At 67.8% G+C, this 114,212-nt stretch carries 110 protein-coding genes, 4 tRNA genes and 3 pseudogenes (2 of these 117 only partly in view); 60 read left to right on the top strand and 57 right to left on the bottom strand.

Annotated elements, in window-relative coordinates; translation table 11 throughout:
* The 3 genes and pseudogenes from BJ970_RS37025 to BJ970_RS37020 all read left to right on the top strand — a co-directional run.
* On the top strand, positions 1-215 hold the final stretch of the coding sequence (locus BJ970_RS37025) for a GAD domain-containing protein (protein ID WP_312864452.1). Its footprint begins 406 nt before the window's first position; the window shows 215 of its 621 coding nt (coding positions 407-621); its start codon lies off the left edge, out of view; its stop codon occupies positions 213-215.
* Positions 167-274: pseudogene (locus BJ970_RS39995) on the top strand (hypothetical protein); the annotation flags it as partial. The gene BJ970_RS37025 and the pseudogene BJ970_RS39995, both read left to right, overlap by 49 nt.
* A 6-nt stretch (positions 275-280) precedes the next feature.
* Positions 281-442, top strand: coding sequence for a hypothetical protein (locus BJ970_RS37020; RefSeq protein ID WP_221468272.1), 162 nt, complete (start codon positions 281-283; stop codon positions 440-442).
* Between the two features lie 134 nt (positions 443-576).
* Here BJ970_RS37020 and BJ970_RS17160 read toward each other — a convergent pair whose 3' ends face one another.
* The 6 genes from BJ970_RS17160 to BJ970_RS17135 all read right to left on the bottom strand — a co-directional run bounded on the left by BJ970_RS17160 (position 577) and on the right by BJ970_RS17135 (position 3,265).
* Entirely contained in the window at positions 577-792 is a 216-nt protein-coding gene (locus BJ970_RS17160) for a hypothetical protein (RefSeq protein WP_184727186.1), read from the bottom strand.
* Between the two features lie 250 nt (positions 793-1,042).
* A complete protein-coding gene (locus BJ970_RS17155) occupies positions 1,043-1,354 on the bottom strand; it encodes a hypothetical protein (protein WP_184727185.1) in 312 nt (103 codons plus the stop codon).
* The gene (locus BJ970_RS17150) at positions 1,354-1,812 is read right to left on the bottom strand and encodes a hypothetical protein (RefSeq protein WP_312864289.1); all 459 of its coding nucleotides are present in this window, start codon (positions 1,810-1,812) and stop codon (positions 1,354-1,356) included. The genes BJ970_RS17155 and BJ970_RS17150 overlap by 1 nt, the downstream gene beginning before the upstream one ends.
* Positions 1,813-1,853: 41 nt before the next feature.
* Complete coding sequence (locus tag BJ970_RS17145) at positions 1,854-2,189, bottom strand: hypothetical protein (protein WP_184727184.1); 336 nt, start codon at positions 2,187-2,189, stop codon at positions 1,854-1,856.
* 148 nt (positions 2,190-2,337) lie between these two features.
* Positions 2,338-2,841, bottom strand: coding sequence for a hypothetical protein (locus BJ970_RS17140; RefSeq protein WP_184727183.1), 504 nt, complete (start codon positions 2,839-2,841; stop codon positions 2,338-2,340).
* Positions 2,786-3,265, bottom strand: coding sequence for a hypothetical protein (locus tag BJ970_RS17135; protein ID WP_184727182.1), 480 nt, complete (start codon positions 3,263-3,265; stop codon positions 2,786-2,788). Before BJ970_RS17135 ends, BJ970_RS17140 begins: the two co-directional genes overlap by 56 nt.
* Before the next feature lie 602 nt (positions 3,266-3,867).
* Here BJ970_RS17135 and BJ970_RS17130 point away from each other — a divergent pair.
* Together BJ970_RS17130 and BJ970_RS17125 are read left to right on the top strand one after the other, a co-directional pair.
* Positions 3,868-4,740, top strand: a complete 873-nt coding sequence (locus BJ970_RS17130; RefSeq protein WP_184727181.1) for a helix-turn-helix domain-containing protein — start codon at positions 3,868-3,870, stop codon at positions 4,738-4,740.
* Complete coding sequence (locus BJ970_RS17125; protein WP_184727180.1) at positions 4,740-5,153, top strand: DUF397 domain-containing protein; 414 nt, start codon at positions 4,740-4,742, stop codon at positions 5,151-5,153. Before BJ970_RS17130 ends, BJ970_RS17125 begins: the two co-directional genes overlap by 1 nt.
* 121 nt (positions 5,154-5,274) lie before the next feature.
* Here BJ970_RS17125 and BJ970_RS17120 read toward each other — a convergent pair whose 3' ends face one another.
* From BJ970_RS17120 to BJ970_RS17105, 4 genes are all read right to left on the bottom strand, one after another.
* Entirely contained in the window at positions 5,275-6,390 is a 1,116-nt protein-coding gene (locus BJ970_RS17120) for an MAB_1171c family putative transporter (protein ID WP_184729168.1), read from the bottom strand.
* Entirely contained in the window at positions 6,390-6,932 is a 543-nt protein-coding gene (locus BJ970_RS17115) for a hypothetical protein (protein WP_184727179.1), read from the bottom strand. The genes BJ970_RS17120 and BJ970_RS17115 overlap by 1 nt, the downstream gene beginning before the upstream one ends.
* A complete protein-coding gene (locus BJ970_RS17110; RefSeq protein WP_312864288.1) occupies positions 6,922-7,743 on the bottom strand; it encodes an alpha/beta fold hydrolase in 822 nt (273 codons plus the stop codon). The genes BJ970_RS17115 and BJ970_RS17110 overlap by 11 nt, the downstream gene beginning before the upstream one ends.
* 137 nt (positions 7,744-7,880) lie before the next feature.
* Positions 7,881-8,288 (bottom strand): helix-turn-helix domain-containing protein, encoded by a 408-nt coding sequence (locus BJ970_RS17105; RefSeq protein ID WP_184727177.1) that lies wholly within the window; start codon positions 8,286-8,288, stop codon positions 7,881-7,883.
* 594 nt (positions 8,289-8,882) lie between these two features.
* On the opposite strand from BJ970_RS17105, the gene BJ970_RS17100 reads away from it, so the two are divergent.
* Both BJ970_RS17100 and BJ970_RS17095 read left to right on the top strand, forming a co-directional pair.
* Positions 8,883-9,692 (top strand): CpaE/TadZ family protein, encoded by an 810-nt coding sequence (locus BJ970_RS17100; RefSeq protein WP_184727176.1) that lies wholly within the window; start codon positions 8,883-8,885, stop codon positions 9,690-9,692.
* The gene (locus tag BJ970_RS17095; RefSeq protein WP_184727175.1) at positions 9,692-10,720 is read left to right on the top strand and encodes a diguanylate cyclase; all 1,029 of its coding nucleotides are present in this window, start codon (positions 9,692-9,694) and stop codon (positions 10,718-10,720) included. Before BJ970_RS17100 ends, BJ970_RS17095 begins: the two co-directional genes overlap by 1 nt.
* A 613-nt stretch (positions 10,721-11,333) precedes the next feature.
* On the opposite strand, the gene BJ970_RS37900 is transcribed toward BJ970_RS17095, so the two are convergent.
* A complete protein-coding gene (locus BJ970_RS37900; protein ID WP_184727174.1) occupies positions 11,334-11,963 on the bottom strand; it encodes a prepilin peptidase in 630 nt (209 codons plus the stop codon).
* Positions 11,964-12,264: 301 nt separating this feature from the next.
* Here BJ970_RS37900 and BJ970_RS17085 point away from each other — a divergent pair, with 301 nt between their 5' ends.
* The 11 genes from BJ970_RS17085 (at position 12,265) to BJ970_RS17030 (ending at position 23,792) form a co-directional block, all read left to right on the top strand.
* Positions 12,265-12,858 (top strand): hypothetical protein, encoded by a 594-nt coding sequence (locus tag BJ970_RS17085; protein ID WP_312864287.1) that lies wholly within the window; start codon positions 12,265-12,267, stop codon positions 12,856-12,858.
* A gap of 83 nt (positions 12,859-12,941) precedes the next feature.
* Positions 12,942-13,868, top strand: a complete 927-nt coding sequence (locus tag BJ970_RS17080) for a hypothetical protein (RefSeq protein WP_312864286.1) — start codon at positions 12,942-12,944, stop codon at positions 13,866-13,868.
* A gap of 186 nt (positions 13,869-14,054) precedes the next feature.
* Complete coding sequence (locus BJ970_RS17075) at positions 14,055-14,714, top strand: SAF domain-containing protein (protein ID WP_312864285.1); 660 nt, start codon at positions 14,055-14,057, stop codon at positions 14,712-14,714.
* A gap of 38 nt (positions 14,715-14,752) precedes the next feature.
* Complete coding sequence (locus BJ970_RS17070) at positions 14,753-15,610, top strand: CpaE/TadZ family protein (protein ID WP_184727171.1); 858 nt, start codon at positions 14,753-14,755, stop codon at positions 15,608-15,610.
* A 118-nt stretch (positions 15,611-15,728) separates the two neighbouring features.
* Complete coding sequence (locus BJ970_RS17065) at positions 15,729-17,093, top strand: TadA family conjugal transfer-associated ATPase (protein ID WP_376775123.1); 1,365 nt, start codon at positions 15,729-15,731, stop codon at positions 17,091-17,093.
* A complete protein-coding gene (locus BJ970_RS17060; RefSeq protein WP_312864284.1) occupies positions 17,081-18,007 on the top strand; it encodes a type II secretion system F family protein in 927 nt (308 codons plus the stop codon). Before BJ970_RS17065 ends, BJ970_RS17060 begins: the two co-directional genes overlap by 13 nt.
* Positions 18,004-18,897 carry a type II secretion system F family protein gene (locus tag BJ970_RS17055; RefSeq protein ID WP_312864283.1) on the top strand — a complete coding sequence of 298 codons (894 nt, stop codon included), beginning with the start codon at positions 18,004-18,006 and terminating at the stop codon, positions 18,895-18,897. Before BJ970_RS17060 ends, BJ970_RS17055 begins: the two co-directional genes overlap by 4 nt.
* 29 nt (positions 18,898-18,926) lie before the next feature.
* Positions 18,927-19,124: a hypothetical protein gene (locus BJ970_RS17050; RefSeq protein ID WP_246470877.1), complete on the top strand. Its 198-nt coding sequence runs from the start codon at positions 18,927-18,929 to the stop codon at positions 19,122-19,124.
* Between the two features lies 1 nt (position 19,125).
* Positions 19,126-19,596, top strand: coding sequence for a TadE family protein (locus tag BJ970_RS17045; protein ID WP_184727168.1), 471 nt, complete (start codon positions 19,126-19,128; stop codon positions 19,594-19,596).
* 9 nt (positions 19,597-19,605) lie between these two features.
* Positions 19,606-20,622 carry a TadE/TadG family type IV pilus assembly protein gene (locus BJ970_RS39490; RefSeq protein WP_312864282.1) on the top strand — a complete coding sequence of 339 codons (1,017 nt, stop codon included), beginning with the start codon at positions 19,606-19,608 and terminating at the stop codon, positions 20,620-20,622.
* Between the two features lie 20 nt (positions 20,623-20,642).
* Complete coding sequence (locus BJ970_RS17030; protein WP_184727167.1) at positions 20,643-23,792, top strand: LysM peptidoglycan-binding domain-containing protein; 3,150 nt, start codon at positions 20,643-20,645, stop codon at positions 23,790-23,792.
* Positions 23,793-23,829: 37 nt separating this feature from the next.
* Here BJ970_RS17030 and BJ970_RS17025 read toward each other — a convergent pair whose 3' ends face one another.
* Entirely contained in the window at positions 23,830-24,333 is a 504-nt protein-coding gene (locus tag BJ970_RS17025) for a winged helix-turn-helix transcriptional regulator (RefSeq protein WP_184727166.1), read from the bottom strand.
* An 814-nt stretch (positions 24,334-25,147) separates the two neighbouring features.
* Between BJ970_RS17025 and BJ970_RS17020 the strand changes: the two genes are divergently transcribed.
* The 4 genes from BJ970_RS17020 (at position 25,148) to BJ970_RS17005 (ending at position 27,850) form a co-directional block, all read left to right on the top strand.
* On the top strand, positions 25,148-25,480 hold the full coding sequence (locus BJ970_RS17020) for a hypothetical protein (RefSeq protein ID WP_184727165.1): 333 nt from the start codon (positions 25,148-25,150) through the stop codon (positions 25,478-25,480).
* 43 nt (positions 25,481-25,523) lie between these two features.
* A complete protein-coding gene (locus BJ970_RS17015) occupies positions 25,524-25,772 on the top strand; it encodes a hypothetical protein (RefSeq protein WP_184727164.1) in 249 nt (82 codons plus the stop codon).
* On the top strand, positions 25,769-26,956 hold the full coding sequence (locus tag BJ970_RS17010; protein WP_184727163.1) for a hypothetical protein: 1,188 nt from the start codon (positions 25,769-25,771) through the stop codon (positions 26,954-26,956). The genes BJ970_RS17015 and BJ970_RS17010 overlap by 4 nt, the downstream gene beginning before the upstream one ends.
* A 534-nt stretch (positions 26,957-27,490) precedes the next feature.
* Positions 27,491-27,850 carry a hypothetical protein gene (locus BJ970_RS17005; RefSeq protein WP_184727162.1) on the top strand — a complete coding sequence of 120 codons (360 nt, stop codon included), beginning with the start codon at positions 27,491-27,493 and terminating at the stop codon, positions 27,848-27,850.
* A 638-nt stretch (positions 27,851-28,488) separates the two neighbouring features.
* Here BJ970_RS17005 and BJ970_RS17000 read toward each other — a convergent pair.
* Positions 28,489-28,722, bottom strand: a complete 234-nt coding sequence (locus BJ970_RS17000; protein ID WP_184727161.1) for a hypothetical protein — start codon at positions 28,720-28,722, stop codon at positions 28,489-28,491.
* 341 nt (positions 28,723-29,063) lie between these two features.
* Positions 29,064-29,378: a hypothetical protein gene (locus BJ970_RS16995; RefSeq protein ID WP_184727160.1), complete on the bottom strand. Its 315-nt coding sequence runs from the start codon at positions 29,376-29,378 to the stop codon at positions 29,064-29,066.
* A gap of 200 nt (positions 29,379-29,578) precedes the next feature.
* Between BJ970_RS16995 and BJ970_RS16990 the strand changes: the two genes are divergently transcribed.
* The 5 genes from BJ970_RS16990 (at position 29,579) to BJ970_RS16970 (ending at position 34,138) form a co-directional block, all read left to right on the top strand.
* A complete protein-coding gene (locus tag BJ970_RS16990; protein ID WP_184727159.1) occupies positions 29,579-29,869 on the top strand; it encodes a hypothetical protein in 291 nt (96 codons plus the stop codon).
* Positions 29,870-30,347: 478 nt separating this feature from the next.
* Positions 30,348-31,382, top strand: a complete 1,035-nt coding sequence (locus BJ970_RS16985) for a hypothetical protein (protein ID WP_184727158.1) — start codon at positions 30,348-30,350, stop codon at positions 31,380-31,382.
* Positions 31,383-31,806: 424 nt separating this feature from the next.
* The gene (locus tag BJ970_RS16980) at positions 31,807-32,118 is read left to right on the top strand and encodes a hypothetical protein (RefSeq protein WP_184727157.1); all 312 of its coding nucleotides are present in this window, start codon (positions 31,807-31,809) and stop codon (positions 32,116-32,118) included.
* A gap of 251 nt (positions 32,119-32,369) precedes the next feature.
* A complete protein-coding gene (locus tag BJ970_RS16975; protein WP_184727156.1) occupies positions 32,370-33,344 on the top strand; it encodes a hypothetical protein in 975 nt (324 codons plus the stop codon).
* A gap of 323 nt (positions 33,345-33,667) precedes the next feature.
* Positions 33,668-34,138: a hypothetical protein gene (locus BJ970_RS16970; RefSeq protein WP_184727155.1), complete on the top strand. Its 471-nt coding sequence runs from the start codon at positions 33,668-33,670 to the stop codon at positions 34,136-34,138.
* 72 nt (positions 34,139-34,210) lie between these two features.
* Here the strand turns inward: BJ970_RS16970 and BJ970_RS16965 are convergent, their stop codons facing one another.
* From BJ970_RS16965 to BJ970_RS16940, 6 genes and pseudogenes are all read right to left on the bottom strand, one after another.
* Entirely contained in the window at positions 34,211-35,206 is a 996-nt protein-coding gene (locus BJ970_RS16965) for a C40 family peptidase (RefSeq protein WP_184727154.1), read from the bottom strand.
* Between the two features lie 7 nt (positions 35,207-35,213).
* Positions 35,214-36,269: a replication-relaxation family protein gene (locus BJ970_RS16960; protein ID WP_184727153.1), complete on the bottom strand. Its 1,056-nt coding sequence runs from the start codon at positions 36,267-36,269 to the stop codon at positions 35,214-35,216.
* Positions 36,270-36,377: 108 nt separating this feature from the next.
* Complete coding sequence (locus tag BJ970_RS16955; RefSeq protein ID WP_184727152.1) at positions 36,378-39,029, bottom strand: DUF8128 domain-containing protein; 2,652 nt, start codon at positions 39,027-39,029, stop codon at positions 36,378-36,380.
* 80 nt (positions 39,030-39,109) lie between these two features.
* A complete protein-coding gene (locus BJ970_RS16950; protein ID WP_184727151.1) occupies positions 39,110-41,035 on the bottom strand; it encodes a VirB4 family type IV secretion system protein in 1,926 nt (641 codons plus the stop codon).
* Positions 41,032-42,249 (bottom strand): annotated as a pseudogene (locus BJ970_RS16945) (PrgI family protein). Before BJ970_RS16945 ends, BJ970_RS16950 begins: the two are co-directional and overlap by 4 nt.
* Positions 42,246-42,869 (bottom strand): hypothetical protein, encoded by a 624-nt coding sequence (locus BJ970_RS16940; RefSeq protein WP_184727150.1) that lies wholly within the window; start codon positions 42,867-42,869, stop codon positions 42,246-42,248. The pseudogene BJ970_RS16945 and the gene BJ970_RS16940 overlap by 4 nt, the downstream one beginning before the upstream one ends.
* A gap of 278 nt (positions 42,870-43,147) precedes the next feature.
* Between BJ970_RS16940 and BJ970_RS16935 the strand changes: the two genes are divergently transcribed.
* Complete coding sequence (locus BJ970_RS16935) at positions 43,148-44,758, top strand: IS1182 family transposase (protein WP_446689091.1); 1,611 nt, start codon at positions 43,148-43,150, stop codon at positions 44,756-44,758.
* Between the two features lie 474 nt (positions 44,759-45,232).
* Here BJ970_RS16935 and BJ970_RS16930 read toward each other — a convergent pair whose 3' ends face one another.
* The 4 genes from BJ970_RS16930 to BJ970_RS37890 form a co-directional block, all read right to left on the bottom strand.
* Positions 45,233-46,003: a TrbL/VirB6 family protein gene (locus BJ970_RS16930; protein ID WP_312864281.1), complete on the bottom strand. Its 771-nt coding sequence runs from the start codon at positions 46,001-46,003 to the stop codon at positions 45,233-45,235.
* Between the two features lie 295 nt (positions 46,004-46,298).
* Positions 46,299-46,595, bottom strand: coding sequence for a pilin (locus BJ970_RS16925; protein WP_312864280.1), 297 nt, complete (start codon positions 46,593-46,595; stop codon positions 46,299-46,301).
* A 230-nt stretch (positions 46,596-46,825) separates the two neighbouring features.
* Positions 46,826-47,170 carry a hypothetical protein gene (locus BJ970_RS37895; RefSeq protein ID WP_246470875.1) on the bottom strand — a complete coding sequence of 115 codons (345 nt, stop codon included), beginning with the start codon at positions 47,168-47,170 and terminating at the stop codon, positions 46,826-46,828.
* Entirely contained in the window at positions 47,167-47,853 is a 687-nt protein-coding gene (locus BJ970_RS37890; protein WP_246470873.1) for a hypothetical protein, read from the bottom strand. The genes BJ970_RS37895 and BJ970_RS37890 overlap by 4 nt, the downstream gene beginning before the upstream one ends.
* Positions 47,854-48,656: 803 nt before the next feature.
* Between BJ970_RS37890 and BJ970_RS16915 the strand changes: the two genes are divergently transcribed.
* Together BJ970_RS16915 and BJ970_RS16910 are read left to right on the top strand one after the other, a co-directional pair.
* Entirely contained in the window at positions 48,657-49,319 is a 663-nt protein-coding gene (locus BJ970_RS16915; protein ID WP_246470872.1) for a hypothetical protein, read from the top strand.
* Positions 49,320-49,442: 123 nt separating this feature from the next.
* Positions 49,443-50,570, top strand: coding sequence for a TRM11 family SAM-dependent methyltransferase (locus tag BJ970_RS16910; protein WP_184727148.1), 1,128 nt, complete (start codon positions 49,443-49,445; stop codon positions 50,568-50,570).
* A 193-nt stretch (positions 50,571-50,763) separates the two neighbouring features.
* Here BJ970_RS16910 and BJ970_RS39990 read toward each other — a convergent pair.
* Positions 50,764-51,120 (bottom strand): annotated as a pseudogene (locus tag BJ970_RS39990) (GNAT family N-acetyltransferase); the annotation flags it as partial.
* A gap of 372 nt (positions 51,121-51,492) precedes the next feature.
* Here BJ970_RS39990 and BJ970_RS16905 point away from each other — a divergent pair.
* The 3 genes from BJ970_RS16905 to BJ970_RS16895 all read left to right on the top strand — a co-directional run bounded on the left by BJ970_RS16905 (position 51,493) and on the right by BJ970_RS16895 (position 54,094).
* The gene (locus BJ970_RS16905) at positions 51,493-52,128 is read left to right on the top strand and encodes a recombinase family protein (protein WP_312864279.1); all 636 of its coding nucleotides are present in this window, start codon (positions 51,493-51,495) and stop codon (positions 52,126-52,128) included.
* 367 nt (positions 52,129-52,495) lie between these two features.
* A complete protein-coding gene (locus BJ970_RS16900; protein ID WP_184727146.1) occupies positions 52,496-52,774 on the top strand; it encodes a helix-turn-helix domain-containing protein in 279 nt (92 codons plus the stop codon).
* Between the two features lie 189 nt (positions 52,775-52,963).
* The gene (locus BJ970_RS16895) at positions 52,964-54,094 is read left to right on the top strand and encodes a tyrosine-type recombinase/integrase (protein ID WP_184727145.1); all 1,131 of its coding nucleotides are present in this window, start codon (positions 52,964-52,966) and stop codon (positions 54,092-54,094) included.
* 116 nt (positions 54,095-54,210) lie between these two features.
* On the opposite strand, the gene BJ970_RS16890 is transcribed toward BJ970_RS16895, so the two are convergent.
* The 4 genes from BJ970_RS16890 to BJ970_RS16875 form a co-directional block, all read right to left on the bottom strand.
* Positions 54,211-54,285 (bottom strand) — tRNA-Val (locus tag BJ970_RS16890).
* Between the two features lies 1 nt (position 54,286).
* Positions 54,287-54,358 (bottom strand) — tRNA-Cys (locus BJ970_RS16885).
* A gap of 47 nt (positions 54,359-54,405) precedes the next feature.
* Positions 54,406-54,478, bottom strand: a tRNA-Gly gene (locus BJ970_RS16880).
* A gap of 140 nt (positions 54,479-54,618) precedes the next feature.
* On the bottom strand, positions 54,619-55,044 hold the full coding sequence (locus BJ970_RS16875; protein ID WP_150068543.1) for an SsgA family sporulation/cell division regulator: 426 nt from the start codon (positions 55,042-55,044) through the stop codon (positions 54,619-54,621).
* A 911-nt stretch (positions 55,045-55,955) separates the two neighbouring features.
* Here BJ970_RS16875 and BJ970_RS16870 point away from each other — a divergent pair.
* Entirely contained in the window at positions 55,956-56,366 is a 411-nt protein-coding gene (locus BJ970_RS16870) for a TIGR02611 family protein (protein ID WP_184729161.1), read from the top strand.
* Positions 56,367-56,423: 57 nt separating this feature from the next.
* Positions 56,424-56,495 (top strand) — tRNA-Val (locus BJ970_RS16865).
* 97 nt (positions 56,496-56,592) lie between these two features.
* Here BJ970_RS16865 and BJ970_RS16860 read toward each other — a convergent pair.
* From BJ970_RS16860 to BJ970_RS16820, 9 genes are all read right to left on the bottom strand, one after another.
* Positions 56,593-56,904, bottom strand: coding sequence for a tyrosine-type recombinase/integrase (locus BJ970_RS16860; RefSeq protein WP_221467194.1), 312 nt, complete (start codon positions 56,902-56,904; stop codon positions 56,593-56,595).
* 27 nt (positions 56,905-56,931) lie between these two features.
* Positions 56,932-57,918: a PLL family lectin gene (locus BJ970_RS16855; protein WP_184727144.1), complete on the bottom strand. Its 987-nt coding sequence runs from the start codon at positions 57,916-57,918 to the stop codon at positions 56,932-56,934.
* A gap of 588 nt (positions 57,919-58,506) precedes the next feature.
* Positions 58,507-58,881, bottom strand: a complete 375-nt coding sequence (locus BJ970_RS16850; RefSeq protein WP_184727143.1) for a DUF742 domain-containing protein — start codon at positions 58,879-58,881, stop codon at positions 58,507-58,509.
* Entirely contained in the window at positions 58,878-59,300 is a 423-nt protein-coding gene (locus tag BJ970_RS16845; protein ID WP_184727142.1) for a roadblock/LC7 domain-containing protein, read from the bottom strand. The genes BJ970_RS16850 and BJ970_RS16845 overlap by 4 nt, the downstream gene beginning before the upstream one ends.
* Before the next feature lie 30 nt (positions 59,301-59,330).
* Positions 59,331-61,454 (bottom strand): sensor histidine kinase, encoded by a 2,124-nt coding sequence (locus tag BJ970_RS16840; RefSeq protein ID WP_246470870.1) that lies wholly within the window; start codon positions 61,452-61,454, stop codon positions 59,331-59,333.
* Positions 61,455-61,638: 184 nt separating this feature from the next.
* The gene (gene pepE, locus BJ970_RS16835; RefSeq protein ID WP_184727141.1) at positions 61,639-62,358 is read right to left on the bottom strand and encodes a dipeptidase PepE; all 720 of its coding nucleotides are present in this window, start codon (positions 62,356-62,358) and stop codon (positions 61,639-61,641) included.
* Positions 62,359-62,381: 23 nt separating this feature from the next.
* Positions 62,382-63,125: an ESX secretion-associated protein EspG gene (locus tag BJ970_RS16830; protein ID WP_184727140.1), complete on the bottom strand. Its 744-nt coding sequence runs from the start codon at positions 63,123-63,125 to the stop codon at positions 62,382-62,384.
* Positions 63,126-63,230: 105 nt separating this feature from the next.
* The gene (locus BJ970_RS16825) at positions 63,231-63,620 is read right to left on the bottom strand and encodes a phage holin family protein (RefSeq protein WP_184727139.1); all 390 of its coding nucleotides are present in this window, start codon (positions 63,618-63,620) and stop codon (positions 63,231-63,233) included.
* 91 nt (positions 63,621-63,711) lie between these two features.
* On the bottom strand, positions 63,712-64,677 hold the full coding sequence (locus BJ970_RS16820) for a Ppx/GppA phosphatase family protein (protein WP_184727138.1): 966 nt from the start codon (positions 64,675-64,677) through the stop codon (positions 63,712-63,714).
* 247 nt (positions 64,678-64,924) lie between these two features.
* Here BJ970_RS16820 and BJ970_RS16815 point away from each other — a divergent pair, with 247 nt between their 5' ends.
* The 5 genes from BJ970_RS16815 to BJ970_RS16795 all read left to right on the top strand — a co-directional run bounded on the left by BJ970_RS16815 (position 64,925) and on the right by BJ970_RS16795 (position 70,202).
* Positions 64,925-65,971, top strand: coding sequence for an LLM class F420-dependent oxidoreductase (locus BJ970_RS16815; protein WP_184727137.1), 1,047 nt, complete (start codon positions 64,925-64,927; stop codon positions 65,969-65,971).
* A 42-nt stretch (positions 65,972-66,013) separates the two neighbouring features.
* Entirely contained in the window at positions 66,014-66,574 is a 561-nt protein-coding gene (locus BJ970_RS16810; protein WP_184727136.1) for a TetR/AcrR family transcriptional regulator, read from the top strand.
* A gap of 70 nt (positions 66,575-66,644) precedes the next feature.
* Positions 66,645-67,424 (top strand): cupin domain-containing protein, encoded by a 780-nt coding sequence (locus BJ970_RS16805; RefSeq protein WP_184727135.1) that lies wholly within the window; start codon positions 66,645-66,647, stop codon positions 67,422-67,424.
* Between the two features lie 696 nt (positions 67,425-68,120).
* A complete protein-coding gene (locus tag BJ970_RS16800; RefSeq protein WP_184727134.1) occupies positions 68,121-68,576 on the top strand; it encodes a hypothetical protein in 456 nt (151 codons plus the stop codon).
* Between the two features lie 132 nt (positions 68,577-68,708).
* On the top strand, positions 68,709-70,202 hold the full coding sequence (locus tag BJ970_RS16795; RefSeq protein WP_184727133.1) for an amino acid permease: 1,494 nt from the start codon (positions 68,709-68,711) through the stop codon (positions 70,200-70,202).
* A 15-nt stretch (positions 70,203-70,217) separates the two neighbouring features.
* Here BJ970_RS16795 and BJ970_RS16790 read toward each other — a convergent pair whose 3' ends face one another.
* Positions 70,218-70,487 (bottom strand): UBP-type zinc finger domain-containing protein, encoded by a 270-nt coding sequence (locus tag BJ970_RS16790; protein ID WP_184727132.1) that lies wholly within the window; start codon positions 70,485-70,487, stop codon positions 70,218-70,220.
* A 109-nt stretch (positions 70,488-70,596) separates the two neighbouring features.
* On the opposite strand from BJ970_RS16790, the gene BJ970_RS16785 reads away from it, so the two are divergent.
* Positions 70,597-72,198, top strand: a complete 1,602-nt coding sequence (locus BJ970_RS16785) for a Na+/H+ antiporter (RefSeq protein ID WP_184727131.1) — start codon at positions 70,597-70,599, stop codon at positions 72,196-72,198.
* A 20-nt stretch (positions 72,199-72,218) separates the two neighbouring features.
* Here the strand turns inward: BJ970_RS16785 and BJ970_RS16780 are convergent, their stop codons facing one another.
* On the bottom strand, positions 72,219-72,962 hold the full coding sequence (locus BJ970_RS16780; RefSeq protein ID WP_184729158.1) for an IclR family transcriptional regulator: 744 nt from the start codon (positions 72,960-72,962) through the stop codon (positions 72,219-72,221).
* A 222-nt stretch (positions 72,963-73,184) separates the two neighbouring features.
* Between BJ970_RS16780 and BJ970_RS16775 the strand changes: the two genes are divergently transcribed.
* Complete coding sequence (locus tag BJ970_RS16775; protein WP_184727130.1) at positions 73,185-74,381, top strand: NAD(P)/FAD-dependent oxidoreductase; 1,197 nt, start codon at positions 73,185-73,187, stop codon at positions 74,379-74,381.
* Between the two features lie 26 nt (positions 74,382-74,407).
* Here BJ970_RS16775 and BJ970_RS16770 read toward each other — a convergent pair whose 3' ends face one another.
* From BJ970_RS16770 to BJ970_RS16755, 4 genes are read right to left on the bottom strand one after another with little or no spacing between them, the layout of a single operon-like run.
* The gene (locus BJ970_RS16770) at positions 74,408-75,037 is read right to left on the bottom strand and encodes a sarcosine oxidase subunit gamma (RefSeq protein ID WP_184727129.1); all 630 of its coding nucleotides are present in this window, start codon (positions 75,035-75,037) and stop codon (positions 74,408-74,410) included.
* Positions 75,024-77,858, bottom strand: coding sequence for a 2Fe-2S iron-sulfur cluster-binding protein (locus BJ970_RS16765; protein ID WP_184727128.1), 2,835 nt, complete (start codon positions 77,856-77,858; stop codon positions 75,024-75,026). The genes BJ970_RS16770 and BJ970_RS16765 overlap by 14 nt, the downstream gene beginning before the upstream one ends.
* The gene (locus BJ970_RS16760) at positions 77,855-78,121 is read right to left on the bottom strand and encodes a sarcosine oxidase subunit delta (protein ID WP_184727127.1); all 267 of its coding nucleotides are present in this window, start codon (positions 78,119-78,121) and stop codon (positions 77,855-77,857) included. The genes BJ970_RS16765 and BJ970_RS16760 overlap by 4 nt, the downstream gene beginning before the upstream one ends.
* A gap of 9 nt (positions 78,122-78,130) precedes the next feature.
* Positions 78,131-79,357 carry a sarcosine oxidase subunit beta family protein gene (locus BJ970_RS16755; protein ID WP_184727126.1) on the bottom strand — a complete coding sequence of 409 codons (1,227 nt, stop codon included), beginning with the start codon at positions 79,355-79,357 and terminating at the stop codon, positions 78,131-78,133.
* 85 nt (positions 79,358-79,442) lie between these two features.
* Here BJ970_RS16755 and BJ970_RS16750 point away from each other — a divergent pair, with 85 nt between their 5' ends.
* The 5 genes from BJ970_RS16750 to BJ970_RS16730 all read left to right on the top strand — a co-directional run bounded on the left by BJ970_RS16750 (position 79,443) and on the right by BJ970_RS16730 (position 86,598).
* Entirely contained in the window at positions 79,443-80,111 is a 669-nt protein-coding gene (locus BJ970_RS16750) for a GntR family transcriptional regulator (RefSeq protein WP_184727125.1), read from the top strand.
* Between the two features lie 147 nt (positions 80,112-80,258).
* A complete protein-coding gene (locus BJ970_RS16745; protein WP_184727124.1) occupies positions 80,259-82,739 on the top strand; it encodes a GcvT family protein in 2,481 nt (826 codons plus the stop codon).
* A 111-nt stretch (positions 82,740-82,850) separates the two neighbouring features.
* Positions 82,851-84,047 carry a glycine cleavage T C-terminal barrel domain-containing protein gene (locus BJ970_RS16740; protein WP_184727123.1) on the top strand — a complete coding sequence of 399 codons (1,197 nt, stop codon included), beginning with the start codon at positions 82,851-82,853 and terminating at the stop codon, positions 84,045-84,047.
* Positions 84,048-84,061: 14 nt separating this feature from the next.
* Positions 84,062-84,904 (top strand): methylenetetrahydrofolate reductase, encoded by an 843-nt coding sequence (locus BJ970_RS16735; RefSeq protein ID WP_184727122.1) that lies wholly within the window; start codon positions 84,062-84,064, stop codon positions 84,902-84,904.
* Complete coding sequence (locus BJ970_RS16730) at positions 84,901-86,598, top strand: formate--tetrahydrofolate ligase (RefSeq protein ID WP_184727121.1); 1,698 nt, start codon at positions 84,901-84,903, stop codon at positions 86,596-86,598. Before BJ970_RS16735 ends, BJ970_RS16730 begins: the two co-directional genes overlap by 4 nt.
* 14 nt (positions 86,599-86,612) lie before the next feature.
* On the opposite strand, the gene BJ970_RS16725 is transcribed toward BJ970_RS16730, so the two are convergent.
* Both BJ970_RS16725 and BJ970_RS16720 read right to left on the bottom strand, forming a co-directional pair.
* The gene (locus BJ970_RS16725) at positions 86,613-86,795 is read right to left on the bottom strand and encodes a DUF397 domain-containing protein (protein WP_184729157.1); all 183 of its coding nucleotides are present in this window, start codon (positions 86,793-86,795) and stop codon (positions 86,613-86,615) included.
* Positions 86,796-86,814: 19 nt separating this feature from the next.
* Positions 86,815-87,231 (bottom strand): DUF5753 domain-containing protein, encoded by a 417-nt coding sequence (locus tag BJ970_RS16720; protein WP_184727120.1) that lies wholly within the window; start codon positions 87,229-87,231, stop codon positions 86,815-86,817.
* A gap of 144 nt (positions 87,232-87,375) precedes the next feature.
* On the opposite strand from BJ970_RS16720, the gene BJ970_RS16715 reads away from it, so the two are divergent.
* From BJ970_RS16715 to BJ970_RS16700, 4 genes are all read left to right on the top strand, one after another.
* On the top strand, positions 87,376-87,729 hold the full coding sequence (locus tag BJ970_RS16715) for a helix-turn-helix domain-containing protein (protein ID WP_184727119.1): 354 nt from the start codon (positions 87,376-87,378) through the stop codon (positions 87,727-87,729).
* 281 nt (positions 87,730-88,010) lie between these two features.
* A complete protein-coding gene (locus BJ970_RS16710) occupies positions 88,011-88,283 on the top strand; it encodes a hypothetical protein (RefSeq protein ID WP_184727118.1) in 273 nt (90 codons plus the stop codon).
* Positions 88,284-88,412: 129 nt separating this feature from the next.
* Entirely contained in the window at positions 88,413-90,083 is a 1,671-nt protein-coding gene (locus tag BJ970_RS37885; protein ID WP_246470866.1) for an alpha/beta hydrolase, read from the top strand.
* 3 nt (positions 90,084-90,086) lie between these two features.
* Complete coding sequence (locus tag BJ970_RS16700) at positions 90,087-90,422, top strand: hypothetical protein (RefSeq protein ID WP_184727117.1); 336 nt, start codon at positions 90,087-90,089, stop codon at positions 90,420-90,422.
* 22 nt (positions 90,423-90,444) lie between these two features.
* On the opposite strand, the gene BJ970_RS16695 is transcribed toward BJ970_RS16700, so the two are convergent.
* On the bottom strand, positions 90,445-91,707 hold the full coding sequence (locus tag BJ970_RS16695; protein WP_184727116.1) for a helix-turn-helix domain-containing protein: 1,263 nt from the start codon (positions 91,705-91,707) through the stop codon (positions 90,445-90,447).
* A gap of 325 nt (positions 91,708-92,032) precedes the next feature.
* Positions 92,033-92,314 (bottom strand): hypothetical protein, encoded by a 282-nt coding sequence (locus BJ970_RS37880; RefSeq protein WP_246471618.1) that lies wholly within the window; start codon positions 92,312-92,314, stop codon positions 92,033-92,035.
* A 650-nt stretch (positions 92,315-92,964) separates the two neighbouring features.
* On the opposite strand from BJ970_RS37880, the gene BJ970_RS16685 reads away from it, so the two are divergent.
* Positions 92,965-93,300 carry a YnfA family protein gene (locus tag BJ970_RS16685; protein ID WP_184727115.1) on the top strand — a complete coding sequence of 112 codons (336 nt, stop codon included), beginning with the start codon at positions 92,965-92,967 and terminating at the stop codon, positions 93,298-93,300.
* Positions 93,301-93,304: 4 nt separating this feature from the next.
* Here BJ970_RS16685 and BJ970_RS16680 read toward each other — a convergent pair whose 3' ends face one another.
* Complete coding sequence (locus BJ970_RS16680; protein ID WP_184727114.1) at positions 93,305-93,649, bottom strand: ArsR/SmtB family transcription factor; 345 nt, start codon at positions 93,647-93,649, stop codon at positions 93,305-93,307.
* Between the two features lie 99 nt (positions 93,650-93,748).
* Here BJ970_RS16680 and BJ970_RS16675 point away from each other — a divergent pair, with 99 nt between their 5' ends.
* Both BJ970_RS16675 and BJ970_RS16670 read left to right on the top strand, forming a co-directional pair.
* Entirely contained in the window at positions 93,749-95,653 is a 1,905-nt protein-coding gene (locus BJ970_RS16675) for a heavy metal translocating P-type ATPase (RefSeq protein WP_184727113.1), read from the top strand.
* 24 nt (positions 95,654-95,677) lie between these two features.
* Positions 95,678-97,333 (top strand): hypothetical protein, encoded by a 1,656-nt coding sequence (locus tag BJ970_RS16670; RefSeq protein WP_184727112.1) that lies wholly within the window; start codon positions 95,678-95,680, stop codon positions 97,331-97,333.
* Here the strand turns inward: BJ970_RS16670 and BJ970_RS16665 are convergent.
* Both BJ970_RS16665 and BJ970_RS16660 read right to left on the bottom strand, forming a co-directional pair.
* Positions 97,328-99,451: a tetratricopeptide repeat protein gene (locus tag BJ970_RS16665; RefSeq protein WP_184727111.1), complete on the bottom strand. Its 2,124-nt coding sequence runs from the start codon at positions 99,449-99,451 to the stop codon at positions 97,328-97,330. The two genes, BJ970_RS16670 and BJ970_RS16665, sit on opposite strands and share 6 nt — an antisense overlap.
* A 106-nt stretch (positions 99,452-99,557) precedes the next feature.
* Positions 99,558-102,071, bottom strand: coding sequence for a DEAD/DEAH box helicase (locus BJ970_RS16660; RefSeq protein WP_184729155.1), 2,514 nt, complete (start codon positions 102,069-102,071; stop codon positions 99,558-99,560).
* 133 nt (positions 102,072-102,204) lie between these two features.
* Between BJ970_RS16660 and BJ970_RS16655 the strand changes: the two genes are divergently transcribed.
* From BJ970_RS16655 to BJ970_RS16630, 6 genes are all read left to right on the top strand, one after another.
* Positions 102,205-102,408 (top strand): DUF8847 domain-containing protein, encoded by a 204-nt coding sequence (locus BJ970_RS16655; protein ID WP_184727110.1) that lies wholly within the window; start codon positions 102,205-102,207, stop codon positions 102,406-102,408.
* A 156-nt stretch (positions 102,409-102,564) separates the two neighbouring features.
* On the top strand, positions 102,565-104,439 hold the full coding sequence (locus BJ970_RS16650) for a methylmalonyl-CoA mutase family protein (protein WP_184727109.1): 1,875 nt from the start codon (positions 102,565-102,567) through the stop codon (positions 104,437-104,439).
* Positions 104,436-106,643: a methylmalonyl-CoA mutase gene (gene scpA / locus BJ970_RS16645; protein ID WP_184727108.1), complete on the top strand. Its 2,208-nt coding sequence runs from the start codon at positions 104,436-104,438 to the stop codon at positions 106,641-106,643. Before BJ970_RS16650 ends, scpA begins: the two co-directional genes overlap by 4 nt.
* Before the next feature lie 2 nt (positions 106,644-106,645).
* On the top strand, positions 106,646-107,656 hold the full coding sequence (gene meaB / locus BJ970_RS16640; protein ID WP_184727107.1) for a methylmalonyl Co-A mutase-associated GTPase MeaB: 1,011 nt from the start codon (positions 106,646-106,648) through the stop codon (positions 107,654-107,656).
* The gene (locus tag BJ970_RS16635; RefSeq protein ID WP_184727106.1) at positions 107,640-107,996 is read left to right on the top strand and encodes a GntR family transcriptional regulator; all 357 of its coding nucleotides are present in this window, start codon (positions 107,640-107,642) and stop codon (positions 107,994-107,996) included. The genes meaB and BJ970_RS16635 overlap by 17 nt, the downstream gene beginning before the upstream one ends.
* A 184-nt stretch (positions 107,997-108,180) precedes the next feature.
* Complete coding sequence (locus tag BJ970_RS16630; protein WP_184727105.1) at positions 108,181-109,377, top strand: cytochrome P450; 1,197 nt, start codon at positions 108,181-108,183, stop codon at positions 109,375-109,377.
* 18 nt (positions 109,378-109,395) lie between these two features.
* On the opposite strand, the gene BJ970_RS16625 is transcribed toward BJ970_RS16630, so the two are convergent.
* From BJ970_RS16625 to BJ970_RS16600, 6 genes are all read right to left on the bottom strand, one after another.
* Positions 109,396-110,205 (bottom strand): SAM-dependent methyltransferase, encoded by an 810-nt coding sequence (locus BJ970_RS16625; RefSeq protein WP_184727104.1) that lies wholly within the window; start codon positions 110,203-110,205, stop codon positions 109,396-109,398.
* A gap of 72 nt (positions 110,206-110,277) precedes the next feature.
* A complete protein-coding gene (locus BJ970_RS16620) occupies positions 110,278-111,195 on the bottom strand; it encodes an oxidoreductase (RefSeq protein ID WP_184727103.1) in 918 nt (305 codons plus the stop codon).
* Positions 111,196-111,255: 60 nt separating this feature from the next.
* Complete coding sequence (locus BJ970_RS16615; protein ID WP_221467192.1) at positions 111,256-111,972, bottom strand: M50 family metallopeptidase; 717 nt, start codon at positions 111,970-111,972, stop codon at positions 111,256-111,258.
* Positions 111,973-112,029: 57 nt separating this feature from the next.
* Positions 112,030-113,343, bottom strand: coding sequence for a M20 family metallopeptidase (locus BJ970_RS16610; RefSeq protein ID WP_184727102.1), 1,314 nt, complete (start codon positions 113,341-113,343; stop codon positions 112,030-112,032).
* Between the two features lie 10 nt (positions 113,344-113,353).
* Positions 113,354-114,106, bottom strand: coding sequence for an EI24 domain-containing protein (locus tag BJ970_RS16605; protein ID WP_184727101.1), 753 nt, complete (start codon positions 114,104-114,106; stop codon positions 113,354-113,356).
* A gap of 80 nt (positions 114,107-114,186) precedes the next feature.
* Positions 114,187-114,212, bottom strand: partial view of a hypothetical protein gene (locus BJ970_RS16600; protein ID WP_184729414.1) — the final stretch only. The gene runs 202 nt beyond the window's last position; the window shows 26 of its 228 coding nt (coding positions 203-228); its start codon lies off the right edge, out of view; its stop codon occupies positions 114,187-114,189.

The raw sequence follows: 114,212 nt of genomic DNA, 5'->3' as shown, positions 1-114,212 counted from the left end.
CTTCAGCCACAGCTCCTTCTCGATGCCGCAGGGTGGTCTGGAGGCACAGACCCAAGACCCACTCGACATCCTCGGTGGCAATACAACATCGTCTACAACGGCGTCGGGCTGTCGTCCGGCGCGATCAGAAATCACAGCCCCGACGTCATGTACGAAAGCGTTCCGGATTGCCGGCTATCCCAAGGAGGGGGCTGACCGGCAGTTCGGCGGCATAATGCGGGCCTTCCACTACGGTGCGCCGCCCCACCCTGGTATCGCCCCTGGCGTAGGCCGAATCGTCATGATGCTGGCAGACGAGCCCAACATCCGCAAAACCACCGCATTCCCGCTCAACCAAAACGCACAGGACCTGCTCATGGGTGCGCCGAGCGAGGTGACCGAGGACCGGCTCAAAGAACTCCACCTCAGTAACCGCAAGCCGCCGCGTACCAAGGAACACTAGGAGCAGCGCTCGCTCACCGAACTCGAGCACGCCATTCCGCGTTCAGACGCCACGACCCGCGCTGACCGGCAGCGGCAGCAGGACCTTTGCACAGCTCGGTTACCTGACCGTCACACACCTCGCCCAGCGCGTGGTCAGCTCGGTGCAACCAGCCACGTCGAGCCGACCAGACACTGCGGGCAGTACGGGTAGTCGGGCAGTGGGCCACTCCACGGCAGCGTGGGCACACCACAGGAAGACCAGGGCAAGACGAGGTGGCGGAAGCGCAGCACGTTGGCCTCGTCCGGGACGCAGTGCAGCAGCTTGCGGAACTGCCCAGGCAGCCATATGGCCTGTGGTTTGCGGGTCATGGCGAGGGCCGGTCGTAGATCAGCCAGTAGGCACACCGCAGCGCGGCGACGCCGAGCAAGACGATCAAGAGGATCGTTGCCATCACAGCCTCCGTTCGGGGAAGCCCGGCCGACGGCGCATCGTTCGGGGATTCCCGCCACTGGTCGGGGCGATGACGGGAACGGTGCGCCGTCGGACCGGGCGGCTCGGCTCCCACGCTGGTCGGGGAGCCAGCGGAAGGAACGGGAAGCCGAGCCAGCTTGGGGCACGTCACCCGGCGGCTCGACGGGCCGCGGACGGGCTTTCGTTGAACAGCGCCCACCGCGCGGCGAGGTAGACCCGGCACGGGGACTTCGGGCGTCGCAGCGGGCGTCGCCAGCGCTGCAGAAGGCGCGAGCAGGCAGGGCACTCGCCACGCTCGTTGGGCTCGTGCTCGGCCATCAACCGGCGCACGGCCTCCACTAGGTGCGGCATCTCCGAACGGGCGACCTCGGTCACGGCGTGGTCGTCGCCGTTGGCCGCGATATTGGCTAGATCATCGAGTCGCCGACGCACGGACTTGTTTAGCTCAGTCAAGAACATCAGCCACCCCGCTCGCGTCGCGCGCGGTTGAGGCTTCGGATGTTGTGCGATCGACGCAGAAACTCAGCGTCGTTGGCTGGAGTCGCGGCGCCCGGATTGACCCAGACCAGGCGAGCAGTGATGTGGCTACCCCAGGTGAAGCCACGGAGCGCATTCTCCGGCGTTTGCAAGCTCATCCGCAGTCCGCCGTCCACTCCCACGACTTCGGCGTGGTCGTCGAAGGCAATCCCCCACGCGGCGATCCGGGCGTCCACGCGGTCGCCGTACTCCTGCACCACGGCGAACACGCGAGGCGCGAAGTCGGCCACCATGCCGTCCACAATCGCGGCGAACATGTCCGCACCGCACAGCGGCGTCATGCCCGAGGGGTCCTGTACGTGCGCGTCCAGCGGGTGACGGTCCTCATCCTGGTCACCGGTGGTCTCCGCTCCCGGCGATCGTGGCATAGCCGTAGTCATGTCTGCCTCCATCCCCGAGCGTGGGGCTGACCAGCGATGGGCTACCGTCTTGTGGATCTTGCGTGCTCGCTGTAGCCGGTCACGCCCGTGCTTGGTGAGTCGAATTTTTGGCTTACCAAGTGATACAAAGAGAATCCTTTGTGGATTGTCTGATATGGACACTTCTTCCTCTCGATCACGCCAGCAGCGCGGCCGGCGGGGTGTTGGGACTGGGAACGGCGGACGTATTCGTGGCCGATAGCGATCAGCTCGGTACCGAGTTCGTTGCTAGCGATGGCGTCCAGTTCTCCGTTGACCAGAGCCAGTGCGCTGGCAGCGAGCGCGCGGTTGATGCGTGCCACGCGTGCCAAGAACTCGCAATCCTCGCGCGCCACCATGGGCTACCACCCGCTGCGAAGAACACCGCGTCGAGCTACTGGAATCCGCGGTTGGCGCGATCGCCTGCGCGATGATGACCGTGGTGTCATTCATGGCTGGCTCCCTACTTGCACAACGCCGCCTTCCCTGGGGTGGCGACAAGCACTGCTACGGGTTGGTGCCGGAATCCAGGTGAGAGAGGGCGCGTCGTGTCGCACCAATGACGGCGTGCCACGGTGGAAGTGCGGTGTGGGAACGCGGCGATCCGATCCACTGTGGAGTCTTGTCCTCTGTGGTGGCCAGCGCCGGGAGGATCACGTGAGCGCCGCGGGGCGTGGGGCGGAGCTTCCAGCGGTGCAATTCGGCGGGCACCTCGGGCCGTGAGGCGTCGGTGGGTTCGGTGAGGAAGGTCCACCAATCGTGGCCTGGACCGGCGATGACCGGCCCGGCCAGCATCATGAGCCGCAATTCGGACTGCACGGCGTGTCCGAGCGGCGCGGGCATGGTGAGGGCGTCCAGCACCTCGCCCACCGGCACGGTCAGCCGACGCGGCTGGACTTCGACTGTGACTGGCCAGCCGACGAGTTCTTCGTAGCGGGTTCGCGCTGCGGCGAGGTCACGCAGCCACTGCGGTGCCGTTGACGTGGCGGGCGGGGTTGTCGTGGTGGTCATCGTTGGCCTCCAAGGTGTGTGTCGCCGGGGAAGCGAGACGGGAAGCGATCTCGCTCACGGTGGGGCGAGCGGGCGGATCGAGTCGGACTTTGTCGCGGACACGGGGCGCGTTTGTCGGCGTTGTGGAATTCGCGGACTGCGTGCGGGCCATGACGTGCTCGTGTTCGCCGCCGGAGAGCCGATCGAGGCTGAGCAGCACGTCGCGCACCGCTGCGCGGAGACGTCCGGCGTCCAGGGGCGTCAGAGTCCACGGGCCCGGCGCGGACGGTGTGATGGTGAGTCCTGCCGTGGTCAGGTGAAGGTGTAAACGTGCGCGTCGTCCGCGACTATCGCGGCAGCGCACCGTCCACAGGTTGGGTTCACGTTGCCACTTCAGCCGGGCCATCAGGCGCAGTAGCGGCGTGGTCCGTCGGTGCTTGGTCATGACAGATCACCACCTCTCAGTTGAGATGAGGCCGACCCGTACGACGCCGCGCTGGGGTCGCGGCGCCCGGCTAGCCGGAGGGGGAGCTGGCCGGTCCTGGTCGTACGGGTCGGCGGGAAAGTGCGCTCGACGTGGCCACCCCTGCGCTGGCGCCGCGCACGGTTGCAGTGAGCGCAGCGTGGCCGTGGGAGCGCACCGGGCTGGTGTCCGCGGGGCTGGCCAGCGGCACGATCGCCGGTCGCGCGGTGATCGCATTCGGAAACGAGCCGGGCGCGGTGACCACGGCGATGTTCGGACCACCCGCTCCTGGTCGGAGTGACCCGTGGCGCCAGGCTGGCCGCCGTGAGGCTGGTTCCGTTCACTGCGATTCACCTCCCGGCTCAGGAACGGTCCCGTACCTGAGTGAAAAGCTGCCACTGCGGCAGATACGCTCACGAACAAACCTGGTCTGATCGTCATTCGATCGCGATAATCAACAGATTACGTTGATAGTTATCATGACGGCATACGCCAACTGGGTGTACTTATCCTGCTGATCGCGTATCCTGAGCCTGTAGTCGACTGGGATCGCGCGACACGGATCGCGAAGGAGTGCAGGGCAGATGGTTCAGAGCTCGACGTCCAGCACCGTGCAGGCTTGGGAACTGGGCGTTCGCCTGCGGGAACATCGAGAGCAACTCGGGCTCACAGCCAGCTCTGTCGGTAAGACCACCGGTATCGGCGGCTCCAACCTGTCGGCGATCGAAGCCGGCAAACGCCGACTCACCGCGGCAAAGCTCTCGGAGCTGGCCAAGGTCTACGAACTCCCGGACGACGACCTCGCTGACCTCGACGCGCTCCGCGACCAGACCGACCAACGGGGCTGGTGGCACGACTACAACCACCTGTACTCCGACGAGTTCCTGCGCCTGCTGGGCCTGGAAGCTGGCGCCGATCACATCCGGGAATACGCCCCCGACATCATCCCGGGCCTGCTGCAGACCGCGGACTACGCGCGAGCGATGATCCGGGCGGGCACGCCCTACATCAAGCCCGTGGACGTCGGACCGCGTCTGGAGACACGACTCGCCCGGCAAGCTTGTCTCGATGAGCCGTCACCGGTTCAGCTCACAGTTGTCCTCGGCGAGGCCGCTCTTCGGCAAGAAGTTGGCGGTGCCGCGGTCATGCGCCGGCAATTGGAGCATCTGATCGAGACAAGCGAGACCAAGAGCAACCACGTCCGCATCCGCGTCATGCCCTTTGGCATAGGTGCGCATCCTCTCATCGGCGCAGCGCTGACGATCCTGTCTTTCCCATCGCCACATCTGGGCGATCTGGTCTGGCAAGAAACCGCAGTCAGCGGCGGCATCGTCGACAAACGCCAGGTCATACTCGAGTCCACCGCCAGCTTCGCGGAAGCCTTCGAACGGGCGCTCGACGAAGCAGCCTCGCGTGAGATCATCGAGCGGATCTACAAGCAGATGGAGCAAATCTGATGAGTGACACGACCTCGACCCCACTCCACGCGCGAACCGGCTGGTTCAAGAGCAGCTTCAGTAGCCCCTCACAGTCGTGCGTCGAGGTCAGATTCGATGGCGATCTCGTCTCGGTGCGAGACAGCAAGTACCGACGCGACCCAGCTAACGACCTCGCCCAGGAACCGATCATCACTGTCACTGCAGACCAGTGGGGCGCGCTGCTCGACGAAATCACCGGACGCGCCACCCCAGGCACGAACGGCGTGTTGAGCATCGAACACTCCCCTGACGGGACCGTGGTTCTGCGGGCGATCGAGGACAGGACAGCTCTGATCTACACCGAGGTCGAGTGGCAGAAGTACCTCGCCGGGGTCCGAGCTGGCGAGTTCGACCACCCCGGCCGCGACAGCATGATGGTCTGCTCGCGATAACGAGAGCTGCTCGCCGCTCTTCCAAGAGGTTCGGCCTCGTCGAAGGTATCGGCCGGGCGTGGCATCTTGTTCGCTTCTGACCGTCGACGAGGTTCTGCGTCCATGGGGCTCGCCTCCCAGTTCAGGTGAGGCGATCGAGTGTTTGGGACAGCACGAGTAGTTCGTTTGTATCTGCGTCCATCCCTGGGACTGCCGGGGCGGCAATCACGGATGCGGCTGACACCGGTTCCCTTCCCTGCGAACTACGCGCGAGCGCGTCGCGCACCAGCTCGGCTTGTTGTGCAGGGGATGTGGCGGAGTCGACGGGCTCGGCGATGTAGGGGCTGAGACACACCAGACCATCGCGGCACTCGATGACTCGCCGGTAGTAGCGGAGTCGCATATGACGGACCTGGAACGCCTCGCGGATCGGCGAGGTCGGCGGGAACAGCGCGATGTTGGGGAACTGGCCACAGACGGCTATCCACAATGGACGTAGCTGCCTGTAATGACGGCGCATTTCGAACCAGAGGCGAGCTTTCACTATGCCGGTCCGGGCCCCGGGGTAGCCAATTCCGAGGAAGAAAGCGACAATGCCGATTGCCAGGAATGGCGTCGTCCATGTTTCCGTACCCGGAAGCGGATCTCTGTCAATGGCGAGCCGTCCAGAGGTGGACACCACGCGCGGCATGTGCGTTCCGAGGCAGTTCACCACGAGCCCTGCGGCGGCTACCCGCAGGCTGAGGCGAGCGCGTGATTGGGTTTGTCCGGCTGTGGTCCATGCGAGATAGGCACCGCGAGCGGTTGCATAGCTCATGTAGAGGTTTCCGAGCAGGTAGAACGCCAGCACACCGGCATGTCCGTTTGCGTCTTCGTAGCTGGCGCCGCGAACGGCGGGGCTGGTTGCGACGAACGTGGCGACCAGGGCTCCACTGGTCAGCAGGGCCAGCGCGACTTCGATACGGCCGCGGGAGCCTACCGTTTCCGGAGACGCGGCGGATTGGAGCAGAACGATCAGCAACGCGAAGAAAAACGTCAGAATCACGTTCTGAATGAGCTTCGGAGACTGCTCCGGAAATAGTCCGCTCATGACGGGAACACTGATGGCGAGTTGCGCGGATAGCGCTATAAAAACCAGGACTGTGCAGACCGCCACAACACGGAGTCCCTTGTCCTGTGGGGCCCGTACAAGCTGCGCTATTTTCCACACCGCCGCGATGGCGGACGCTGCCCACATGAGGACGTTTGGCACCATCATCAGAGCCACCCCTGATGATCATCGAATGCGCCTCGCAGCCGCTGAGCGGCATCCGTTTTGCGATCGGGAGTGAGCTTCAACCTGTCGAGCAGGGTGGCCCATTCCTTGATGACCGTTGCTACCATCTCGGCCTCGCGTTCGAAGGCAGGACCGTAACCGTCCCGGCGGAGCGCCCGGCGCACCATATCAGGAGGAATATCAGGAAAAAGCTGACTCCATATGTCCGAATCATGTTCATTGCCGCCGTGGCCACTGATAATGTGTCCCACTTCATGCAAAATGATGTGTTCTTGATGAGCGGTCGTCGTATCCCTCTGGTACAGGATGTAATCGACGTCCACCGTGCCGATCCAGAGGCCGAAGACTCCGGGAACCGGGAGTGGGTACGGAACGAGCCTGATGGGGCGCCCCCGCTGCTGCCCCAGACGTTCGCAGAGCACGCGCACATCGAGTGGTGAATCGATGTTCAGCTCGCGGAGGATTTGTTTCACTCCACGTCGCAGTTGCAGATCATTACGCCATCCTCCGGCCTTACGTTTCATGCTCTGCCTCCGTGAACAGCCACCTCAGCTCGGTAGCGGTAGCCCACGGGTGACTGATCAATCCGTTGTGCCCCCCGGGCATCTCGATGAGCTTGCGATCTAGCTGGTGCGCAAGCTGCTCGGCGCAGCGGTATTCCCACCGTCCGCGGGACTCTGCGCCACCTGTGGGAATGATCGTCGGCGAGGCGGCTGCGATCTGACCGACATCCAGTGTGCTGTCGCGGACTGCGGGGAAGTCGTAGGCGAAGAAGTGCCGCAGGTTCGCGTCGATGTCCCCGACTGGCGGCGTCGGGCGAGCCCCCTCCTCACGTGAGCCGTCTCCGTTGCCGCCCAATGACACGAAATGCCGGATCGCCTCCTGGACGTCCGCCCGTGCGAGCGCGGCAACTTCGTCCAGCCCCGCCTCCTGCTGCGGGTCGCGGACCAGGGAGGACATCGGTGGTTCGTGGGCCACCAGCGTCGCCACCCGCTCGGGGTGCCGTACGGCCAGATGCAACCCGATCAGCGCGCCAATACTCGGCCCGATCACGCGGGCCGGCTGCGCAGACACGGTGGACAGCAGGGTGGCCGCGTCGTCGGCGTGCGTAGCCAGCGTGGCCGGCGGGGTGGACGCCGTGCTGCGGGAAAGGCCGCGGCGGTCGTAGGAGATCACTTGATAGTGCTGGGCCAACGCCTCGGCGAGCTGCTCGGTAGCACCGGCCTCGCTCAGGCCACCCTGGATGATCAGAACTGGTGGGCCCTCACCACGCATCTCGCAGTAAAGCTCGGCTCCCTGGACCCTGACAGCCTGCTGATGTATCTGCACCGTCACCCCGCTTCGTTGATGGACCTCGGTAACGGCTCGCCGTTGCTCATCCTTGCTTCTGGCGATCTTTACCGGGCGGTCCCCGTTCATGAACAGAAAACGTCCACCAGTGTGACCCGCGACCGACGCGGGTATCGATGCCCTCACCCGGACGAGGGACCGTTGTTGTCTTGGCTGGCTTGAAAATCGATGTACTCCATCACGCTGCGCAGCCTCTCCGGCGAAAGCTGACTCGCGCGGGCGGCGAGCTGTCGCACGTTGTGTTCGCCAAGGCGAGCCAAGATCTCGTGTTGGCGGTTGAGTTCCCGGCCTCGGTCCGAGTTGGTGAAGTACTCCATATCCACGCCGAAAAACTCGGCGATCTTCACTACCACTGCGTGGCTTGGTTCCGACTTGCCGTTGAGTAGATCGTAGAGGTAACCGCGCGATACCCCGACTGCTGCAGCGACATCCGGTTTGCTGTATTCCGACCCGTCCTCGCGTTTCACGCTGCTGAAGAGACGACGGAGCTTGGCGGCGAATGTGTCGCCAGCCGCACTCTGCTCAGCCACGGTCCCCACCTTCTCTCACACGGCTGTGTCATGCATCCCTGACCAGCAATATCAACAGTCCGGTAGAGTTGACAGCTTGCTCGGTGCGCCTTACGTTCGTACTACGTTGTCGACTATATCGGACAACAGGCGTCAGGCATACCGACAGCTTTGGGAGTCGGCCGACTCCCTGGCGAAAAGATCAGAAACTTGCGGGCCCCGGTACCTGCCTGTCACAAGAGCCGAGTGATCTTTTCGTGGGACCACCGATGCCCCCAATTTGTTCGGCAGTCACCAGCGGAGGAGGAGTGGCTATGAAGGCGAATTCCGTGGAAGAAGATCGACCTTGTGCGGCTTGCGTCTTGAGGGCAGTGGACCCGCTTGCTGGGTTGGCCGATCGCTGGGCATGGGAGGAGCGGGCTCCCAGACTCCTCCATGATGTCCAGCGAGCCCGACAGCAGGTTGCCCGGTTGCTGGTCGACGTGGTTGCGCCGCAGGGGGCCTGGCGGAACCAAGCCGGATGGGACCACTGTGGACTTTCCTCACGCGAAGGTTCAAGCGGACGGCTATGTCCCGGCCACCGGTCGCACACCAACAGAACACAGGGAGGCAGACGTGGCTGTGATCACGATGCTGTCAGCGAAGGGATCCCCGGGAGTCACGACCGCGGTCGCGGCGTTGGCAACGATGTGGCCAGGCCCAGTGCTGGTGGCCGATGCCGATCCCAGCGGTGGAGACATGGTGCCAGGTTGGCTGGGGTCTTGGTGGGCGGACGGGTGGATTCGCGCCGACAAAGGTGTGGTGAGTTTCGCCCGCAGCACTCGCCAGTTGACGTCCGTTCCAGCAGAGGGGTTCGCCGGACACGTCCAAGTCGTTCCTGGCGCTCGGCACGTTCGAGTACTCGGCGGTGTGGCGCATCGGGCGCGGGGTGCCGCGATCGGCGAGACCGAATGGCGCCGGATTGCCTCTGCTGCGCGGGATCTCACCCGTGACGGTGGGCCGGATGTGCTGGTGGACGCGGGCCGGTGGGTTCCCGAGACACCGTGGCCGCTGATCACGGCGGCAGATCTGGTGCTCCTGGCGGTGCGTCCCAGCCTCCGCCACGTCCATGCAGCAATACCAGTGGTATGTGCCCTGCGGGAGATGGTTCGGACGGATCGCCTGGCGCTGGCGGTCTTCGCGACCACGCCCCGGCAAGCCCGCGCAGTGAGCCACACCATGGGGCTGCCGATCGCAGTGGAATTCCCGGACGAGCCGACCGAGGCGCGAGTGTTCAGCGACGGAACTCCGCATCATCACGATCCGCGGCACTGCCCGCTGCAGTGCTCCGCATACGAGGCCGCCCACGGACTTCATACCCGGCTCAGGCTCCACGCCTCGCGCACACAGCCGTCCGTGTTCCCGAACAGAAAAGGTGCTGCGTGATGACCCGACCAGGAAATCCACCATGCCAACACGAGGCGGTCGACAAACTCACCGGTCTGCCCGATCGGTGGTCCTGGGACGCCCACGCCTCCCGACTCCTGAGCGAATCCCGAGAATCCGGCAACCACATGGCCTTGCTACTGGTCGACCTCGATCGGTTCAAGAACATCAACGACACCTGGGGCCACCTCGCCGGCGACGCGGTCCTGGTCGGCGTGGCCCACGCCCTACGCAATGTTGTCGGCGCTGACGGGCTCGTGGGGCGCTATGGCGGTCATGGAGGCGACGAGTTCCTCGTGCTGCTCAAGCACGCCGACGCCCAGCGCCCTGTGCGGGTGGCCGAACAAATCCGGCACGACGTTCGCAACCTCGCGGTGACGGTGACAGCCACCTCGGGCGATCGGGTCCTGCTGACCGGGATCTCCGCGTCTGTCGGGGTGACCACCCATCCGCCCGACAACCTCGGTTCGCTCCGGCAGCTTGTGCTGGCCGCCGACTCCGCCCTGCAGCAAGCCAAACAACACGGTCGTGATCAAGTACGAACGGTTGCAGGCCCGTCTGATACCGACGAGCAGGCAGTCGTCGAGGCACACCTGATCCAGCATCACTCGCCGGCCGAGCCCCTCTCCGTGCTGGACCACAACACCTGCTTGCAGCACCTGCTGAACTTCTCCCACATGATGAGCGGACAGTGGAACCCCGACGTGCTGCTGGCACTCTCGACCGGACCACGGCGCTACACCGATCTACTGGCCACCATTCGCACCTCGACAGCAGTGGACGGCTGGTCAGGGCGAACTCGGCACATCCAGGACAGCATTCTCAACCGCACCCTGCGGCGCCTCGAACGAGACGGGCTGATCTTCCGCACGGAAGAACCGGGCGTCTGGCCTCGATCCGTGCACTATGAACTCAGCCCGGCCGCCCATGAACTACTCAAGGCGGTCATTCCCGGCGTGCTGTGGAGCCACCGGCACCAGGATCTGATTGTCCAGGCTCAGCAACGCACGCTGGCCCGCGCCGGGTAACACGCACTGAATCCCAGCACGGAATTTCCTTGTGCACTCCAAGATCCTCGGTCTTCATCATGACTTCGAAAGGAACTTGGGGTGCGCGCCTGAAACATCCTGTGCCGCGGTATCGGCTACCAGAGACCACGTCCCCGCAGTCGACTCGTCACCCCCCGAACGGGTCGGCTGCCCACCGGCTGCGGGGAGGTCGAGTCCCCACCTCCCCTCGACCTCCCCGCAGCCACGCCTCCACTGGTGACTAGCAGTGGTGGCTATTTCCGGGTGCGCCAGGGACGGTCGCGATGTTGCATGCGCTCGAGGAGCCCCTCGTAGTGGTTACCCTCGCGGGTAGTCCCGTAGCCGTGCTGGGAAACGATGCGATTGGACAACAACGCCCACCCTGCGCTTGCTGCCTGACGGACCCCTCATCATCCCCGTGGCCTTGGGCGACATCGGAGAGCAGGGCGAGGAGTGCCTCCGTCTCGTCACCGCTGAGAAGCACATCCGAGTCCAACGGTCTCTTGCGTGCCATGTCCTCTCCGTTCCCGCCGTATTCGCCACGACAGCCTCATCGTGACCGCTGATCGGGTGGGCTCGCTCGCCGGTGAGCTGATGCAGGCTTGACAGGCGATCAGTCGAATGGGATCAGCAGCGCAGTGAAGGCGCCCGCGATCAGCGCTGGGCCGAATGGGATCGGGGTGTGTCGAGACGCTCGCCGCAGCGCGATCAGGACTGCACCGGCGAGGGCGCCATAAAGCAGGCCGAGGATGGCTCCTGCGGCCAAGGTGGTCCATCCCTGCCAGGCCAGCGCCAGACCCAGCAGTCCTGCCAGCCGCACGTCGGCCGCGCCCATCGAACCAGTGGCAACCAGCGCAATGGCCAGGTAGAAGACGAAAAGACTGGTCATTCCCAGCAGCGAGCGCACCATCGCCGCTGCGTCGTGGTCGACCACCGTCGCAAGCCCGAACAGCAACACCAACGCGGGGTAAGCGGGCAACAGCAGCTTGGTCGGCATGCGCTGTTCCACAAGATCAATGACGGCCAGCGGCACGCACACGATGGCCAGCACGCTGTAGGCGAGCAGTGCGACGTGAAGACCCGTACGCCAGGCGAATAGTCCAAAAAGGACTCCCATTGCGGGTATGAAGGCCGTGGCCGCAACCAGCGAATGCCCCTCTGCTCGGACAGCGAGCAGTCGACGGGTTGGCCCGCTCATGACGGCACCCACGGCACCGCCGAGCAGACTCCACGCGGCGATCACCCACCACTCATTCACGGTTGCGGCCCCGTTGCGCGTCGTACGGGAAAACTACAGTGGGTATCGATCATGACACCTCCGGCGGTGATGATGCGGCCGTTGGAGTGTCCTCCAGTCTTACCTGCCAGTGCCTTTTGCCCCAGGACATCTAGTCCATTCGGGTGATCTTTGGGCAAATAGTCCATACGCACCTCAAGAGGCGTTCATGCGCACCTTGAAGTCGGCAATGGGGGGCGGTGTAGACCTGAAGTCCAGATCGCGTACCAGCGAAAATGATCTCCTCTCCTGATCTGGGGGTGAAGTCGTGATCAAGGGCAAAGCCTTAGTTCCCGTCGGCGTCCAAGCAGTTGGGGCAGCGACAGCGGCGTTCTTCGTTCTGGCTCTGGCAGGCTGCAGTTCGGGTGGTTCTTTGGGCCCGGATTCGCCAGCGCTCGATTCGCCGGCGCCCACCTCCGAAGTGCCGCCACCGTCGATCTCATCGGCCGATGCAGCACGAGAACAAGCAGTCGCTGCTTATCTGGGCATGTGGCGAAACTTTTCCGATGCCGCTACCACGTCGGATTGGCAGTCTCCGCAGCTGGCGCAGAACGCGACCGGAAATGCACTCTCCACGCTCTCTCGCGGGCTGTACGCCGACCATTACAACGGGCTTGTTTCTCGGGGACAGCCTGTTCTCAATCCTCGAGTGTCCTCAACGGACCCTGCGAGCGCTCCGACCAAGGTCGTGATCTCGGACTGCGGCGACTCCACGAACTGGAGGAGAGTCCGCGCCGACAATGGGCAACCGGCCAATGACGGGCCCAGCGGCAGGCGACAGATCAACGCGATCGTGAAGAAGGCCGTGGACGGCTCGTGGAAGGTGACGGAATTCGGCGTTTTGGCGGTCGGGACATGTTAAGGCGATTGATCACCACTGCCGGAGGCGTTGTCCTTCTCGCGTTCGCGAGCACGGTGCCGGCCGTCGCAGATCCTTGGGGAAGCGTGGATTGCAGCCAGAACCCCAACCCCACATGCGATCTGGGCGCGGGTCAAGGCGAGCCCGACCCTGGCGGCGGCAACCCGGGCCGCCCACCGGCTGGTGGCCAGCAAGGCGACGGTGATGGCACGGCCGAGGGCGGCGAGGACGACGGCGGCGATGGCATCGTCGGCGGCGATAACCCTGGGGCCCATTGCTCGTACGTTCGTAGTGATTACCGGCCTCCGGTCGACGGGGTGGCCACGGTCGCCTACCGGCCGCCGCAGGAGTCGGGCGCGATCACGGTGCAGCCTGCGGTGTTCCAGCGCAAGCCTGCTCGACCGGCGGTGTTGACGCAGGCCCCTGGACCGTCGGGTGCGTGGTACGTCTATCGATGCGATCGGCCGGGTTTCGCGGATGCTTTGTACCGGCCGCCGGTGTGGATCCCCGATGGGCAACCCGGCGCGCCCGTGCCCTCGCCGGCGGAGTTGGCCGAGCAGGCTCGCAATCAGCTCCGGCTGCCGTCGCCGCGGATCCAGGCCAACCCCGCGGGTGATCAGCTCGTGCAGCTGCCGACCTGGTTGTGGCTGAATCAGGCCAGTTGGGGGCAGCGGTCAGCGACCGCGTCGGTTCCCGGGGTCTCGGTGACAGCGGTCGCGACACCGACGTCGGTGTCGTGGTCGATGGGCGACGGCCGGACAGTGACCTGCACAGGCCCAGGAACCCCGTTCTCCGCGGGCAACGACCCGAAAGCAGCCTCACCGGATTGCGGCCATATCTACCGCGCCTCGTCAGCAGGCCAGCCGAATCAGGCGTATCCGGTGATCTCCACGGTGCACTGGAGGATCACCTGGTCCGGCGCTGGTCAGTCCGGGGTTTTTCCGGACATGACGACCAGCTCGACAGCGGCGTTCCGGGTCGCTGAATCCCAGGCACTGGGCACCGGCGGCTGACCCACACCTCGGGCTCGTCTCCGAGGTCGACCACACAACACACACGCAGTCCTTTTTGTCCGCTCGCTGATCAACTCCAGTGACGCGGCCTTGGACCCCTATGTCTGGAGGCACCCGGTGAACCCATCCAGCACTACTTCACCTGACACCGAGCGCCCCGCGACGCCACCGGCGAGCGGATCGTGGGTGAACAACCGGAAGACCTCGGGTACCGGTTCGCGGCTGCGGGGCAGTGGACGGCGACGCAGCATTCCGCACCTGCTGCTCGGGGCTCTGTTGGTGCTGGCCTGCGCGGCGGGGGTGGTCATGTGGTCGCTGAACGTCGGTGACCGCCGCTCCGTGCTGGCGCTGGCCCGCCCCGTGGCGGTCGGTCATGTCCTGTCGCCCCAGGATGTGCGTGAGGTGAACATCTCAACCGATGCCGGTGTGACCACGATGCCTGCTACACAGGCGTCCACTGTGGTCGGTCAAACGTTGGCGACCAGCTTGCCCGCCGGGTCGTTGCTGACCCCCGACGTTCTCGGGGCAGGGCGGGTTCCCGGCCCGGGGCAGGCCGTCGCCGCGCTGGCGTTGAAGGCCGGCCAGTTCCCACCCGAGCTGGCACCCGGGGCGCGGGTGGCGGTGGTGTTCGTGCCCGGCTCGACCACGGGCTCGGCCAGCACGCCCCCGTCGGTGCAGGACGCTTCCTCGGGGTGGCCGGCCACCGTCACCAGTGTGACCGCGCGGGCCAATGAGCAGACCACGGTCGTGTCGGTGCAACTTGGTGAGGCCGCCGCCCGCCAGGTCGCCGCGGTGCCGGCGGGGCAGCTGTCGGTCGTGATGCTCTCCGGGGGAGGTGGACGGTGATGTTGGTGGCCGTCTGCAGTCTCAAGGGATCCCCTGGGGTGACGACCTTCTCGGTCGCGATGGCGGCGCGCTGGCCCGGCGAAGCGCGGTGTGTGCTCATCGAGTGCGACCCCTCCGGCGGGGACATCGCGACCCGGTTCTCGTTGCCCTCCTCGCCCGGGTTGGTAAGCCTGGCCGCGGCGGCACGCCGCACCATCGAGGCGGGATTGCTGTGGCAGCACACGCAGCCGCTGCCGGGCGGCTTGCCGGTGGTAGCCGCACCACCGGGCGCGGACCACGCGCGAGCCGCATTAGCGGCACTGGCCCCTGGACGCGCAGACGAGGGCGTGCTGCAGCTCGCAGCAGGAGCACCAGACACGGTGGTGATCGCCGACTGCGGGCGGGTTGACCCCGGGTCTGTGGTGCTGCCGATTGTGCGGTCGGCGGACGTGCTGCTGGTGTTGAGCAGGGCACACGCCGACGACTTGGCGCACGTCGCCACCCGCCTGAACACGGTGAGCCGATGGTCGGCTCGCCCTGGGCTGTTGCTGGTCGGCGAGGGCTACTCGACCGCCGAGGTCTCCCGTGAGCTGGGTGTTCCAGCAATGGGCCGGATTCCCGAGGACCGTCGCGGCGCGGCGGTGTTGTGCGGTCGCCGCGGCCGACGCCGCGGCCCGTCGCGCTCCGCACTGGGCCGCACCGCCCGCGGTGTAGCGCAGGCAGTGCTTGGACACTCGCCCACACGCCACATCGGAGCACCGAGTCCCGTGCCGATTTTGCGAGCGGTTGCAAGCGATGCCAACCCACCCGAGACGCCGAACGGACACCGAGCCGAGTCATCGATCACGCCGCCGCCGAACACGCCGGCACCGGAGGACACGTCGCGAACGGGAGGCACGCATGACTTATCCGAATAACGGCTATCCGCCACCGATCCCACTGCCCCCACGCCAGCCGCAGTCGGGTGGGCAGCGCACGACGCCCTCCGACGCAGGGCAGGAGTCCTGGCCGCATGGCGCCGCGGCTGCCTCGGCCATGGGCCCGTCCGGTGGGGATAGCGAGATGCCCGAGGCGGCGGCACTGGCCCGGTTGCGGCAGCATCTCCGGGACGCGCTGGCCACCGAACTCCCGAATGCCGTGGACGCCCAGCAACGACGCACCGGCGCGGCGGCCACCCGTGAGGGGCGTCGCGAGTTGGCGCGGGCGATCCTCGACGAGGCGGTGCGCTCGCACAGCGAAACCGAGTTGATGGCCAACCGCATGCTCGCGCCCAAAGACGTCGAGCAGCAAGCGATCAGCGAAGTGATCAACGAGGTCTTCGGCATGGCGGGTCTGCAGCCGTTGTTGGATGACCCGAGGGTGGAGACCATCAACGCCAACCGATTCGACCGGGTCTTCGTCCAGTACAACGACGGACGCCGCGCGCAGGTGGCGCCGATCGCCGCCTCGAATGAGGAATTGACCGACCTCGTGCGGATGCTGGCTGCGAGGGCGTCGTCGGAAGAGCGGCGGTTCGACCGGGGTTCTCCCGCGGTGAATCTGCAACTTCCTGGCGGGGAGCGGTTGTTCGCGGTGATGGGGTTGACCTCGGGCGGAATGACGTCGCTGTCGATCCGCCGGCACGCCTACCTCACCGTGACTCTGTCCCAGCTGCGCGCCCAGGGCACCATCGACCCCGGGTTGGAGCAGTTCCTACGGGCGTTGGTGCGGGCACGCAAGAACATTCTCATCACCGGCGGTACCGGGATCGGCAAGACCACCATGCTGCGAGCGTTGGCCTCGGAGATGGATCCGATGGAGCGTTTGGTGACCATCGAGGACGCCTTCGAACTCGGCCTGGAGATCGACCCGGAACTGCACGCGGACATCACCGCCTTCCAGGCCCGCGAGGCCAACGTCGAAGGCGAGGGCGCGATTTCCCAGGCCGAACTCGTCCGCTGGGGCCTGCGTATGAGTCCGGACCGGGTCATTGTCGGCGAGATCCGCGGACCCGAAGTGATCCCGATGTGCAACGCCATGTCCCAGGGCAACGACGGGTCGATGGCTACCCTGCATGCCTCGTCCTCGCGGATCGCGTTCACCCGCCTGGCCTCCTACGCCGCCCAAGGCACCGAACGTCTTCCGGTGGAGGCGACAAACCTCTTGGTTGCCTCCGCGGTGCATTTCGTAGTGCACCTGGCCAAAGCCACCGACCGCACCACCAGAGTGGTCTCCTCCATCCGCGAAGTCGTCGGCGCCGACGGAGCGCAGGTCATCTCCAACGAGGTCTACCGGCCCGGACCGGACCGCCGCGCGCTGCCGGTGGCCGGGGCGCTGCGCACCGAAACCCTCGACGACCTCATCGACGCCGGCTTTGACCCGGACCTGCTCGAGGCCCCCGAAGGGTGGTGGCCGCGATGACACCGGCGATCAACGGCACCACGGTGGTGGCCGCCGTGTGCGGACTCGGTATCGGCGTGGGCCTGCTGCTGATGATCACCGGGTGGCGAGGCGTGAAGGCGCACCGGCCCCGAAGGTTCGCGCGCTGGCACCGCGGCAACCGCGACCATCAACGGCTCCTGCTGCGTGTGGCCGCCTCCGTGACGATCGGCCTCCTGACAGGAGTCGTGACCGGATGGGTCGTCGGCGCGCTGTTGGCCGGGTTGGCGTGCTGGGCCGTGCCGCGCGTGCTGGGGCGGGATCCGGAGCACGCCCGGCGCATCGCCCGGATCGAGGCGATCGCGACGTGGACGGAAATGCTGCGCGACACCCTCGCCTCCGCAGCCGGTTTGGAGCAGGCGATTCTCGCCACCGCACCCCTGTCACCCGCGGCGATCCGGCCTGAGATCACCGAACTCGCCGCACGGCTGGAAAACGGCGAACGCCTGGCGCCGTCGCTGCGCGCACTGGCCGGCCACCTGGCCGATCCCACTGGTGACTTGGTGATCGCCTCGCTGGTGCTGGCCTCCGAGCAACGAGCCCGCCAGCTCGGCGATCTTCTCGGGTCCCTGGCCAAGGCGGCGCGGGACCAGGCGTCGATGCGGATGCGGGTGGAGGCCGGTCGTGCCCGCACCCGCACCTCAGTGCGGGTCATCGTCGGTACCACCTGCGCGTTCGCCGTCGGGATCGTCGTGCTCAACCGCCCCTACCTGGCCGCCTACGACTCGACCACCGGGCAGTTGATGCTGCTGGCCGTCGGCGGGCTATTCGCGTTGGGCTTCGCCTGGCTGGCCCGCATCGCCACCGTGTCCGAGCCAACGCGGTTCTTGACAGCGGCGCCGGGCGCTGCTGGCGATGAGCGGGAGGAGGTCTCGGGAAGGCAGGTGTCGCCGTGATCATCAGGCTGCTGCTGGGAATGGGGCTCGGGGTTGGGTTGTGGTCGCTGAGCGTGTGGCTGTTCCCGCCCCGCCCCGCATTGGGTGAGGTGTTGGCCCGAGCGACCAGGCCGGTGGCGCCTCCGCCGATCCTGGCGACCGGCGCCGAAGGCTGGGCGGCGCGGCTGGGCCGCCCGTTCGTCACCCCCTTGCGGGCACTCGGGTTGCCCGGTGCTCGGCTGCGCCGGGACCTGGCGGTGCTGGGCCGTCCGATCTCCACGCACCTGGCGGATAAGGCCACGGGTGCGCTGATCGGGCTGCTCCTACCCGCGGCACTGCAAGTGGTGTTGGCTCTCGGCGGGGTCTGGCTGGGCCTGGAGGTACCGGTAATCGCCGGGCTCGTGCTGGCCGGACTCGGATTCCTCCTCCCTGATCTGCGCGCCCGCTCCGAAGCGGCGAAGCTGCGTACCGGATTCCGGCATGCGCTGTCGGCCTACCTCGATCTGGTGTGGATCACCCTGGCCGGCGGCGCCGGAGTGGACAGCGCACTCGGCGACTCTGTCGCCGTTGGCCGCGGCTGGGCTTTCGCACAGATCCAGCGTGCCCTAGCCACCGCGCGGCTGACGCGCACCACGCCCTGGGCCACGCTGCGGCGACTCGGCGACGAGCTCGATGTCACCGAGCTATCCGAACTCGCCGCCTCCGTGTCGTTGGCCGGTACCGAAGGCGCCAAGGTCCGCGCGTCGTTGGCGGCAAAGGCCGCAGCACTGCGAACCCACCAGATCACCGACGCCGAAGCCGAAGCCCAGGCAGCCACCGAACGCATGTCCCTACCAGTGGTGGCCTTGTTCCTAGGATTCCTCGTATTCATCGGCTTTCCGGCACTTACTCAAGTCCTCAATGGACTGTGATGCGCCTGCACAGGAGAAGAGGCAAGAAGATGATGTGGACCTACCTGAACCTTTTGTTCGGCACGGTGCGAGCCAGGATCGACGAGCTGCGCCGCCACCCCGACGCGGGATACACAACCGAAACGGTCGTCGTGACGGCGGTGCTGATCGCGGCTGCTCTGGTAGTCGTCGGGATTTTGGTGGCCAAGGCCGTGTCCAAGGCGAACGAGATCAACCTCGGAATGTGACATGATCCCCCGGTCCCAGGCTCGACCAGCCCGCCACCGTTCACGGCCAGCCACCTCGCGTGTGTCTCGGCTGTGGCAGGCGCTGCGTGGGGATCGTGGCTCGGTCAGCGTCGAGCTCGTGATCGCCACCCCATTGTTACTGATCATGCTGCTGGCAATCGTGCAATTCGCGCTGTGGTCGCACGCCACCCACATCGCCCAAGCCGCTGCCTCGCAGGGATTGGCTGCCGCACGGGTACAAGCCGGCACGGCGGCCGACGGCAGCGCACAAACCCAGCAGGTGCTCGATCAGCTCGGCCGTGGCCCGCTGACCAACACCCACATCGCGGCCACACGTGATACCGATGCCGCCTCGATTCGCGTGACCGGTGACGCCTCCGCGGTGATCCCATTGCTCGCTTTGCCAGTCCATGCCGAAGCCGCAGGGCCCGTGGAGAGATTCAGACCCAACGTTGCCGCCAGCGGGAGGTGAGCCGCAACCATGACAGCCACGACACCGCCGCGGAACCGCCGAATACGCGCCTACGACGCCCCAGAGTGGCGCAACCAGCGACGCGGCGATCGACAGGGTAAGTGGGGCACGTGGTGGCGGGACGATCGCGGCTCCGTGGCCGCGGAAGTCACTCTCCTCACGCCGTTTTTGGTCATGTTGCTGGTGTTCGTCGCGGTCGTCATCCACCGCGGTGTCGATGCGCGGGTACGGCTGGACGACGCCGCGCACCAGGCCGCCCGCGCGGCCAGTATCGAACGCTCCGCACCCGCCGCCGTCACCGCCGCGCAGGCCACCGCCAGCAGCACCCTGTCAACCGCGGGCGTGGTGTGCGAGTCGCTGGGAGTGGAAACCGACACCTCCGGCCTGGTGGCCGGAGGTGCCATCACGGTGACCGTGACGTGCACGGTCAACTTCAGCGATGCCCTGATCCTCGGCGTGCCCGGGCAGAAAGAGTTGTCCGCCACCGCAAGCGAACCCGTGGACGTCTGGCGCTCGGTCTCGACCAACAGCGGTGGGGAGCAGCTCATGACCCGACACGCACCGCCCTCCTGCACCGGCAGGGTGTGCTCCTGGCTGCGAGGGCGGCGACAGTGGTGGGGCACCGAGGAGGGCCGGGTCTCGGCGTTCGTCGTGACACTGGTGGTCGCGATCGTCGCCATGGCCGGGCTGACCTTGGACGGCGGTCTCGCGCTGGCGGCGAAAGTCCGCGCAGGTGGCCAGGCCGAAGCCGCCGCGCGCGCCGGCGCCCAAGCTCTCGATCTCAACGCCTACCGCGCCACCGGCACGGTGCAGCTGGTTCCGGACCACGCCGTCGCCGAGGCCCAAAGCTACCTCGCTCAGGTGGGCACGACCGGCACGGTCTCGGTATCCGGAGACACCGTGATGGTCACCGTCACCAGCACTCATCGCACCCAACTTCTGGGCCTGGTGGGGATTTCGTCGCTGCCGGTGCACGGCAGCGGAAGCGCGCACCCACAGCGCGGGGTGGAGGACATCGAACCGTAAGAACGAGAAAGAGCCATGCCATGAACACCTCCAGCACACGCCACCGGCAACGCCGCCGCTCCGGCACGCGACATCCCGTGTGGCGGGCCGCCGTGGCGACAGCCAGGATCGTCGGCCGCGTGCTTCAGGGCGTGCTCGCCTCGACGGTGCTGGGTGCGCTGCTGGCCGGGTTGCCGTGGGCGTTATGGCACTACATCGGCTGGCCCCTGCCCGATCACCTCCCCGACTGGGTCGAGGTGCAAGCGGTGTTGCTCGGCCCCATGACCACCACGTTCCTCCTGGATGTGCTGGCGTGCCTGTGCTGGATCACCTGGGCCGCGTTCGTCATCGACGTCGCCCACTGCACCCTCGCAGCCCTGCAGGGCCTGCGATGGCCCGAGCTGCACGCAGGCGGGCCGGTGCATGCCGTGGCCGCGATCCTCATCGGCGTCCTCGTCGCATCCCTGTTGGGCAACCGCAGCCTCACTGCCGCAGCCACCGGGATGCCCGAGGGCACCAGCGGCAGCAGCGCGGTCGTCGCGACCGCCCCCACATGGAACACGGCTGTGCCACGTATCCAGCCGATCACGACAGCCGGCCGCACTCCCAGCGCTGCAGCAATTGTTCACCGTTCCGCCGAGATCCCGGCGTCCACAGTGGAGACCGTGATCGTGCGTGCACCGGAGGGCGGCATCCATGACTCGTTGTCTCGCATCGCGGCGCGCACGCTCGGCGACGGCATCCGCTGGCCCGAGATCTTCGAGCTGAACAAGGGAAAACTCCAACCGGGCGGCGGCAGGTTCACCAACCCGAATCTGATCTTTCCCGGCGAGGAGCTGGCTCTGCCGCCCACGACCACACCCGAAACGTCCCCTCCACGCAGTGGTGATCAGGACGGGACAGCCTCGACGCTGCCGGTGCCACCACCGCCCCCACCGACCTCGACGCCTCCTTCGCCGTCGTCGACGCCCGTACCGTCCACCAGCCCTTCCCCACCGTCGAGCGAGCAGCACGCCCCTCCTGCCAGCCCGGCTGCACCGGACCTGCCCACCGACGCCCGCCCGCGCCGTGATCCGGGCATCGCCTGGGGGCCGGAGGTGTTCGTCGGCCTGGGCCTGGCCGCGGCGGTCAGCGCCGCCCTGGTGATGGCCCGCCGACGCTCTCGCCGTACCTACCAGCCTGGCAGTGGCCGCCGCGACGACGACCTCCCCGTGGCCCCGGTGGTCTACCAGCTGCGGCTGGCGCACCTGCGCGCCGAACACGACGACACCGACGGGAACCGTGACCCCGACGAAAGCGGCAACCATGGTCGGCGTGGCGCTGCGCGCCCGCTCGTCGTCGGCGCACCCGCACCGAGCACAGATCCCAGCAGTGTGCACGCCACTGTGGACACCGCAGCGGGGATCGGCGTGCGCGACGGGCGCGACATCGCTCTCGATCTCGCGTCCGCACAGGGTCTGGGACTCCTCGGGGCGGGTGCGCCCGCCGCGGCCCGCGCGCTCCTGCTCGCGATGCTGGCCACCGAACACCCACCCGCCGGACGAGCCCCACGCCAAGTACGGTCCGGTGCCACGGTGATCGTCCCGGCTGGCGATCTCGCACTCCTGCTGGGCCCGGAGGCCACGCGCAGCGAATTGCCCACCACATTGCGGGTCGTGGCCGACCTGGACACCGCACTCGACGAACTGGAAGCCGAGATCCTGCGCCGCACCCGCGAAAACGAACCCTCCCGACAACAGGCGTGGCCAGTCGTGGCCCTCGTCGCTCGCCCTCCAGACCAGAACACGCAGCGGCTGCAGGCCGTGCTGGACAACGGAGCCCCTCTCGGAGTCGTCGCAATCCTGCTGGGCCAATGGCGACCCGGGGTCACCACCTACATCCGCGCTGATGGCACCGTCACGGCCACCAGCCCCGGCCCGGGCGAAGCACTGCGCGGCACCCGCGTGTTCCGGCTGCCCGAAGCCGCCACCACCGACCTGCTGGATCTCCTCCGCCAAGCCCAACCAGACACTCCACCATCGACAGCCGACGGACCGGAGAACGCACGCGCATCGTCGAATACCGCGGCTGCCGTAGGCAACCCGAACACGCCCGAAACCACCACAACCGGCTACGAGGTCCCCGACAACACCGAGTTGGAAGTCACCGCGATCAGCGACGCGGAGCAGCCAGACATCACTCGAGCACGTCCGGTGACCGACCCTGCCTGGCACTCTGAAACCACAACCTCACCACCCGACCGCAGTTCGGGCGACCAACACCCGAACCGCGCTCACGTGCACGCCGAGACCACCTCGCCAGCTGGGCACGTCGCCGAGGAGCCCGAGCGGGAACCCGGCCTCGACGATCGCCCCGTCACGCCGATCGCGCTGACCGTGTTGGGTTCCCCGCACGTGCGCTGGCGCCACGATCCCCGGGACGAGAACAGCTCGGCACGCGATGTCACCAGCGCGTTTCCGCCCCGGCAACGCGAGCTGCTCGTGTTCCTCGCGGTGCACCCCGACGGAGTGCACCGCGACGCACTCGTGACCGCGCTGTGGGAAGACAACCCGCCGGAGCGGCCCACCAACGCCCTCAACACCGCGCTGTCACGGCTACGCCGCTGCGTCCGCGAGGCCACCGACGGTGCCCTGTCCGACATCACCATCATCGGAGAAAGCCGCTACCAACTTGACCCTGCGCTTGTCGACGTCGACTACTGGCACTTCCACACCGCCGTGGCCGCACGGCGGGCAGCCGCCACCGACGACGAGCGGATCATCGCCTACCAGCGCATCGTGACCAACTACGGGGGAAAACTGGCCGACGGGATGGACACGGAATGGATCGACGCCGCCCGTGAAGCCGCCCGCCGCGACGCGATCGACGCCGTCGCCGCACTGGCCCGAGCCCACGTGAACACCGACCCGGAATACACGCTCGATCTGCTAGAAACCGCGCGGGAATTCGACCCCCACAACGAGCTGCTCTACCGCGACATCATGCGCCTGCAGGAGCGGCTCGACCGCCACGACGCCATTCCCCGCACCCTCGCCCTGCTGTCGGCCCGGATGGCTGAGGTCGGTGACAAGCCCACCGCGCAAGCCCTCGATCTCGCTGCACGGCTGCAACACCGCACCGACCCGCCCCCCAGCGAAGGCCACCGCAGGCAGGAGGGAGAACATCGCCGTGGAACGGCCGCGGCGAGTTAACCCTCCGCCACCAACGTCACCTCGGTGGTTTCGCGGGTCAGCTCGCGTCCTCGTCGGGGTCGGATACTCCACTGGCACCGTCGTCGGCCTGGCGTCCCCTCGTGGCCGCGTCCGATTCGGGAGTGCTGGGCAGGTCCTCCACATCACCATTCGTCCGGCGATATGCCTGGGCCCGTGCGATCAGCTCAGGATGGCGACGGGCCCACTCCACGGCAGGTTCCGCCGCTTTCAAAAACTCCACAGCCGCGGGCGCCAACGAGTAATACACCCGATGCGGAAAAGTGTCCGTCGTCTCCTCGCGGATCAACAAACCCTCTGCCGTCATCTTTTTCAGCGTGCGCGTCAGAATGCTATCGTGCAGGACATCGTGCTTATCCGACCATTCATCAGCAACGGGGTGCACTCGAATCTTGGAAAGGATGTCAACGCGTCGCTGCGGGCCATCCACCAAGAGAATCATGATGGCCTTCACCCATTTATCACCGAACAGATAACTCAGGTTGTACAGATCCCGCAGATATGTTTCGTCTCCTACGGGCATACGTCCTCCCCCTCTCGCGTCCGTGGCGCTCTCCCCGCCACGTCGGTGACCCCAGCGTCAGGTAACGCGCCACCAGCCCCTGTGGCCGTACCGGGCGATCGGGCCCGCTTGAGATGGTCACACCATCGGCCCCAACCTCCCCTCGCACGAGACATCGAGCCGCCAGGCTACGCCAAATGGCGCAACCATTTCACGAATATTCCAAGCGCAACGACACCATTACAGAGAGTGTTTACAACAGAGATCAAGTGCGCCTATGGCGACTTCCGTCGGGGGTTCATACAGCGGATCACCAGGGGGATCAACAGGGGGTAGCGCCCAGAGGACCGCCCCCAGCAGCGGGCAAGCCGCCGCACAGCCCCCGCTGCAAGGGGATCCGCAGGCATCCCAGACTCGCTTGGCCACAAGCGGGGAATCACATCGGGCCGGGGCGTGACCAGGGCGGTTGGTGTAGGTCTACGTGCCCGTGCTGACTGCCGTGTCGGCATCGTACGTCTTCCGTCTTGCTTGCCTCCTGAACTCAGGCACTTTGTTCTTCGCCCCGGCCCTCCCTTTGAGGATTCTGGCCGGCGACGACGCCCGATCGCCGACCTGAACATTCATTGCGAAATGACGCAGAAATGCGACCGTACGGACGGTCTTCAATTCACCGGAAATCGCGCTGGAATGCCACCGCGAAAAGAGTCTTGAAAATCGCCGCGCACACCTATTGGCTTCGTCGCGCGCCAGAGCTACCTTTGAATTGTCACCGGGAAACCAGAAAAACAAATTCCCTACCCGGCGCGAGCTATGCCCTACGACACGAAGGAACGGCATGAATCCCACGATCATCGACGAGACCATCGGCGGCGACAACAACACCTACCTCTACGCGCAAACCGTGCGGACCCCCAGCGGGCGGACGGTACGCGCCAAAGTGAAACGCAACTCCTACCGGCACCAAAGCTCCGCGGTCGCGCACGTCCTCGCCGACGACATGACCTGGACCGATCTGGCCTTCGAACCGCCGGAAAACTGGTGGGAGAAAACCCCTTCGCCGAGCAACCCGCGCCTCGACATCGTCGCGGAACTGGCACCCCTCGTCGAGAAATTGATCGATCAAGCACTGATGATCATCGGTGACCTGCCGCAGACGGCGGAGCGCTGACCACCAAACACTTCTGTCCATTGTGGCTTTATGGAGGTCTGGGATGGGTATCGAGACCGTCGGCGACTTGCTCGCCGCCCTGGAGGACTACGACCACGACACCCCGATTCGGTGGGCCGCGCAACCGGCGTGGCCGTTCGAATACAGCATCGGCGCGGTTGTGGAAACCCCAGCCGACGCCGAAGGCGACGGCACGCCCCCGACGGAGGAGCCGGTGGTGTGGCTGGTCGAAGGCGAGCAGGTCGGCTACCTGCCCGGCAGCGCCGCCGACGCGGTGGGGTGGTCGCGATGACCACCACCAACACCCCAGGGCTTGCCGGACGCACGATCAACGCCGCCCACCGCTACCGCACGGCCGACGGCGACGCCTTCCACCACCGTCACCACAACTGGCCACTATGGACACTCCGGGCGACCACGGCGCGCACGATCGCCGCCGCGCTGGGAGTGCCGGTCAATCACGTCACGGTCACCGACGACCCCGACCGCCGCTACGGCCTCGCTCGCCAAATCCCCGGGAACCTGATCACCGTCACCGACCGCGACACCAGGCGCGCGTGGCGGTTCATTCCCGACCAGGCCACGTTCGGCGACGGATGGATGCTGCTGGACGAATGCTCCGGCTGCGGCGGCACCGTTCCCCTGGCGCGCGTCGCCACGGTAGCCGACCTCGGTGACTGGCTCGACCCGGACAACGACAAGCGCTTCGACCACGTGTCAGCCGAAAAACACGGCGACCCCCGGCCACCACCCGCACTGCCCGCACAGCGGGCCCTCCACAACCACCTGACCCGGCGGCCGAACACCCGACACACCGCGCCGCCGCATGGAAGGGGCCCGCGATGGTCCCGCCCCGACGGGCAACTCGGGCTCTCCCCGCCACGTCGACGCCGCCGGCCTCCTTGGCGCCCGATTGCCATCGGCGACACCGCCCCACGCCGTCGTGGCCACCCTGCTCGGCTCGCTGCGGCACTCGCGCGCTGCGCCGCCACTCGTCACCACACACCCCGCCGCCTAAACACAGGCGGCCGACACCCAGCGAAGAGGCGGTCCACAATGGATAACATTGTTCTCGGGACCGGCGTCCTGAACTGGCATCCCGACGAACGCCGCACCGACCGGTACGGCACCGTCTACCTCAACCGCGCGCCCGATGATCACACCTTCGACCCGGTGCGGTTCGACGACCCGCCGGTCGGCACACGCGGGCGACTTGTGGCCGTGATCCTGGCTACCCGGCCCTCGTTTCACGTTGGCGACTGGTCCCGCGGGCACACCCCGACCACCCCGACCGCCGGCGAGGAGATCACGCTCGGCACCGGCACCGTGTTCGTCGAGCCCTCCCGCTACGGCACCACCGAGATCGGGCTGCGCCCCGATGACGACCGCGACACCGCCTGGCTGGACCCCGCCGCGTTGTACCGCTGCCACGAGCAGACCGTGCGGCTAGAACTGCGACCCGACGGGCAGGTGTGATCATGGCCCGCGCATTGTTCTTCCTCGGGCGCGGCCCCGACGCCACCGCGCTCGGCTCGGTCTACCTCGAAACCCGGGCCGAGCACACGAACGCCGAACCGACCCCGGACGTGGTGGCCACACTGCCGATCGGGCGGGACGTGTTGACCGCCACCAACCCCGACGACTACGAACACCGCGTCGGCGATCTGCTGACCGCGTGGCGCGCGGGCGGGTTCGGTGACGCCTGTACCCGCTACCAGGAGCACCTCGCCAACGACGAGAGCCCCCACCTCGACGGGACCTTCCCCGGCGACACGGCCAGCCCCATGCCCTACGCCCCGAGCTTCCGCCTGGCCTACGCCTACGACCAAGGCCAGGTGTGGCTGTGGCGGGCCGGGGCATGGAACATCGTCACCGTCACCGACCCCGCCGACGCGGCCGACGCGGCCGACGGCCGCCCGCTGGTCGAGGTGACACCTGCGGCCCTCCCGCTACGGCGAGAACTACGCCGACACCGCCACGCTGGACCTCCCGCAGCTCGCGGTGTGGATCATGGCCGAGCTCACTGCGCGGGGCGCCGATGGAATCAGCGGCCTGCCGGCGCACGCCCGCTACTCCGCGGCGGTCAACCCCGCCCGCCGCGAGATCGCCCTGTGGGTGTTCGGGCTGACCGACGACGAAGTCCGCGAGCACCCCGACACGCCCGCGTCCCGCGTGATAACCCACTACGCGCAACCGATCATCGACGCCCACAACTGGACCAACCCCGATGCTCCTGACGATCGCCGATTCACCTTCACCCTGTGGGCGTTCGATCAAGGCGGGCAACGCGGGCTGATCGAACGCGGACGCGGCCCCGGAACCGTCACCGTGATCGACACCGACCCCAACCTGGCCGGATGGTGGTGGTGACCACGAGGGCCGCGTCCTGCCACGGGCGCGGCCCCGACGCCGCTGGCCAGGCTCGCTGGCCAGCAGCGCCGATCCCGCCACCCTTGTGGACCGTCGACTGTGGATTGTGCGCACTGATCGCCTCCGGCGGCACACCTCACGCACCCCGACCTGCTCGACGTGCGCCCGGCCGACAAGGACCTCGGGCACGGCTACCACCCCGACGCGGGCTGGCAGTGGCCTGTGACAGCACGACCACCGACTGGGTGTACGCCTTCGACGCGGGACGGATGTGGATCACGGTGGGCGCCCCAGCTGTCGCTGGCACGCCGCCCATGGGACGCGGTGTTTCTTATCGGGCACGGTCCCGACGCATGCCGCGGGCCTCGGCCTACCGCGAAACGCCCGTCCGCTCACCTGACTGACCCGCTCCCCCAGGACCTATCCGCGGTATCGACGATGTGTTTGGAGGGAAGTGCCCGCCACGAACCCGACGACGCTATCCCTGAGTACCGGGTGGTCCCCGCCCTCGACGCCGGGCGCGTGGCTCGGACACGGCTATGGCACGCCGTCGCCCTCGTGTTGCCTGGTGCAGTGGCGCTCACGGCCGCAGCACATGTGCTGCGGCCGTGAGCCCGCCTGTTTACGGCGGTGCGTGTCTACGGTGGGTCGTCCGCGTCGCAGCCCGGGCAGCTGTCGACGAGGGTGTAATCGTGGGCGCACAAGGTGTTCTGCGCGATGTCGCGGCCCGGGCCGTGAATGAAGTACACCGGGTACGCCGCCACGTCCGCGGCGGTGATCGGCCTCGCAAGGACGTCCTGGGGCGGAGCGGGAGCCCGTGCCACCAGGCCGTCAAGGTACCGGCCGAGCCGCGACGTCTGCGTGTTGTCCATTCTTGACCTCTTCGCGGATATTGCTTGCAGAATGCGCTGTTCCGTAGCCGCCGCACTCGTCGCAATGCCACGTCAAGGTCTGCCGTGCAGAGAATTTGATGTCCACCCCGGCCAGGTTGACGGGACCGATGACGTCCAGGCGGCGGGTCACGGTCACGCCGTGGTGGCCGCAGTTCGGACACGGCGGATCGGTGACGTACATGACTGTCCCCTTATCGTTGCTGGGGCGGACATTCCGGGATTTATCCCTGTCCGGGTGGTGATCAGGTCGAGTGGTGTGGTGGTATCCCAGCCGGGCGTCGGCTGGGAAACCATCACACCGCCGCATTCGTAGCGCGGCTTCAGTTGGCGGGCTCGTCGCGTTTGGCGGCGAAGCGCTTGGGCGCGTTGTGGGTCTTGATGGCGTAGCCGTCGGCTACCAGCTTTTCTAGCGCGTTGTTCACCGCACCGGCGGACCGGTTCAGGGCTTTGCCGATTGCGTTGGGGCTGAAGTGTTCGTCCGCGTGCTCGGTCAGGTAGTCCTCGACCATGCCGCGCAGCGCGCCCTTACCCAACCGGCCAGCCTTCGCCGGCGCCGGTTCGGCGGAGATGTTGCTCGTCTCGGTGTCCGGCTCCGAGGGCAGCTCGGGGACCGGCTGGATCGGGGCGGAATCCACGTTGGACTCGGGGTCCTCGGTGGGGGTCTCGTCGGTCGTTTCGGTGTCGGGTCCTGGCTCGAGGACGTCCGCGGGGTTGGCTGCCTCCTCGGTGCTCGGCGGTTGGTCGGACGTTCCCGCCTCCGAGGTCGTGGTGTCGGTGGCGTCGGTGATCGTCCACCGGTCGGCGGCGCCCGCCTTCGGCGATACCGGAGGTGCGGGTGACGGTGCCGTCCTTGGCCCAGGCGGCGAGGATCTTCCCGGCGGTGGACCGTCCGACCTTGGCGGCCTCAGTCACCTCGGCGGTGGTGGAGCCCGGGTGGGCATACAGCGCGGCCCACACCTTGTCCTCGGCCTCGGTTCGCCCCGGCGCGTCCGGGCCGATGGCGGGGACGGCCTGCAGGGTGCGGGGCTTGGTCTGCTTGCGGGCGTTGTTGTTCTTCCTGGGCATGACAACCCTCTCCTTCACAAGTGAAGCGGTGGTGATGGTCATGCCCCCGGGGGCGGTGTAGCCCCCGGTGCGCTGCCGGTGGTGCGGGCTACACGTATATGGACGCTTCCTTTACCTCGTAACGCAAGGGATTTCGATAACAAGATGACTGTCTTGCGTGGACGGTTGTTGTAATTATCGCCGTAGTTGGCGGAGCCTTTTCACGTTTGTTGGCGGAGCTGACGTTCGCTGGCGATGGGTGGAACTGCTGTCGGCGTCGCAGGCGCCGGGCATCAGTCGTGCCTGTTGACCATTGTTTCAAGTCGGTATGGCACCTGTGCGATGCTGCCGCCATGGCTGCAGGACCCCGTGAATACTCGAGGGCGACACGAACCGCGCTGGCCGTCGGCTCGCAGGGGCGGTGCTACTTCCCCGGATGCTCAGAGCCGATCGTCCGGTTCGTCGGTGACGCGTTTCGGGGCATACCGGACGAACCGGCTAACAGATTTCACATCGCGCACATACGCGACGCTAATCGGGGAAATCGCTACGACCCTGCCATGACCGATGACGAACGGCGCTCATTTGACAACCTCATACTGCTCTGCAAAGAGCACCACGAGCTGGTCGATACGAAACATCCGGACAAGTACTCTGTCGAGACCTTGAAAAGCTGGAAACAAGACCGTGAAGCTCCTCTGCGCGCACAGACTGGAGCGGTCAGCTCCGGCGAGTTCGTCCAGGCGGTACAGGTGCAGCGCCATGAAGATGCTCTTGCAGAGCTTGCGGCCGTGGGCCCCAACGATCTACCTCGCCTCACTCGCTGGCTCGGGGCCGCCCTGACCAGCCTGCCAACCAACAACGAGGCAGACTGCATCGCGTTCATCCGACGCCTCCAGGAATTGAACTGGACCCGAGAGTCTATCGATTGGTTGCCCGTTCAGGAGGATGCACTGTTCGTAGTGCGGGTTCTTTGGTCGATGCTCCAGAGGTTGGACCCGATCCTCGACGCCGCTGCGGGCAGCACCTCCGGATACAAGCGAACGACCGACTTCTTCGATGGGGCCAGCATGAGCCGACTCATCGAGGACGAGCAACTGCACCTGGCCTTCGCTTCTGAAGTGCGGACCAGCCTGCGGTCTGCGATCCAAAACCGGGCCGTCGCCGCAGTACTCCTTGGACTCATTCGCGGTCACCGCAATTCCAAACTTAGTTGGGAGGAACAGCCCGGGGTCGCCACGTTTGAGACCCGATGGACACTACCCAAAGGGCAACGGGACCCGTCGGAGGTGATTCAGTTCGAGATCTTCACACCGACCCCATCCTTCGCATTCCGAGTCTTCGCATTCCGAGCCTGGGTCACGCCTCGAACTATTGATCTTTTCGGAGCCACGGAAGGCCACGCATATCCGACCCGACTGGACATAGAGCTCATCGATCCTCACGCGTGGTGGCTCGTTCTCGTGCCGACCGCTCTCAGACAGATCGTTTGGGACGCAATGATTCTTCACCGTCAAGGAAAACCCTACGGACCCGCGCTCAGCAGCATGGACGAGCTGACCGCACCCAGAAACTTTCACGTCGGTCTGCCATAGCCAGCCCTACATCCTGATGTGACCAAGGAATCGAGAGCGCCAACGAATCCGGTCGAAGAGCGTGCCTTAGCCCGACACGCAGAGCGGGTCCTCGCCGCGGATACTGTGTCGCAGCTCAGGAAAACGGCAAGCGGTCGGTTCGCGCAGCGGATCTCTGCAAACGGTTTCGTCCATCCAGGTCCCCTTTCGCCAAGCTGATTCGAGCACCGTTGACACCGCCCGCCGTAGCGAGCGTCCATCGACGTCAGCCCTGCCCGCTCATCGCGAAAGGCGGCTACCGATGTCACGCCACAGCATGCCCCGTGCCATCACCGATCGCGGAACGCCAGCGCAGCGCTGCGCGTCACTACCATCCGCCCCCGCGCGGGCGAGGTCCTTCGCAACCCGGCTGACGCACACGGTGGCGCCGCCACCACCCATGCGCATGCCCCGAAGCAACGGCGGCATCCTCATCGAATCCGCCGAAGCCACCCCCAGCGGTGGGCTCGCCGCGTTCACCGGCATCTGGAACCCCAAGCTCAGCCCGGGCTCCACACGCGAGGGCGCACTCGTCCTGCAACTGCTGCCCCCGCTCCACTGCCCCGACGCCCACGACCGCGTCGACGTCCGGCTGTGGTACGCCCGCCACCGCCAATGGCAGCTGCTGCGGTACTGGCCCCGCTGCGGCACTGACTGGCCTTACCACATCGCCCCCTGGATCCGCGCGGCGCTGCCCGATCTCTCCGTGGAACCGTGATCAGCACTCATGCTCGTTGGCCAGCCGCTCGGCGGCTGGCCGCTGCAGGTTTTTTGACGGTCCCGTGCAGCTGCGTGGCTAGTAGGTGGAGGGATCATTACCTACTGGTGAGGAGGAGCATGGATCACGAAGACACCGCGGCATCAAACGAAGAGGCCGTACCGTGCGGTCACGCGGAGGCGAAGCCGGCGGAATCGAGCAGCCAGGCTCGGCCAGAGCTCCACTCGGTCGACAGCGACGGGTGGACCAGCATGCACGATGTCAAGGGCGTGCACCCCGATATTGTGCTCATGCGTGACGGCTCGCCCATCGCCCTGGTGGAGGCCAAACGATTCTCACGACGGGCTTTCGCGGAAACGCTCAAGCGGCTGCGCGCCGCAGCCGATGCGGTCGATTCACACGGCCCCACGTCGCCGTGTGCGGACGAGCATGAGTCCCGCTTCACCAGGTTGTACTTCCTCCCGGTACTGGTGCCGCCGGTCGAAGAACTGCCTCTGGTGTTTGTCGATGCCCCGACGGGGGAGGGCAAGACGGAGGCGGGGCTGGCCGCCGCGCTGTATCTGCGCCATGGCGCTGCCGTCGCCCAGTTCGGTTCCGGGCCCGCCGCGGCTGTCGCTCAGCATGTCTGGAACGCGGCGATGCAGGCGCGGCAGAGCATCTTGACCTCCTCGAATCCTGCGGAGATCCCCGGCATCGCTACTACATTTGCCCAGGAATGGCTTGGGCGCGAGCTGCATTCGCCATTCGAGATCGAGGCAACCGTGGACGTCTTGCTCGACGACGACTGGCAGATGGCGGTAAGTCCCGACGACAACGGTGCGGTGTGCGCTGAGCTGACGCGCCAGGTCAAGCGACGCCACGCCTTGTGGCGACCGGAGACCGAGCGGCAACTTGGACTTCGTGGAGTGGTGTCCTTGGACACGTCGCTGGCCAATCCGCGTCCGGACCACGCCACGCTTGCGGATACCGTCGCCTGCCCTACACGCGCCGAAGAGTTGGTCCTCGCGCATTCGCAGGAGTTTGACTCTCGCATCACCCGGGTGCTGGACGGGCTGTCCCCGGCCGAACACGTGGTTGCGCTGACCTACGCGCACAACCCCGACCTGACCTGGGCACAAGCGCTGCAGTCAGCCCACGATGCGGCGCCGTTCGGTCCGGACCGGGTGCCCCGCAAGCTCCGGCGGCTGGGGCAGCGGTTCGTCGCCCGGCAGCAGGGGAGGCGGTGAGCGCGAATGCCCCGTTCACGGCGTCGTGTCAGGCATACGCTGGTTCTCAAGTACATGGCAGCATGCACCGCCCTGTTGTCCGCGTTGGGCACGGTGTTGCACGCTCTCCCCTGGTAAGTGCTCTTGCGGACAATCAGGCGGTGTACGGAGGACTGAGGACTTTCCGATGCTGGGCCGGGTTTTCCACCCGGCCCAGCAAGCTGGTGAAGTGTAGATACTCGGCGAATCGGAACGAATGCTGCCGTCGACCAGCACAAGGGCGTCCGCTCAGCAGTCGGAGTGTTTCGGACCAACTGAGCGCTGTCTCGTGCGATGATCGGTTTATGGCAGACGCGGACGACGCAGAGCTGGACGACACCAGCTTCATCGAGTTCGAGGGTATGCCCGCGCTCAGTCGATCGACCTTCCAGCTACACAGCTTCGCGATCATCAACAGCATCAAGGACGGCCGCCCCGGATTCGTCAGCGATGACTACCTCAACGCCATTGCGGCCGAGACCACTACGGCAGCCGTGGAGCTAGAAGCGGCGGGCATGTGGGAGCGGCGGGACGGCGGCTACTTCATCGTCGCCGACGAGATGGTCAAGATGGCCATCAACTTCAACGAGCAAAGCAACCGGAAACAGGACGAGTGCGCCCAGCGCGGCGCGCACCTTCCGCCTGATGAGAGCCGCAAGTCCGGTTGGGTAGTCTGCGACCACTGCGGTACTCCGCTCGAACGGCCTGACGGCGGGCCAGTCGCGTTGCCCAATGGCGGTCCTCTTGGCCCCGACACTCGCAAAGAGGAATCCTGATCGTTCACCAGAGCGGATCGCGGTGGACTCCATCCATCGATTCCGTTCACTCGGCGACCGTCAGCGAAATGCTCATGCTGGCGCGGAAAGTGCAGGCGCTGCAGGCGATCCCGTTGGGCGAGTGGCTCCGGCGTAGTCATCTCCGTCCCAATGAATGTTGTCGACTTGGACAGGCTGGCCGAAGTCCGGCGCGTTGATCATGTGGCCTTTTCCGATGTAGAGGCCGACGTGGTGGATGTTGCCTGGGGTGCCGTAAAAAACGAGGTCTCCGGGTTGCAGGGGCGCGCCCGGTGGCAGAAGCGGTCCGGTGTCGTATTGCCATTGTGCTTTGCGGGGTAGGGAGATTCCGGCTGCCTGGTAGGCAGCCGCGGTCAGTCCGCTGCAATCGAATCCGGCGTGTCCGGCATCGGGCCCGTTTCCGCCCCAGACGTAGGGCAATCCTCGTTGCCCGCAGGCGTAGTTGATCGCGGCGAGTGCGGCGGGGTTGGGTGCTTGGATGTGGTCGCAGTCGCCGGTGTCGGTGGTGGCGCAGGCGGCGCCGCCGACGGAGGCGACGATGGTCCGCGCGGCGGGCTCGTGTTGTGCGTAGGCGTCGGGGAGTCCGGATCGTTGAACGGCTTGCGCGGCGTCGTTGACACTCATCTGTTGCCACCCGGGTAATGCGAGCAGGTGCCGGTAGAACTGGGTGGCGGCGTAGGTGGGGTCGGTGATCTGTTCGGCGCTGCCCCAGCCTTGGGAGGGTCGTTGCTGGAAGAGCCCAAGACTGTCGCGGTCGCCGTGGTCGAGATTACGCAGACCGGATTCCTGCATCGCGGTGGCGATCGCGATCACCCAGCCCTCTTCGGGAACGTTCAGTTGTTTGCCGACCGCGACGATGATGGCGGCGTTGGCCATCTGCTCGGGACCGTATCCAGCCACACCTGCGGACGTGGCGCCGGTCGGCACGCAGTTCATACCCGCACTGGACCCGTTGTCGGAAACCGCGGAGAACGCTCCCGTGATTCCGGCGGCGAGGAAGAGGGGAAACCCGATGATGACGCCGAGTACAGCGACCATGAGCTTGCCCATGCAGGTGTCACCTCCGGGCCGCGGCTGCGTGCGGGTGCGTGTTCGGAGGCATCGAGGCGGGTGGCGGCAGCATGGCCGGTGACGACGCCGGGTTCGCGGCGGGGTCGGGCGAGGTGGCCGGTGGCGGGACGTGCGGCCAGGCGTCAAGCAACTCGTGCAGACCGCGCCGTGCGGAAGCACGGGGGTGGGGGCTGCTGGCGCCCAGCGGAAGCCACACCGGTTCGGCCGGGCTCGGCTGCGGTGTGTCGGGGTTGAGGAGATCGGCAGCGGCAGTCGCGACCGGAACCCGGTGGGGTTCGTCGAGGTCTCGCCAGGTGCGGGTAAGGAGTCGGCGTGCGGCGGTTTCGCGGCGGGCGGTGGGCAGCCACAGCAAGACGGGGGTGGTGATGCCGGTGGCGGCGGCCAGCCCGGCGTAGCCGTGGAGTTTGGCTGCCACGCGGGGCAGCGATTCGGTGCTGAGGTCGAACTCGAGGAAAAACTCGATCTCGGCGTCGCGGTGTCGCCAGCGACCGTAGGCGTCGGGGCGCACCAGGTCGCCGAAATGCTTCGCGCAGCGGGTCTCCGACCACCACGTCCCCACCGTTTCCTCGGGATGCTGGCGGGCGTGGGCGATCAGCGCGGTGAACCACTCGTTGACGCCGACGGTGTGGGCAAGGCGCTGGTTGTGGGAGATCCCCATCGCCCGGTCACGGCGATACCCGAGGTCCTTGGCATCCAGGCCCTCTTCACCGGCCAGCACTGCGGCGCCGGCGGGTCCGAGGACGTAGTGCATGGGTGCGGTGCCCAGGACGATCGAGGGCTGAAAGCGGTCGACAACGCTCCACTGGAACAGCTCCCGCAGCCGTTGCCGTCCGGAGCGAAAGGACGGGAACGCGCAGCTGGTGATCTGGCTGGCGGTCAGCACGCGGTGCTCGTGCAGCATCCGGATGATCCACTTATCCCGGGGCGTGAGCCGCCAGGCGAGCGCGGCTTGATGGTCGATCGAGTTCGCCACGCGCGGGGTGGGGCGTGCGGGCTTGAGGCCGCCGCGCAGCGCACGTTGGCGGGTGGGGTTGGTGATCACGATGACGTACCTCCAGGGGTTGAAACAGGCACGGTGGGACCGCCGCGTCGCGTGACGGGACGCGGCGAGTGAGAAGAGCAAGCGGGATTCGGTACTCAGTCCCGGTGGTCACCCGTTGCGACGCGGATCGCCGCTGCGGGCCCGCTGGACAGGCCGGGGCGAACGCTCACGCGACGACGCGGCCGGGTGAGGGCGCGGATTCGGCGCTGTGGTCGTCGGTTTCGGCCGAGGTGCGTCGGTGTCCGCGCGGACCCGCGTGGCCTCCTCTGGTGTGTGCTGGCCTGGCGTCTGGGTGGCTTGTCGGGCGATGCGGCGGATGTCGCGGGCGCGTCCGGGGATCGCCGGCGGTAGTGGCTGGGTGGCGAGGGTGAAGGGTTCGGCTTCTTCGCCGCGCAGGACGAGCCGGGCGGCGGCGTGGTAGACGCCGAGGTGCGCCAGGTCGTGGTCGGAGAGCCGGGGTGCGGTGTGGCGGGCGAGTTCGCGGGCGTCTTCGGGGCTGGCGTTGAAGAAGATCTTCGAGCGGGCGTTGGTGGAGATGCCTTCCTTGAGTTCGCGGGGAAGTTGGCCGAGGTGCTGGTGGGCCAGGGTCATCGCGACCCGGAACCCGCGGGCTTCGGCGAGCATGTCTTCCAGCGGATACGGGAGATTGAGGAAGTTATGACACTCATCGATCACCATCGAGGCGTCCCGGCGCTGACGCTGCGGAAGGCGGGCACGCCCGGTGGTGGCCTGCCACGTGCGCGCCACCACCAGCGAGCCGACCAGACGGGTGGTTTCCTCTCCCAGCGAGCCTTTCGGAATGCGCACCAGGCAGATCCCACCGTCGAGCACCTGCGCCATGTCTACTGTGGAGCGCCCTCTGGCGATGGCTTCTCGGACGAATGGCCGCAAAAGAAATGCCCGGAGTTTGTTCATCAGGGGTGAGATGACTTGGGAGCGGGCGGAGTCGGTGAGTTCGTCGTACCAGGTCCAGAAGCCCTTCAACACCGGGTCGCTGATGCTGGCGGTGACGCGGGAGCGGAAGGCTGGTTCGGCCAGCAACTTCGGTAAGTCCGCCAGCGTGGCCACACCTTCCTGGGCGCGCAGGGTCAGACAGGCGGCGCGCATGACGTCGTCGGTGCGGGGTCCCCAGAACGCCGAGTAGACGCGGCGGAAGACGGACACGAGGTTGTCGACGGTGAGATCGGTTTTCCCACCGTCAAGGGGGTTGAGGCAGGGTGGGCGGCTCCGCGAGTCGGCGTCGAAGAGCACCACCCGGTCCGCAGCAGTACGCGGGAGTCGGGAGAGTACGTCAGTGACGAGATCTCCCTTGGGGTCGATGACGACAGTGCCGCGGCCCGCTTCGGCGTCCGCGAGAATCATGGTGCCCAGCAGGGTGGATTTACCCGAGCCGGTGGCGCCGAGGACGTGCAGGTGATGCCGGGCATCCGGCACCCGCAAGCCGACGGGCCGTGGGTGGCCGGTATCGGTCACCCCCAGTGGCTTGGCTTCCCGCCCGGGGGTGGCGATCCCCGGTGGTGGGGCGATCGCTTTCGCTCCGGCTCGTTGCACACCGGGAATCGCTTCATCGGTGGGCAGGTGAGCGAGCACGGCCAGCTCGGGCACCGACAGCAGATCCCCACGACTCAACCGTCGCTGGGTGACGGTGGTGGCGGGGTGACGCAGCCGATGACGGCCGTAGTGGTTGTGTTCGGTGTAGGAGGCAAAGGATGCCGCCAGCGCATGCGCCCGTCCCCGGGCAACGTCCCGCGCCCGGCGGACCTCCGCCTCCGGCGCATCGGCAGGCAGGATCGTAGCGACCGCGTAGCGGATCACGGTCTCGTACTGACTGCCGCGTTGTTTGCCGACGATCGCCCGGTTCGCCGCGCTGTACTCCAGTGAGGTTTGCGGATCACGACCCGACTTCGCCGAGCCGGTGGTGGGCTTGCGGCGGCTACGGGCGCCGGGGGTGATGAGGTCCAGCAGCCTGCCGACGACGTGAGTGGAGCTGCCGGTGCGGACCCGTTTCGCCGCGCGGCGGGCCTTGGCGACCCGATGGCCGGTGACCGGGCGGGCCAGGACTTGCACGCAGGCGTGCTCATCGCGGCCGAGGCCGACCGGTGCGCCGATCAACGCCCGGATGGGGTCGGCGTCGAAGTCGGTGCGGATCGGTAGCGCCTCCGCACGGGCCAGCCGGAGCTCACCGGCAACGATCACGCGCCGCTGCCCAACCCCGGGGGCAAGTAGGGGTGGGTCTGCGGTGCTGGTGCGGGTGTGGGCGCCGGGCCACGCGGCCTCGACCGCGCGCTCGACCAACCCCGGCGGGATCACTCCAGGAACCCACAACCGGATCGCGACTCCTGCTTCGGAGAAGACGTACTCGCAGGCCACGTGCGGCTGACCGGTGAACCACCGCTTCCAGGCCGGGCGTAGCAATCCGACGAGGTGGGACCACAACGCCGCCCCACCGGCAGGGTCCACTGTGGGCGGCGCAAGGACGGTCACCATCCGCGCATCGGCCGCCAGGCGCTGGTGGCAGCGGCGCCACCACCACCGCCGCAGACCGATCAGCACGGCGAGTCCGACGGCCAGCAGTGGGCCGACGATCGGGCCAACGGTGATCGCCCACCCGGACAGCGAGGTCAGGACGTGGTGGAGCGCGCCGCCGGGGTCACGCAGGTAGTCCCCGATCCACCCGCCAGTCCCGTCGGTGGCGTGGACATCACCGGCCAGAATCGCGGTCGCGGTCGTCGTTGTCGAAGCGGGCGTGACAGCAGACATGGCGCACCCTCCAAGAAAGTGGGGAGAGACGGAAGTAGCCGAGGTACGCACGACCGGAGACGCGAGAGCTCCAGCAGGGCTCAAACGTCAAGGTCGATCTGGACTTCATCGGTGCCGAATTCGTCGCCCTCGATCGGGGCGTCGTCCTCGGCCGCAGGCCCGAGATCGAGATAGGATTCGTCGACGCCGCGCTCGGCGAGGTCGCCGTCGGCGGCATAGTCGGCGAGTTCGGCTGGGTCGCTCGTGACGAGGTAGTGCTCGGTGGGCGAGGCAATACTCTGAAACGCCACGCGCTGCGTCCCCGCCGACAGAAGTCCCTGGCCCCGCTCCGCTGAGAGTAGGAATTGCCTTTCACCGGCGGATAAATCGAAGGTGCGGGTGATCTCGTCCATGGCCTGCGACGCCTGCCGAAGGAGGATCTGCGTGGCGGCGTTGGCGACCACGGCTTTGCCGAGATCGCTGCCCAGCACATCCGCGGTGTCCTGAGTGGCAACGGTCAAGCCTGCCCAGTGTTTGCGGGAGGCTTTGGCCATCCGGAACAGGAAATCCGCACCCGCGTGTTGTTGCATCAACAGCCACGCTTCGTCGACCACGACCAGTCGCGGCCTGCGGATCGCCGGGTTGGACACCCTCCGCCATACCGCGTCCAGAGTCAGCAGCGTGCCGATGCTTTTGAGCTCGTCGGGCAGATCCCGCAGCGAGAAGACCACGAGGTGCCCGTCCGGCTGGGTCGTGGTGGGGCCGTCGAAGAGGTGCTGGAACGCACCCTCGACATAGGGATGCAGCCGGGCAGCCAACTCTCCCGCCGCCGCGTCACCCCTGGTGCCCGCCTCGGCGAGGGTGTCACGGAGATCCCGCAAGGTGGGGGCGGGTCGGGTCCGGGTGCGGGCATCGGCGGTGATCCCGACTCGTCGGTAGGTGGCGGCGATCGCCCGGTCCAGCGCCGCCCGCTCGGCGGCGCCGAGCTCGGCGCCGATCAGCACGCTGATCACGGTGTGCAGGAACAGACTGCGGCGGATCAGGGCGTCCTTCGGGGCGGTGCGCCGCCCATCCGGCCCGATCGTGATGGGCAGGTCGAACGGGTTGAGCCGTACGTTCTCACCCCCGAGGTGGACGTAGGTGCCGCCGACCGAGGACGCCAGCCGCGCATATTCGTCCTCCGGGTCGACGACATAGATCTCGATGCCCCGGTACAGGCTGCGCAGCAACTCCAGCTTGACCAGGTAGGACTTGCCCGCACCGGAGCGCCCCAGGACCACGCTGTTGTGGTTGTCCAGTGCGAAGCGGTCCCAGTGCACCAGTCCTTGTGACTGGGCGTTGTAGCCGTAGAGCACCCCGGACGGCGCGGCCAGGCTGGTGGGGTCGGCCGGCGGTAGATCTGGGCTGGTGAACGGGAACGCCGCCGACAGCGCGCTGGTGTCGAAGGTACGGCGCATGCCAACGAGGTCCAGGCCCATCGGCAGCGTCGACACCCATCCCTGCAGTGACCGGTAGGTGGTGTGTTTGGCGTCCAGTAGCAGCGAGGCGGCCAGTGACCGGATCGCGGCGACCTCGTCGGCCAGGGCCTGCTCGTTGGGGGCGTGGATGGTCAGGTATAGGCCGAGGCGGAACAGTTTGCCTTCACCGCGGGCGATGCGGGCGGAGAGGTCGTAGGCGTCCTCGGTGGCCGCTTCCACCTGGGGATCGTGGAGTCTGCCGTGCTCGGCGGTGTGGCGCCGACCGGATTCCAGTTTGGCCAGTTGCTTTTTGAGGCGGGTGGCGGCGGTAGTGGGGTCGATCGGCTCGATGTGCAGCGACACATCCAGCCTGCCGGGATAGGTCAACAAGGGCTGCAGCCAACCGGGATGGACCTCGCGGGGAAAGCCCACGACGGCGAACGAGGCGACCCAATCCCCGCCGACCTCCAAATGGCGGGCCCCCACGCTCACCGCATCCGGCGTAAACGCTCCTGCCGACGGCCCTTCGACGGCAGCTTTCGTCCTCCGTCGGGACCTGCGCGGCGTCATGCGACTCGCCCCCTCTCGACGAAGTCGTCCTCGTCGTCTTCGGTGTCGTAGTCCCAGTCGTCCTCAAAGCCCGCGTCTGCTGGGGCGTCGTAGTCGGCGGGAGCGCCGTCGGCGTCACTGGCCCACCCTGAATAGCCGGGGTCAGACTGCCCTCCGCTGGGAGTGGTGATGATGTCGTCGGCGCCGGCCAGGCCGGTGGCCTGCGGCAGGAGGGTGTCGGGGTTGCAGCTGGCCGCGAGGACGGCGGTGGCTTGTCCGGCATCCAGTGGGGTCACCACGATTCCGGCGGGTGCCAGCAGTTCGACGGCTTCTCCGAGGCGCCGCACCAGCCGTGATTCCGCAGCGCGGCGAGCCGCATCCCCTCGCGGGTACTGCTGAGAGGTCTTGCGGCGCAGCCTGGGAATCAGGGCCGCGAACGGTGATGGACCAGTTGCCTAGGCCGCGCCCTCTGCCGGCCGCAGGCCCTCGCGGAGGATGAGGAGGACTTGGCGGCGCAGCAGGTCGGTGTGTTCTCCGAGTTGGGCGAGGTAGTCGGCGTGCTCCAGCGCCGCTTGTTCGAGCGCAGGGTGGGGCAGGCCACCCGCTCGTTCGCGAAGTTCGGCGATCTGCGCGGACACATCGAGCCGTTCCGCGCGCACGAGTACCTGCACAGGTGCGGTCAAGCTGTGCAGGTAACGGCCGAAGCTGGCGACCAGACCCTCCTGCTCCGCCGGGGTGCGCAGCGCGAAGTTGACGGTGGAGGCCACGGCGACGACGGCGAGGCCATCGCTGCCGAGGTCGACGACCCCGGTGTCAGTGACGGCCTCGGCTGGCAGCCGCAGCGCCGACGGGGACACCCGCGACTCACCCTTCGTGGCTGGTGTGTCGCCGGTCGTGGTGGTGGCGTGGGTGGTGAGCCACTCCGGGGCGGGGCGGATGCCTTCGGGGGCGGCGACCCGATGCCGAGGGCCGAGGCGTTGGCGGATCGCCGCCAGCACCAGCCGATCCAGAGTGATGCCGTCGCGCTGGCCGAGTGCGAGGATCGCCGCGGTCGCGCCGATCGGGATCGCCGTGATCAGAAACACCGCCAACGGGATGACCTCGCGGGTCAGGGTCCATACGGCATACAGCACGATGCCGGTCACGGCGAGGATCGCTACCTGGCGCGCGGTCAGGCCCGCCACGATGCGGTCTTCTCTGTCCACATCGGCCGGAATCCGATAAGGCTCGGTCATCGCTTTCGACCTCCTCGGGGTGTCGAGCGGGTCGGTGGGGTTGTCGGCAGGTTCAGGGGAAGTTCGGGCTGCTCTGGATGCCGTGCGGTGCTTTGGGGGCGGGGTTGTTCGGCAGCCGGCCGGGGGCGGTGCCGGGCCGGTTTCGTCGGCACGTTCAGCGGCAGTGCGTATTGGCCGTGCCGGTCCGGGCGAATGCCCTTGTAGGCCGGGGGCACCACCGGGCTCGGGCGCGCGGGAAGCCGCGGTCGTCGGGCCCGGGCCTGCGGGCGAACCTGCCCGCTGGGGGTCAGCAGTGGCAGTTGCCCCGGCGTGCGGGCCGGCCTCGGTGGGGGCTGACCGGGGACGGTCGGCGTGGGTCCCGGTGGAGGTGTGGCTTGGCTGGTGAAGGGGCCGACCAGCGGCAGATACTGCTGGTCGCCTGGCCGCATCCGGGCGGGCATCGCCCCGGGGTTGCCCCGCTGGGGGCCTCGGGCGGCCGATCGCGGGCGGCCGGTGCGGGTGAACAGCGTCGGCTGCTGCGCATCCGGTGTCGTGCGGGTCGGTCGGGGGTTGGTCAGGTCGTCGTGCAGGCTGCGGCGTGCGGTGCGGTTCGGGTCGTGGCGGGTGGGAATGGGCAGCATGTGCTGCTCCCCTGGCTGTGGATCGATCCGCGCCGCACCCGGGCCCAACTTCGGCGGTCGCGCCCCGCGGGTGGGCTTGCCCTCGGCGGTGAGCAGTGCCCCTTGTTTCCTCGCTGCCCCCTGGTGAGGTTCCGACGAGCGGTTCGGCACAGACTGCGGATGAGAGGATTTCCGGGCTCGACTCCGTTTGAGTCCTTCTGGTGGCTGGTGTTTTGGGTTGCTAAGGATCGGGGTGTGTCGGTGTTCCGTCGGGGTGATCGTTTGGCAGGATGTCGGGGGTGACGTTGGGACGCGCGCCGCGGCAGGGTGATCTGCTGCGATCGACGGTGGATTACTGTGAGGGCCGGGTCGCGGCGGGTTCGATTTATGGGGTGTTGCATCGGGAGTGCTTCAGTCTGTTCCCGGATGAGATGTTCGCGGATCTGTTCACCGATGTGGGTCGCCGGTCGGTGCCGCCGATGATCGTGGCGGTGGTGATGGTGTTGCAGCGTGTCGAGGGCCTGTCGGATCGGGAGGCGGTGGAGCGGTTCGCATTTGACACGCGCTGGAAGTACGCCGCCGGTGGCCTGGATTTCGACTATCCGGGGTTCGTGCACACCGTGCTGGTGGACATGCGGGCCCGGTTGGCCCGCTCGGCTCGGCCGGACCGGATCTTCGAGACGGTGCTGGATGTCGCGCGTCAGGCGGGTCTGGTCGGGTACAGGAGGGTGCTGGACTCGACCCCGTTGTATGACGCGGTCGCGACGATGGACACCATCACCCTGATCCGCTCGGCGATCCGTGGTCTGCTGGCCACCGCTGAGGCCGGACTGGCCGCCCGGTTGCGGGCGGTGCTCACCTCCGGAGATGACTACGCCGGAGCGGGCAAACCCCTGATCGACTGGGACGACCAGGCCGCCCGGGAGGCGTTGATCGACTCCCGGGCCCGGGACGGGTTCGCGATGCTGACCCTGATGGAAGGCCAGAAGTGGACCAAGTGCGTGGATGAGGCCGCGCGCCTGCTGGCCACGGTGCTGGGCCAGGACCTGACCGAAGACAGCGACGGGGTGTTCCGGATCGCCCGCCGGGTCGCCCCGGACCGGGTCATCTCCACCGTCGATCCCGAAACCCGCCATGGCCACAAAACGCAGGCCCGCGGTTTCGACGGCTACAAAGGACATCTCGCCATCGACCCCGACAGTGAGATCGTCACCGCCACCGAAGTCACCCCCGGCAACAGCGGCGACGCCGAGACCGCCGAGACCCTCCTGTCCGACATCCTGCCCTCCGAAGCCGAAGCCGAAGCCGAAGCCGAAGCCGAAGCCGAAGCCGGGGATGAGGGTCAGGCCGCGGTATATGGGGATGCGGCCTATGGGGCGGGGGAATTGCTGGAAAGGCTGGACGAGAATGGGATCCACAATGGGCTCAAGGTGCAACCGCCGGCTGCGGTGAAAGGCCATTTTCCCAAGGACCGTTTCGATATCGACCTTGAGCAGCAGACCGTGACCTGCCCGGCCGGGCATACCGCACCCATTCGCGCCCGTGAGCGTCACGCTGGGGCGGCCAACTTCGGCGTCGTGTGCGCCACCTGCCCGCTGGCCGCACAGTGCACCACCGCCAAGACCGGCCGCACCATCACCATCAGCCCCCACGAAGCCGCACTGGCCGCCGGTCGTGCCCGCCAGACCGACCCCGCCTGGAAGGCTGACTACCGCGCCACCAGGCCCAAAGTCGAACGCAAGATCGGCCACCTGATGCGCCACCGCCACGGCGGACGACGGGCCCGTGTCCGAGGACTGCGGAAAGTGGCCGCTGATTTCTCGCTGCTGGCCGCCGCGGTCAACCTCGCTCGACTGGGCGTGCTCGGGATAACCCGCAAGGCAGGCGGATGGGCCGTGACGACCGCCTGACCAGACCAACGCCCAGCCCATCACCAACACCACACGTCCTCCCCACCGATAACCGGCACACGCGACACACAAACCCACCGACCACACTCGAAAACGATCGGCAATCACACCCACCGCCCGCCACGCTAAGACCAGAGCAAACACCTCAAAACCCCGTTCGACACCAGCCACCTAGGGGCAGTACGTATTGGCCACCCGAGGTCGAGCGGACGTTCTCGTATGGATCCGGCATCGAGGATGACGATGTCGACGAGCCCCGGGATCCTTGGCGGCCACGAATCGCGGCGCCGGCTCCTCCGACCAACCCCAATGTCTTATACGCGATAAATCCTCGGACGACGGAGCCGATGAAGGACCGGCCGCCGCCGCGCATGGACCCGAGAATCCAGAACGGGATCTTGAACAGGATGTAGCACATCGCGATCGCGATCAGAAAACTGGTCACCACACACCCCTTTTTTAGCGTGGGCGCGGTCAGAACAGGGTGATACCACCGGGGAGATAGAACAGTTTGATGGCAGCGATGAACGCCAAGGACTGGCAGACCTGAACGGCCAGCATTCCGCCGAAGGCTTTCCACCACCAGAACGCGATCGCCTCGGTGTGCGGGAGCGCGTGACACATCAGCAGCAGCGGTGCACCCGCGAGCAGAATCACGGTCAGGGCGACACGGACGATGTAGGTCAGCAGGACCGCGATAATCATCACGACCAGCGCCAGCACGGTGAAAATCGCGTACAAATCAGTGTATCCAGCGTCCTCCGCCGGGACATTTCCCCGCAAGCTGTCAGTGAATGCCCGCGCCGTTTGTTCCACTCCTGCCTGATCGCCACCCAGCAGGGCATACGACAGGGCATTGGCGAACTCGATTGCTTTGCCGCCGAAAAACAGCGACAGATTCGCCGCAAGAAACCCCACCGCCAGCCGCGGAAGGATTTCCTTGACCGAACTGCGGGTCTGCAGACTCTGGTAGGCCATCACGACCAGGCCCGCGAGGATCACCACCACCACGGAGCAGGCGATCACGATGCGCCGCGAGCCGCCCCAGATCTGCCCCATCACCGGCAGCTGATCCAACTGCGGTGTCGCCAGCAGAGACGTGCCGAGCAAATCCAGCACACCACCCAGCGCGGAGGTCGCCAGGCCGGCGAAGAAGTCCCAAAACCAGTCGGTCAGCCAGTGAGCCAGCCAGCCCCCGTGGTCCTCGCTGTCGCCGGGGTTCGGCAGCGCCGGGGTGGTCGGCACCGGCGGAATGCAGTACGGCCCCGTACACGGTGGCGGCGGCAACGCTTCACTGGGCGGCGGTAGGGGTAGCGGTGGTGGGGTGCCGCAGTCGGGGGCTGATCCCGGCGGGCATTCCGGCGGCGGGGTTTCCGGCAGCGTCGGTGTCGGGGTCGGAGTGGGAGTGGGTGCGGGTTGGGCCACGGCGATGCCACCGGTAGTCCCGATGACTGCGGCGAGCGCGAGGGCGGCGGCCACCGTGACGACGGCGCGGCTGAGAACACGGGCGGTGCCTGAGACGGTGGCCGGCATCGGTTGATCACACCCCCACGATCCCGCGGAGGATCGTCACAACCAGGGGCGCCAACGCTGCCAGCCCATAGCCGATCCCGGCCGACTTGAACGCCTGCTTGGCCTTCTCGACCTCGCCAGGTTCGCCGCCGGCCATGACATAGCGGACCCCACCGATGGTCAGGAACACCGTCGCCAGCAGCGCCAGGATTCCCATCAGCCAGTTGCGGATGTTGTTCAAAACCACATCCAGGCTCGCAGCCTGGGCCACCACGTGCGTGGTCTCCGCGTGCGCACTGGCGGCGGTCAGCAGCAGACCCAGCACGGCAAGCTCGGTGGCCAGCAGCCACCCCGGGCACCGCAGGACCCGTGGGCGTCGACCATGCTCGGACTGGCGAGTCCTCTGATGACTGCACCGGCCCCCACGTGCCGGGTGGGAACGCGGGACTCGGTGCCGTGAGGGCCGTACATCGGAAGCAGTGATCGTTCGAGGGGCTGGATCAGGTGCGGTCGTGGGGCGGTGGCGCGGCGTCCGTGGCGGGCGTGGCAGAGGGTTCAGGCGCATCGAGGGACCTCCGGAGTCGAGGTGGCCGGTGTCTGCGGCGCGGGGGTGGCTGGTTTTCTCCCGCATCCCTGAACTCCGGATTCCGGCCCGGTTGGGGACACCCGTGGCCGAGATTTCTTCGCCGCCCCGGCCGCGGGTTCGATGACTGAGCGTGACGGCGCGGCAGGTGTGGTGGCGGTGCGAGCGGCGGCGGTGATGGTCACCGTGTCGGCGACATGACCGGCCAGATCGCCCTCGCCCGCATCGCCGTCGGCCTCGCCCGTGTCGTCGAGGAGATAGGCGGCCAGCCGGTTCTCGGCGCGCAGTCGGGTCTTCTTGACGGCTTGGTAATTCACCCCGCGCTGCAGGGCGGCGTCGGCGAGCGGGAGCCCCTCCAGGCGGTGGAGCCGATCAACTCGGCCTCGTCGGAGGTGATCACGTCCTCGGCGACGGCGCGGGCGAGCACGAAGTCGGGATGCCCCCACAGCGGGGTGGGTGGAGTGGAGCGGAACCCGTTTCCGGAAGGGACCGGGGCATCGAGTGCCTCCCGGACAGCGGTGTGGCCGGCACGGTAGGCCGCCCATCGCAAGCGCAGCATGATGCGCGGCTTGCGCAGATCGATCCGGGCGATCTCGCTCAAGAAGCCGGCGAGGACCGCGGCGTGGATGTCGGTGACATCCCCGGCGAAGCGGGCCGAGAGTGTGGCGGCGATCCGGGTCAACGCCGGTAGCGCCACCCCGACACAGCCGACCGTCCACGTCGCGCCCTCGGTGCGCGAGCGCAGCACCAGATGCGCCCACACCGCATCCCGGGTGGCCTGCGGGCAGCGGCGACGCAGCAGCCGGTCCCGGACCTCGTTCAACGGCACCCGACGGGACGGCATACCGGGAAACAAACGGCCATCAAGGGAGACCGGATGCGGCCCGGTCACCAGCCACTCAAAAGCGGCGCGCGCCGCGTCCAGGGGCATGCAATCCCGTACGGAATCCTCCGAATCCTGACCTCTGCGGGCGCGGCGGAATTCATTCGTTGTAGCCATGAATGGCTCCTTGCGGCGAGTCGGAACAGCGACGCCACAAAGGAAGCCACAGGAGGTACTACCAAACTGCTACGAAACTACTACCGATCTACTACCAGATTACTACGGTTGATCTTGAGATGATCATTTTCGCCGGGCGTCGTTGATCATCTACTCATGATTGTGTCGATCACATTCACGGGTGCCGAGATCACGCAATGATCCACCGTAGTAGCCGGTGAGCTGGGGTTATCGGGAGACGGTAGTAGTTTCGTAGTAGTTCGGTAGTAGCTGGCGTCCGAACACACGCCGGGTGTTGCCTCTCGTGGACAAGCCCGACGGAGGCACCCAGGAGAATTGTTTGTGATTGATCTTCGTCTCGCCGGCGGATCTGCGCGAGAGAGTTCCTCACACGCGCGTGCGCGTACTTTTCTCTCCTGAATCCTGAGTGCGGAAAGTCCGACCGATCCTGGCCGTCAACGTTTCCCTGAAAAACTCGGCACCGGTTGTCCCCCAGGGGCCTTTATTTCGGAGTTCAGGGGTGTCACCAGCGCACAACGCGCAGCACCACCGCAGCGGAGGCATCCATGAACTCACCCAGTCATTCTCAGCCCCCTGGCCGACGGCGGGCCGAGGCGACACGCCCTGCTCGTCCACCCCGGCGCGGCGGACGCGCAGGGTCCCCCGACGGCTCCGAGCCACCGTCGGCGACCCGGCCCAGCACGCGCCGCACCCCGACCGCGCCCCGGTCCCGGGGCGTCTCCGGTGCGCCGACCCCGGCAACGGTATGGGCATGCGGGCCCCGGCCAGTCGACCCGGAAGCGGTGTGGCCGACCCCGATCGTGAAGAAGATCGTCACCTCCTTCACCCATCCCGGTGGAGGGGTCGTGCTGCTGACCGGCCCTAGTGCCGCAGCGATCACTGACAAGCCCTCCACCCCTACCCCCGAAAGCCACCCGCAAGTCGAGCCGGACAGAGAAGTGGACGCGGCGCTGGCTGCCATCCGGGATCTTGACCGGACCGCCCGGGTCGTCCACCTCACCGCCACCCCGGCGGTGCACGCTCCGGTGTCCCGGCCTTACTGGGCCGATCTCATCGACGGGCCACGGGGCCTCGACAGCATCGAGCCCACGGTGCCCTCTGGGGCCGTGCCCGACGACCTCGGCGATCACGCGGCGGGGGCGGATGTGGTCATCGCCAGCCTGCGCCCGGCACACAGCGGCGAGGCCGTCAGTGATCACCTTGCACAGGTCGCGGCCCGGCTGCTGCGCACCGGCGGCATCCTCGCCGTGCTCACCCACAGTGACAACACCACGGGGCAGCTCGTCGACCCAACCGGGCCGGTGGTGGCCGCCTGCCAGAACACCGACCTGCTTCTACCTCCAACACATCGTCGTCCTGCTCACACCGATCCAAGACGGCCGGTTCGTGCTCACCCCCGACACCACCGCCGCCGATACCGGCCGCTCGCAGCCTCATGCCGATGACCACCAGGTGCCCGCACCGCATCGGCGCATCCACGCGGATCTCGTGGTCTTCGCTCAGCCCCACGAGTACCGAAGCCCGTCGCTGTCGCCGGCTGACGCCGTACGCGAGACCGGAGACATCCGATGAATCACGTCCCCGACCGCTACTCCACCAACCTCAGCAGACGCATCGAGAAAGGCGACCCCGTGCCCGACGCCAGACGTGACCACACCACCGACGACACGCCGACCGTGCCGATCCCGCGCACGCTCATCGAGCAGGCGGACCAACCGACACCCGCCCCGGTGTCGGTGTGGGCGACCGCGCAGCGCGCTCCCGCCGCCCAACGCAAGGGCCGCTACACAGCTGAGTCCACCGCGCACCCGGCCAAGATGCTGCCCGCCGTCGCTGCACAGGCCATCGCCCACTACACCGAGCCCGGCGATCTCGTGCTCGACCCGATGTGCGGGATCGGCACCACCCTCGTTGAAGCCGTACACCTGGGTCGCCGCGCGGTCGGCGTCGAATACGAGCCGCACTGGGCCGACGTCACCGAAGCCAACCTCGACCTCGCCCGCCAGGCCGGCATCGAGGCGGATGGGCGTGTGATCCATGGCGATGCCCGGCAGCTGGACACGCTGCTGCCGCCCGATCTGGCCGGTCAGGTGGCGTTGGTGGTCACCAGCCCGCCGTATGGGCCGTCCACCCATGGGCAGGTCAACGTCGTCCCCGGTGGCGGGGTCCACAAGTACCACCACCTCTACGGAAACACCCTCGACCGCAGCAACCTCGCCAACATCGGCCACCACCGGCTGCTCTCCGGTTTCACCAAGATCCTCGCCAGCACGGCGGCGTTCCTGCGCCCCGGCGGGCACGTCGCGATCACCCTGCGGCCCTGGCGCGAACACGCCGAACTGATCGACCTGCCCTCCCAGATCGCCGCCTGCGGCCGGCAGGCTGGGCTGATCCCCGTCGAGCGCTGCGTGGCCCTGCTCGCCCGGGTCGCCGAAGACGATCTCGTGGCGCGAGGGAGCTTCTTCCAACGCGACTTCATCCGCAAACAACGCGAAGCCGGACTGCCCCTGCACTTGATCGCGCATGAAGATCTGCTTGTGTTTCGGCTCGGCGACCGGGCGGCGGCACACGTCGCCCAGGTGCCCACGGCCCGCTCCATACCGCACCGATCCTCGGCGTTGCCGCCGCAACCGCAACCCACCATGGCCGACGACGCGCGGAAAGGCGCAGCGATGCTGGCCAGGTCCACGGCATGAATCCGACCTTGATCCCGCCTTCCCATCCCGTGCTCCGCCTGCAGTTGTGTGGGCGGAGGCGGGGTGCCCATTCCGACAGGATTCCACGGTCAGGTGGCGCCTCCTCTCTGAGAAGGGAACCGACCCAGGCATCCACCAGCATTCCGCGGTGGACCAGTCGCTTGCGCAGGGTGGCCTCGACGCGGCAACCGGCTTTCTCCGCGACCCGGCGCGAGGCCACATTCCCGACTTCGGTACGCCACTCGATGAGCTCCACGTCCACATTGGTAAACGCCCACCGGCATACGCCGCGCACAGAATCTGTCGCCACACTGCGTTCCCGGGCGCGGGGATCGACCCAATAGCCGATCTCACCCACGCCGGACTTACGTAGTCCCAAGCCCACCCGACCCAACCGCCTGCCAGTCGCGGTGTCCTCCGCAAGAAATTCCGCTCGTTGTCCGCTCTCCGAACCGGCCATGGCTCGTTGCTCGACAAAGAACGCGGCATGCTCACGCCGGTACGGCGACGGCACCTGCACAAAATGCTGCAGCGCAGGATCGAGCGACACTTCGTAAACCCGTAAACTGTCTCAGACTCAGCCATCCCGCAGAGATCATTCGTCGCTCCAACGGCCCAGTCTGGACGATCGTTGCCGGACACTCCCAATAAATCATCCAGTTCACCAGAAACGCGGGTGGGCGGTGGATTCATCGCCACTGCCGAGGACTGGAGACATCGAATTCGCCAAAGGATATCTGCAACGGATACCAAACGCGCCAACACCTAAGACCACCCGCCGCGCGGACTGCAGGAAGGATGATTTCGCATGACGAAGAGAAACGCGCCCCATTACACTGAACGAGTCATTCCGCGATGGGCACGGACCGCAGCAGTCCGCCGCCCGCGCTTGAGGCAGCGCCTCGCCGAGGCCGCTCGGAGGGTGCGGAAACTGCGGTCGGCCTGCCCGCAGTCTGCCTACTCGCGTGCCCGTCACCTCGACCCTGACGCCGACATATCGTGGCCGGTCCGGCAGCGCGTACTGCGCGACTACCACGCCGCGAACCTAGCCAAGGCCCGCCGCGGCGCCGAAGATCTGGTCCGGGACGGATGGAACACCGGCGGCGTGCCGTATGGCTACCGAGCGATTCGCCAGCGGATCACCCCGTACGGGCGCCGGCCCCGCACCCGGGTGCGATTGGAGATCGCACCGCGCGAGTCGCAGGTAGTCCGGCTGATCTTCGCCTGGCGCGTCCACGGACAGCTCAAGGCCCGCGATATCGCCGCTCGCTTCGCTAAAGATCCCGACCTCTACCCGGTACCCGTCGACCCCACCACTGGGCTGCCGACGCCGTGGACCCCGAGCACCATCCGCGCCATCCTTCGCAACCCTAAGTATCTCGGACGGCAGGTCTGGGGACGCCACCACCGCGGACGGCGGGCGCCGTGCTCCGCGTGGGTGTGGTCGGACGCCTGGGCGCACCCGGCATTAATCGACGCGGATACCTTCGCTTCCGCCCAGCAGGCCCGGCGAGCTGCTCCAGCCGAATCCAGTCAGGCTGGAAGGAAGGCGTCATGACGCCCGCACAGCGGCCCCGAAACGGTGTCGGCCGACTCTGCGGATCTTGCTCCCGCACGGTGCCGTCGCGTCCGCCGCGCGCGACGATCCGGCCCGACCACGCCGGAACACCCACCCATGCACGCCAACGCGGCAGAGCACACAGCACCAGCGCCCCTGCCCTGCCCGGGCAACCGTCCGCCGGCCCACGGACGCCCGGATCCCGCCGCAGCGGCCACAGCATTACCCCCGCGGGCCCGCCCATCCGTCCGTCGGACACCCGGCGGCAGCACGGCTCCACGAGTCACCGTCCATATCCGCGTGATTCGCGAGGACCGGATCACCGTGATCCCGTCCCTTGATCAGCAAACACGTCGGGAGCATCCGCATGCCTGACCGCACCCCCAGACGCCAGTCACCGACAACCCAGCGCCCGGGTACACACCCCGTCAACGACGAAGAACAGCCGCTGTCGAACCATCTGCACACTCCTGCCGAGGCAGCCCAGCGACTCGCGGTCAAAGAATCCTGGCTCCGCCGAAAAGCCAGCGCCCGAGCCATCCCCTGCACCTTCCTCGGCAAACATCTCCGCTTTTCCGATACCGATCTCCACGAGATCATCCGCCAAGCCCGCTTGCCCGCAACACATCCAACCCGGCGTCACTAGCGACTCCCCGCCCCTGGCCACCGTCGCCCAGTGCCTCGCCTGGCGCGAGCAGGCATCAAGGGACACCGATTCGGCAGACGCCCCTCTCTTCGCTTCTGAACACATACCGCTTGCCCTCTACGGGCACTAGAGCGTCCATGGACCAGCCCGGCCGACCGACCGGGATCGTCCACAAAGGAGACACGTCTCATGGCATGGATCGAAGGACACGGGGCAGGGTGGCGAGTGCGCTACTACCGGCCCGACGGAACCATCGGAAGCGAAACCGGATACACCAACCCCGACCAAGCCCGCGACCGAGCCGCAGACATCGAATACGAAACCCGGCAGGGAACCTTCAACGATCCCCGCAAAGCCCAAACCACGTTCGGCGAGTGGACCGAGATCTGGTGCGATGCCCACGACGTCGCCGAAGGCACCTGGGCCAAATACAACTCGCATCTGCGCAACCACATCCGGCCCAAGTTCGCCGACACCCCGCTGGAAGAGATCACTCATATCAAGATCAAACAATGGGTGAAGGGATTGCGCCGCCATCTCGGCGACGCCACGGTCGCCGACATCGTCACCCTGCTGTCGATGATCCTGGGCGAAGCCGTCGAGGAGGACTACATCGGCAAAAACCCCTGCCGACGCCTCAAACTCAACCTCGACCCATCAACCCCGAAAGAAACCGCCAGCCCCAGCGTCGTGCGCCGCATCGCCGACCGCTGCGACCCGGCGTACGGGACGCTGATCATCACCGCTGCCTACACCGGGATGCGGTGGGGCGAACTCGCCGGACTGCAATGGCACAACGTCAACCTCGGCGGCAACGCCCTCATTACCGTTGATCCCGACAAAGGGGCACTCCACGAAATCGGCGGCCGACTCGAACTCGGGCCGCCCAAGACACCTGCCAGCGCCCGCCCCATCCACCTGCCGAAGTTCCTCGTCCAGCTCCTCACCGAGCACGCCGCGCGGCAACACCACGACCACGTCTTCACCGGCCCCCGCGACGGCCTGCTACGCCGCGCCAACTTCCGCGACCGCATCTGGCGACCCGCCGTCGCCGGAAACAAGAAACGAGGCTGGGCACCCATCCAGGCGGGCCTGACATTCCACGGGCTCCGGCACACCCACAAAACCTGGCTCAACGAAGACCACGCCGACAAAGCCCTCCAACACCAGCGAATTGGCCACCGCATGCCAGGAGTCGAAGGCATCTACTCCCACGTCACCCAACCCATGATCGACCACATGCTCACCGCACTCGACACCCGATGGCGACGGTCACACCACGGTCACGGCGACACCGATGCCACCGGCGACAAGCGATGAACACAGATCGCGTGAACACAGTAAGCCAAGATCAACTGCTCCCAATTTGCTCCCAAAATAGTAGGAACCCCAACCAATGAAGATCATCGGATGGGGTTCTAACCTGGGAATATAGATGGTGCGCGATACTGGGATTGAACCAGTGACCTCTACCGTGTCAAGGTAGCGCTCTCCCACTGAGCTAATCGCGCGAGGCGGAGGCGGGAATCGAACCCGCGTACAGGGCTTTGCAGGCCCTTGCCTAAGCCACTCGGCCACTCCGCCGGACTCCGCATCCATGCCGAAGCCGGCTGGACCGCCAGAGAATCCAGAGCGGACGACGGGACTCGAACCCGCGACCCCCACCTTGGCAAGGTGATGCGCTACCAACTGCGCTACGTCCGCGTGCCTGCGACATCGAAGCCCAGATGACCCTGGGCCCTCCGCCGCCTTGCACAATGAACTTTAGACCACGTCCATGATCGCGATCAAAGGGGGGCCCGCTAGCTCGGCGCGATACCCGCACCGAACCGGACTCCCCTTGATCAGCCCAGGTCGTGGGGCAGCAGCCGGGTCAGCGCCTCGTCCACGTCGACCCACAGGTTCTCATTTCCCGGCACTACGACGTCGTATGTGCGGTCAAGGAAGTCGGCCAACTCCTGCGCCGAGGCCTCGAACACCGCGTGGCCGGACGGCGAGCTGAGCTCGATCGCAACGACCTCTGGGTCGTCGACGGCCGGCCGGATCGTCACATCGCCTTCGCCGGCGTGCGCGATCAGCCCGTCGGCGAGGAGGTCGCGGGCGAACACCCACTCGACCCATCCGGCGCGGCCGGTGCGGAACGCAGCCACCACCGCGTAGGGGTCCCTGGTGTCGTAGCGCAGTTCGACCTGGACCGGCACGGCAGGTGCCTGCGGAGCCAATAGATCGAACACGGCAGTCGAACGCAATGTCACATGATCGTTACGCATTGTCCTCCCCTTTCCTGCTCCCTCCCGGTCCCCTTATCCGACCGAGCAACACAGTTGTGACGCCTTATCGGGCCGATACGCTCGCAACTCCTGCATAGATCACCCGTACGGGGCACGCCCCACTTCGCTGGGCAATCACGCAAGTGCACAGCGTGTCCAGTCCGGCTCCGGCTTCGGGGTACACCACGGGCCGGTCATCTCATTGCGAGACGAACCGGATCCGCTGTCCACACCGGAGGAAGATCCGCCGCGGACGAACCCGACAGAGGACGCTGGGTCGCAGGACCAGCACCCATCCAGTGGCCGATCTCCGCTACTTTCCGTAACCGAGCGAACCGTGCTTACGCCTGGCCTTCGATCCGTCGCCCTCGCCCTGCGGAACTCTCCGTCACGCCCCGGCTGACCACCGGGTTTTCCACTTCGTCGAGCTCGCCTGACGTCCGTCCAAGGATAGGCGATCCGCCCCCTCGGGAGTCTCGCAGTACTCCCCATCGATGAGACGCTCGCCACGACAGTTCCCCGTATCGGGGGAATGGGCCGAGTCGTCTCCGTTACCGACCACGCGTACGGCCGAACGCCCGAGCGAGACCGGCGTCACAATGTGACCAGGATCGAAGGGGCGCAACAGGGCCGAAAGCCTGATCCCGATCATTCTTCGGACACAAGCGTCCAACCCGCACCACCCAGCCGTCCGCTTGACATCGCTATCGTGCGCCACGCCAGTCACAGCAGCCCAACAAGGCCCGTATTCTGGCCCAAGTCGGACACTGCCGGGGGCGCGGCCAACCGGTGTCCAACACCGACGAACGCTCGCAACCGGCAGGTGGACAGCCCTGAACAACACAGCCGAGCCGGGATCCGGCAGCACAGGTACGCAACCCTCCACCGAAGACCAGCGTGGACCCCGCCGACTGAACGCCCTGCGGGAACGCCTGCGCGCCTTCCGCGAACGCGTCCGCAGCAAGCCCGGTCTCAACACCGGCTACCGGATCGTGCTCGGTGTCTTCGGCACACTCGTGCTCATCGCCGGGATCCTCATGATCCCCTACCCCGGTCCCGGCTGGCTCGTCGTGTTCGCCGGACTCGGCATCCTCGCCACCGAATTCCACTGGGCGCACCGCGTCAACACCTTCGCCAAGCGTCACTACCACCGCTGGATACGCTGGCTAGGCCGCCAACCCCTCGCCACCAAACTCGCCGTCATGAGCGCCACCTGCCTCGTCGTCCTCGCCACGCTGTGGATGCTGGGCCTGTTCAACACCGTCGGCGGCTGGCTCGGCCTGTCCTGGAGTTGGTTGGCATCCCCCCTGTTCGGCCCCTGAAAACGATCGTGTATTGTTCTTCTCGTCGCCGGGAACGGCGGCAGAACAAGAGAACAAGGGCGATTAGCTCAGCGGGAGAGCGCTTCGTTCACACCGAAGAGGTCACTGGTTCGATCCCAGTATCGCCCACAGGCAAAAGGGCCTGGTCACAACCTCAACAAGAGGTTAAGACCAGGCACTTTTCGTTTTTGGTGATCCGATTAGTCAGCGAACAGTCAGCATCCGATCAGCGGACGGGCACGGGCCCGTTGGCGTCGCCGTCGTCACCATTCTCGTCGTCGAGTGCGCGGAGGATGCGGTCACCGTTGTCGGTGCGGCGGGTGTAGAGATCGAGCGTGGTTGAGGAGCGCTCGTGGCCCATGACCCGCTGGACCATGTTCACCGGCACGCCGTCGTCCACGAGCCAGGTGGCGTAGGAATGGCGGAGGTCGTGGAATTTCAGTCCGCCTTGGGCGTGCCGAGCCACCTCCTTCACCGCAGCCTCATCGGTGGCGAACTCCGCGGAGGACCTCCCCTGCAGGTGGGGGACAACACCCACCGCGCCGATGTCCCCACAGCTAGCGAACTAGCTCCAGCCAGCGTATTCGTTCCAGAAGGTACTCCACCCGTGGTTGTCGTATCCGAGTACGAACAGGTCGAGGTTGCCTGGCGCTCGAGACACCGCAGCGATTTCTTGGTGTTCGTGATCGAAGACGGCTTGTCCCGGCAGCGGGAACCAATCATCGCTCCAACCAGCGTATTCGTTCCAGAAAGTGCTCCACCCGCGGTTGTCGTATCCGAGTACGAACAGATCGAGGTTGCCTGGCGCTCGAGACACCGCAGCGATTTCTTGGTATTCGTGATCGAAGACGGCTTGCCCCGGCAGCGGGAACCAATCATCGCTCCAACCAGCGTATTCGTTCCAGAAAGTGCTCCACCCGCGGTTGTCGTATCCGAGTACGAACAGATCGAGGTTGCCTGGCGCTCGAGACACCGCAGCGATTTCTTGGTATTCGTGATCGAAGACGGCTTGCCCCGGCAGCGGGAACCAATCATCGCTCCAACCAGCGTATTCGTTCCAGAAAGTACTCCACCCGCGGTTGTCGTACCCGATCACGAACAGGTCGAGTTTGCCTGGCGCTCGAGACACCGCAGCCACCTGCTGCTTCTCGTGATCGAAGATGGCTTGCCCCGGCAGCGGGAACCAATCATCGCTCCAACCAGCGTGGTCGTTCCAGAAGGTACTCCACACATGGTTGTCGTACCCGATCACGAACAGGTCGAGTTTGCCTGGCGCTCGAGACACCGCAGCGATTTCTTGGTGTCCGTGATCGAAGACGGCTTGCCCCGGCAGCGGGAACCAATCATCGCTCCAACCAGCGTATTCGTTCCAGAAGGTACTCCACACATGGTTGTCGTACCCGATCACAAACAGGTCAAGGTTGCCTGGCGCTCGAGACACCGCAGCCACCTGCTGCTTCTCGTGATCGAAGACGGCTTGCCCCGGCAGCTGGAAAAACCCGACCGCCGTGACGGTCTCCGCGAGCTTGTTGACTTCCGCGGCTTGTGACATTTTTTGCTCGCCTCCTCCGCGCAACTGTCTGCTGCTGCATGTAGTGGCTACATTCCTAATTTGTGGCCCTCCCCAATACTGCGAGCCACCTGCAGTGCAGCACCGGATCAGGCCGACACCCAATGGCCATAAGACCTAGCTTTCACCGCGATCTTGTGTGGGCAATAATCAAAGACAGGGGCGAAGGTCCTCGAAAGCCACCAGCAAACGAATACTGAGCAAAACGGTTCGGGGTAAACGAATACTGGGCTCCGACATTGTTGTGGCTGGTGCGGGGAACACCGGTCAATCCATGCGGGTGCTGGGATCTATGCAGTTGTTGTGGGGGTCGACCCCCCCACACCCCCCACGGTGCGGTGGAGATGTTCATTGGCTCCGTGCGTGCGTGGCCGTTCCCGGCCTGGCTTTCCGACCAGCCCCCAGCCCAACATCATTCGCGGCTAGCCGCATCAGTGCTGCCGGATCCCGCACACCGCACTCACATCGGGATCGGGACCCGCCGCCAACAAGTCGGGGCATGGGTGTTTCCGGGTTGGAATTCTGTTGGGCGATGTGGTTTTTGTTGGCTGTCTTCGATTTTGTGGTGGGTTAGAGTCTGCGGACGCCTTCTAGGATCGCTTGTAGCAGTTTTCGGTCGGGACGCACCGCCGTTCGAGACCTTGCGCCGACCACTAGAGCACCTCGTTCGATCAGATCACTGACCAGCACCTTCGCCACCATGATCGGGGTGTCCAGGTACGCCGCCACCTCCGCGACCGACAGCGGGCGGACGCACAACTGGAGGATGTCAAGATGCTCCACGGAAAGTCCGCTGTGGTCGGGGCCCCGCCAGGACGTCAGCAACTGTGTGACCACGTCCAGTCCCGGCAGCGCCGGCCGGGTGCGGCCCCGCGTCATCGCATACGGCCGGACCAGTGGCCCTGACTCCTCATCCAGCCACAGCTCTTCGTCCCTGGGCGTCATGGGCGGGGCAGCGGTGCCACCTCGGTGCGTGGCGCCGAGCTAAGGCAGTCGCCGACCCGCACGACCAGCAGATTCATCTCGTAGGCGATCATGCCGACGTCGGCCTCCTCCTCCCCGAGCACGGCCAGGCACGCACCCGAACCCGCGGCGGTGACGAAGAGGAAGGCGTGTTCGAGCTCGACGAGCGTCTGCCGCACCTGACCGCCCCCGAAGTGCCTCCCGGTCTCCCGGGCCAGGCTCTGGAAGGCCGAGGCCATCGCCGCGAGATGCTCGGAATCCGCAGCGGACAGCCCCGCGGACTTCGCCACGAGCAGGCCGTCGGCAGAGAGCACGACACCGTCGCGCGCCCCGACGACGCGGGCGACCAGGTCGTCCAGCAGCCGGTTCAGCTCACCGTCGGAGCCGGTCTTCTCGCTCATCCCACACTTCCTTGTCATTGCTGGGCCGGTTCATTCGCCGTTGCCGACCCGGCGGGCTTCGCGCGTCCCGCGTTGGAACGCGGTCATGGTGCCACGCGTGCGCTCCGGCGAGTGCCCAACCTGCGGCGGCACGTCGGGGTCCGTCACCGGGAAACGCAGCGGCTCAGTGGGCAGCGGATGGTCCGCCGGCTCGCTCGCCACGAGGTCCGTCGGCAGCCGGACGAACGCCACCGTGCCGCCCTCGGCCGCGTCGCGCAGATCCACCTCGATGCCGCGGCGGGCGGCGAGTCTGGCCACCACGAACAGCCCGAGCCGGGAATCGCCGCGCACCGTGATGTCCTCGAACTTCGGCGGCGTGGACAGCAGCGCATTGGCCTCGTCGCGGTCGGCCGGGGGCATGCCCGGCCCTTCGTCTTCGATCTGCAGCAGCACACCGCGCGGTGTGTCGCTGCTGAAGACCTGGACCTGCGAGTCCGGCGAGGAGAACGAGGTGGCGTTGTCCATCAACTCGGCCAGCAGGTGGATCACGTCTCCCACGGCCGCGCCGACCAGCGAGACGTCGGGCGTCGGATGCACCCGGATCCGGTAGTAGTGCTCGGTTTCAGCGACCGCCGCGCGCACGATGTCCACCAGCCGCACCGGCTTGCGCCACCGCCGACCCGGCTGCTCGCCGGCCAGGATGATCAGGTTCTCGGCATTGCGCCGGGCACGGGTGGCGAGGTGGTCCAGCCGGAACAGCCCGTCCAGCCGTTCGGGGTGCTCCTCGCTGCGTTCCATCTTGTCGAGCACCTTGAGCTGGCGATGCACCAGCCCCTGGTTCCGGTGCGCGATGCCGAGGAAGACCTTGTTGATGCCTTCCTTCGCCTGGTTCTCCTGCACCGCGGCGGCGACCGCGGTGTGGTGGGCGGTGTTGAATGCCTCCGCCACCTGCCCGATCTCGTCGTTGCCGTAGTCCAGCGGGACGAGCTCGGCTTCGACGTCGACGCGCTCGCCGCGCTTGAGCCGGGACATGATGTCGGGCAGTCTCCGGCGGGCGAGTTGCAGCGTGTCGTCGCGCAGTTTCGCCAACCTGGAGACCAGGGTCCGGTCGACCAGCCGCCGGGCGTTGCGCGCGGTCAGGGCGATGCCGACCAGCACGGCCGCCAGCGCCGCCAAGCTGCCCGCGAGCACCTCGATGAACCGGGAATTCCCGTTCCGCATGCCGAGTTCGGCGCTGGCCTTGGCCTGCGCCACCGCGACCGCCACCAGTTCCTCGGAAACCTTGTTGGTGGCCTGCCGCCACGCCGCGCCGTCGACGGCGAACTTCCCGCTGCGCTGCCGCGAATGTTCGACGAGCGCGTTCTCGAAGCTGACCAGCCGCCCCCAATCCGCGCCGGCGGTGAGCTGCCGGTGGAGTTCGACGGCGCGCGGCTCGGCGGCAGGTATGCCGGTGGCCAGCTTGGAGTGGTAGGAGCCGACCAGAAATACGAAGGACAGGTGGTCCTCGGTGCTGAACTGCCCGCGGGCCAGCGCGGCGCTGCCCAATGACGCGGCCCGCGACATCTGGTCGGCGGCCCGGAACATCTCGACGCCCACCAGGCCGGCGTGGCTGGTGTCCAGGTCCGGCACCAACCGCGCCTGGGTGTCGAACAGGTCGACCCCGGCGTCGAGCAGCCGGTTGTAGAAGTCGAAGGTCTCCGTCCGGGTCGCCTGCCCGGAGTCGAGGCGGGCGCGCTGCTGCGGCAGCCGGGCCAGCAGCGCTTCGAGGTCACGCACCCGGGTTTCGATCTGCGGCGGCGCGTCCGCGACGAGGTTCCGCAGATTGGCGCGCATCACGCCGATGGCATGGTCGGTCTGGGTGCGCTGGGAGGTCAGCGCGGCCGGGTCGATGTCCGGGCGGCTCAGCCGCTCCATGGCCAGCCGGCGTTCCTTCTGCAACGCCACCAGGCCTTTCATCGCGGAGACCGAGGTGTCTTTCATCCCGCTGGCGACGGCCCGGGAGAAATAGCCGTCGTACACGGTCAGCGACGAGAAGCCGAGCCAGAGAACCAGCAGGATGGTGCTCGGCAACACGCCGACACGCGTCAGGCGGGCCCGGATCGTCCGATCCCGGTGCGGAACGCGGCATCGGCTGGAAGGCGGCATGTCCGCGGAGACAACCGTCTCCGTGGCCATGCACCCTCATCTCGCAGCCGATACCCGTACCACTGCCGTGGGCGCGCTTCCCGAAGCCGCCCAGCAGAATGAACGCACCATAGCACAGGGTGATCATGAGCGTTTCCTTCTGCCGCAGCACAAGGTTGTTGATGCACAAGTGTCCACTTCGGACCAATCCGATATCGCCGCGTTCCGAAACGGCTCAGGAGTCGAAGTGTGGCTCGCGGTTCAGCAGGAACGTGAGGTCATCTCCCGGTTGGAGCTCGCGCGGCTGCGCACCGCGGGTGAACAGCCGCGCGCCGGTGCTTCCACCGAGCTCGGCGTGGTAGCCGCGGACTCGCAGCCAGGCGCCTTCCCGGATGCCCAGCACCGGAACGTCGTTGTCCTCCAGGAACTCCACGATCCGCTGCTCGCGGGTCTCGCCCTGGTGCATGCTGCCCGGGTCGGGATCCTGGTAGTGCGGGTTGATCTGGAACGGCACCAAACCGATCGCCTCGAACGACGGCGGCTCCACGATCGGCATGTCGTTGCTCGTGCGCAGGCTGGGGCAGGCCATGTTGCTGCCCGCACTGGCACCCAGGTACGGCATGCCGCCGCGCACGGCTTCGCGGAGCGCCTGGAGCAGGCCGAGCCGGTGCAGCGTGGCCAGCAGACGGAAGGTGTTCCCGCCGCCGATGAACACCCCCTCGGCCGCACGCACCGCCGCCACCGGGTCATCGGCCCGTTGGATGGCCTCGACGGTGATCCCGAGCGGTGCGACCGCGGCCTGCACGATCGCCGCGTACAGGTCGTGGTCGTGCTTGGCGAACGGGACGAACAGCAGTCGCCGACGACCGGCCAGGAGTTCGGCCACCGCCGGCATGGCGTGTTCGAGGAAACCCGTGCCGTGCTTCATCGAACTGGATAGCAGCAGCAGTTCCACGTTGGCCCTCTCCCGGTTCCGGCTTAACGAGGCAGCGGTCGGGTTCGTTCGCTCAGGCCCGTCCATAGGTGTTCGACGTATTCCTGGAGGGTCTTGCTGAGCAGGTAGGCACCCGCCGGGGCGACCACGGCGAACGTGTCGTCCGGCGACTCCGGGATCACGGCGACCCGTCCGGAGGACGCGTGGAGCACTTCGATGGCGAACGGTCCCCGGCGCACCGCGCCGGAGGCCACGCGCAAACCCACGGTCAACTGCGCGGTCATCCCGTCCGCCCGCCGCAGCAATTCGCCCACGGCCTGCGCGTCTTCCGGGGGAACGCGACGGCGCTTGAGCTCGTAGGCGAGCCAGTCCACCTGCTGGTCACCGCGCTGCTGAGCGCTGGTCCGCGCGTCGGCCAGCACCCGGGTGGGCACCGTGACCTCGCAGCCGTCGGCCGGTTCCCGGTCCGGCAGGCAACCGACGAGAGCGGGCCACGGCGCATCGGGGCGTACCTGCTTCACGACCACCGACTCGCCGTGCACCAAGACCCGCGCCGCGTGGCCGCTGCCGACCGCCACGACGACCCGCAGCTCCGCTTCGCCCGGGCTGCTGACCTGGGCGAAACCGAACACCGATGCGCGCGCCAGGTTCGCGGCCAGTTCGGTCCACCGCTCCTCCGGCGGCCGGTCGGCGGTCGCCCGCGGCTCCGCGACCAGGAATTCCGCGATCTCCGGCCCGACCTCGCAGTCGCGCAGCAGGCCGTCGAACTCCCGCAGGCTGCATCGCATCGCCGGCTCCGTGGTTCCCCGAAGTCCCCTGTGGACGAACTTGATCAAGAGGATATCCGGTGCACCGCCCGGCGCGCGGAGTTTTGGCGATGGACCACCCGAACGTCAGCGTTCCTCCACCGGGGTCCGGGCCCGGCGCACGATCCCGGCCAGTGCGGCGCTGACTATCGTGACGATCAGCGCGCCCCAGAAGGCCGCCCAGAAGCCGTTGACGTGGAACGGCAGCCGGAGCTCGCCGGCCAGGTAGCTGGTCAGCCAGAACAGCAGGGCGTTGACCACCAGGCCGAACAGCCCGAAGGTCAACAGGTAGAGCAGGCAGCCCACCGTCTTCGCGATCGGCTTGAGCACGACGTTAACGATGCCGAAGATCACCGACACGGCCAGCAGCGTGAGGATCTTCGCCGGGGTGTCCGCGCCTTCCAGGGTGATCCCGGGCAGCGCGGTGGTGATCCACACCGCGACCATGGTGATCAGGATGTGCAGCAGAAGTGCCACGAGCGCCCTCCCAGCCGGTGTCTGCCACGAACGGCGTCGACGCTACCGCCCATCGGGGGTCCCCTGCGCCAACGAACCTGTGATCTCCGGGTCAGTTGAAGAGGTTGGCCATCAGCTGGAGGGCGTCGCCGTCGGTGTCGTCGTGCGCTTCGGCGAACCGGAAGACCAGGCCCTCGCGCAGGCCCCACGGGCAGATCTCCAGTTCGTCCACGCCGATGGTGCGCAGGATCAGCTCCGCGACGATCGCGCCGGCCAGGATGCGGCGGGCGCGGCTGCGGGACACGCCGGGCAGCGCCGCCCGCTGCGCCTGGTCGAGCTCGGCCAGCCGCGGGATCCACGGGCGGAGCTTGGCTCGGGACAGCCGGTCGGGGTGGCGGGCCACCTTCCCCGGCGAGCTCTCGGTGAGCACGGCCAGCTGCCGAAGGACCTTGGACAGGGCCACCGGGTGCCCGAGGTCGCGGTCGGCGAAGGTGCGCAACGAGCGCGGGATGGTGCGGCGGACCGCCGCGACCAGCTCGTCGACGTGTTTCGGCCGCGGCGGGTCGTCGGGCAGGTATTGCCTGGTCAGCCTGGCCGCGCCGAAAGGGAGGGAGACCACGTCGGAAGGCTCCCCGCCGGTGCCGGTGGCCACGTCGATGGTGCCGCCACCGATGTCCACCATGGTCAGGGGCGGGCCCGAACGGCCGTGCCAGCGCCGGGCGGCGTGGTAGGTGACGGCGGCTTCGTCGCCCGGGCTGAGCACGCCGATCCGGACCCCGGCCGCCTCGCTCAACTGCCGGCGCAGCTCGGTGCCGTTGGCCGCGTCCCGGACAGCGGAGGTGCCGAACGCGACCAGCGCGTCGGGGCTCTTGTCCACGGCGGCACGCACGCAGTGCCGCACCGCACGAACCGCTTGCTCCACGCCCGACTCGGTGACCAGGCCGTCTGCTCGGGTGTGTTCGGCGAGCCGGGTCCGGGCCTTCACACTCCAGTCCGCACGCGGCATCCGGGAGCGGTCGAGGTCGACGATTTCCAGGCGCGCAGCGGTCGACCCGATGTCCAGCAGAGCCAATTTCATGCCGCGCCCACCCGCGCGCCACGCGGCTCGCGGAGCGGCGCGGCGGACTCGATGGACGACATTTTTCCATTGTCGGGGTCATCGCGACCGAAAATCCCGCCACACCAAGGTTTTCTTGAGAGGTGTGTCACATTCTCCGGTCTGGGCGACGACTGCCCGATGCGACTTACCCGGCGGTAGCCTCTGGACAACCTAGGAGGCGTCGCCGCCCGGCGTCGCCGCCGTCGCAGACCGGAAGGAACGGCCGATGCGCATCGGGATGCCGTTGAACTACGGCGGCGGTTTCAAGGAAACCGTCGACGACCTGGCCACCTACGAGAAGGCCGGGCTGGACATCGTGTTCGTCCCGGAGGCCTACTCGTTCGACGCGGTGAGCCAGCTGGGCTTCATCGCCGCCCGCACCGAACGCCTGGAGATCGCCTCCGGCATCCTGCAGATCTACACCCGCACGCCCACCCTCACCGCGATGACCGCGGCGGGCCTGGACTTCGTCTCCGACGGCCGGTTCACCCTCGGCATCGGCGCGTCCGGGCCGCAGGTCATCGAGGGCTTCCACGGCGTGCCCTATCACGCGCCGCTGGGCCGCACCCGCGAAATCGTGGACATCTGCCGGCGGGTCTGGCGCCGGGAGAAGGTCCAGCACGCCGGCCGGCACTACAGCATCCCGCTACCCGCCGACCAGGGCACCGGGCTGGGCATCCCGCTGAAGATCATCAACCACCCGGTGCGCGACCGGATCCCGATCATGATCGCCGCGATCGGCCCGAAGAACGTCGAGCTGGTCGCCGAGATCGCCGAGGCGTGGGAGCCGATCTTCTACCTGCCCGAGCGGGCGGGCGAGGTCTGGGGCGGGCCGCTGGCGGCCGGTAAGGCCAAGCGCGACCCGTCGCTGCCGTCGCTGGACGTGGTCGCCCAGGCGCCGCTGGCCATCGGCGAGGGGCTCGACAACCTACTGGACATCGCCCGGCCGCACGTGGCGCTCTACGTCGGCGGGATGGGCGCGAAGGGCAAGAACTTCTACAACAACCTGGCGCGACGCTACGGCTTCGAGGCCGAGGCGGAGCTGATCCAGGACCTCTACCTCAGCGGAAAGCGGGAGGAGGCCGCTGCCGCGGTGCCGCGCGAGTTGCTGGAGAAGACCTCGCTGATCGGCACCGCGAGCCACGTCAAGGAGCGGCTGGCGGCGTTCAAGGAATCCGGCGTCACCACGCTCAACGTCACGCCGCTGGCCAGCGACGCCGCCGGGCGCGCCAAGCTGATCGAACAGGTAAAGCAACTCGCTGCCGATGTCTGAGGCGATTTCCATGGAAATCGGCGTGCCGAATTAAATTGAGGCATGAGCACGCACCGGCCCTATCACCACGGAGATCTGCGGCAGACCCTGCTGGACACCTCGGTCGAGATGATCGCCGAACACGGCCTCGCGCGGCTGAGCCTGCGGGATCTGGCCCGTCGCGCCGGGGTTTCGCACGCCGCGCCGAGGCACCACTTCAGGGACAAGGCCGGGCTGTTCACCGCACTGGCCACCGAGGGCTACCGGCTGCTTGCCGACGCACTGGCCGGTGACCTGGGGCTGATCGAAATGGGTGCCCGCTACGTCGGCTTCGCCCTGGAGCATCCGTGCCACTTCGAGGTGATGCACCAACCGGACCGGTGCCACCCCGACGACCCGGACCTGTTCGCCGCCAAAGCCCGGTCCTGGGACGCCCTGCGCGCCGGACTGCCGGCGGAACTCGACAGCGGCGAGGCCGAGCGCGCCGCATTGGCGGCTTGGTCCATCGCGCACGGCTTCGCCACCCTCCGGCTGGCCGGCAACCTGCCGACGCCAGCGCAGGACCGGGACCCGGCCGAGGCATTCCGCGAGATCGCCGGGCTCCTTAACGTCCACCCGGACTAGCGGGCAATCCTGAGCGCACGCCCACACACTTAGATCGCGTAGTCGCGGTGAATCGGGAGAGACTGTCCTGGTGACTGGATCGACGCTGCTGCACCTGCTGCCGCTGAGCACCTTCCATGCCTGCCGGACCGCCCCGATCCGTGCCACCAGCCTCGATACCGAAGGTTTCATGCACTGCTCGCCGGATGTGCGCACCACGCTCGCGGTGGCCAACACCCGGTACCGCGACGTGACCGAACCGATGGTGGCGCTGGAATTGGACCAGGCCAAGCTGTCGGCGCAGGTGCGCTGGGAAGCACCGAACCCGGCGCCGCCGGACGGCGTGCCCGCCGACACGTTGTTCCCGCACGTCTACGGGCCGCTGGAGCGGGCCGCGGTGATCGGCGTCCGCTACGCGCGGCGCAACGCGACCGGCCGCTACCTGACTTTGGAGACGCGCAGCCGGACCGCCGAGGAATTCGACCTGCTGCCGCACCCGGAAGGCGGCTGGTACCGGCGGACCTGGGCCAGCCCGGTCCAGGTCGGGCACAACAGCGGCATCCGGCCGACCGCCACGATGATCTACTTCCTGCTCCCGCCCGGTCAGCGTTCCGCCTGGCACACGGTCGCCTCCGACGAGCTGTGGCTGTGGCACCGGGGCGGCCCGTTGACCCTGTCACTGGGCGGGGACGGCCCGCGACCGGCCGCCGAACCGGAGCAGTTCGTGCTCGGCGCGGGCGCGGGGCAGGCACCGCAGGCGGTGATCCCGGCAGGCGTCTGGCAGTGCGCGACCGCGGCCGCGACGGTGGAGACCTTGGTCAGCTGCGTGGTTTCGCCCGGTTTCGACTTCGCCGACTTCCGCGTCCTGTAGGCCGGTCGAACGAGTGCCGAGGTCCGGGGCGGCGCATCGCGCCGGGGCCACTGGCCGAGGCCGCGCGACCGCCGGCCGAGAACCAGGCGAGAATCACCTCGGCCATCGCGAAAACCGGCGAGAAGGAGCTGCGCCCAACGCGACGTCTACCAGGGGCGGTTTCGCGGCGCGGCACGCCGGAACCGAGCATCCTTCGCTCTACCCAGCACATCGTGATCAACGATCCGATGATGGCTCCGATGCCGACCGTGGCCGACAACGCGAAACCGGCCAGCGAATTGATCACCGGCACCACCCCCCACCGCCTAGCGGGCCACCACGTTCCGGCGACGGCTGTGTCGACCACGAACCGGCACCGCACCAATGCCAGTTCCGCTGTGTCCCTTGGGATTCACCGTAATCGGGGGTGGACGTGGCCGCTGGCCGCGACCGGCGCCGCTCGCCCGAATAGGTGAAAAATGATCAGATCCGACGGGTCGTCGTCACGGACAGCTCCGTGATCGGACAAACAGGTCTTGATCGGGCGATCGGCGCGGATCCGGGGATACCATCGGATCCGAGGTCTGGCCACTTTCGGTACGTCGTGACGTGGCGCATGCCCGGGCAACCGGACGCGACCGGCGCGCGTGTTCCGCAGAACTCCGGTAATTCCACCGGCACCGTCGACGAGCCGCGATCTTGAGGGGGAATCGGGTCGTGAGGGGTTACACCGTCCACCTGCTGTTCCATCTGCTGGCCATCGCGGCCGGCGCGGCCTGCGGCATCGCGGGTGCGCTGTGGTGGCGCGGCGACGACCCGAATGGCCTGTGGCTGGCAATCGGTGCGCTGGTCGTCGGGACCATCGTGCTGATCCTGGAGATCCTCTACATCCACGCCGACCAACCACCCGCGCCATCGGTCCCAGCGCCGCAGCCGCAGTCCCGTCCGCGCGTGCCGATGCCGCCGGAGTCCGGTACGCGCGTGCAGATCCCGCCGCGATCCCGACGGCGCGAGCCCACCCGACCGGATCTGAAACCCGTGGCACCGGCGCAGGGCACCTTGCTCCAGCCGTCGATGGACACCGGCAAGACCATCGACCAGAAGACCAAGTTGTCGGCGATCGACGCGCTCAACGAGCAGTGGCGCACCGACCCGCGATCGCGACAGGGCTGATTCGGCACCCGACCACGCGCCGACTCCGTGTTGCCCGGAGTGATGTGACACTCAATCCTGTCCTCAGTGGTGTCGATGCGGCGCGAGCGGGCCAACCCGACCTGCTGGGGCACCGGGGTGAGGAGGCGACCCATGTCGATCATGCGTGTCAAGTCGGTCGAGCAGTCCATTAGGGATGCCGAGGCTCCGGAATTCCGGTTGCGCCGCGTGCTGCGCGCGGTGGACCTGCTGGGAATCGGCATCGGCGCGATCATCGGTACCGGCATCTTCGTGCTCACCGGCGTGGCAGCGGCCACCGACGCCGGTCCGGGCATCGCGATCTCGTTCGTCTTCTCCGGCATCGCGTGCGGCCTGGCGGCGCTGTGCTACGCCGAGTTCGCCTCGGTCGTGCCGGTGGCCGGCTCGGCGTACACCTTCTCCTACGCGTCGATGGGCGAGTTCTTGGCCTGGATCATCGGCTGGGACCTGATGCTGGAGTTCATCCTCGGTGCTTCCACGGTGTCGGTGGGCTGGTCGCAGTACTTCGTCGAGGCGCTTAAGGCGGCGGGGCTCGGGTTGCCCGCGATCCTGACGGCCGCGCCCGGGGCCGGCGGCGTGATCAACTTGCCCGCCGCGGTCATCGCGCTGCTGCTGACCGTGGTGCTAGTGGTGGGCATCCGCCTCAGCGCTTCGGTGACCAACGCGGTCGTGGCGATCAAGCTCGCCGTGGTCCTGTTCTTCATCATCTTCGGCGCGTTCTTCATCAAGACCGCCAACTGGAGCCCGTTCATCCCGCCGCACCAGCCGCCGACGCCCGGCGCCGCCGCGTCGGTGCTGCAAGAGCCGCTGGTGAACGCCATCTTCGGCCAGACCGGTTCGTTCGGGCTCAGCGGCCTGGTGGCCGGTGCCGCGCTGGTGTTCTTCGCCTACATCGGCTTCGACATCGTCGCCAGCGGCGCGGAGGAGACCCGCAAACCGCAGCGCGACATGCCGATCGGCATCCTCGGTTCGCTGGCGATCTGCTCGGTCCTGTACGTGCTGGTGTCGTTGGTGATGACCGGCATCGTCAAGTACGACCGGCTGGACACCGCGGCACCGATGGCCACCGCGTTCCAGGCGATCGGTGCGCCATGGGCGGTCGGGCTGGTCTCGCTGGGTGCGATCGCGGGTCTGACCACGGTGATCCTCATCCTGATGCTGGGCCAGGCCCGGGTGGGTTTCGCGATGAGCCGGGACGGGCTGCTGCCGGTGTGGTTCGCCAAGGTGCACCCGAGGTTCCGGACGCCGTACCGGATCACGTTGATCACCGGCGTGGTGGTGGCGTTGATCGCCTCGCTGACCCCGATCGACGTGCTCGCCGAGATGACCAACATCGGCACCCTGTTCGCGTTCGTGCTGGTGTCGATCGGTGTCCTGGTGCTGCGCCGCACCCGGCCGGACCTGCCGCGGGCCTTCCAGGTGCCGTGGGTGCCGGTCGTCCCGATCCTGGCGGCGGCCGCCTGCCTGTACCTGATGCTCAACCTGGAGGGCTGGACCTGGGTCCGGTTCGGCGTCTGGATGCTGATCGGCCTGATCGTCTACTTCGCCTACAGCAAGAACCGCAGTCGGCTCGCCAAGGCCGAAGCCGTCGGGCAGGCCAGCGAATAGGCCTGCCCCGGTGCCTTACCCGAGCACTTCGTCCACGTAGCACCAGGTCCAGGATTCGCCCGGCTCGAAGGAGCGGATCACCGGGTGCGCGACCTGGTGGAAGTGGGCCGTGGCGTGCTTGTTCGGGCTGGAGTCACAGCACCCGACGTGCCCGCATTGCATGCAGATCCGCAGGTGCGCCCACACGTGCTGACCGGCGGCGAGGCAGTCTTCACAGCCATCCTCCCGACCGGGTTCCGGAACTCGGTCGGCCGCCTCGCGCAGGTGCGCACAGCTACCGGACATCGGAAACCTCCCAGTGCCGAGCAGGGTATCGGCGGCTCGAACAACAATGTGCTATCGAACGTAACCATTGGCCGCGGCTTGCGCAGCGACGGCCGCTACCGGAGCGAGCATGCACGACTTACCCGCGTTGATGGCCCTGGTCGCCGGGGCGCTCGCCGTGACCGCCGTAGCCCGGCGAGCGGGACTTTCCGAGCCGCTGGCGCTCGTTGTCGTGGGGCTGGCGGTGTCCTTCATACCCGGCGTCCCGGACTACACGATCGACCCGAGCGTGGTACTGCTGCTGATCCTGCCGCCGCTGCTGTATTCGGCGGCGCTGAACAGCTCCACCGTCGGGATTCGCGCCAACCTGCGGCCGATCGGGTTGCTCGCGTTCGGATTGGTGCTGTTCAGCACGGTGGTCGCCGGGGCCATTGCGTGGTGGCTGGTACCGGGCATACCGCTGAGCGTGGCGCTTGTGCTCGGCGCGGTCATCGCGCCGCCGGACGCGGTCGCGGCTACGTCGATCGGCCGACGGCTGGGGCTGCCACGCAAGATCATGACGGTGCTCAGCGGGGAGAGCCTGGTCAACGACGCCACCGCGTTGACCGCCTACCGAGTGGCCGTGGCCGCGGCGATCGGCACCGGCTATTCGCTGCTGGCCGGGGTGGGCCTGTTCCTGCTGGCCGCGGTGGGTGGTGCGGTGATCGGCTACGCCATCGGCTGGGTCGTGCACCGGGTTCGGCGACTGCTGCGCGACGACCTGCTGGAAAGCGCGGTCGGGCTGATCGTGCCGTTTTTCGCCTACCTAATCGCCGAGGAGGTGCACGCCTCCGGGGTGCTGGCCGTCGTGGTGGCCGGGCTTTACCTAGGTCATCACGCACCGTCGGGCAGCGCGGCGACACGGCTGCAGGACCGGGCGGTATGGGGCGCGGCGGACACCCTGCTGGAGGCGGTCGTGTTCGCGTTGATCGGCTTGCAGTTGCGCAGCGTCGTGGAAAGCGTGTCGACCGACTTCGGTCCGCTGGTCGTCGCCGGACTCGCGCTGACCGCCGCCGTGCTGCTCGCGCGCGGCGCGTGGGTTTTCCTGGTGATGTACCTGCCGGAATTGATCCGGCACCGCAGTCCGGATCGGCGGCCCAGTCCTGATTGGCGGCCCAGTCCTGATTGGCGACACAGGGTGATCGTGTCATGGGCGGGGATGCGGGGCGTGGTGTCGTTGGCCGCGGCTTCGGCGATCCCGACCGCGACGCTGGCTGGGGCGCCGTTCCCGCACCGCGACGAGGTCCTGTTCCTGACCTTCTTCGTGACGCTGGCGACCTTGCTGCTGCACGGCACCACGCTGCCCTGGCTCATCGGCTTCCTAGGCGTGCGAGGCACCGAGGACTACACCGACATGCTGGCCGAAGCCGAAGCCCAGCACAACGCCGCCCGCGCCGCGTTGGAACGGCTCGATGACCTCATCACGGAATCCGAGCCGCCCGGCGACGTCGCCGAGCACCTGCGGCGCGCCGCACAGCAACGCCGCAACCAGGCGTGGGAGCGGCTGGGCCGGTCGGCCAACGAAATCGGCGAGAGCCCGACGGCGGCGTACCGCCGGCTGCGCGGCGAAATGCTGGCGGCCGAGCGAGCGATCTTCGTTCAGTTCCGCGACAACCGCCGCATCGATGACGAAGTGCTGCGCCGCGTCATGCACCAACTCGATCTCGAAGAGCTCTGGCTCTCGCGCGATTAGCGCGATTGCGCTCTGGGCTCCTAGGACAGGAAACCGAGCTGGGAGGAGAGTTCTTTGGCGGCCACGCGCATCGCGCCGACCACGTCCCGCATCCGCTTGCGGGAGAAGCGGTACGACGGGCCCGAGGCGCTCAGCGCGGCGATCACGTCGCCCTCGTGGTTGTAGACCGCGACCGCCGCCGCGTTGAGCCCGAGCTCCAGTTCCTCGTAGCTGGTCGCGTAGCCATCGCGGACGATCAGCTCGAAATCCTTGCGTAACTGGCCGGCATTGGTGACAGTTCGAGTCGTGTACCGCTCCAGGGGTCGGACGAGCAGCTTGTCCTGGTCGTCGTGCGGTGCGTGCGCCAACAGCACCTTTCCGCTGGACGTCGCGTGCAGCGGGGTGCGCTGCCCGACCCAGTTGTGCGCCGTGACCGCCGCGGTGCCGCGGGCCTGGCTGATGTTGATGGCGACGTCGTTGTCCCGGATCGCGATGTTGACCGTCTCGCCCAGGTCGGCGGCCAGCGACTCGCAGAACGGCCGGCCTAGCCGCGGCAGGTCCATTCGCTCGGTCGCCGCCCCGGCCAACCGGACGATGCCGAAGCCGATCGCGTACTTGCCGCGTTCCCCCAACTGCTCCACCAGACCTCGTGCCTCCAGCACGCTGACCAGCCGGGAAGCCGTTGATTTGTGCACTCCCAGCTCCCCGGCGATCTCGGTGATACCGGCTTCTCCGTTGCGCGCCAGCAGTTCCAAGACGGTCACAGCCCGGTCGACGGACTGCACGAGAGCGCCAGAAGAACCCCTTCCGCGTGCCTCAGCTGCACTACCCACCGGTCAACCGTATCCGCTAGAGGTGCACATATCGGAACCATCCGTTACCCCTCTTGACGTTGTCGCAACAAAAGGGTCAGATTTGTTGCAAATACTACGCGCTGTTCCTCATTGTGCAACGGAGGTCGGCTTGTTGTCATTCGCTGGGGCCGCCGGACCGGCCGTGATCAAGGCATGAACACGGTCGCCGTGGTCGGCTCCTCGGTGGCGGGTTGGCGGGCCGCGCAGGAGCTGCGCGAACAGGGCTTCGACGGCCGCTTGGTGATCGTGGGGGCGGAATCGCACCGCCCCTACGACCGGCCGCCGCTGTCCAAGGAGTTCCTGGCCGGCACGCTGCAGCCGGAGGAGCTCGCGCTGGGCAGCGAGCAGGAGGAAGCCGACCTCGCCGCGGAGTGGCGATTAGGCAGCCCGGCGGCGCGGCTGGACGCCAAGCGCGGTGTGGTGGTGCTCGCGGACGGCAGCGAGATCCGGGCCGACGGCGTAGTGCTGGCCACCGGGTCGACGCGGCTGAGCCTGCCGGGCATCGCGGACGCACCGGGCGGCCACCGGCTGCGGACCCTCGACGACGCGCTTGCGCTGCGCGCCGAGATCCGCGCCGGGGCTCGGGTGGTGGTCGTGGGCGGCGGGCTGATCGGCGCCGAGATCGCCTCCACCTGCCGGTCCCTCGGTGCCGAGGTGACGCTGGTCGACGCCCAGCACCTGCCGCTCGCGCGGACCCTAGGCATCGAACTGGCGCCGCTGTGCTTCGCGCAGCACGAGGACTACGGGGTGCGGGTGCGGTGCGGGACACCGGCCGCGCGAGTGCTCACCGACGATCGGGTCACCGGCGTGGAGCTCGCCGACGGCCGGGTGATCCCGGCCGATTCGGTGGTCGTCGAGGTCGGCGCGGTGCCCGCCACGCAGTGGTTGCGCGGTTCCGGGCTCAAGATCCGCGACGGGGTCGTGACCGACTCGGGATGCGTGACTTCGCTGCCCAACGTGGTCGCGGTCGGCGACATCGCCCGGTACCAGCCGGCGCACCGATCGCACACGGTGCGCAGTGACCACTGGTCGACGGCGATGAACCAGCCGCCGGTGGCGGTGCGCAACCTGCTCGCCGGGCGAACCGTCGCCAGCTACACCGGAGTGCCGCACTTCTGGTCCCAGCAGTACGGTTCGACGCTGCAGTTCGCCGGGTACGCGGGGCCGAAGGACAAGATCACCGTCGTGGACGGCTCGCTGAAGGCCCGCCGTTTCGTCGCGACCTACCAGCGCGCCGGCCGAACGATCGCGCTGTGCGCGATGAACAGTCCCAAGCAGTTCGCGGTCCACCGCCGCCGCCTGATCACGTCCCTGTCGGCCCCGGCACCCACGATCCCGCACCGCCGCTGACGCGGCGACGCACGACCCTGGTCGGATCAGCGGGTGGTGAACTCCTGCATGGCGTCCAGGAGGAGATCGGTGAGGTAGTTGGCGAAGGAGTTGCGGACCAGGAGCCGGTAGCAGGGTTTCGGATCCAGTTGCCACAAGACCGCTTGCGTTCGCCCCACGAGGGTTTGGGCGCAGCGCCCCGGGGTGAACGACCGCGGGTGGAGGTCCAGCGAGCAGACCTTCTCCAGCACCTCGCGGGCCATCGGCCCCGACAGGCGCAGGGTGGTGCGGTTCGCCGATACGTCCACTGTGGAGCCCAAAGAATCCGACAGGGCGTCGCGGGTCGCCGTGACCAGCTCCGCCGCTTTGCCGTCCGGGGCCACCAGGAGCCATTCGTCCGGGCCCAGCCAGAGGGCGGCGCCGTTCTCGTCGCCCGAGACCAGGTTTGGCTCGTGGTGCGGCAGCGCCAGGTCCAGCGCGTGCTCGATGCGCGCCACCGCCGGGCTCCCCGGGTGCACCCGGAGGTTCACCTGGGTCAGGAAGGGCTCCTCGGCCAGCCGGACACCGCGCGGCCCGTCGACGCCGTGCGCAGCGAGCTCCGCCGCGCGGTGCGCCAGCGGACTGCGGCGCAGGGACAGGGTGCCGACCCGGGGGTCGGCCGGACTAGCGACCGTCACGGCGGGCTCCTTCCACGTCGTAGAAAACGGGCTCGGTCACTTCGACCGGGATCGACCGGCCGTCGACCGGCACGTGCAGCACCTCGCCGATGCGCTGCCGACCGTTGCGGACCAGCGCCATCGCGAAGGTCCGGTCCAGGATCGCGCTGCGGTAGCTGGAGGTGACGTGCCCGAGCATCGGCACCGGCGGCTCCCACCGCACCCCCAGCTCAACCAGGTGCGCGCCCTCCGGAAGCAGCTCGGCCGGATCCACCGGCAGCAGCCCGACCAACTGCTTGCGGTCGTCGCGCGCGGTGTCCGGGCGGGCGAACGAGCGCTTGCCGACGAAGTCCTTGCGCTTGGACACCACCCAGTCCATGCCCAGGTCGTACGGGGTGACGGTCCCGTCGGTGTCCTGCCCGACGATCACGAAACCCTTCTCCGCCCGCAGCACGTGCATGGTTTCGGTGCCGTAGGGCGTGATGCCGAAGTCCTGCCCGGCCTCGTGCACCGCCTCCCACACCGCCAGGCCGTACCAGGCGGCGACGTTGATCTCGAAGGCGAGCTCGCCGGAGAACGAGATCCGGCAGATCCGGGCCGGGATCCCGTTGCCCAGCACGGCTTCCCGGAACTCCAGGAACCCGAACGCCTCGGCCGAGACGTCCAGGTCCGGCGCCAGGCGGGCCACCACCTCCCGCGAGTCCGGCCCCACCACGGCCACCGTGGCCCACTGCTCGGTCACCGAGGTGCAGTGCACCGCCAGGTGCGGCCACTCGGTTTGCAGCCACTCCTCCAGCCATTCGAGCACCACCGCGGCGTTACCGGTCGTGGTGGTCATCAGGTAGCGATCCGCGGCCAGCCGCATGGAGACGCCGTCATCGAAGACCATCCCGTCGGGGGTGCACATCACGCCGTAGCGGGCCTTGCCGACCGGGAGCTTGGCGAAGGCGTTGGTGTAGATCCGGTTCAGGAACTCCGGCGCGTCCGGGCCGACGATCTCGATCTTGCCGAGCGTGGTGGCGTCCATCATCGCGACCCCGGTGCGCGCCGCCAGGCATTCCCGCCGCACCGCGGCGGCCATGTCCTCGCCGGGGCGCGGGTAGTACCAGGGCCGCTTCCACTGGCCGACGTTCTCGAACTCCGCGCCGTGGGCCACGTGCCAGGAGTGCATCGGGGTGGTCCGCACCGGGTCGTGCAGCTCGCCCCGGTCGCGCCCGGCAAGCAGCGCGAAGGACACCGGCGTGTAGGGCGGCCGGAAGGTCGTGGTGCCCACCTCGCCCGGAGTTTCGGCCTGCAGCGCGTCTGCAATCACACCGATGGCGTTCACCGCGGAGGTCTTGCCCTGGTCGCTGCCGGTGCCGATGGTGGTGTAGCGCTTGACGTGCTCGACCGAACGCATCCCGGCACCGATCGCGCGCCATACGTCGGCCACGGTGGAATCCCGTTGCAGGTCGACGAAATGTTCCGTCCACTGTGCCGGGTCGCCGGATTCCGCCGGGACCAGCCACAGCGGGCGCGGCTGGGCGACCGGCCGGTCGCCGGTCACCGGCGGAACGGGAGGCGCGGCGACCCGGAAGCCGCTCGCGGTCGCCGCCTCGGCCCCGGCCGCCAGGCCCTGGGCGAGGCAACCGGCGAGGTCGTAGGTGCCGCGCGCGGCCCCGATCACCTTGGGCAGCCCGGGTTTCTGCGCCGGCACGAAGGCGGCCACCAGCTGGTCCCAGCGCACCGCGCCGCCGGCCTGGCTGAACAGGTGCACAGCGGGGTTCCAGCCGCCGCAGACCGCCAGCAGGTCGCAGTCGAGGTCCACCGGGCGACCGGCGAGCAGTCCCTCGCTGTCGATCTCGGCGATCCGCGCGGACGAGATCCGCCGGTCCCCGGTCGTGCCGATGACGGCCGAGCCGGTGAACACCTGGGCGCCCAGGGATCGGGCCTGCTCGACGAGCCGCTGCGGCGGTTCCGGCCGGGTGTCGACGACCGCGCGGACGTGGCCGCCCGCGGCGGCCAGGTCGAACGCCGTCAGATAAGCGCTGTCGGACGCGGTGGCGACGATGGTTTCTTGGCCCGGCAGCACCGCGAACCGCTTGAGGTAGCTGCGCACGGCCGAGGCGAGCATGATGCCGGGCCGATCGTTGTCGGCGAAGACCATCGGCCGCTCGTGTGCGCCGGTGGCCAGCACCACCCGCTGGGCCCGCACGTGCCACAGCCGCTGGCGGCTGCCGCGACGCTCGGCGATGAGCAGGTAATTGTGGTCGTAGTGGCCCACCGCGGTGGCGCGGGTCAGCACCCGCATCTCCGGAAGGTCGACGAATTCCCTTGCCGCGCGGGAGATCCACTCGCCCGCGGCTCGACCGTCGATGTGCTCGCCGCCGTCCAGCAGCGACCCGCCGAGCTCCCGGCCCTGCTCGACCAGGATCACCCGCGCACCGCTGCGCCCGGCGGCCAGCGCGGCGGCGATCCCGGCGGGACCGGCGCCGACCACCACCACGTCGGCGTGCACGTACTTCTTGTCGTAGATAGTGGGATCCGGCGCGTTGCCCAGCCAACCGACGCCGGAAAGGCTCGCGACCTGCAGGCCGTCATAGAGCTCCAGTTGCGTCGCGGGCACCAGTGGCTCCGGGCGGCCGTTGAGCACCTGCACCAGCGCGTTCGGCTCGGTGCAGTCGGCCGTGACGATGCCGCGCGGCCGGTCCCGGTAGATCGACGGGCCGACCTCGATCCGGCCGTTGGCCAGCAGCGCCGAGGCGAGGGTGTCGCCGGGATGCCCGGCGAACTCGATGCCGTCGAAGGTGAACCGCAGCGTTCGGGTGCGGTCGATGCGACCGCCCGTGGCGAGGCGTGTCATGGCGCCACCTTTCCGGCCGTCTCCGGGTGCATCTCGTTGGTAGTGGTGTCGCGGACGACGTTGAACCAGCGGCGGCAGCCTGCGGTGTGCGTCCAGCGCTCGTGGAACAACCCGCGCGGGTTGTCGCGCACGAACAGGTACTCGGACCAGGCGACGTCGTCGACGTCGGCGGTGTTCTCCGGATAGTCGACGTGGGCCTGACCGCCGTAGTGGAACTCGGTCTCGTCCCGATCGCCGCACCAGGGGCAATGAATGAGCAGCATTGGAATCCTTCAGTGGGCAACGGCGGCGGCGCCGTGTTCGTCGATCAGTGCTCCGGTGGCGAACCGGTCGAGTCCGTAGGGCTCGTTGAGCGGGTGCGGTCGCCCGGTGGCGATGGTGTGCGCGTACACCCAGCCGACTCCCGGGGTGGCCTTGAAACCGCCGGTTCCCCAGCCGCAGTTGAGGAACAGGTTCTCGAACGGCGTGGCGCCGATGATCGGCGAGGCGTCCGGCGTGACGTCCACCGTGCCCGCCCAGGTCCGGATGACGTGCGCCCGCGCGAAGATCGGGAACAACTCCAGCGCCGCGGCCATCTGGCGTTCGATCACGTGCACCGAACCGCGCTGGCCGTAGCCGTTGTAAGCGTCGATGCCCGCACCTAGCACCAGTTCGCCCTTGTGCGCCTGGCTGCAGTAGACGTGCACGTGGTTGGACATGATCACGCACGGGTGGACCGGTTCGAGCAGCTCCGACACGAGGGCCTGCAGCGGGTGGCTCTGCAGCGGCAGCCGCAGCCCGAGCGTGTCGGTCAACAGCGTCGTCCGCCCGGCCGCCGCGAGCGCGACCTTGCCCGCGCCGATCGGGCCAAGCGAGGTCTGCACCCCGGTCACCCGATCGCCGTCGGTCTCGAATCCCGTTACCTCGCAACCCTGGATGAGGTCCACGCCCAGCTCGTCGGCCCTGCGAGCGAAGGCCCACGCCACGTGGTCGTGCTTGGCGATCCCGCCCCGCCGCTGCAGGGTCGCGCCCAGCACCGGGTACCGGGTGTCGCTGGAGACGTTCAGGATCGGGCACAGCTGCGCGATCTCGGCGGGCTCCACCCACTCCGCGTCGACCCCGTTGAGCTGGTTGGCGAACACCCGCCGCCGGGAGTCGCGCACCTCTTGTTCGGTGTGTGCGAGGTTGAGCACGCCGCGCTGGCTGAACAGGAAGTCGTACTCCAGCTCGGCGGGCAGCTGCTCCCAGAGGTTCAGCGCGTGGTTGTAGAGCGCCGCGCTCTCGTCGAAGAGGTAGTTGGAGCGGATGATCGTGGTGTTGCGGGCCATGTTGCCGCCGGCCAGCCAGCCGCGCTCAAGCACCGCGACATCGCGGATGCCGTGGTTGCGCGCCAGGTAGTAAGCCGTCGCCAGGCCGTGTCCGCCGGACCCGACGATCACCACCTCGTAATGCCGTTTCGGGTCCGGGTTGCGCCACAGCCGCGGGGGCGGCTCGGGCAGGACGGGACGTGGTGGGGCCACTTCAGCCTCCGGAACGACCAGGGATAATGTAAAAGTAGAAGTCCTACACAACTGATATATCAGTCCTTCGGGTAGGCTACGAGACGTGTCCGCAGCCGTCAATTCCCGATCCGGCGACCGATCGGGCGACAACCTGTCCCAGGCCGAGCGCGCGTACCTGACGCTGCGCGACCTGATCCTGACCCTGCGGCTGCCACCCGGAGCGCCCGTGCAAGAAGAGCCGCTGACCACCGAGCTGGGCATCGGCCGCACCCCGTTCCGGGAGGCCGTCAAGCGGCTGGAGGCCGAGTCGCTGGTGGCGATCTACCCGCGCCGCGGCAGCTTCGTCACCGAGGTCAACATCACCGATCACGCGCTGATCGCCGACGTGCGCCGCCGCCTGGAGGGGCACGCCGCCCGCCGCGCCGCCGAGCGCGCCACCGACGCCGAACGGTCCGAACTGGACGAACTGCGGGCACTGGCCGAAGATCTCGGCGGCGAGCAGTCGGTGATCATGGACGTGGACTCGCGGGTGCACCGCACGATCTACCACTGCACCCACAACCGCTACCTCGAAGGAACCCTCGGTCAGTACTACAACCTGGCGCTGCGGATCTGGCACCTGTTCTTCGACCGGCTGCCGGACGTCTCCGAGCACGTCGGGGAGCACACCGAGTTGCTCAAGGCGGTGATCGCCGGCGACGCCGACCGCGCGGACCGCATCGCGGTCACCCATGTCGACCACTTCGAGCAGGCCATCCGCCAGCTGATCTGAAGCGATTCCAGCTGATCTGAAGCGGTTCCAATGGAAATCGGCGGATTTCCATTGGAATCGCTCCCGCGCGCTTGACGCGGCCCGGCGTCGAAGCGCACTGTTGCGTTTAACGCAGGGGGTTGTCGTAGACGCAACAAGGCGGCAGCGATGGATTCAAGCGCCCAAGTCCTCCTTGTCGGGGCCGGCATCGTCGGGTGCAGCACCGCTTACCACCTCGCGCGCCTCGGGATCACCGACGTCCTCGTCGTCGAGCAGGGCCCGCTGTTCGCCACCGGCGGCTCCAGTTCCCACGCGCCGGGACTGGTTTTCCAGACCAATCCGTCGGAAACGATGAGCCGGCTTGCCGAATACACCGTCCGGTGCTTCGCCGGGCTGGAACTCGACGGCCGCCCCTGCTTCCACCAGGTCGGCGGGATCGAGGTCGCCGCGACGCCGCAACGCTGGGAGGACCTCAAGCGCAAGCTCGGATTGGCCACCGCTTGGGGCATCCGGGGCGAGTTGCTGGATCCGCGGCAGGTCCAAGAACGCATCCCGCAGCTCGATCCGGCGCGCATCCACGGCGGCCTGCACGTGCCCACCGACGGAATCGCCAAGCCGGTTCGCGCCGCGGAAGCGATGGCCCGCGAAGCAGAACGGCTCGGCGTGCGGTTCGCCGGTAACACCGAGGTGATCGGGTTCGACGTGCAGGACAAGAGGATCCGCACCGTCCGCACCTCGCAGGGTGACGTGGCGGTGGGGACCGTGCTGTGCTGCGCGGGGATCTGGGGCCCGAAGATCGGCCGACTGGCCGGAGTGTCGATCCCGGTGCAGCCGTTGGCACATCAGTACGCCGTGACGAGCCCGGTGCCGGGTCTGGAGCCCGGTACCGACGAGGTTCGGCAGCCGATCCTGCGACACCAGGACTGCTCGATGTACTTCCGGCAGATCCGCGATCGTTACGGCGTCGGCTCTTACCAGCACCGAGCGATTCCGGTGCACAGCAACGACCTGCTGCCCACCGCAGCGCCGGGCGCGGGCGCCGAGGCGCCCTCGGAGGGCGGCGGCTGGAAGGGCATGGCGTCGGTGCACCCGTTCACGCCCGAGGACTTCGCCAAGCCGTGGGCGGACGCCCGCGAACTGCTCCCGGCGCTGAAACGCACCGAGATCACCGAGGGCATGAACGGCCTGTTCCTGTTCACCGCCGACGGCATGCCGGTGCTCGGGCCCTCAAACGAGATCGACAACTTCTGGGTCGCCGAGGCGGTGTGGATCACCCACGCCGCCGGGGTCGGCCGCGCGATGGCGCAGTGGCTGGCCGGTGAGGTGCCCGACATCGACCTCCGGCAGGCCGATCTCCGCCGCTTCGAGAACTTCGCGCACAGTCCGTCCTATGTGGGCGAGCGGGGCGCGCAGAGCTTCCGCGAGGTCTACGACATCATCCACCCGCAGCAGCCGCCGGAGCACCCGCGCCCGCTGCGCACCAGCCCGTTCCACGACCGCCAGCGCGAGCTCGGCGCGGTATTCCTGGAGGCCGCCGGCTGGGAGCGGCCGCACTGGTACGAGAGCAACAGGTCCCTGGTCGACGGCCGGGACATCGTCGAACCTGGGCCCTGGGCAGGGCACTACTGGTCCCCGATCGTCGGCGCCGAACACCAGGCCACCCGCGAGCGAGTGGCGATGTACGACATGACTTCCCTACCCCGCGCGGAAGTCACCGGGCCCGGCGCGCTAGGCCTGCTGCAGCGGTTGACCACCAACCAGCTCGACCGCCCGCCCGGATACGTCACCTACACGCTGATGCTGGAACCCACCGCCGGCATCCGGGCCGACATCACGGTGGCCCGGCTGGAGCGGGACGCCTTCCAGATCGGGTGCAACGGGCCGCGCGACATCGCCTGGCTGCGCCGGCACACCGACGAGACCGTGCAGGTCCGCGACATCACCGGCGGCACCTGTTGCATCGGCCTGTGGGGCCCGCGCGCCCGGGCGGTGCTCGCCGCGCTGGCCGACCGGGACGTCTCGCATGAGGCTTTCCGGTTCTTCCGGGCGAAGCGGCTGTTCGTCGGCGAGGTGCCGGTGCTGGCGCTGCGACTGTCCTATGTGGGTGAGCTCGGCTGGGAGCTGTACACCTCGGCGGAATTCGGGAGGCGGCTGTGGGACCTGCTGGCCGCCGCCGGCGCCGAGCACGGCATCTTCCCCGGCGGCCGCGGTGCGTTCGGCGGCCTGCGTTTGGAGAAAGGTTATCGAGCCTGGGGGGCTGACATGTGGAGTCTGCATGATCCCGATGAAGCAGGGCTGGCGTTCGCCGTCAAGGCGGACAAGGGCGAGTTCATCGGCCGGGATGCCCTGCTGCGGCGCCGCGAGCGCGCCCCGCGGCGACGGCTGTGCTGTCTTACGATCGACGACGGCACCGTGTTGATGGGGTCCGAGCCGGTGTTCGCCGACGGCGCCGAGGACGGCGCGATCGGTTTCACCACGAGCGCCGGTTACGGCCACAGCGTCAGAGCCAGCCTCGCCTACGCGTGGCTGCGGGCCGACCTGTCCGAACCGGGCACCCGGCTGCGGGTGTCCTACTTCGACCAGCGACATCCGGCCACGGTCGTCGCTGACCCCGTCTTCGACCCCGAGATGACCCGAATGCGCCGCTGATCGGCGCATTCCCTGCCAGATCTGCAAAACGCCCGGCCCGGCGATCGGCCAGTGGTGCGGGTACCGCCTACCCAACTTCACCCGCTATTCGGACCCCAGGAGGAGCCAGTCATGAGCGTCAACCCGAACCCCGGCGTCCTGCTCTACCCGCGCCTGCGCAAGTCGCCGTTCTTCTACGCCTCGCGGCGGCACGGTGTCGGCCTCTACAGCGTCTACAACCACACCTACCATGCCCGCCACTACGGCGACCCGATCGCCGAGTACTGGGCGCTGCTGGAAGGTGTGACGCTGTGGGACGTCGGCGTCGAGCGCCAGGTGGAGATCACCGGTCCCGACGCGTTCGAGTTCACCAACATGCTCGTGCCCCGCGACCTGACCAAGTGCAAGGTCGGGCAATGCAAGTACGTGTTCGTCACCGCCGAGGACGGCGGCATCATCAACGATCCGGTCCTGCTGCGGCTCGGGGAGAACCACTTCTGGCTGTCGCTGGCCGACAGCGACGTGCTGCTGTGGGCCAAGGGGCTGGCGCACAACCTCGGGATGGACGTCCAGATCCGCGAACCCGATGTCGGACCGGTGCAGATCCAGGGACCGAAGTCGCGGGACGTGATGGCCGACCTGTTCGGTGAGTCCATTCTGGACGTTCCCTACTACTACGCCGTCGATCGCGAACTCAACGGCATGCGGGTGGTGGTCTCGCGCACCGGCTACACCGCCGAACTCGGTTACGAAATCTATCTGCACAACGCCAGCCACGACGGCGTCAAGCTGTGGGACGCCATCTGGGAGGCCGGGCGGCCGCACGACCTGACGGTGATCGGGCCGTGCCACATCCGGCGCATCGAGGCCGGCATCCTGTCCTGGGGCTGCGACATCACCTACGACACCAACCCGTTCGAGGTGGGCTACGGCTTCGAGAAGACCTGGATGGTCGATCTCGACCAGGAGGCCGACTTCATCGGCAAGGCCGCCTTGCAGCGGATCAAGAGCGAGGGCATCAGCCGCAAGCTGGTCGGCGTGGAGATCGGCGGCCCGAGCGTGGGTTCGTTCAACGACGGCCAGATGATCGACGTCTTCGACGTGCACGACCCGCACGGCCTGCGCATCGGCGAGGTCACCTCGGCCTGCTACTCGCCGCGGCTGGAGCGCAACATCGGCTACGCGATGGTGCCGATCGCCTACCACGAGCTGGGCACCGAACTCGTGGTGGACACCCAGCACGGCCCGCAGGAAGCGGTCGTGGTCGACAAGCCGTTCCTGGACCCCACCAAGGACATCCCAAAACGACTGGTCCGCGCGACCGCGTGAAGGACTGATTCGACATGAACGCCAAGGTCGAGCAGTTGCAGCAGTACCTGATGGACGCCCGGTTCGAGGTGCTGCCGCTGCGGGACGTCGTGGCACAGGCCGAGCTGCTGCCACCGGGGACGACGACGACCGTGACGGCGTCCCCGGCCAAGGGCACCGAGGCGACCCTGGACATCGCCGCCCAACTGCTGGCCCGGGGCCTGCACACGGTGCCGCACCTGGCCGCCCGGATGATCGCCGACACCGCGCATCTGACGGCGCTGCTGGACCGCATGGAGGCGTTGGGGTTGTCCGAGGTCTTCGTGGTGGCCGGGGACTCCCCCGAGCCGCGCGGCAAGTTCCCAGACGCGTTGGCGTTGCTGCGCGCGATGGACGAACTGGGGCGGCGGCCGGCGCGCGTGGGCATCACCGGCTACCCCGAACGCCACGCGTTCATCCCCGACGCCACGACCATCCGGGCGATGACCGAGAAGTCCCGCTACGCCGACTACGTCGTCTCGCAGATCTGTTACGACCCGCACACCGTGGCGTCCTGGGTGAAGGACGTGCGCGCCCGCGGGCTGGCACTGCCGATCTATATTGGCGTGCCGGGCGTGGTGGACGCCCGTAGACTGCTGCGGATCTCGCTGAAGATCGGACTGGGCGAATCAATGCGCTTCCTGCGCAAACAGCACGGCGTGGTGACGAAGCTGTTCACCCGCTACACGCCGGAGGAGTTGTTCGACGAGCTGGCCCCCTACCTCGTCGACCCCGCCTTCGGCATCGCGGGCTGGCACTTCTTCACGTTCAACGAAATCGCGAAGACGGTGCAATGGCGTCACGAGCAGGTCGCCAGACTCCGGGAGGTCCCCGCATGAGCATTCCCTCCGATTTGGACATCTCCCGCGCCACCGCGCTCCTGCCGCTGGAGGACATCGCAGCGCAGTTGGGCATCGGCGCGCATTTGCTGGAACCTTACGGGCGCAGCGTCGCGAAGATCTCGTTGGACGCGCTTGAGGAGCTGTCCGACCGGCCGACGGCCCGCTACGTCGTGGTCTCGGCCATCACGCCCACCCCGCTGGGCGAAGGCAAGACCACCACGACGGTCGGGCTCGGCCAGGCGCTGCGCCACCTCGGCAAGCGGTCGGCGGTGGCGATCCGGCAGCCGTCGATGGGCCCGACGTTCGGCATCAAGGGCGGCGCCGCCGGCGGCGGGTACAGCCAGGTGGTACCGATGGAGGCGCTGAATCTGCACCTCACCGGCGACATGCACGCGGTCACCGCGGCGCACAACCTGCTGGCCGCGATGCTGGACAACCACCTGAACAAGGGGAATTCGCTGGGACTGGACCCGCACCAGATCACCTGGCGGCGGGTGCTGGACGTCAACGACCGGGACCTGCGCAACATCGTCACCGGACTCGGTAGCCGGCTGGACGGCACCCCGCGGCAGACCGGCTTCGACATCACCGCGGCCAGCGAGGTGATGGCGGTGCTGGCGCTTTCCACCTCGCTGCAGGACATGCGGCAACGGTTGGGCCGGATCGTGGTCGGCTACACCCGCGACGGCGAACCAGTCGACGCCGAGCAGTTGCGCGCGGCCGGGGCGATGACGGCGATCATGCGGGAGGCGATCAAGCCGAACCTGATGCAGACCACCGAGAACACGCCGGTGCTGGTGCACGCGGGACCGTTCGGCAACATCGCGCACGGCAACTCGTCGGTGGTGGCCGACCGGATCGCCAGCCGGTGCGCGGACTACGTGGTCACCGAGGCCGGTTTCGGCGCCGATATGGGCGCCGAGCGGTTCTTCAACATCAAGTGCCGCACCTCGGGTCTGCGCCCGGACGCGGCGGTGCTGGTGGCGACGGTGCGCGCGCTCAAGGCGCACTCCGGGCGGTACAAGGTGGTCGCGGGCAAGCCGCTGCCCGCCGCGATGCTCGCCGAGAACCCCGACGACGTGCTGGCCGGCGCCGCGAACCTACGCAAGCAGATCGACAACATCCGGCTGCACGGGGTGTCGCCGGTGGTGGCGATCAACGCGTTCCCCACCGACTACCGCAGCGAGCACGAGGCGATCCGGCAGGTCGCCGAGGCCGAGGGGGCCCGGGTCGCGGTCAGCAACCACTTCCTGGAAGGCGGCAAGGGCGCGTTGGAGCTGGCCGAGGCGGTGGTGACGGCGGCCGAGGAGCCGAACGGCTTCCAGCTGCTGTACCCGGATTCGGCGGACCTGCGCACCAAGATCGAAACGATCGCGACCAAGGTGTACGGCGCGGCCGGGGTCTCGTACCTACCAGCCGCGGCCCGCGCGCTGAACGGCTACGAAGCCAACGGCTTCGGCAATCTCCCGGTGTGCATCGCCAAAACGCACCTGTCGTTGAGCTCGGACCCGACCCTGCTCGGCGCCCCGACGGGCTGGACACTGCCGGTTCGCGAGGTCCGCGCCTCGGTCGGCGCCGGTTTCGTGTACCCGATCTGCGGCGAGATGCGCACCATGCCGGGCCTGGGCTCCCACCCGGCGGCGGAATCCATCGACATCGACGACCACGGCCAAATCATCGGCCTGAGTTGACGGCGCCGTCCGAGTCAGCCATCGAAGCGACCGGACTTCACGCTCGTGATAAACCCAGCAAACGCGACGGCGGAGGTGCGCAGGACCGGCGAGGACTCACCTAGCTTCGAGTCGCGGACGAGGACTAAGCGAGGCAGATTCGCTGCGACTTCGACACAAGCGTTGGCTTGGCCTGAATGCCTTGACTTCTTCCACACGGGGTAGGGGCGCACCGTATTACTCCTTCACACGTTCATGTTCTCGGGCGATGCTACGCAGCAGCTTGGCGGAGCTGTCTTCTGGGAGAGCTCGGGCCTGCAATGACGCGAAGAGACGCGCCAACTCGGCCACGTCCCGGATGTCGTCGATGACATGGCCACCCAGCGGCGTGTCGCTATAGGCAACATCGCTTTGGGTGGGATCCGCAAACCGCAGCAACAGAATTGGCCCATGAATCCCTTCATGCGCACCAGCCTCGAACGGCAACACCCGGAGGTTCACGGTCGGCCGCTTCGCTACTTCGCCCAGATGCCGAAGTTGCTCAGCCATCACGGCACGTGAGCCGACAACGCGATGAAGGGCTTCCTCAGCCACAACGGCGTGCAGCGTCAGACCGCCGCCCTCGCTAAACCATCCGAAGTGGACTGGATCCACGCCCCTTCCTGCCCGGACTGCAACTCGAAGCTGAAAGAGCTGAAGGGCTAGGCCCCCAGCGCCCCACACACAACACTGAGCAGCAAAGGAAAACGTATGCCGACGTACCTCACCACGCGCACCGAAGAAACCCTTGCGCAATGAATGGCCGCAGATTACCTAGACCAGGGCGCGTCGATTCGCGTGCTGATGTTCCAGGAAGGCCTGTCCTACGGCGCGGTGCATCGGCTACTCACCAAAGTGGCCGGTGTCGAGATGCGACGACGGGGTAGCCCAGACAATCACCGTGCAGTGCGCAGCGAGTTCGACGACCTTGATCACGACCCTCGCGAGCAACTCGCCACCGAGTGCGCGGATGCGTTCAAGCAGGGATCCCGAATTACCGAACTTGCCAAGCAACTTGACCTGTACCCGATGACCGTACTGCGCCTGCTCGAACACGCCGAGGTCGCCTCACGCCGGTTGCTCGACCGAGCACCACGTCATCGCCGTTCCTGACATACCCCAAAGCCTTCCGACAGCACTTCGGCGCGCGGCAGTCTTCCCGTTGCGACCTGGCCCGGCCACTCCGCCTACTGGCACCACCCCGAATAGGAAGACAAGGCCCCAAGAGGCCTGTCTGCACCCAGGGCCCCGCAGTAGATCCGCCTACTGCGGGGCGCTGCTCTGTCCGAGTGAGGTCAGAGATTGATTGAACAGAAGTCCATTGCCGTTCGTGTTCAATTCGCTACGCTCCGATCATCGTGACGATCATCACAACGATCACGGGAGGGATCGTGATGAACGTTCGGATCGACCCAGATTTCTTGGCGCGCCTCGCGAGGGAACTCGACAACTCGACGAATCGGCTCGGCGATTCCCCGCCCTCGCCGGAGGCCGACGCAGGACCGTCCAGCGGTGCAGTCTCGGCGACGCTTGCCGATCTGCTGCAAGCTGCGGCGGGCATGGCGGAGACAGTCTCCCGAGCTGCGGCCGACTTGGACGCCAACAAAGCGACCTATGCGGGCACCGACGAAGTCAACGAGGGCATGTTCAGAAGCCTGGGGAGTTGAGAGTCGATCATGACGCTGAATACCTGGGTAGCGGGAAATCCCGGCTCAATACGTACGAAGGCCATCAGCATTCGCGACTTCGGCACTGGAGTCTCCGAGGCCGCCGCCGGATGGCACCGTGTGCGCGGGATGGCCGGTGCGCAGTGGAAGGGCGCCGCATCCGGCGCGTTTCAGGGATTCGCCGACGGCCAAGGCCGGGACACGGACGCGCTCGCCGACCTGTTCCCGAAAATGGCACAGGCGCTCGATGTCTTGGCCGATGAGATCGACACTGTGAAAGCCCGAATGGAGCAAGCGAAAGTCGTCGCCCGCCAAGGCGAGCTCACGGTGTACACGGATGCGATCTACCCGCCGAAGCCTTTCACCGCGACAGCACCGGCATCGCTGGACGGCCGCACGACCGCTGCGGAGAGCAAGGCTCACGCCGACGCCATCGCAGCGTTCGAAGGAGCGAAAGCGTTGCAGGCAAAGCAAGAAGCCGCGTTCGCCGAAGCGCAAGCAACAGTAAAGTACGCGCGGGACCATGAACGCGCCGCACATGAGCGGCTAGTCAAAACGCTGAGTTCGTGCACCGACGGCTTGAGGGGAATCGGCCAGAACGGGGCGTGGCAGCGGGCCGCCGCCGCGCCCACCAGTCCGGCAGCGATCTCGCTTGCGGGCACGGCGATGAACCTGGAGACCCACGCCGCGAACGCCACTCGCGTCACATTCGAACAAGCCGCCGCAGCGGGGCCATTCGCCACGCAGAGCATGTGGTCATCGCTGTCCGAGTCCCAGCGCGCGGACATGACCGCCCGGTTCCCACAGTTGGTCGGCAACACCGACGGCATCCCGGCCCTGGACCGGCACGTGGCGAATATGACTACGCTCAACCAGCAACGCCAAGCTCTGCTTGCGAAGCTCAGCGATGCGCAGCGACGGGCGCGGAAATCCTATGGCAACCCCAGCGGCATGAATGACATCGCAATCGCTGAAGTCGAGCAAATCGAGGAAACGCTCGACGGGTTGGAGCAGATCAGGAGCGCCGCCGAGAAAGATGGAAAACTGCTTCTTGGGCTGGATGCTGTGGTAAACGGCCGCGGGCAGGTGATCATCGCCTCGGGCAATCCGGACACCGCACAGCACATCGTCACCACTGTGCCCGGTACCTATTCCGACGTCGGTGACGCGATGGACTACGTCGAACGCGGCGACCGCATCATCGACAAAGCGAAGCAGTTCGCACCTGGTGAAACCTTCGCGTCGGTCACCTGGGTGGACTACCAGTCGCCAGGCACCCTGGTCAACGCCGCCGAAGGCCGCTTTGCCGAGGATGCCAAGGGCGATCTGAGCAGCTTCCAGGAAGGCTTGCGGGCCACCCACGACGACACCACCCCCGACACCAAGCGAAGCCACAACACCGTGATCGGCCACTCCTACGGCTCCACCACCGTCGGCTACGCCAGCCGCGACAACGGCCTGCACTCCGATGATCTGGTGTTCATTGGCTCGCCTGGTGTTGGCGTGGAAACCGCCGGGGAGCTTGGAGTGCCGCCCGAGCACGTGTGGAGTGGCACATCCAGGCTTGACCTGATCGACTACTTAACGCCGTCACCAAACCCGATCGATTACCTCGTTGAGGAGCCGTTCGACGATCACCAGTGGTTTGGCAGAAATCCCTCTAACGAGCACTTCGGAGCCCGGCGACTTCCCGTCGATAACTGGGCAGGCCACGGCGGCTACTGGGATCACCCAGAGTCGGTGGACGCTATGGCCAAGGTCGTCGCGAACAAGACCCAACCTACCGATGGAGTGCGCTGACCAATGAGCGAACCCCCCCATACCCCGGGAAGGTCGGACAAAGCGAGCACAATCCTCGGGCACATCCTCGGTTGGCCCGCGTTCCTGATCGGTCTCGGCACCTGGGGTATCTCCGTCGTCCCCTTCATGATCTGGAAGGCCCAAGGTGCCGACCTACTCCGGATCGACCAGAGCCTTGTCGGCTTCGGCGTCGTCATCTACGGTGTTGCCGCTGGGATCGGCCTTGGCCTGCTCGTCGCCGCAATGGGCATCCGGCACACCGTTATTCAGGTCCTGTTCTGGGCTTACCTACTGCTGCTGTTCGTCGGAGTCGTGGTCGCCTTCTCCGGCACCGAATAGATCATTGGCGGGCAAGCGATGTTCACACGGCGACACGGGCGCGGTGCGCGAGCCCGGCGATCTCCGGCATGCCCCGCTGCGGTGAGGCTGCGAGCGATGCGATCAACTGGCGTGCGGCGGTACGGGTCCGCACTTCGCCGGAGGCGTAGCTCTCCGCCGTCACCAACGCTCGGTACGACCGAAGCGGATCGCCGTGCAGGTGCCATGCCATCGCGACATCCACCAGGTACCGACCCGAGCGCTCCACCGTGGGCAACGTCCCAACTCGCACCCGGCTCGCGGACGTGAGGGCCAGCGTCGAGTCCTCCAGTTTGAACGCCGCCGAGATCTGGTGAGCAGCCGCCGCGTCCTCGCCCTTCTGCCGTAGTCCGGGATCACGAATTGTGGAGATCACCTGGTGCGATTCCCGGTAGCACTCGGCCGACCGATCCGCATCCCCTCGCACAGCAGCGGCATAACCGGTGGCGTTCCAGAGCTCGGCAATGCGCCGCCGCAGCCTATCCGGCGTGGTCGAGGTGATCGGCAACGCTTCCACGGCACGAATACCCACCTCCTCGGCGGTGTCGTAGCTACCGAACCGGCGAGCACTGCCGGAGACGTGCCGCCATGCCGCCGCCATGAGCATCGGGTCGCCGGAGTTCTCTGCCGCCCGCGCCGCACGGTCCGAGGCCAACGGCTGGAACCCGGACACCAGGATCTTCCCCAGCGCGTTTCCGCACAGCAGATAGACCTCGGTCGCGAACGCCGCTCCCGACGGGGTGGTATCCAGCGCGCTTGCCGCGTTGATCAGACCAGGCAGCTGGTTCGCCAATCTGACGTAGTGGCAGGAATCGAACGCCTCCGTCGCCGCTGCGAGGTTCCGATCAAGCGTTGCCTGATCGGGTAGTTCGTTATCAGTGGCCGGGCCCAGGAGCGCACGGGAGATCCGCTGCTCCAGCAGCACCGCAGGATCAGGCTCGGCCGCCGCAGCAGGCAGCGCCGTAGAGGCTCCCAGAATGCCAACCGAGGAAAGGAACGCGCGTCGATCCACCGAGTCCTCCAGCGTCGTATCGGAGCTTATGGGCAGGGTAGGCGTTCGGTCAGCCAGCCCCAATGCTTCGGGCGGAAGGTCCAGTACGGCGGCAATACGCCGCAGAACCGGCAACTCGACAACTGGTTTCCTCCCGGTTTCCGCGCGAGAAACCCACGCTTTGGTGTACCCGATCCGGTGGCCCAACTCCTCCTGTGTCCAACCCTTCAGAAAACGCGCCTGCTTGATCACTTTTCCGATGTCTGACTGATCCATCCAACACCACCCCTCGTGATCGATCTGATACACACAGTAGTAGCCCTAGTCGCGCGTCAAGACCAGTTTCCGGATCTGCAACCGAATTGCGTAGCAGGTACAGAGGTCTTCACCGATCACAATTCTGCGACGACAGTCAGGACGTGCCGCCGAACGACTTGCGGGAGGAACCGTTGCCGAGGCGAACGTTCACACCGAACCAATCCCCGTTATCTCGCAACGACTTCGCACACTACGTGCAGTCTGGCGAGTCTGCCGCGTTGTGCCGTGCTCCGGTGGAATCCCTTAGCCCGGACGAATCCGGCCGAAGCTTCTTGTGCCGTGCTCATGATGCCGGGCCGAGCTTGCTCCGCGACGGCGAGGGGTGGTGCCAACCAAATGATCGCCACTGCAGCACCGTGGTTCGTCGACGCCTCGGCCGAGTCCGGCGAATACACCGAGATCTGGATTGATCATCACCGCGTTGCGCACGAACGCCGCCCGCACCGCGGCGGCCGGGTGTGGTGCGGCTCGCGAATTCGGGTACCGGAGCGAGCCCGGCGTAGGCGGCCAGGCGGCCGGGATTGCCGAAGGCGGCGAGCAGGTCGCCTCCGGTGTCGGCAAACAGCTGCGCGCCCAGGATCGGGCCGAAGCCGTCGATGCTGGTGATCCGTCCGGCGTCGGGGTGGTCTTCGAAGCGTCCGGTGAGTTGCTTGCCGAGGTCTTTGATCTCCCGATCCAGCTCCAGCAGTTGGCGGGCCAGCCGGGCGATCAGCGGCGCTGTGATCGTTTCCGTAGGCAGCGCAACGGTTTGCTCCCGGTAAACGGGCTCGACGTGGCGGCCCTTGCCGACTGGGCTGCACGGTGCTCGGACTACGTGGACGGTGACCGCCTAGTGCACACCGACCTGCACGCGGATCAATTCCTGATCAGTGACGGCAGGATGCGGGTAATCGACTGGGGTGGGCCTTCCGCCGGAGCCGGGTGGGTAGACACCGCGTTGCTGGCGATCCGCCTCATGCTTGCCGGGCACGCACCGGCCGAGGCGGATGCGTGGGCACGCACCGTCCCATGCTTCTCCGCCGCATCCCCTGATCACCTCGCAGCGCTCACCTCCTACGTCGCCGGCCTATGGACATACCGGGCTGCCAGCGGCCAAATTCCCAACCCCACCGACGCGCCCGCCTAGCCCGCGACTACGCCGCGCAATGCGTCACCAACGCCACCCGCCACTGAATGGATTCTCGCCAGGCTCAATTGGCGCGTTAGCGTTCGGGTATGTCCGTGTTGCGTTCCATTGTGTTGTTCGTGTTGGCCGCCGTTGCCGAGATCGGTGGTGCTTGGCTGGTTTGGCAGGGGGTTCGGGAGCAGCGCGGGCTCCTGTGGATCGGGGCCGGGGTGATCGCGCTCGGCATCTACGGGTTCGTCGCCACCTTCCAGCCTGACGCCAACTTCGGGCGGATCCTCGCCGCCTACGGCGGCGTGTTCGTCGCCGGGTCACTGCTGTGGGGCGTGTTCGTCGACGGCTTCCGGCCGGACCGCTGGGACATCATCGGCGCGCTGGTCTGCCTGGTCGGGGTCGCCGTGATCATGTACGCGCCCCGCTCCGTGTGACTGCTCAGTCGGACAGCCCGAGTCGTAGGTGCTCGATGTGGTAGACGGCCTCGTCGAGTAGTTGGGCGACGTGGTTGTCGTACAGGGAATAGACCACGCTGCGGCCGGAGCGTTTGCCGATGACCAGGCCGAGCGAGCGCAGCAGGCGGAGTTGGTGCGAGACCGCGGACTGCTCCATCCCAACGGCCTCGGCGAGTTCCCCCACCGCCATCGCGCGCTGCCGCAATTCGCTGAGGATCAGCAGCCGCGAAGGGGTGGCCAGGGCCTGCAGGGTCTCGGCGACTGAGGCGGCGGAGACCGCGTCCAGCCGCGCAGTCGGCGTGACCTCGCGCTTGACCCCGTGTCCCATGCCCGGCAGTCTAGCCAACAGGGATACATGAACACCTGATCAGACATTCATGTATCGTCTCGTCCGGACCGCACACCCGACTCCGGAAGGCTGCTCGCGATGACCACCGTCACCGACCGCACGAGGACCCGAACTCCCGCACTGCCCAGCACGGGGCGTGGTCTGTTCGCGCTGGCGGAGGCGCGCTGGGCCGCTGCGGCGCTGGTGGCCTTCCTGCTCGGCCTCGGCGTGCAGCTCGCCGGCGGCCCTGCCGGGCTCTACTGGGCCCTCTACCTGGTCTGCTACGCCACCGGCGGCTGGGAGCCGAGCCTGGCCGGATTGCGGGCGCTACGCGAGAAAACCCTGGACGTGGACCTGTTGATGATCGTCGCCGCGCTCGGCGCCGCCGCGATCGGCCAGATCACCGACGGCGCGCTGCTGATCGTCATCTTCGCGACCTCGGGGGCCCTGGAGGCATACGCCACCGCCCGCACCGAGGACTCGGTTCGCGGCCTGCTCGACCTCGCACCGGAGACCGCGATCCGGGTGCGCGACGGTGCCGAGGAAACCATCGACACGGCGAGTTTGCAGGTCGGCGACGTGATCGTGGTGCGTCCCGGGGAGCGGATCGGCGCCGACGGCGAGGTGCTCGACGGCCGCAGCGACGTCGACCAGGCGACGATCACCGGGGAGCCGCTGCCGGTGGCGAAGCAGCCCGGCGACGAGGTGTTCGCGGGCACCCTCAACGGCACCGGCGCGCTGCGGGTGCGCGTCGCGAAGGACGCGTCGGAATCGGTGATCGCGCGCATCGTGACGCTGGTCGCCGAGGCCAGCGAGACCAAAGCACCGACGCAGCTGTTCATCGAGAAGGTCGAGCAGCGGTACTCGATCGGCGTCGTGGTGGCGACGCTCGCGGTCTTCGCGATTCCGCTGCTGTTCGGCGACGATCTGGAGAGCGCCCTGCTGCGCGCGATGACGTTCATGATCGTCGCATCGCCCTGCGCCGTGGTGCTGGCCACGATGCCGCCGTTGCTGTCCGCGATCGCCAACGCCGGGCGGCACGGCGTGCTGGTCAAGTCCGCGGTGGCGATGGAACGGCTCGGCGAGACCGAGCGGGTCGCGCTGGACAAGACGGGAACCCTCACCGAAGGCGCGCCGCGCGTGGTGCGGATCGACCCGGCCAACGGTTACGACGCCGACGAACTTCTCGCGCTGGCCGCAGGCGCCGAACACCTCAGCGAGCATCCGCTGGCGCGCGCAATCGTGCTGGCAGCGCGCGAAAAGGGCCTTGCGATCCCGGCCGCCGAGGATTTCCACGCGACACCGGGCCACGGCGTTTCGGCGACGGTGGCCGGAAAGGCGGTCGCGGTCACCAGCCCGCGCGGCGCGGACCTGGCCACCGAGGCGGAGGCCGCGGGCCACACTGCGGTGCTCGTGACCGCCGACGGCGCAGCGGCCGGCGTGCTCGGTATCGCCGACCGGCTACGCCCGGACGCCGCTGACGCGGTGCGCGACCTGCGGGCACTCACCGGCGCGGAACCGGTGCTGCTCACCGGAGACAACAAGCGCGCAGCCGCGCAGGTCGCCGCCGAGGTCGGCATCAGCGACGTCCGCGCCGGTCTGCTACCAGCGGACAAGGTCGCGGCCGTGCGGGAATCCGGACAGCCGACATTGGTGCTGGGCGACGGCGTCAACGACGCCCCCGCGTTGGCCGCCGCGCACTGCGGGGTGGCGATGGGGCACACCGGCTCCGACCTCACGCTGCAAACGGCGGACGTGGTGGTCGTCCGCGACGAACTTTCGGCGGTGCCGAAGGTCGTGGACCTGTCCCGCCGGGCCCGGCGCCTGGTCAAGCAGAATCTGGTCATCGCGGGCACTTTCATCACCGTGCTAGTGGTGTGGGACCTGCTCGGGTACCTGCCGCTTCCGCTGGGTGTGGCCGGGCACGAGGGTTCGACGATCATCGTGGGCCTCAACGGTCTGCGCCTGCTCGGCGAGCACGCCTGGCGGCAGCGCCGCGGCTGATCTGTCCGCCGTTATGGTTGCGGCATGGCGACCTCCTGGGACGACCGCTCGCGGTTCGAAACCATTCGGCCCCGGCGGCGCGTCCTGGTCGTCGTGGACAACGTCACGGCGATGACGCGACTACTCGACGTCGTGGACCTGTTCGAAGGCGACTTCCGGGTCTCGCTCGATTTCGTCTGGAACCGAGCCGATCCGCAGCCCAACGGCCTGGCCGAACTGTTCGCCGCCAAGGGCGTATTCCCGGTCCAGCCGGAATCGCCGCGGGAATATCAGCTCGCCATCACCGCCGGACACAGTGGACTGCACGGCATCACTGCACCGATCCTTTCGGTACCGCACGGAATTCGGTACACTAAGATCGTCCCGGAAGCCCGGAAGCCCGGAAGCCCGGAAGCCCGGAAGCCCGGAAGCCCGGAAGCCTTTGGCCTGTCGTCTGATCTGCTGCTGGCCGACGGTCGCCCGATCTCCTCGGCGATCGTGCTGTCGCACGACGAGCAACTCGCGCGGCTGCGCGCTGTGGCCCCGGCGGCGGCCAAGGTGGCCGTCGTCACCGGCGATCCCTGCTACGACCGGCTCCGTGCCAGCGTGCCGTGGCGGCCGCGCTATCGCCGGGCGCTCGGTGCCGACGACGACCAGACCGTCATCGCCGTCAGCTCGACGCACCGCAATGACTCGCTGCTAGGCGAGGTCTGCGAGCTGTACGAGCGGCTGCTGGCCGAACTGCCGGTCGACGACTTCAGGGTGGCGGCGATCCTGCATCCGCACATCTGGTACGAGCACGGCCCGCACCAGATGCACCGCTGGCTCGCACCGCACCGGCGTTCGGGCCTGGTGGTGGTGCCGCCGGAGCAGGGCTGGCGCGCCACCCTGGTGGCCGCCGACCTGCTGATCGGCGATCACGGCTCGGTGACAGCCTATGGCGCGGCGCTGGGGTTACCCACGTCGCTGGCGGCGTTCCCGGAATCCTCGGTTGCACCGGACTCGGCGGTGGCGCTGCTCGCATCGCAAGCAGGTCGGCTCGATCTGGGGCAGTCGCTCCTTCCACAGCTGCGGAAGGTCGCGGCCGAGCACACAACGGAAAAATCCGCCGCCCTGCACCGGGCGATCACCTCGTACCCGGACGAAGCCGCAGGGCGCCTGCGGGCGCTGTGCTACTCGATGCTCGGCCTGACCGAACCCCGAACCGAGCCCGGCGTCCCGCCCGACACCACGGCCGGGCTCCCGGCGGAGGACTGGTCCTGGCGACCGACCGCGATGCACGTCACCGGCGTGGTCCACAACGGACGGTCGATCTCCTTGGACCGCTATGCGGCGGAAATGCTTCCCCAGGCGAGGATTCCGCGACGAAGTCACCTCGTGGTGGCAGCCCACCACCCCGGGCCACGACTCCGCGCCATCGCCGACGTGCTCGTGCTGACAGACGGCGAATCCTGGGGTCAACACGCCGAAACATGGCTCCGGGAAACCATTTCCGCTCACCCGGGCCTGCAACTCGCCGCCGCGGTGCACGATGGTGCGTGCGTCGTCCGAACCCGGGGCGGCGACCAGGTACGCCTCGCCGGAACCGGCGACCCGGTGCTCTACGCCTCCGCCGTGTTCGAGTGGTTGGCTGCGGGGCGCGAGCTCGCCGAACTCTCCCCCGACGTGAACGTCAACGGCCGGCCCGTCGCGGCGTCATGACCCGCGCGCCAACAGCGCCTGCGCCCGCCTGTTCCCCAGCACTGTGAGGATTTCCGCCGCCTCCCGGCGCCGCTGCGCAGCCGTCGGCTCGTCGCCGTTGCGGGCGCTGAGCTCGGCCAGCAGCTCCAGCGCCGCTGCTTCGTCGGCCGGCATCCGCGCGGCCCGGCACAGTTCCAGGGCCGTGCGGCCCCAACTCGAAGCCGCCGCCAGGTCGTTGCCCCGCAACTGGGCTTCGGCCAGCGAAAGCGCCAGTTTCGCACTGTTGGCCACCTCCCCCAGCTCGACGAACGTCTCGTACGCCTCGATCAACCGCGGCATGGCCTCCGCTGCCCGCCCGGCACGGGTCAGCACCCGACCCGAGTGCATGCGGTAGAGCGCCAGCGGCCGACGCCGCCGACCGGGCTGGAAATGCCGTTCCACGATGGCGCGCGACCGCTCGAAGCAGTCCAACGCCGCGTCGTACTCCGCGTTCCGCTCGTGGATGAGACCGATCCATTCGATGGCGCTCTGCCGCCCCCAATCGTCGCCGTTTACCTCGGCGATCTCATAGGAAAGCGCGAAATGCTCGCGCGCGGCGTGGTACTCCGCCACCGCGTAGCACGCCGAACCGAGGTGCGAGTGCATCCGCACCAGAGCCCGGTGGTCACCCAGCCGCTCGGCGGCCGCGATCCCGACCGGCAGGATCTCGATCAGGTCCACGAAGTAGTTGCGATCGGTGTAGTAGGTGAACAGACTCTCGCACAGCTGCCAGGCGCGGTCGTCCAGCCCGACCTCGACCGCGATGCCCACCAGCGCCGACAGGGTCTCCCGCTCCTCTTCCAGCTCGGCCAGCGCCCGGTCCTCCGCGCGTTCGCCATCGTGCGCCGGGATCACCGCTTCGTAGCGCGTGCTGAGCCGCCAGCGCTTCGAGAGAACGACGTCCCGCGCCATCACGAAGTCGTGGTAGTGCTCGACGATCCGGCGCAGCGCGGCCCGCGAATCGTCGCCCGCGGACACCTTGGCCTTCGCGTGCTGCCGCAACAGCGCGTGGATGCTGTACCGCGCGCGTACGACCGGAGCCACGAGGTGCGCCCGGGACAGCGCCCTGAGCAGCTCCTCTGCGTCCGGGACCGGCTGGTCGAGCAGTGCCGCAGCGGCCGGTAGGGAAAACTCCGCCCCCGGATGGCAACCCAGCAGCCGGTAGGCGTGCCGCTGGTCCGGCGGCAGCGCCAGATAGGCGAGCTCGAAGGCCCCTTCGAAGGGACGTTCCCCGTCGACTTCCAGGCGGCGCAGCAGATCCGGTGCTATCCGGTCCACATAGGACGATATCGAGACCCGGCCGGACAGCTGCGCGGCGGCCACCTGCAACGCCATCGGATGCCGCCCGCACGCCTCGCTCAGCTTCCGCAGTGCGGCTTCTTCGGCCTCGGCGCCCTCCCCCATTGAATCGGCGCCCTCCCCCATCGAATCGCTGTCCCCGAGTGAATCCGCCAGGAGCGCGATCGCCGCCTCCTCCTCGAACGGCTCCACCCGCATCGGCCGGACACCGCCGCCCAGGAAGGTGAGCTCGCGGCGGCTGGTCACCAGCACCGCGCTGGTCGGCGACGACGGCAGCAACGCCAGCACCTGCGCGGCCGTCGCGGCGTCGTCGAGGATCAACAGAATCCGCCGGTGCGCGGTGATCTCACGGAACGCCGCGCTGCGTTCTTCCTCGGTCGGCGGCAGCGCCGCCCCGGCCAGCCCGAGGCGCCCGAGGAAGGTGCCCAGCACCTCGCCTGGCGTCCGGGCCCCGTCCGGATCGGAACCGCGCAGGTCACCGACGAAGATCCCGCCCGGGAACTGCTCCCGCACCCGGTGTGCCCAGCGCAGCGCGGTCAGCGACTTGCCGATGCCCATCATCCCGCTGAGCGCCACGACCAGGGGCTTTCCGGCGCGCTCCGCGTCCCGCCACAGCCGGTCCAGCTCGGCGAGTTCCGCGGTCCGGTTGGCGAAACCGAGGTGTTCGGGGTTGATCCGCAACATGTCCGGCTTCGGTGGCTCCGCCTGGCCTCCAACGTTCATCACCAGCCGTTCGATGCGGCCGGCCTGGATCACGTTGCCGTCCACCGCAGCGTTGTTGGCGTTGTGCCACCCGTCCATTCCAGACCCCCACCAGCGCTGTGATCTCCTCCGCGCGACGATACCGGGCAGCGACCCGGAGCGTGACGGCTTCGGCACTCGCTGCCAGCAAGGAGGAACAACCGCCTCAGAGCTGGTTCACGCCGGTGACGCGCAGGACCGCGACGCCGGTTTCGTCGGAGGCGGCGAGGTCGACCTCGGCGCTGATGCCCCAGTCGTGGTCCTCGGCGGGGTCGGCGAAGATCTGCCGGACCAGCCAGCGATCCGGCTCCTCGGTCACCATCAGCAGCGCCGGGCCGCGCGCGTCCGGGCCGGTGCCGATCTCGTCGTGCTGCTCGAAGTAGTCGTCCAGCGCGTCGGCCCACGCATCGGCGTCCCAGCCGCTTTCCGCGTCCAGCGCGCCCAGCTCGTCGGAGCGTCGCCGGGCCGCGAGCTCCACGCGGCGGAACATCGCGTTGCGCACCTGCACCCGGAAAGCTCGCTTGTTCAGGGTGATCCGCTCCGGGGCCTCCGGCACCGCCACGGCCGTCGGCTCCGCGCCCGGGTGGCGCAGCTTCTCCCACTCGTCGAGCAGACTGGAGTCGACCTGACGCACCAGCTCGCCAAGCCACTCGATGATGTCGGTGAGCTCCTCGGTCTTGGCATCGTCGGGCACCGTGTGCCGCAGCGCCTTGTAGACGTCGGCCAGGTAGCGCAGCACCAGCCCCTCGGAGCGGGCCAGCCCGTAGTGGTTGACGAACTCGACGAAGTTCATCGCCCTCTCGAACATGTCCCGCGCCACCGACTTCGGCGACAGCTCGTGCTCGCCGACCCACGGGTGCCCCTTGCGGTAGGTCTCGTAGGCGGCCTCCAGCAGCTCGGCCAGCGGCTTGGGGTGGGTGATCTCCTCCAGCAGCTCCATCCGCTCGTCGTACTCGATGCCGTCCGCCTTCATCTGCGAGACGGCCTCGCCGCGGGCCTTGAACTGCTGCTGCGACAGCACCTGCCGAGGATCGTCCAAAGTGGACTCGATTACCGACAGCACGTCCATCGGGTAGGTCGGCGACTCGGCGTCGAGCAGCTCGATCGCGGCCAGCGCGAACGGCGACAGCGGCTGGTTGAGCGCGAAGTCGAACTGCAGGTCCACGGTCAACCGCACCCGGCGGCCCTGCTGGTCGGGCTCGTCGAGGCGCTCCACGACCCCCGCGGCCAGCAGCGCGCGGTAGATCGCGATGGCGCGCAGGATGTGGCGCCGCTGTGTTGGCCGATCCTCGTGATTGTCGGTGAGCAGGTGTTTCATCGCGGCGAACGCGTCGCCCGGCCGGTTGATGACGTTGAGCAGCATCGCGTGGTTGACGGTGAAGCTGGACCGCAGCGGTTCCGGCTCGGCGCTCTCCAGCTTCTCGAAGGTCTTCTCGCTCCAGGACACGAAGCCCTCGGGCGCCTTCTTGCGCACCAGCTTGCGCTTCTTCTTCGGGTCGTCGCCGACCTTGGCCAGCGCCTTCTCATTCTCGATCTCATGCTCGGGCGCCTGCACCACCACGTACCCGGCGGTGTCGTAGCCGGCTCGCCCGGCACGACCGGCGATCTGGTGGAACTCCCGCGCCTTCAGATGCCGGGTGCGCACCCCGTCGTACTTGGTCAGCCCGGTGATCAGCACGGTGCGGATCGGCACGTTAATGCCCACCCCGAGGGTGTCGGTGCCGCAGATGACCTTGAGCAGCCCGGCCTGCGCGAGCTGTTCGACCAGCCGCCGGTACTTCGGCAGCATCCCGGCGTGGTGCACCCCGATCCCGTGCCGGACCAGCCGGGACAGGGTCTTGCCGAACCCGGCGGTGAACCGGAAGTCGCCGATCGCCTCGGCGATCTGGTCGCGCTGCTCGCGGCTGGCGACCTTGACGCTCATCAACGCCTGCGCCTGCTCCAGCGCGGACGCCTGGTTGAAGTAGACGACGTACACCGGGGCCTGCTGCCCGGTCAGCAGTTCCTCGATGGTCTCGTGCAGCGACGTCTTGGCGTAGCGGAAGGTCAGCGGGATCGGCCGCTCCGCCGAGGTGACCACCGCGGTCTCCCGGCCGGTGCGGCGGGTCAGATCCTGCTGGAAGAAGCCGACATCGCCCAGCGTCGCCGACATCAGCACGAACTGGGTGCGCGGCAGCTCCAGCAGCGGTACCTGCCACGCCCAGCCCCGGTCGGGCTCGGAGTAGAAGTGAAACTCGTCCATCACGACCTGGTCCACATCGGCCCGGTCGCCGTCGCGCAGCGCGATGTTGGCCAGGATCTCCGCGGTGCAGCAGATGATCGGGGCATCGGCGTTGACGCTGCTGTCGCCGGTCATCATGCCGACGTTGTCCGCGCCGAAGACGTCCACCAGCGAGAAGAACTTCTCCGACACCAGCGCCTTGATCGGCGCGGTGTAGAAGCTGCGCTTGCCGGCGGCCAGCGCGGTGAAGTGCGCACCGGTGGCCACCAGGCTCTTGCCGGAACCGGTCGGCGTGCTCAGGATCAGGTTCGCCCCGGTCACGACCTCCATCAGCGCTTCTTCCTGCGCCGGGTAGAGCTCGATGCCCTGGTCGGCGGTCCAGGACACGAACGCATCGAGCAGCGCGTCGGGGTCCGGGGTGTCGGTCGAGCGGGCTGGGAGCTGGTCGGTGAGCTTCATCGTGCCCCCATCGTCCCTGGTCAATTCCCGCCGGTGCGAGCGGGGGGCACGCCGGTCCGCACGCTGGTGCCGGGCCCCTGCGATCGGGGACCATTGACCGAACACACCGGTGAAGTGCGGGAGGCGGGTTGTCATGGCGAGCCGGAACGTGCGTTTCGTCGGCGGGCCGCTGGACGGCCGGGTCCAGGATCTCCGCGATTCGGAGGCGGTCGCGGGACGGCTGTTGCGGCACATCCACCTGCACGACGGCCCGAAGATCGAAACGCATTACGAACTGCATTACACCCCGGAACACGGTTGGGTATACCACCTATGCGGCCGAGGCCCCGCCCCCTAGTCCCACGCGCCGCGTGAGGGGATTGTCGCAACCCACCAAATTCGAGGGCTTGACATCGCTGACGCCGACAACCGGGTAACCCGCAAGTCCGGCTTGCGACGTGCGTCACAGCTTTGATCAGGTTGGGTTCGCGGGCACCGGCCTACCATCGTGCCCATGGTGGCGCACTCGACGTCGAGCGGCGGCAGGCCGGAACTCGTCCTTGCCGCGGAGTTTCCCGAGCCGACCCGCGAGCAGTGGCGGGCGCAGGTGCAGAAGGTGCTGCAACGATCGGGGCTGCTCGGCGAGGGCGCGGCACCGGAGGCTCCCGAGGATGTGCTGGCTTCCTCGACTTATGACGGGATCACGGTGCATCCGTTGTACGCGGCGGGCCCGGGCGAGGTCGGTGTGCCGGGGCTGGTGCCGTTCGTGCGCGGTAGCCGCCCGCAGGGCAGCGTCGCCGAGGGCTGGGATGTGCGGCAGCGGCACGAGAACCCGGATGCGGCCGAGACCAACCGGGAGATCTTGGCGGATCTCTACAACGGGGTGTCGTCGCTGTGGCTGCGGCTGGGGCCGGGCGGACTGGCCGTGGCCGACCTCGCGGACGCGCTCGAAGGCGTCCATCTGGACATGATCTGCGTGGTCCTGGATGCGGGTGCCGACTTCGTCGCGGCGGCCGAGGCTTTCCTGGCGCTGGCCGCCGGTCAGGACGTGCGCGGCAGCGCGTTGCGCGGAAACCTCGGCGCCGACCCGCTGGGGGTGCAGGCCCGCACCGGCCGGCCCGGCGACCGCGACGGTGCCGTGCGGTTGGCCGGCCGCTGCGCCGCGGAGTTCCCGGAGCTGAAAGCGCTGGTCGTGGACGGGTTGCCCTATCACGAGGCAGGTGGGTCGGATGCGCAGGAGCTGGGCTGCTCGCTGGCGGTGGCCACGACGTACCTGCGGTGGCTGACCGAGGCCGGGCTGGAGGTCGACAAGGCCGCCGGGCTGCTGGAGTTCCGCGTGGCCACCACGGCCGATCAGTTCCTGGGTATCGCCAAGCTGCGCGCGGGGCGTCGGCTGTGGGAGCAGGTCACCCGGGCTTGTGGTGTATCGGAATCGGCGCGGGGGCAAGTGCAGCACGCGGTGACGTCGGCGGCGATGCTGACCCGCCGGGACCCGTGGGTGAACATGTTGCGCACCACGATCGCTACCTTCGCCGCCGGGATGGGCGGGGCGCAGGCGGTGACCGCGCTGCCCTTCGACGCCGCGGTCGGCCTGCCGGATGGCTTCGCCCGCCGCATCGCACGCAACACCCAGGCGCTGCTGCTGGAGGAATCGCACCTGGCGCAGGTGATCGACCCGGCGGGTGGGTCCTACTACGTCGAGTCCCTGACCGAGGAGTTGGCGCAGGCCGGTTGGCGGTGGTTCCAGGAGATCGAGGCGGCCGGCGGGCTGCCCGCCGCGCTGGAGTCCGGCCTGGTCGCCGACCGGCTGGCCGCGACCTGGGAAGCACGCCGCAACGCGATCGCGCACCGCAAGGACGCGATCACCGGCGTCAGCGAGTTCCCGGATCTCGACGAGCCGCCGCTGGAGCGGGCGCCGGCGCCTGAACGGCCTTCGGGCGGCCTGCCGGTGCACCGCTATGCGGAGGACTTCGAACGGCTGCGCGAGGCCGCCGATGCGCAGCTGGCCGCCACCGGCAGCAGGCCCGCGGTGTTCCTGGCGACGCTGGGCTCGCTGGCGGCGTACAACGCGCGTGCGTCGTTCGCGCGGAACCTCTTCGCCGCGGGCGGCATTGCCAGCGCTGATGCCGGGGCGACGGAGTCCGCGCGGGATGTTGTGGCGGCCTACACCGGCACGCCCGTGGTGTGCCTGTGCTCCAGGGACACGCTCTACGCAGAACGGGCCGCCGACACCGCGCGTGCGCTGCGCGAAGCTGGGGCCAAGCGGGTGCTGTTGGCCGGGAAACCGAGCGATCCGGCGCCGGAAGGCATCGACGGATTCGTCTTCGCCGGATGCGATGCGCTGGCCGTCCTGGGCGACGTCCACGCCGAATTGGGAGTGGGACGATGACGCAGATCCCGAACTTCGCCGAGATCCCGTTGGACCCGATGGCGGCCCCTGCCGACCCTGCGCGATGGCGGCGGGAGCTGGTGAACGCCACCGGCAAGGACGCTGATGCGCTGGTGTGGGAGGCGCCGGAGGGGATCGGGGTCAAGCCGCTCTACACCTCGGCCGATGTCGAGGGCCTGGACTTCCTGCACACCTACCCGGGGTTGGCGCCGTTCCTGCGGGGGCCCTACCCGACGATGTATGTCAACCAGCCGTGGACGGTGCGGCAGTACGCCGGGTTTTCCACCGCCGAGGAGTCCAACGCTTTCTACCGCCGCAACCTGGCCGCGGGCCAGAAGGGCCTGTCGGTGGCCTTCGACCTGGCCACCCACCGCGGCTATGACTCCGATCATCCGCGGGTGGCCGGGGATGTCGGCATGGCGGGGGTGGCGATCGACTCGATCTTGGACATGCGGCAGCTCTTCGAGGGCATCCCGCTGGAGAAGATGAGTGTGTCGATGACCATGAACGGCGCGGTGCTGCCGGTGCTGGCGCTCTACATCGTCGCCGCCGAGGAGCAGGGGGTCGCGCCGGAGCAGCTGGCCGGGACCATCCAGAACGACATCCTCAAGGAGTTCATGGTCCGCAACACCTACATCTACCCGCCGCAGCCGTCGATGCGGATCATCTCCGACATCTTCGGCTACGCCTCGCAGCGGATGCCGAAGTTCAACTCGATCTCGATCTCGGGCTACCACATCCAGGAGGCCGGGGCGACCGCCGACCTGGAGCTGGCCTACACCCTGGCCGACGGGGTGGAGTACCTGCGCGCCGGGCGGCAGGCCGGGCTGGACATCGACGCCTTCGCGCCCCGGCTGTCGTTTTTCTGGGGCATCGGGATGAACTTCGCGATGGAGGTCGCCAAGCTGCGCGCGGCCCGTCTGCTGTGGGCCAAGCTGGTGAAGACCTTCGGGCCGGCCAACCCGAAATCGCTGTCGCTGCGCACCCATTCGCAGACCTCCGGCTGGTCGCTGACCGCCCAAGACGTCTACAACAACGTGGTGCGCACCTGCGTGGAGGCGATGGCCGCCACCCAGGGCCACACCCAGTCGCTGCACACCAACGCCCTCGACGAAGCTCTCGCTCTCCCAACGGATTTCTCGGCCCGCATCGCGCGCAACACCCAACTCGTGTTGCAGCAGGAGTCCGGCACCACCCGCGTCATCGACCCGTGGGGCGGCAGCTACTACCTGGAGCGGCTCACCGCCGACCTCGCCGGGCGCGCCTGGGCGCACGTCACCGAGGTCGAGGACGCCGGGGGCATGGCCCAGGCCATCGACGCCGGGATCCCCAAACTGCGCATCGAGGAAGCCGCGGCCCGCACCCAGGCCCGCATCGACTCCGGGCGCCAACCGCTGATCGGCGTCAACAAGTACCGCTACGACGGCGACGAGCAGATCGATGTGCTCAAAGTGGACAATGCCGGGGTTCGCGCGCAGCAGTTGGAGAAACTGCGGCGGCTGCGGGAGGAACGCGACAGCCAGGCATGCGCGGATGCGCTGCACCGGCTCACCGCCGCCGCCGAGGCGTCGATGTCCGAACAGCGCCCGGACGACCTGGCGCACAACCTGCTCACGCTGGCCGTCGACGCCGCACGGGCCAAGGCCACCGTCGGGGAGATCTCCGAGGCTTTGGAGAAGGTCTTCGGCCGCCACTCCGGGCAGATCCGTACGATCACCGGCGTGTACCGGGACGAATCCGGGCCCTCCGCAGCGCTGGAAGCGGCCCGCCAGCAGGTGGCCGACTTCGCCGAGGCCGAAGGCCGCCGGCCGCGGATCCTGGTCGCCAAGATGGGCCAGGACGGCCACGACCGCGGGCAGAAGGTGATCGCGACCGCCTTCGCCGACCTCGGCTTCGACGTGGACGTCGGCCCGCTGTTCCAGACCCCGACCGAGGTGGCCCGCCAGGCCGCCGAGTCCGACGTGCACATCGTCGGCGTCTCCAGCCTCGCCGCCGGCCACCTCACCCTGGTGCCCGCGCTGCGCGACGAGCTGGCCGAACTCGGCCGCACCGACATCATGATCGTCGTCGGCGGTGTCATCCCGCCGGCCGACTTCGACGCGCTGCGCCAGGCCGGGGCCAGCGCGATCTTCCCGCCCGGCACCGTCATCGCCGATGCCGCACTCGGCCTGCTCGACGAACTCCGCACCCGACTCGACCACTGATCATGCCGCGACCGATCGATGTCCAGGACTACGCCAAGGGCGTGCTCGCCGGATCCCGCACCAAGCTGGCCCAAGCGATCACGCTGGTGGAATCCACCCGCACAGATCACCGCGCGCTGGCCCAGGAACTGCTCGTCGAGCTCCTGCCGCACAGCGGCGGCGCGCACCGGGTCGGCATCACCGGAGTGCCCGGCGTGGGCAAGTCGACGTTCATCGAATCGCTGGGCTCGATGCTGACCGAGGCCGGCCACCGCGTCGCGGTCCTCGCGGTCGACCCGTCCTCGACCCGCAGCGGCGGCAGCATCCTCGGCGACAAAACCCGCATGGGCCGGCTGGCCTGCGACCCGGCGGCGTTCGTGCGGCCCTCGCCCTCAGCGGGCACGCTCGGCGGCGTCGCCCGCGCCACCCGGGAAACCATCGTGCTGATGGAAGCCGCCGGATTCGACGTCGTGCTGGTGGAAACCGTCGGCGTCGGCCAGTCCGAAGTGACGGTGGCCGCCATGGTGGACTGCTTCCTGCTGCTCACCCTGGCCCGCACCGGCGACCAACTGCAAGGCATCAAAAAAGGCGTGCTGGAACTGGCCGACGTCATCGCGGTCAACAAGGCCGACGGCGACCACGCGGCCGAAGCCCGCAAGGCCGCCCGCGAACTCCGCGGCGCCCTGCGCCTGCTCACCCCGGTCAGCGCCACCTGGACCCCGCCGGTACTGACCTGCAGCGGCCTGAAAGCACACGGCCTGGACACCGTGTGGGAACAGATCGAACAACACCGACAGGCACTGACCGCCACCGGCGAACTGGCCGACAAACGCAGCCGCCAGCAGGTCGACTGGACCTGGGCCCTGGTGCGCGACCAACTCATGTCCGAACTCACCCGCCACCCCGGCGTCCGCGCCATCCTCGACGAGGTGGAAACCCAGGTCCGGGCGGGAGAACTCACCGCCAGCCTCGCCGCCGAACGGCTGCTCGACGCCTTCCGCCCGGAACCGGAGAGCCATGCGGATCAGCGTTGACAACACCTCGGGCGTACCGCCCTTCGAGCAAGTGCGCTCGGCGATCGCGGAACAGGTCAACAGCGGCGGACTGCCGGTGGGCACCAAGCTCCCCACCGTCCGGGCCCTGGCGGCGGACCTGGGCATCGCGGCGAACACGGTGGCCAAGGCATACCGAGAACTGGAGCAAGCGGGCCTACTCGAAACCCGGGGCCGGGCGGGAACCTTCGTGAGCGACGCGGGCGACCAAGCGGCGGCCCGAGCGGCCGAAGCCGCGGCGACCTATGCCCAGATCACCCGCGCCCTGGGAATTCCCAAGGAAGAAGCCCTGTCCATCGTCCGAGCCGCCCTGAACGCGTAGCGACCCGATCGGCCGCGGCCGATCGGGTGATGGATTCGTCTTTTCAGGCAGCGGGAATTCGTCACCCGAATTTCGGATTCCTTGCCGTCGCTGAATAGCACGCGGCATAGGTAGGCTTCTGCCAAGCCGCAGGGTCGGCAAGAAATCGCTGAGAATTTCAGGAATTCCCTCCGAGGAGGGCGCTGTGCGCGCGGTCGAGAACGATCTTCCTGCTTACCCGTTCAGCGGTTCCGGCAATGGTTATGACGAGCGGATCGCGCCGTTGCGGGCGGCGGGGCCCGTCTCCCGCGTTGAACTGTCCGGCCAACCCGTTTGGCTCGTCACCGGCTACGCCGAGGTGCAGTCCGTGCTCGTCGATACGCGGTTCAGCCTCGCCCGCTCCACCGAGCCGCACATCCCGCGCCTAGGCACCTTCGAGCCGCCTGCCGGCATGATCACCATCACCGACCCGCCGCAGCACACCCGGCTGCGCAAGCTGGTGACGAAAGTGTTCACCCTGCGGCGCCTGGAACAGTTACGTCCGCGCGTGCAGGAAGTGGTGGACGGGCTGCTCGACCGCTTGGCGACCATCTCACCACCCGTCGATCTGATCGAGCACTTCGCCGCCCCGCTTCCGCTCGAAATCATCTGCGAAATGCTCGGGGTGCCCGCCGCCGACCGGTCCCGCTTCCAGGATTGGACCGAGCGGCTCATGACCATCGCCGGCCGGTCCCGCGATGAGGTCCAGGCAGGGTGGACGCGGACGGCCGAATACATCGGCGGTCTGGTCGTCGAGAAGCGGCGCGACCCGACCGACGACCTGCTCAGCCTCCTCGCCGCGGCGCGCGACGAGGGCGACCAGCTCAACGAGGAAGAGCTCGTCCTCTTCGGACTCGCGCTGCTGGTCGCCGGCCACGACACCACCAAAAATCAGCTGGCCAACTCGGTCGTCGCGCTTCTCGCCGAGCACCCCGACCAATGGCGGCGGCTGGTCGAACGGCCCGATCTGGTGCCGTCGGCGGTCGACGAGCTGCTGCGCTACGTGCCGATGTTCGGCTACGACGTGACCTTCCCCCGCGTCGCCACGGCGAACGTGGAGCTGGGTGGCCAGACCATCGAGGAGGGCGACACCGTCATCGTCTCGCTCTCCTCGGCCAACCGCGACGCGGCGGCCTTCGACGCGCCGGACGCCTTCAACCCCGAGCGCACCGACAACCGCCACGTGGCCTTCGGCAGCGGCATCCACCGCTGCCTGGGCGCGCATCTGGCGAAGATCGAGCTCGAAGTCGGCCTCGGCTGCCTCATCAGGCGGTTCCCGCAACTCAGGCTCGCGACCGACGACCTACAGTGGAAGTCGGATGTGTTCATCCGCGGCCTGCACGAACTTCCGGTCACGTGGTGAGCGTGGGCCCTACTCCCCTCACAATTTGCGCCCCACCCCCGCATAGATCTGCGAGCCGCCGGGCTGATCGGCGGCCTGTTCGGGCCGGTCCGGCCGCCACCTCGCCGTGCCGACGAGCCCCGGCTCCACCAGCTCGAACCCGGTGAACAGCTCGGTGATCTCGGCGCGCGTGCGGGTGTGGATCGGGTCCGCGCTGCGCCGCATGACCTCGACAACACCGGCCATCTCGGCCGGGCTGATGTCCGCGGTGAAGTGCGACAACGCCAGGTAGCTGCCGGACACCAGCGCATCCCGGTACTGGGCGACGATGGCCGGTGCGTCGTGGTCGTGCGACACGAAGTGGAACACCCCGGCCATGATCAGGCCGACGGGCTCGTCGAAATCCAGCAGCCGCCGGGCTTCCGGGTGCCCCAGGATCACGCCCGGCTCGACCAGGTTGGCTTGGATGATGGTGGCGTTGTCGTTGTCCTCCAACAGCATTTGGCTGTGCGCGACGGCGACCGACTCGTAGTCCACATACACCACGCGCGCACGCGGATCGGCGGCCTGGGCAATTTCGTGCACGTTGCCGACCGTCGGGATGCCCGAGCCGATGTCGAGAAACTGGCGGATGCCCTGCTGCGCCATGAAGGCCACGGCGCGGCGCAGGAAAGCCCGGTTGAGCCGGGCGACATCGCGGCCGCTGGGCAGCGCGGCCACGAACTTCTCGCCCAGCGCGCGGTCGGCGGCGAAGTTGTGTGCACCGCCGAGCAAATAGTCGTAGAGCCGTGCCGCGCTGGGGATCTCCTGGTCGACGCTTTCGGGCACCCAAGTCGCATTTTCGGTCACAGTTCGCCTCGCTCTTTCGCACCGTTGCGTGTTGGCCAGGTTACTGGGTGACACTAGGGACAGTTCGCAGGCTCAGTCCGTCTCCTCGTGGATTTCCCCTTCGAGGGTTTCGCCTTCGGCGACCAGCCCGTCCAGCTCGGCGATGTCCGCCGCGGTGAGTTCCAGGCCACCGGCCGCGGTGTTCTCACGGAGGTGCTCCAGGGAAGACGTGCCAGGAATCAGCAGGATGTTCGGCGAGCGCTGCAGGAGCCAGGCCAGCGACACCTGGGCCTGGGTCGCGCCGCGCCGCTCGGCCACCGCCCGGAGCACACTGTCCTCGCGGGCGCGGCTGTCGGCGAATCCGGAACCCAGCGGGAAGAACGGGACGAATGCGACACCGGCGGCCGCGGTCTTGCGGACCAGTTCCGCTGACGTGCGGTTCGCCAGGTTGTAGAGGTTCTGCACCGCCGCGATCTCGGTCTGCTGGTGCGCCTGCTCGTACTGCTCGGTGGACACATTGGACAGCCCGATGCCGCGCAGCAGCCCCTGCTCGCGCAGCTCGACCAGCGCGCCGAGCTGGTCGGCCAGCGGGATCCCCCGGTCTACGGTGTGCCGCAGGTAGACCAGGTCCAGCGCTTCCAGCCGCAGGCGGCGCAGGTTGTCGTGCACCTGGGCGCGCAGCGCGTCGGGGTGGTTCAGCGGCAGCCATGCACCCTGGTGGTCACGGTAGGCGCCGATCTTGGTGGCCAGCACGAGGTCGTCGCCGTAGGGCCGCAGCGCCTCCGCGATCAGCTCGTTGACCACCCACGGCCCGTAGAAGTCGCTGGTGTCGATGTGGTCGATGCCCAGTTCCACGGCGCGCCGCAGCACCCGGACCGACTGTTCGCGATCGGCGGGCGGGCCGAACACGCCGGGCCCGGCCAACTGCATCGCACCGAAACCGAGCCGGTTGATCGTCGGCCCGGCGGCCAGCTGGAACTCGCCACCCAGGGCGTTGGAAGCACTCGTCACGCTGCGATGCTGCTAGAAAATCGCCGCTACGGCAACGAGCGCCGACTCACAAAGCGTGAGTCATACCTGCGGCATCAGGAGCAGCCAGCGCGCCCCGACCGCGAGGGTGGCCAGCCCGACCAGGAACCAGATCGCCAGCCACGCCCCGGCGGGCAGGCCGGTGAGCCTTGCGAGCTGGTCGGCATCGGATTGCGACGCGCGCCCCGCGGACCGCTTGCGGCGCAGCTCGGCGATCGGCCGCAGTCCGCCGAACAGCAGGAACCAGCTGAACAGCGCACAGCACAGCGCCTGCCAAGCCGGGGTCGCGAACCAGGACACCGCGAAGATCACGCCGCCGGTGACCACGATCGACAGCACGCCGTAGGCGTTGCGGATCGCCAGCAGCATCGCGACGAGCAGCGCGATGCACGCCCACAGCATCATGCGCGCGAGGTCCGCGGTGACCAGCCACGCCCCACCGAGCCCGAGCAGCGACACCGCCGGATATCCGGCCAGCAGGGTGAACACCATGCCCGGCCCGGTCGGCTTCCCGGTCGACAAGGTCAGCCCCGAGGTGTCGGAGTGCAGCCTGATGCCGTTCAGTTTCCGCCCGCTGAGCAGCGCGATCACCGCGTGCCCGCCCTCGTGGGCGATCGTCACGACGTTGCGTAGCAGCGGCCAGGTGTTGCGGCTGAGCACCAGGAACAGTGCGACCAGGCCGGCGATCAACGCGGCGATGTTGCCCGAATCCAGCAGCTGCGCGGTCCACTCCCGCACTAAATCGTCCACAGTAGACATCCGGATCGTCGGGGACAGGCCGTGGCCCAGCCTAGCCAACCGGTCCGTTCGCTGCGCTCAGCCCAAGTAGGTGGCGATGTCCAGGGCGCCACCCGCGGCTTCGAACTCCGCGCGTGCCGCGTCGCGGAGATCGGCGTCGGCCAGGTAGTCCACCGCGGTCAGGGCGAGGCCGATCGCGCCGTCGAGGACCGCCAGATCACCTGCCGGCGAGCCTGCCGCGGCGGCGAACTCCGCGGTATGCAGGGAGAGGTTCGAATCGCCCAGGCCGATCATCGGGTGGATGGCCGGGAGCCGGTAGCTGAGGTTGCCGAGGTCCGTCGAGCCGGTGAGGTGCTCCGGCACCACACCGCGCGGCAGGGCTTTCCGGCCCCGGCGGGCCTGGTGCCGGGCCCAGCGGGCCCCGAGCGCGTCGTTGTGCCGGATCGGCAGGTAGGCGGGGTTGTTGTCCCAGCGCAGCTCCACCCCGCAGCCCGTCATCGATGCGGCGCCGTGCGCGATCGCTTCGATCCGGGTCGCCAGGTCCCGCAACGAGCCCGGTTCGGCGGAGCGCACGTAGAACAGCGCCGCCGCGCGATCCGGCACGACGTTGGGGCGCTTGCCGCCGTCGGTGATGATCCCATGCACCCGGTCGGTCGACGGCATGTGCTGCCGCATCGCCGAAACACCCTGGTATGTCGCTACGACCGCGTCGAGGGCGTTGCGGCCCATGAACGGCTGCGCGGCGGCGTGCGCGGCCACACCGTGGAACACCACCTCGACCTGGCGCCGTCCCAGGAACGGATGGGCGGCGATGTCATGGGAGAACGGGTGCAGCATCACAACCGCGTCGACGTCATCGAAAAGCCCCGCCCTGGCGAGGTGTTCCTTGCCCCCGCCGCCCTCCTCGGCCGGGGTGCCGAACAAGCTCACCCGACCGCCGGTGGCGGGCACCGCGATGGCCGCGCCCAGGAATCCGCCGACCGCCGCCGAACAAATGATGTTGTGCCCGCAGCCGTGCCCGATCCCGGGCAGCGCGTCGTATTCCGCCAGCACCGCGACGTGCGGGCGCCCGCCACCGACCCCGGCGCGCAGCGCGGTGTCCAACCCGCCGACACCCACCTCGGCGTCATGCCCGTACCGCCGCAGCAGCTCGGCGGCCCGCGCGACGGACCGGTGCTCGGCGAACGCCTCCTCCGGGTGCGCGTGCAGATCCCGGCTCAGCGCAACGAGATCCTCGGTGTGCCCATCCAGCCACCGCTCGACGTCGGCGCGCAACGACTCGTCGGCGCCCGCGAACTCGGAGCGGATCGGCTCGGCCGCGCCCACCGCCCGCTCGGTCGCCGCGGAGACGGCGCGGAGGTAGGAGTCGTCCGGCTTTGCTGGCTGGTTCACATGCCCGACTCTAGGCCGAATGGGCAACCGGCCCCAGCGCCCGGTGCGCCAGCAACGTGCCGCCGACGACCGCCGACGGGATCACCACGAGCTGAGCGACCGGGACCAGGCACAACAGGTAGGTCGGCAGCCCGAAGCCGAGCGCCATCGCCCGCCGCTGCCACAGCGCCCGGTGCCGGTCGCCGAGTCGCAGCCCGCGCCGCTGGAACACCAACCCGACCATCTCCAGGCCGATCACCCACGCGCCCAACAACGCGCCCAGCACCGGGGCCGCGAGCTGCCCGGCAACCGGGATGAACCCGATGCCGAACACCAAGATCGCCCCGATCAGCGTGATGCCCGCCAGCTTCAGCGAATCTCGCACGCCCCGCCCGAACTGGCGCACGAGACCGGCGCCATCGTCGGAGGTGTCCAGGCCCAGCTGCTTCTCGGCCTGCTCGGCGATGTGCTCGTAGAACGGTCCGCCGATCAGCAGCGTGACGGCGATAAACGACACCGACCCCAGCAGCGTGGCGGCGCCGATCAGCGCGACGCCCAGCAGGATGCGCAAGGCCCGGCGGGCGAAGTCACCCCAGTTTGCCGCGAACGGCGTCAGCCAGGTGACCAGATCGGCGCTGTAGTAGATCAGGGCCGCAAGCCCGCCCAGCAGGAGCACGGCACTGATCAGCGCCGGTAGCGCGCCGAGCAACAGCAGCCTCGGATTGCGCAGGATAATGCCGAAACCGGTGCCGAGCGTGCGGGTTCCGGCTAAGAACGAACTCATCGGGGTCGGTCTCCCATGCGGTGGCGATCAACACCCCCACCGTATCGACCACCGGCCCCGCCGGGCGGCGAACCGGGAGATCAGCGCACCACGCGATGGCGGTTGC

It is taken from the genome of Saccharopolyspora phatthalungensis (assembly GCF_014203395.1).
Taxonomy (GTDB): domain Bacteria; phylum Actinomycetota; class Actinomycetes; order Mycobacteriales; family Pseudonocardiaceae; genus Saccharopolyspora; species Saccharopolyspora phatthalungensis.
The sequence above is the reverse complement of the archived record's forward strand: the minus strand, read 5'-3'. Positions and strand labels throughout refer to the sequence as shown.

Bases quoted from the DNA above. Each gene is read 5' to 3' on its own strand.
- BJ970_RS37020 (WP_221468272.1), top strand. From the start codon at position 281: ATGATGCTGGCAGACGAGCCCAACATCCGCAAAACCACCGCATTCCCG.
- BJ970_RS17045 (WP_184727168.1), top strand. From the start codon at position 19,126: ATGATCCCCCGGTCCCAGGCTCGACCAGCCCGCCACCGTTCACGGCCA.
- BJ970_RS16940 (WP_184727150.1), bottom strand. From the start codon at position 42,869: ATGCTGCCCATTCCCACCCGCCACGACCCGAACCGCACCGCACGCCGC.
- BJ970_RS16810 (WP_184727136.1), top strand. From the start codon at position 66,014: ATGAGCACGCACCGGCCCTATCACCACGGAGATCTGCGGCAGACCCTG.
- BJ970_RS16895 (WP_184727145.1), top strand. From the start codon at position 52,964: ATGGCATGGATCGAAGGACACGGGGCAGGGTGGCGAGTGCGCTACTAC.
- BJ970_RS16695 (WP_184727116.1), bottom strand. From the start codon at position 91,707: ATGGATCAGTCAGACATCGGAAAAGTGATCAAGCAGGCGCGTTTTCTG.
- BJ970_RS17015 (WP_184727164.1), top strand. From the start codon at position 25,524: ATGGGTATCGAGACCGTCGGCGACTTGCTCGCCGCCCTGGAGGACTAC.
- BJ970_RS17065 (WP_376775123.1), top strand. From the start codon at position 15,729: ATGGGCCCGTCCGGTGGGGATAGCGAGATGCCCGAGGCGGCGGCACTG.
- BJ970_RS17130 (WP_184727181.1), top strand. From the start codon at position 3,868: ATGGTTCAGAGCTCGACGTCCAGCACCGTGCAGGCTTGGGAACTGGGC.
- BJ970_RS16840 (WP_246470870.1), bottom strand. From the start codon at position 61,454: ATGGCCACGGAGACGGTTGTCTCCGCGGACATGCCGCCTTCCAGCCGA.
- BJ970_RS16680 (WP_184727114.1), bottom strand. From the start codon at position 93,649: ATGGGACACGGGGTCAAGCGCGAGGTCACGCCGACTGCGCGGCTGGAC.
- BJ970_RS17095 (WP_184727175.1), top strand. From the start codon at position 9,692: ATGACCCGACCAGGAAATCCACCATGCCAACACGAGGCGGTCGACAAA.
- BJ970_RS16985 (WP_184727158.1), top strand. From the start codon at position 30,348: ATGACCGATGACGAACGGCGCTCATTTGACAACCTCATACTGCTCTGC.
- BJ970_RS16820 (WP_184727138.1), bottom strand. From the start codon at position 64,677: ATGAAATTGGCTCTGCTGGACATCGGGTCGACCGCTGCGCGCCTGGAA.
- BJ970_RS17050 (WP_246470877.1), top strand. From the start codon at position 18,927: ATGATGTGGACCTACCTGAACCTTTTGTTCGGCACGGTGCGAGCCAGG.
- BJ970_RS16740 (WP_184727123.1), top strand. From the start codon at position 82,851: ATGAGCGTCAACCCGAACCCCGGCGTCCTGCTCTACCCGCGCCTGCGC.
- BJ970_RS17150 (WP_312864289.1), bottom strand. From the start codon at position 1,812: ATGACTACGGCTATGCCACGATCGCCGGGAGCGGAGACCACCGGTGAC.
- scpA (WP_184727108.1), top strand. From the start codon at position 104,436: ATGACGCAGATCCCGAACTTCGCCGAGATCCCGTTGGACCCGATGGCG.
- BJ970_RS16730 (WP_184727121.1), top strand. From the start codon at position 84,901: ATGAGCATTCCCTCCGATTTGGACATCTCCCGCGCCACCGCGCTCCTG.
- BJ970_RS16975 (WP_184727156.1), top strand. From the start codon at position 32,370: ATGCACGATGTCAAGGGCGTGCACCCCGATATTGTGCTCATGCGTGAC.
- BJ970_RS17140 (WP_184727183.1), bottom strand. From the start codon at position 2,841: ATGACCACCACGACAACCCCGCCCGCCACGTCAACGGCACCGCAGTGG.
- BJ970_RS17000 (WP_184727161.1), bottom strand. From the start codon at position 28,722: ATGGACAACACGCAGACGTCGCGGCTCGGCCGGTACCTTGACGGCCTG.
- BJ970_RS16635 (WP_184727106.1), top strand. From the start codon at position 107,640: ATGCGGATCAGCGTTGACAACACCTCGGGCGTACCGCCCTTCGAGCAA.
- BJ970_RS16760 (WP_184727127.1), bottom strand. From the start codon at position 78,121: ATGCTGCTCATTCATTGCCCCTGGTGCGGCGATCGGGACGAGACCGAG.
- BJ970_RS16950 (WP_184727151.1), bottom strand. From the start codon at position 41,035: ATGACGCCGCGCAGGTCCCGACGGAGGACGAAAGCTGCCGTCGAAGGG.
- BJ970_RS16785 (WP_184727131.1), top strand. From the start codon at position 70,597: ATGCACGACTTACCCGCGTTGATGGCCCTGGTCGCCGGGGCGCTCGCC.
- BJ970_RS16710 (WP_184727118.1), top strand. From the start codon at position 88,011: ATGAACGTTCGGATCGACCCAGATTTCTTGGCGCGCCTCGCGAGGGAA.
- BJ970_RS16830 (WP_184727140.1), bottom strand. From the start codon at position 63,125: ATGCGATGCAGCCTGCGGGAGTTCGACGGCCTGCTGCGCGACTGCGAG.
- BJ970_RS16815 (WP_184727137.1), top strand. From the start codon at position 64,925: ATGCGCATCGGGATGCCGTTGAACTACGGCGGCGGTTTCAAGGAAACC.
- BJ970_RS16745 (WP_184727124.1), top strand. From the start codon at position 80,259: ATGGATTCAAGCGCCCAAGTCCTCCTTGTCGGGGCCGGCATCGTCGGG.
- BJ970_RS16700 (WP_184727117.1), top strand. From the start codon at position 90,087: ATGAGCGAACCCCCCCATACCCCGGGAAGGTCGGACAAAGCGAGCACA.
- BJ970_RS16955 (WP_184727152.1), bottom strand. From the start codon at position 39,029: ATGTCTGCTGTCACGCCCGCTTCGACAACGACGACCGCGACCGCGATT.
- BJ970_RS17145 (WP_184727184.1), bottom strand. From the start codon at position 2,189: ATGGTGGCGCGCGAGGATTGCGAGTTCTTGGCACGCGTGGCACGCATC.
- meaB (WP_184727107.1), top strand. From the start codon at position 106,646: ATGCCGCGACCGATCGATGTCCAGGACTACGCCAAGGGCGTGCTCGCC.
- BJ970_RS16900 (WP_184727146.1), top strand. From the start codon at position 52,496: ATGCCTGACCGCACCCCCAGACGCCAGTCACCGACAACCCAGCGCCCG.
- BJ970_RS16970 (WP_184727155.1), top strand. From the start codon at position 33,668: ATGGCAGACGCGGACGACGCAGAGCTGGACGACACCAGCTTCATCGAG.
- BJ970_RS16790 (WP_184727132.1), bottom strand. From the start codon at position 70,487: ATGTCCGGTAGCTGTGCGCACCTGCGCGAGGCGGCCGACCGAGTTCCG.
- BJ970_RS37890 (WP_246470873.1), bottom strand. From the start codon at position 47,853: ATGGCTACAACGAATGAATTCCGCCGCGCCCGCAGAGGTCAGGATTCG.
- BJ970_RS17005 (WP_184727162.1), top strand. From the start codon at position 27,491: ATGGCCGAGCTCACTGCGCGGGGCGCCGATGGAATCAGCGGCCTGCCG.
- BJ970_RS17125 (WP_184727180.1), top strand. From the start codon at position 4,740: ATGAGTGACACGACCTCGACCCCACTCCACGCGCGAACCGGCTGGTTC.
- BJ970_RS16650 (WP_184727109.1), top strand. From the start codon at position 102,565: ATGGTGGCGCACTCGACGTCGAGCGGCGGCAGGCCGGAACTCGTCCTT.
- BJ970_RS16605 (WP_184727101.1), bottom strand. From the start codon at position 114,106: ATGAGTTCGTTCTTAGCCGGAACCCGCACGCTCGGCACCGGTTTCGGC.
- BJ970_RS16775 (WP_184727130.1), top strand. From the start codon at position 73,185: ATGAACACGGTCGCCGTGGTCGGCTCCTCGGTGGCGGGTTGGCGGGCC.
- BJ970_RS16875 (WP_150068543.1), bottom strand. From the start codon at position 55,044: ATGCGTAACGATCATGTGACATTGCGTTCGACTGCCGTGTTCGATCTA.
- BJ970_RS16665 (WP_184727111.1), bottom strand. From the start codon at position 99,451: ATGGACGGGTGGCACAACGCCAACAACGCTGCGGTGGACGGCAACGTG.
- BJ970_RS16850 (WP_184727143.1), bottom strand. From the start codon at position 58,881: ATGACGCCCAGGGACGAAGAGCTGTGGCTGGATGAGGAGTCAGGGCCA.
- BJ970_RS16675 (WP_184727113.1), top strand. From the start codon at position 93,749: ATGACCACCGTCACCGACCGCACGAGGACCCGAACTCCCGCACTGCCC.
- BJ970_RS16980 (WP_184727157.1), top strand. From the start codon at position 31,807: ATGCCCCGAAGCAACGGCGGCATCCTCATCGAATCCGCCGAAGCCACC.
- BJ970_RS16965 (WP_184727154.1), bottom strand. From the start codon at position 35,206: ATGGGCAAGCTCATGGTCGCTGTACTCGGCGTCATCATCGGGTTTCCC.
- BJ970_RS16615 (WP_221467192.1), bottom strand. From the start codon at position 111,972: ATGTCTACTGTGGACGATTTAGTGCGGGAGTGGACCGCGCAGCTGCTG.
- BJ970_RS16685 (WP_184727115.1), top strand. From the start codon at position 92,965: ATGTCCGTGTTGCGTTCCATTGTGTTGTTCGTGTTGGCCGCCGTTGCC.
- BJ970_RS16910 (WP_184727148.1), top strand. From the start codon at position 49,443: ATGAATCACGTCCCCGACCGCTACTCCACCAACCTCAGCAGACGCATC.
- BJ970_RS16670 (WP_184727112.1), top strand. From the start codon at position 95,678: ATGGCGACCTCCTGGGACGACCGCTCGCGGTTCGAAACCATTCGGCCC.
- BJ970_RS16735 (WP_184727122.1), top strand. From the start codon at position 84,062: ATGAACGCCAAGGTCGAGCAGTTGCAGCAGTACCTGATGGACGCCCGG.
- BJ970_RS17160 (WP_184727186.1), bottom strand. From the start codon at position 792: ATGACCCGCAAACCACAGGCCATATGGCTGCCTGGGCAGTTCCGCAAG.
- BJ970_RS17020 (WP_184727165.1), top strand. From the start codon at position 25,148: ATGAATCCCACGATCATCGACGAGACCATCGGCGGCGACAACAACACC.
- BJ970_RS17030 (WP_184727167.1), top strand. From the start codon at position 20,643: ATGAACACCTCCAGCACACGCCACCGGCAACGCCGCCGCTCCGGCACG.
- BJ970_RS39490 (WP_312864282.1), top strand. From the start codon at position 19,606: ATGACAGCCACGACACCGCCGCGGAACCGCCGAATACGCGCCTACGAC.
- BJ970_RS37885 (WP_246470866.1), top strand. From the start codon at position 88,413: ATGGCCGGTGCGCAGTGGAAGGGCGCCGCATCCGGCGCGTTTCAGGGA.
- BJ970_RS17120 (WP_184729168.1), bottom strand. From the start codon at position 6,390: ATGATGGTGCCAAACGTCCTCATGTGGGCAGCGTCCGCCATCGCGGCG.
- BJ970_RS16845 (WP_184727142.1), bottom strand. From the start codon at position 59,300: ATGAGCGAGAAGACCGGCTCCGACGGTGAGCTGAACCGGCTGCTGGAC.
- BJ970_RS16765 (WP_184727128.1), bottom strand. From the start codon at position 77,858: ATGACACGCCTCGCCACGGGCGGTCGCATCGACCGCACCCGAACGCTG.
- BJ970_RS16855 (WP_184727144.1), bottom strand. From the start codon at position 57,918: ATGTCACAAGCCGCGGAAGTCAACAAGCTCGCGGAGACCGTCACGGCG.
- BJ970_RS16655 (WP_184727110.1), top strand. From the start codon at position 102,205: ATGGCGAGCCGGAACGTGCGTTTCGTCGGCGGGCCGCTGGACGGCCGG.
- BJ970_RS17115 (WP_184727179.1), bottom strand. From the start codon at position 6,932: ATGAAACGTAAGGCCGGAGGATGGCGTAATGATCTGCAACTGCGACGT.
- BJ970_RS17135 (WP_184727182.1), bottom strand. From the start codon at position 3,265: ATGACCAAGCACCGACGGACCACGCCGCTACTGCGCCTGATGGCCCGG.
- BJ970_RS16795 (WP_184727133.1), top strand. From the start codon at position 68,709: ATGTCGATCATGCGTGTCAAGTCGGTCGAGCAGTCCATTAGGGATGCC.
- BJ970_RS17155 (WP_184727185.1), bottom strand. From the start codon at position 1,354: ATGTTCTTGACTGAGCTAAACAAGTCCGTGCGTCGGCGACTCGATGAT.
- BJ970_RS16660 (WP_184729155.1), bottom strand. From the start codon at position 102,071: ATGAAGCTCACCGACCAGCTCCCAGCCCGCTCGACCGACACCCCGGAC.
- BJ970_RS17010 (WP_184727163.1), top strand. From the start codon at position 25,769: ATGACCACCACCAACACCCCAGGGCTTGCCGGACGCACGATCAACGCC.
- BJ970_RS16715 (WP_184727119.1), top strand. From the start codon at position 87,376: ATGGCCGCAGATTACCTAGACCAGGGCGCGTCGATTCGCGTGCTGATG.
- BJ970_RS17025 (WP_184727166.1), bottom strand. From the start codon at position 24,333: ATGCCCGTAGGAGACGAAACATATCTGCGGGATCTGTACAACCTGAGT.